Here is a 115,343-nt window from a genome sequence, read left to right on the forward strand (position 1 = left end):
TCAAAACCTACTGTAATTACCTAGATAAAGGAGTATCAATATGCGTGACAATAATTCACAACATCAATTATACAAAAAAACTGTTGCACTTGTATTAGCAGGAGGACGTGGTTCTAGACTATACGATCTTACGGATGCTAGAGCAAAACCTGCTGTACACTTTGGTGGCAAGTTTAGAATTATAGATTTTGTTTTGTCAAACTGCCTAAATTCAGGTATACGAAAAATTGGTGTGGTTACACAGTATAAATCTCATTCATTGTTGCGACATATTCAGCGTGGTTGGGGATTTTTGCGAGGTGAACTTAATGAGTTTGTAGACTTGCTACCAGCTCAGCAAAGAGTAGACGAGGAGCACTGGTACCGTGGCACAGCAGATGCTGTTTATCAAAATATTGATATACTGAAATCTTATGATGCTGAATATATTGTTGTATTAGCAGGTGATCATATTTATAAAATGGACTATTCTGAAATGCTTCGTGATCATGCTAAAAGTGGTAAGGAGTGTACTGTAGGCTGTGTTGAAATACCTAAAGACGAAGCTTTTGCGTTTGGAATCATGGGTATAGATGAAGATAGAAATATTACTGATTTCGTTGAAAAGCCACAAACTAATGCTCCAACCGTACCTGGTAAAAATGATAAATGCTTAGCAAGTATGGGTATATATGTTTTTAATACCAAATATCTATATAAAATGCTTGAAGATGACATAGCAGATCCTGACTCTAGCCATGACTTTGGTAAAGATATTATCCCAGCAGCTGTTAAGAAAGCAGAAGCTTTAGCTCATCCATTTAATATGTCTTGTGTACCACAAATAGATGGTGTTGAGCCATACTGGAGAGATGTAGGTACTATTGATTCTTTATGGGCTGCAAACCTAGATTTAGCTAGTAATATGCCTGAATTAAACTTATACGATAAAGATTGGCCTATATGGACAGCACAAGAGCAATTACCTCCTGCAAAATTTGTTCCAGGTAAGAATGGTAAGCATGGAGTAATCACTAATACATTAGCTTCAGGTGGCTGTATAGTATTAGGTTCTGAAATATCTAAGTCAGTAATGTTTTCAAGTGTTGTAGTTTCTTCATTTTGTAGTATTGATCAGTCAGTTTTATTACCTCAGTCAAGAATTAGAGAAAACTGTAGGTTGACTAAAGTCATTGTTGATAGAGGTTGTGAGATACCCGCAGGTACTGTAATTGGTGAAGATGCTGAATTAGATGCTAAAAGATTCCATCGTACTGAGAATGGAGTAGTACTAGTTACAGCTAAAATGATTGAAAAACTTAAAAAATAGTCACTATCTAATCGAGAAATTTAAATGCAAATATTACATGTATGTAGTGAGGTCTTCCCTCTACTTAAAACTGGTGGCTTAGCGGATGTTACAGCTGCTCTACCATCAGCTCTAACAAAACTTGGCACTCAAAATAGAATACTTGTTCCAGGTTTTCCAAATTTTATGCAAAAGCTAGAAAAAAAACAACTTATTGCTGAATTACCCGCGAAATTTGGGGCGAATAAAATTGACATTTATCTTGCAAAAATGGCTGGCACTGGTGTGCAAATTTATATTATTGATGCTCCTAATCTATATAGTAGAGATGGTAACCCTTATGCAGATGAAAATAATCAAGCTTATCCAGATAACTATCTCAGGTTTGCTTTGCTTGGCTGGGTAGCTGCTAAGATTGCTGAAGGTCTTGATAATAGTTGGAAACCACAGATAGTGCATGCTCATGATTGGCATGCAGGGCTAGTTCCAGCATATCTTAAAGCTTCGCAGATATATCATGGTACAAACACCAAATCTGTTTTTACAGTTCATAATTTAGCTTATCAGGGTATATTTTCTTTTAGTGTCTTTAATGAACTAGATTTGCCCTGGCAGTTTATGAAAGTCGAAGGGCTTGAGTTTTATGGAAACGTCTCATTTCTTAAAGCAGGATTATTTTTTGCAGATAAAATAACAACTGTAAGCCCAACCTATGCAAAAGAGATTCAAACAAAAGAACAAGGTTGTGGTTTAGAGGGATTGCTTGCTGGCAGAAAAGATGATTTATTAGGTATTTTAAATGGAGTTGATCCAAAAGTTTGGGATCCTAAAACAGATAAACTTATTGCATGTAATTATGGGTTAACTACAGTCTCTAAAAAATTAGAGTGTAAAATAGCTTTACAAAAAATGTATGGATTAACTCAACAAGACAAATATCCTATATTTGGTATAGTAACAAGGCTTACTGAACAAAAGGGTTTAAAACTAGTTTTAGATGAAATTGATGAGATTATAAGAAATAATGGTCAAGTTGCACTTTTAGGTAGTGGTGATGCTGAACTTGAAAAAAAATTTAAAGCATTAGCGAAAAAACACCCTAAATCTATTGGTATACAAATAGGCTATGATGAGGAACAAGCTCATAGAATCATAGCTGGTTCTGATGTAATTCTAGTTCCTTCAAGATTTGAGCCATGTGGTTTAACACAGCTTTATGGATTAATCTATGGTACTTTACCATTAGTACATAAAGTTGGAGGTCTTGCTGATACTGTTACAGATTCTTCACTAGAAAATATAGCAGATGATTCAGCTACTGGCTTTGTATTCAACGAATTTACAAGAGTAGATTATAACAGAGCTATAAGACGAGCTTTTGCTCTATACAATCGTAAAGCTGATTGGAAGAAAGTCACAAGAAATGCTATGAGACAAAAATTTGGTTGGGATATTGCAGCTAAGCAAGTATTAGATATTTATACTCAATTATTAACTAATAAATAACTTTTTTATATAAGGTTTAAAATGGATAACAAAATACAAATCAAACAATCCTTAGAAGAAATTTTAGGTTGTGATATTAAAAATGCAAATAGTGAAGATTTATACTATGCATTAATGACTTATGCAAAAAGTAAAGCTAATAAAATTGCTACGAATAATGCTAATAAAAAACTATATTATATATCTAGTGAATTCTTAATTGGCAAGATGTTAATAAGTAACTTAATCAATTTAGGTGTATATAATGATATTTGCGATATTCTTAAAGCTGATAATAAAGACATTGTTCAAATAGAAGAGTTTGAGCCAGAACCTTCTTTAGGTAATGGTGGTTTAGGTCGTCTAGCTGCATGTTTTTTAGATTCAATTGCATCTTTGGAAATTCCTGCTTCAGGTGTTAGTTTGAACTATCATTACGGGTTGTTTAAACAGCATTTTAAAGATCATTCTCAAGATGAAAAACCAAACCCATGGATTGAAAATGAAGGCTGGTTGAATGATAAAAAAAGAAGTTTCGAGATTGCTTTTAAAGATTTTAACCTTATATCAAATATGTATGATATTGATGTTATTGGCTCTCAAAACAGCTTTATAAATAACCTATGTTTATTTGATGTTGATAGTGTTGATGAAAGTATTATTAATAAGGGTATTAACTTTGATAAAACGGATATTGCTAAAAATTTAACACTATTCTTATACCCTGATGATAGTGATGAAAATGGACATTTACTTAGAATTTTTCAGCAGTATTTTATGGTTAGCAATGCCGTAAACCTAATATTTACAGAGATGCGTGAAAAAGGGCAAGCACTTGAAAAGATAAATGAACATGTTGTTATACAGATAAATGATACTCACCCAACTTTAGTCATTCCAGAACTTGTAAGACAGTTAGTTAAAGAAGGTATAAGTATAGATAATGCTCTAGAATTAGTTAAAAAAACTGTAGCGTATACTAACCACACAATTCTAGCTGAAGCATTAGAAAAATGGCCATTAAAGTATCTTGAAAAAGTTTTGACTACAGAACTTATTGATATAATTAAATATTTAGATAAAAAATCTAAAGAAGAATACCCTCAAGAAGAGCTAGCTATAATAGATACAAATAATGTTGTGCACATGGCTCACATGAGTATTCATTATAGTTATAGTGTTAATGGTGTAGCAGCATTACATACAGAAATTTTAAAAAACACTGAGCTGAAGCATTTTAATGATATTTATCCAGAGAAGTTTAATAACAAAACGAATGGTATTACATTTAGAAGATGGCTACAGCAAGCAAATCCAGAGTTAACTCATTATCTGCATGAATTAATGGGTGGTGATTTCATTAATGATTCTAAAAAGTTAGAAAAATTACTCGCTTACCATAATGATAAGTCTGTTCTTGAGAGATTAGATAGTATTAAGAAAACTAAAAAAGAGCAGTTTGTAGAATTTGCGAGTTATTCGTCTGGTGTTAATCTGCATGCAAACGGTATTTTTGATGTGCAAATTAAAAGAATGCATGAGTATAAACGCCAACAAATGAATGCCCTTTATATCATTCATAAATATTTAGAGATAAAGTTCGGCTTATATCCTAAACCAAAACGACCAATAAACTTTATATTTGGTGGGAAAGCTGCTCCTGCTTATACTATTGCAAAAGATATAATCCATTTGATTTTATGCTTACAAGAGCTAATCAATAATGATGAAGACGTAAACAAACATATCAAAGTGCTATTCGTAGAAAATTATAATGTAAGTGTAGCTGAAAAACTAATTCCAGCCGCAGACATTTCTGAGCAAATATCATTAGCATCGAAAGAAGCTAGTGGTACTGGTAATATGAAATTTATGCTTAATGGAGCTATTACACTAGGTACTATGGATGGGGCGAATGTCGAGATTGCTGAGCTTGTAGGTGACGCTAATATCTATACATTTGGTAAAGATAGTGAAACAATAATTAATCTATATAAAACTAGTGGTTATAAAGCTGTTGATTACTATAATAATCCTATTATAAAAAACATTGTTGATTTTATAGTTTCTCCAACAATGTTAGCAATCGGAAATAAACATAAATTAAATGAGCTTTTTAATGAGCTAATAAATAAAGATTGGTTTATGACTTTAATTGATTTAGTTGAGTACATTAAAGTAAAAGATCAGATGCTTAATGACTATGAAGATCGCGATCATTGGCTAAGAATGAGCTTGGTGAATATAGCTAAAGCAGGTTTCTTTAGTTCAGATAGAACTATCGGTCAGTATAATGAGGATATCTGGAAAATTTAGTCTGTGAAAATAAAAGGTATATTATTAGCCGTATCAAGTTTACCAAGCCAATATGGCATTGGTGACTTGGGTTCAAATGCTTATAAGTTTGTTGATATATTAGCAAAAAATAAAACTCAAATATGGCAGGTTTTACCATTAACTCCTTTAGGTTATGGTAATTCCCCATACCAATCAAGCTCATCATTTGCTGGTGATGAAATTTATATTTGCTTAAATAAACTTGTAGACTATGGGCTTTTAACAAAAGATTCTCTAGAAAATTTCAATGCAAATAGTTGTAGTGTCGATTATGATGCTGTAAGAGTGCATAAGAATAAATTTTTAGCTAAAGCATTTGAGAGTTTTGAAACTTTAAAAAGCCAATTTGAAAATGAATACTATGATTTTTTAGCAGATAATCAATGGGTTAAAAATTACGCTATATTTCAAGCTTTTAAAGAGGCTAATAATGATGATATTTGGCATAGTTGGCCTGATGATTATAAGTATTGGTGTAAAGATAAAAATATTGATTTAGAACAATACCAACAACAGATAGATTATCAGCTATTTCTACAGTTCATTTTCTATAAACAATGGTTTGAGCTTAAGAAATATGCAAACTCATATAATATCGAAATCATGGGGGATTTACCGATATATTTAGGGCTTGATTCAGCAGATATTTGGGAACATCATCAGTATTTTCAGCTAGATGAAAACCTTAAGCCTACATTCGTAGCAGGAGTGCCTCCAGATTTTTTCTCAGAAACAGGACAATTATGGGGTAACCCTTTATATGATTGGCAGAAGCTTGAACAATCTAATTTTGCTTTTTGGATAGAACGATTAAAAGGCAACTTTAAGCTCTTTGATATCGTTAGAATTGATCACTTTAGAGCTTTTGATACTTATTGGCAAATACCTGCTCAAGAGACAACAGCAATTAATGGTAAATGGCTTGAAGCCCCAGGTTATAAGTTTTTTGATACTGTTTATGAGAAATTACCAAATGCTAATATCATAGCAGAAGACTTAGGTGATTTGCGTAAAGAGGTTCTTAAACTTCGTGATCATTATAGTTTAAAAGGAATGAAAGTTTTTCAGTTCCATTTTGACTTTAAGACTGGTCAATTTATTGATAATACTAATATAGTAGCTTATTCAGGAACTCATGATAATAACACGCTGAAAGGCTGGTATGATGATTTAAGTAAGTGGCAACGGAAACTTATCAAGAGATATTTCAAAGCTAATGATAAAAATATCATCTCAAAAATATTAAAATACATGTGTTCATGTAATGCTGATATTGTAATAGTACCAGTACAAGACTTACTGCAACTTAATGTTACTGCTCGACTTAATACACCGGGAGAAGTAGGATCACCAAACTGGGAGTGGAAACTAGAAAACTTTAATCATATTGAATCTATTAACTTTTGATACTCTTCAAAGAATTGTTCTTGGACACTTTCAATAGTAACTGAACGATCAAAATCTGAAATTTGACACATCTGTAAACCACTATAGCCACAAGGATTAATGTAATCAAATGGTTTTAAATCCATATTTGTGTTTATGGCAATACCATGATATGTTTTACCTTGTTTAATTCTAAGTCCCAAAGATGCAATTTTTGCGTTATTTATGTATATTCCATGGGCATTTTCTATAGTATGAGCTTGTAAATTATAGTAGTTATTGAGCATGTTTATACAGGCTTGTTCTACCGCAGATACTAGTCTTTTAGCACCTAGCTTGCTTCTTTTCACATCTAGTAAAAAATATATTATAGCTTGCCCAGGACCATGATAGGTTACTTGTCCACCACGATCTGTATCAACTATAGGAATGCCATTTAAGTTTAAAATATGTTCAGGTTTACCATGCTTTCCTTGAGTGAAAACAGCAGGGTGTTCAACAAACCAAACTTCATCAGCGGTAGCTTCATTACGTTTAGCTGTAAAGTCTGTCATCTGATTAAAAGTAATCGTATAATCTTGAAGTCCAAGCTTTTTAATATTCATAGTGAATTTGTGCCATATAAATTAGAGATCAGTTAGAAAAATATAAGATAACCTAAAGTACCATGTGAACTTCAGGATTAGATGATATTTCTTTATAGATATTATCAAGCTGTTCTTTGCTATCGGCTTGAAATATTGCTGTTATAGAGATGTATTTACCCGTTTTACTTTCCTTAGTTTTAAAATCAATTTTATCATGTTCAGGAACATACTTTTCAAATACACTAAGTATAGCTTCAGTAGTTTCTTTTTGAGGATTTGCCATTATCTTAATAGGGAATTGACAAGGAAACTCAAAGAAAGTTTCTTTTTGATCTGTAATATTTTTTTCAGTCATATTATATCCTTTTATATTAGGTGAATTACCACCAGCCTTTTTGTTCAACATTGTTCTTTGCTACAACAGGAACTTCAGCTAATTTTTCTTTACCATTAACTGTAATTACTATATTACCTACAACTTGTCCTTTAGCAATTGGTGCTTTAAGACTTGGATTAAAAGCTACACCTTGCTTTAAATAAGGAAGATAGTTTCTAGGTACAGACTTGTAGATATTTTGAGCAGCAGATACAGTTATTTTTTGACCAACTTGAGCATTTGCGATATTGTCTGCACTCACTGTAACAGGTGTATTTGCTTTATATAAAACTACATTTTCAAATTTAGATAACGCATATCTAAGTAGTTTAGCAGATTCTGACTCACGCTTAGAAGAACTTTTAGTTCCTAGAACTACAGATATAAATCTTTCTTTATTTTGAGTGGCAGATGAAACTAAACAGTATCCTGCAGCATTAGTATGACCTGTTTTCATACCGTCAGCTCCATCAAATGTGAATAGAAGTTTATTTCTGTTATTTTGCAGTACAAAGTTGTCTCTTTTAGGGAATAGTTTTGTACATTTATCTTTATCTTCATCGTTAAGTTTTGATGATGAATAACTTTGAGTTACCATACCGTTTGATCTATCAAATTTAGGCATACACATTTTACGGTCAGTAATTGAAACAGATTGTTGTTTAGTAGCATTCCATACTAAACCTTTTTCACCGTATATGTCATATGCTTCAGGGAAATTATAAATAAAAGATCTAGCTAGCATTGCCATATCATGAGCTGTTGTATATTGATTTCCACCAGGTAATCCATCAGGGTTAGCAAAATGAGTGTTATTCATACCAATAGCCTTAGCAGTTTGATTCATAAGATTTGTAAAAGCATTTGAAGATCCAGCGATAAACTCAGCTAAAGCAATAGTTGCATCATTTCCAGATACAATATCCATACCCTTTACAAGATCTCTTACAGATACTTTTTTACCTGCTTCAACATACATTTTAGAGCCACCTGTAGCAGAGGCAGAATGACTAATTGGAACCATCGTATCCCACTTAAGATTACCAGCCTTAATTTCACTAGCAACAATATATGAAGTCATGATTTTTGTGAGACTCGCAGGCTCTCTTCTAACATCCATATTTTTTTGGCTAACAATATCACCTGTACGATAATTCATAGCAACCCAAGCAGCAGCATCTAAATCTAATTGTACTGGTTTTAATATTATGTCTTTTTGAGCGACATCACTAGCACCGTTGAAGTATGGGTCAGAGTTAGCTGCAATGTTTGGAGCAGCTATAGCTACTGCTGAACTTAGAGTAGCTCCTAAAATTGCTATTTTCTTTAGTTTATTCATAAGGCTCCTTTTAAAAGATTTTGGAATATCTGTGTTGATTTATTATATTTTCTATGTGTATTTTAATATTTATGCATTATAAATACAAAGGTTTTTATGATAGACTGAGATTTATAAAATAGCCAAGTAAAAATACAGGAGAGAAATAAGCTATATGTTAAAAAACATACCTTGCGGAAAAGATATTCCTAATGATTTTAATGTGGTTATAGAAATACCACATGATGGCGATCCTATTAAATATGAGTTTGATAAGGACAGCAATATGGTAGTAGTTGATAGATTCATGTCTTCAACTATGAGATACCCTGCAAACTATGGTTTTATTCCAAATACTTTGTATGATGATGGTGATCCAATTGATGTATTAGTTTTAGCTCCATATCCACTTGCTGTTGGCTGTGTTATTAACTGTAGAGCTGTTGGCGTATTTAAAATGGAAGATGATGGTGGCATTGATGCTAAAATAATAGCCGTACCTAGCCCAAAACTTTCAAAAGAATACGATCATATTAATGATATTGATGACCTTCCTGATACTCTTAAAGCTAGAATAGAACATTTCTTTACTCACTATAAGGACCTTGATTCTGGTAAGTGGGTTAAAGTTGAAGGTTGGGATAATGCTGAATTTGCTCGTAAAGAAATTGTTAAATCAGTAAAAAATTATAAATAATCTAAACTCTTTTATCTTAACTAATTCAGTCTTTTTCTTATTTGTGATAATATTCCTATTGAATGTAAACATTCTTTTTAGGATAGATTATGAAAAAAAACAATTCCAAAGAAATTAAACTATTAATTTTAGATGTCGATGGCGTTTTAACAGATAGTAAAATTATCATTTCTAATGATGGTAATGAATATAAAAACTTTGATGTTAAAGATGGCTTAGGTATGGTTTTATTGCAAAAGCTAGGTATTAAAATTGCGATAATAACGGGTAAAGAGTCTAGAATTGTTGCAGATAGAATATCTGCTCTAGGTGTTGATTCTAATGATATTTTTCAAGGACAAAAAAATAAAGTCAAAGCCTATGAGACTCTAAAAACTCGTTATAGTCTCAACGATTCACAAATTGCTTATATGGGTGATGATTTGCCTGATATAACTCTTATGAATAAAGTTGGGATATCTGCAGCTCCAGCGAATTCTATGGATATTGTTAAGGATTATGCTGATGTAAGATGTCAAAATAATGGTGGCGAAGGTGCTGTTAGAGAATTTTGTGAATATCTAATCAAACATATTGGAGCATATGAACAAGTATTACAGAGCTTCCTAAAAGAGGGTGGAATAAAATAGTAATATGAAATTTTTCACTAAATATTCTTTCATATCTAATGTAGCATCAATACTTATTGTTACTGTTGGAGTACTATATATAGGAGACAGGGCTCTTGATGGTGGGCGTGATCCAAATGATAAAGATCCTGGTGATAGTGTAGAACTTACAGCATATAATTTTCATTATAATGGTTATGATGAGAGAGGAAAATTATCAACCTATTTTATAGCTCAAAAATTAGAACAATATGTTAATCAAAATACTAAAGCGACAAACATTATTGAAAAAAACTATGATGCAGAGACTCAAAAAATCACATGGCAATTTAAATCTCATCATGCAACAACTCAAAAAATCACAACTGGAGACCTTATTCATTTATATGATGGCGTAAATTCAATAGTTTATACTAAGAGTGATTCGTCAGACTCCTCAAAAGGAAAGACATCAGATGAGCAAGCCCCTAAAAAGATACATATTATATCTTCAGAAATGTATTACAATACAGAAACAAAAGATTTTTATACTTCAAAGTTTGTTAAAATGTTTGATCCTGAAAATGGTAATAATACAACAGGAAATGGGGTATTTGGTAACTCAGAAACAAAAAAAATAAATTTAAATAATAATGTAAGGAGCTATTATGCATTTGGCTAAAGTGATTACATTATCAGTTTTATCAATTGTTAGTGCTGTTAATATCTCTTGTGCAGAACAATTAGCACCTCCAAACATACAGGACTCTAAAAGCTTTACAGGAGTAGATCAATCAGCTTTAAAAAAAGAAAATGTGGCTACAAATGAAAAAGAAAACAATGATAATAATAATGGCTTAAAAGCTTATGGTCCTTTAACTATTTGTTCTGATAGAGCATTTTATGATGGTAATCAAGGTACATTAATATACACCGGAAATGTTTTTGTAATGCAGGTACATAATCAACATATACTTTGTCATAAGCCAAAAAAATTAAAAAAAAGTTCAGAATATTTTACGAGAGATAAAAGTTATAGCTTTAAACAATTACAAGAGAAATGGATGACTAAAGCTAAAAAGATATGCGCTAAACAAAAGGAGTGTAATTTTATTTCTGGGCAAAAACTAACTATTCAATTAACTCAAGAAAAAAAGATAAAAACTCTGGTAATGGATTCTGAGGGTATTGAAAATTCTGAGTTCTATACTTATCCAATAGATGCTAATTCAGACTTTAGTGAAAGTAAGAAAGTAACTAAAGGGCCTCTAAAGGGAAATGCTAAACAAGTAACATACGATATAATTAATAAAGATTTATATCTACATAGACAGGCTGTAGTAAATCAAAATCAAAACCAATATAAAGGTGACAAAATAATTTATGATATTGAACATGATTTGATCAATATTCCAGGTAGTAAGCAAAGAAGATCTAACATAATTCTAGATGGTGTAGAAAAGCAAACTAAAATTAACACAGGGCTTCCTACAATTACTAAATAGATAATCGTAAGACTTATATAAAACAAGGTTTAGAATGGAAAAATACACATTAGAAGCTAGAAGACTAGGTAAAAAATATGGATCTAGATGGGTTGTAAATAATGTCTCAATGAAAGTATCAACTGGTGAGATTGTTGGGCTTTTAGGCCCAAATGGTGCTGGTAAAACTACTTCTTTTTATATGATAGTAGGGCTTGTTGCGGCAACAAGAGGAAAAGTACGAATGGGAGATATGGATGTAACAAAAATGCCCATACATCTTCGAGCACGAAAAGGGCTTGGTTATTTACCCCAAGAAGCATCAGTATTTCGTAAACTAACAGTCGAAGACAATATTGTAGCTATACTCGAAACTCGTAAAGAACTTACTAAAGTTCAAATAGATGAAAAACTTAATGAATTATTAGATGAGTTTAGTATTCAACACATTCGTAAAAGTTTAGGAATGAGCTTATCAGGTGGTGAGAGAAGAAGGGTGGAGATAGCTAGGGCATTAGCAATGGATCCTAAATTTATACTTCTTGATGAACCTTTTGCAGGTGTCGATCCAGTCTCAGTAATTGAGATAAAAGAAGTAGTAAGACACCTTAAAGATCGTGGAATCGGTGTACTTATTACAGATCATAACGTTCGAGAGACTTTAGATATTTGTGAAAGAGCATATATTGTAAATGCTGGTAATATGCTAGCTTCCGGTACTCCTGAAGAAGTTTTAGAAGATGAAACAGTTAGAAAAGTTTACTTAGGAGAAGATTTTAAATTATGATAAATACTACAAATTCTAAAGTAGTGTGCGTGGGTAGAAATTATGTTGAACATATTAATGAACTAAACAATGAAATACCTTCAAATCCAGTGATATTCATCAAGCCGAATACAGCAATTTCTAAATCTTTAAAATTAATAAAGGGACGAGAATTACATTATGAGTGTGAAATAGTTTTCGCATTTGATCGAAGTAGTAAAATTTGTGCTGTTGGTGTTGGTCTTGACATAACAGATAGAGATTTACAATCAGAACTTAAAGCTAAAAAACTTCCATGGGAGCTAGCAAAAAGTTTTGATAATAGTGCTGTTATTAGTGACTTCATAACTATTGACGAATCAAAAGTTCCTTATTTAAGTTTCAAAGCATACAAAAATGGTAAACTTATTCAACATGGTAGCTATGATTTGATGATGTATAAACCACAACAGGTTATAGATTTTCTTAAGAAAAGTAATATCTCACTATGCCAAAATGATTTATTAATGACGGGTACTCCTAAAGGTGTTGGCATTATAAATCCTGATGATACATTCATATTAGAATTAAGTTGTAATGAAGAATTGATCTTAGAAGCAGAATTTAAATAATCTTTAAGAAATAAGGCTTAGTATGTGGGCGATAATTGGAAGTAGTGGTTTTGAATCATTTGATAGTTTTGAGATTATAGAAGAGCTATCAAGAGAGACTCCTTTTGGACTATGTTCAAATGGTTTATTTAAGGTTAAAGTAGATGGTCGAGAAGCATTATTTTTAAACCGGACAGGTCTTGAACAAAATATTCTACCTCATCAGATAAACTATAAAGCTAACATTTACGCCCTTAAAAAATATGGTGCTACAAGTATAATAGCTCTATCTTCCGTGAGAAGTTTACGAGAAGATTTAAAGCCTGGTGATATGGTTATTCCATACCAGTTTATTGATAGAACTAGATCTTTAAGAGAATTTACTTTTTGTGAACAAGGCTTATTGAACTATGTATCATTATCAAAGCCAGTTACAGAAAGTATTGCTGAAGAATTAAGACATAAAAAAAATGATTTTGATTTCCCAATTCATTTTAAGCAGTGTTATGTATGTATTGAAGGTCCACAGTTTCCTACTATAATTGACGCCAAGTGCTATCAAACAATGGGAGGAGGCATAATTGGTATGACAGCTTTTCCTGAATTTGCTTTAGCAAGAGAGGCTGGGCTTAACTATATAAGCTGTAATTTTATAGTAGATTTCGTACCATGGTCTTATGATGTTAAAAACGAATATAATATTTTAGAAATCCGTCAAACAAATAATACCAAAGCTGAAACATTACTAACATGGCTAGTAAATAACTTATCTTTTTATGCTGAAAATGATTGTCATGAACTAGGTATCGCTAGATATTTATCTACTCCTTTAGAAAATTTACCACCAAATAAACGAGCATGGTTGCAGGTTATTGCTAAAGATAACTCAAAGACTAAAGATGCTAGAGATACTGAAATACTTAAAAAAGTACCAGATTTATATGGAGGCATTAAAGCTATACCTCCAAAACTAAAAGATTTGCTGACATTTATAAGTAAGTACGATCAAGGCAATAACAGAAAAGATATTGAAGCAACTAGAAAAGCTGCTGCTACACTTGACTTGTATAGCTATGAAAAATTAGATCTATCTGGAATAGAAAATATAACAATTAAGCATCCTGATGCTCACGAGATACCAGTTAGAATATATAGACCAACCACAGACTCTAATCCTGAAGCTATAATTTTCTCACATGGTGGGGGATTCGTATCTGGGACTCTAGATTCATTTGATGCTTTTTGTCGTAAAATTGCGATTACAACTAACCGAGTTGTTTTTGCAATTGACTATAGACTAGCTCCAGAACACCAATTTCCAGCAGGACTTAATGATGTAGAATTTGCTGCTGAATATTTTTATAAACATTATAAAAAATATAATATTTCCAGAAAGAATTATACCTTAATGGGTGATAGTGCTGGAGCTAACTTAACACTACTTGCTAGTTATAATCTTATAAAAGATGAAAAAATAAATATTGCTAATAATATTATACTTTACCCATCTGTAGATTTATCACATATGCTGACTAAATCCCTACAAGATTTTGAGAGTGGATATATATTAACTAAAGCAAAAACGACTTGGTATTCAGAACTTTATGTACCAGATGATATAGATGCCAAATCACCAGAAATATCACCCTTTTATATAAAAAACCTTGATAACATGCCTAGAACATTAGTTATGACAGCTGGATATGACCCACTAAAAGATGAGGGATTACTATTTGCTGAAAGACTTTTAAGACATGATGTTGAAGTACAACACTATCATTTTGATAGTTTAGTGCATGGATTCATAAACTTTTCAAAACTTATTCCTAAAGAAATGGATAATTTACATAGTAGAGTTATTAAGTTTTTAGGTAAATAATCTTTTTAAGGTTCATATTCTCTGTCTACAATGTCTATACTAAATTTAATAAAATCATTATTTTATAAATCACCAAGTTTTTTATTAGATCGTTCAAGAAGCCTATGCAATCTTTTAACTATATAGCTTGATTCAAAATTATCATGGAGCTGATATTTATACACACATAAAGCCTTTTTAGCAACCTTAATAGAAAACTGTTCTCTTGTAGTTATAGTTTTACCAATTTTTTTATAATCACCATATAATGATAGTAGTGCTAATTTTTGAGTAATTATGTTAGGAGCATTTGGTAAAAGCTTATACACGACATAAAAAACTCCTCCTCCAAAAATAAGACCTAAACAAATCGATAGTGAAGGAGTTACATTAAAGCTCATTTGATTTGATGGTTGAACTACAAAAACAAAGCCTAAACAGTATCCTAAACCATACATTTGGAGTTTAGATATAGATAATAATACTACTCCAGCAGATAATCCCAAGCAAAAGAAAAACAATAAATGTTTAAAGCTTTCGGTAAACTGATATATAAAACAAAATTTAACTATAAGAGCTATAGGGACACTAATCAATAATCCCATAAGTACTTTTTTAACAAGCAAGAAAGCATTCGGTATTCCCACAAACAATTGTGATAGAAGTGTCATAATTGCCGTAGCTAAAAGCATACCTAAACTTCCCCCTGAAATTGACCAGATTAATGCACATACAAGAAATATTGCTACATTTCGAGCTGTAGCCGTTGCAATAATAATAGGATTATAATAGTTTTTTATCCTATTAAGTTTAAGCTCATAAAGTGGTTTCTTAAAGTTATTTAGTGAATTATATGCCAAAAGTAATTCTATCAAAGCTAGATAGATATTTTTAATAACTATAGGAGTATTTGTGAGTTTAGAGAATTTTCTTAATGTTTTAATAACACTTTTTGTATCACTATGAGATATTTTACTTAATTGAGCATTTAAAATTTCTGCATAGCTTTGAAACTCTAAGCTATTATTTGATTCTATATATTTACAATAGTCTTTAATAAGTCTTAAAAAAGGCAGAGCCTTATTTGAAAATAGAACATGGTTATTTTTAGTAGCTAATTTCTCATAAATACTAGCACTACTATCGTTATGAATAGCTATTGTTGATTCAAGAATATCTCTTGTTGCTAAATTGACACAAAAACTATTTGGTTGTGTGCTAGTAAGAGATATTAGATGTTTAATAGTAGCATTAAGTAATTGCTTACTATGGTTTTGATATATTCTTTTAACTGAATAGGGTTTTATTAAAAAGCTTGATATACATGCTGCCGTAGCTCCTATACATATTTCTATTAATCTAGCAGATGCAAAATTTAAAGCATTTACTATAGTTATATTTTGTGGATCGCTGATAGAGTATAAAACAACTATTATTGTTGTAATATTTCCTAAAGCAATTCCATATACTAAATTAGAGTGGTTAATGCCTGCAGAAATAAGGGAACATGCACATAAAAAAATAACTAAACAAATAAAGCTAGGAATAGGCTGCCCAATAAATAAAAATAAGATTAAACAACCGACTACAATCCCTATAAAAGTACCTGCAACAAGACATAATGCTTTTTCTATAACAAATCCTGTTTCTGGGCGTAACTGTAAAAATAAAGCTGCAATAATACCCCACATTGGTTTATACAGGTTAAAGTTTAGTGTAACAATCAAAACGATAATTGCAGAAAGCAGAAGCCTAAAACATATTACAAATGTATTTTGATTTATAAAACTAAGTTTCTTTGTCATAGTTATGCCAAGTATTTTATGTTTTATCACTTTGTAAGATTTCACAAAGGTCAATCTTATTAAGCTAGAGGTTTAATTATATCATAGGATATTTACTATTTAAGAAACTTGAAAATGTAAGCACTCTATAGTTTTGTGTATAGCTAAATTTTAATAAGTTTGATTTAATACCTAAGATAACAACTAAAAATATAACAAACAAATGAATAAATATAGTTTTTCAGACGATTATAGTGAAGGGTGTCATCCAAATATTCTTGATGCATTAGCAAGTACTAACTTAGTTCAACAAACAGCTTATGGAAATGATGAATATTCTATACAAGCTAAAAATTTAATCTGTAAACATTTTAATCGAAATGATGTTACTATACATTTTGTTGCAGGTGGTACACTAGCTAATATTATATGTATCTCAAGTATGTTAAAACCTTATGAAGCAATAATCTCTGCTAGTAGCGGGCATATTGCATTAAGAGAAGCCGGAGCAATTGAAGCTACAGGACATAAAATTATCTCTGTTGCTTCTGAAGATGGTAAGTTGACTCCCGATGACATTAAAGACGTTATAAAGAATAATTCTCATGCACCGCATATGGCAAAACCGAAGCTTGTATATATATCTAATACAACAGAGTTAGGAACTGTTTATACAAAGACTGAATTAGAAAGTTTGTCAGAAACTTGCAGAGCAAATGATTTGCTATTATTTATGGATGGAGCAAGATTGGGAGCAGCTTTGACGGCAAGTGCTAATGATTTAAGTTTGGCAGATATTGCAGCGTTTACAGATATATTTTGGATAGGTGGTACTAAGTCTGGGATATTATTTGGAGAGGCTATAATCATTCCGAATAAAAATCTAGCTGTGGATTTTGCGTTTAATATAAAACAGCGAGGAGCATTATTAGCAAAAGGGCGAGTATTAGGACTTCAATTTAGAGAGCTCTTTTCTAATAACCTATTCTTTGACTTGACTAGCCATGCTAATAAAATGGCAGAAAAACTCTCTAGCGGAATCGTTAAAGCTGGTTATAAGCTTATACAGTCTGTAGAAAGTAATCAGATATTTGTAGCACTACCCAATTATGTAATTGAAAGGCTTCAAGAGAAATTCACTTTTTTTGTAATGAGCGATATTGATGAGCAAAACTCAATGGTAAGATTGGTTACTTCTTGGGCTACTGATGAGGTTATGGTTGATGAATTTGTGGAGGTATTGGATAAATATTTTTAATCCCAACCAATGTTGTTTAAGAGCTTTTCAAATACGTTATTTGGATATTGAGTTGATTTATCTTTTTTCATTAAACAGTAATAGAATTCATCCATTTTTATGGCAATAGGCATATAATCTTTTAAAATCATATCAAGTGAAGCTGGTTCTGATGAAATAATTTCTTTAATTTCATGATTTAACATTCGCTTATATTGATTAAGTTTATTAGTAAAAGAAGAAACGTCATCTAGTATTATGTTTCTTCTTTTACTGATAGACGTAATAATACAGTTTAATAAATACAGGATTCCACTCGATTTATCATAAGTAATATTTTTGTAAAAAAATTTTTTCTCCTCCATAGATAACTGAAATTGAGAAGATAGAGCTAAACCAAAATCACTGTAATATAAGCGTGAGCCATCAGTTAAAATATTTCTAAAATGTGCATCCATATGTAGAAGGTTACGAGATCCCATAAAATCAATTGTTTCTTGAATTTGATTTTCGACCAATTTAACTGTATCAATAAAAGTATCATTAAGTGACTGTTTGCTTAACCATTCATGAAGATTCTCTGGTATAAATTCTATGAATAAACATATTGATTGTGTTGCTTCAAGCTTTTCTTTTAATCGATTATGTATTTCTTTATTATTTTCCCAGTATATGGTGTCTTGATCTAAGTCATCACGCTCTGATCTTGAAATAGTGTTCTTTATATTAGCTGTTAATATCCGCCAATGATACATAATCGGAAAATTATAACACTCACCTGTAATAACCCAGTTAGTTGTTATTTTATGTGTAGCCAATTCACGCCAAGCTCCAAAGCCAGCTGATCCAATGCCATACTGATAACACATTGGTAGATTGAACATATTAGCTGTAGACATATAATTGTCTGCCTGCAGCTCTCTATCCGTTATTGGTATTTTCTTAACAAATATAGGGGTATGGTTTATTTTTATTTTTAGAGATGTTCCACCAATGCCGGTATGCATCGGTTCACCAGTTGATATTATTTGCTCAATCTGATTATTAGACATACAGGTTAAGATATTGGAAATATTATTATATTTATTATACCTTTCAGCAGTTTTATTCATCTAAACATAATCTCTTTAGTTTACGGCTAATTATATAATTGTTTGAACCGATATTATTTGATAAAACTAAATATTTATCTATCTATTGTGCAAAAGAGTAAAGAATGTTAAAAGCTCTCAATCTCACCATCTTTCTTAGCCATAATAACTACATTAGCAGGCTTTAATGCAAATAGACCGTTAGTTACTACACCTGTGATTTGATTTAATTCTGTTTCAAGCTTTAATGGATTATCAATTTTCATGTTAAATACATCTAGGATAACATTGCCATTATCTGTAATTGTGCCTTCACGATAAACAGGCTGACCACCAAGTTTTATAATCTCACGAGCTACAAAACTTCTTGCCATAGGGATTACTTCTACAGGTAGTGGAAAAGTACCAAGGATATTTACTAGCTTAGATTCATCTATAATGCACACAAACTTCTTAGCAGCAGCTACACATATCTTTTCACGCGTAAGGGCAGCACCGCCACCTTTTATAAGCTCTTTATGCTTGTTGCATTCATCAGCACCATCAATATACAAATCAATTTCGCCAGCATAGTTTAAATCTACAACATCAAAACCTAAAGCTTTTAGCTTCTTAGTAGAGTCTTCAGAGCTTGAAACAACCTGTTTGATTTTATCTTTATAATTAACAAGTTCCTCAATCAAAAAAGCAACTGTACTACCAGTACCTACACCAAGAGTGATTTCAGAGGTGATTTGTTTAGCAGCTTCTATTGCAGCTAATTTTTTAAGTTCATTTTGATTGTCTTTTTTCTTAAAAATCATAGTTAAAATTTTCTCTTGTTAAAAATATTGTTAAAAATTGAGCCTTTGATTATATAAATAACAGTGCACCCAAAAGCTATAAGCAACTGTATTAGTAAGCTAATAGTGGGTACTATATATCCAATAGTTACAAATAAGCAAATTAATGGTGTAAAAATTCTCAGAGTAACATTAAAAATAGGAGAAAGTTTTGTTCCTGTATTTTTAAGAATTTCATAACTAAATTTCTGAGCATCATAAACCCAACCAACCATAAATATATCGAATAAAAACAAATAAATAATGATCAAGTGAAAACCAAACATCATAGAAAAATATATATTTGTATAACCTCTACAAATAAAACATGTAGTTATTATAAAAGGTATAAGAAATATTAAAAATTCTAAGTGTAGCTTACGCGTAATTTCACAAATATATTTTATAGCAGCTACAAATACGATGATATTAAAAGTAATAAATATAGCTTCTAGCATTAAATAATATACAGGTGTAGATACTTTTATTACAATAAATATACTACTAATATGAATATTTTCTACCGGCTCATGGTAAGGTCTATAGTCTCCTAATACTGCATATATAACAATACAAAAAATTATTGAAATAACTATATTATAAAAAACACTTTTGAAAGCTGCTAATTTAATATTTGCATCATTATCTACTACTCCGAGAATATTTTTATAAAGAGCTAATGAAACAAAATTACTAAGAATAGCGTAGATCATCGCCATTGCCATCATATTATGGATTTGTGTATTAGTTTGATAACTTAAACCGAATAAAAAATCATCTATCCCAATACTACTATGAGGTAGATAAGTAAAAGTAATAATTGCTAATATCAAAATTAAATATAAAGCATTATGAGATATTATGACAATAAGATTATTTATATTAATCACTTTTTTAGATATTAACACTAACATCAATACCATTATGACTAAAATCACTACTAAGCTAATATACATTGGAAAACTAGAACCAAAGCTTAAGCTAGCACTACTTAATTTGTCTATAGCAGGAACATTATCAACGAAATCTAAAAAATATGAAGTTATTGAAAAAATCACAATTGATAAAATAACAACCATAGAACCTGTCAGTAATACACTCAATGGTTTAAGTTTTGAGCTACCGGTTAATTTCTTAATTAGCTTACTGTAGGTATTAATTTCTGGATGTACTTTTTCCAAATATATTGCAATAATATTCATTGGATAACATAGTAATAAAGTAAACGCTATATATGCATAAAAAAACTGGAACCCATTATATTTAAATACACTTTCAAAAAAACCTAAACTGAAACATAGCGCGGTAGCAATTATTCCAGTTACAAGAGGTTGCGCTGTTTGTTTAATGTTCATAAATATATACCCCTAATTTCTGGTTACGCAGTAATTACCACGGAAAGTAATGTTTTTAATTATTTGAGTTTTTTCATTTACTGATACCCAAGTGGTACATTTTAAAGCACCAAGCTGAACAAATTGAGGGTTATTTTGTGCCACCATAAGAGTTTGTACAGGATTTCCACGCAACATCGGTGTATTTGGATTAACCGCAGTTCTTTGATACACATAAGTTTTAATATCAGGGCTAGGTGATACATCCATAGAGCTATTAGGGTAACCAAACTCTTTCATGTAATCACTAAAACTTTGACCAATCCAAGCTTTCTGTTGTTCTACATATTTCTGTCTAGTTGCACAAGAAAATAAACTAAATATCAGTATCGAAAAAACAAAAATCTTCAAAAAATTATTTTTCATAGTAACTCCTATTTTATAAATCCAGTTTTTTTCATATATATCGTTAATAACGATATCGCTGCAGGAGTAATTCCTGGTATTCGAGATGCTTCACCAAGAGTTGTAGGTTTTTGCTCTGTCAGTTTTTGTAAAACTTCGTTAGATAGACCTTTAACTTGAGAATAATCAAATTCCGAAGGTATTTCTTTTAGCTCTAATACCGCAGACTTTTCAATATCTTTATTTTGTCTATCAATATAGCCAGCATACTTAGCAGATATTTCAATTTGCTCAATGACACTTGTATCCTGAAGATTTAACTCTAACCCGTCAATCTTGCTTAGTTTATCGTAATCAATCTCTGGGCGTTTCAATAAGTCAAAAAGAGTACTTTCTCTAGTCATTTTTTTATCTAAATATTGCTCTAAGTCACGAGCTTTTTGAGTTTGAGGACCAATCCAAGTACTTTGCATTTTGCTAATATTCTCATTTATAGCGGCTTTTTTTGCTAAGAAGCTAGCTTTATCTTGAGCATTTAACAGGCCAAGCTCGATAGCAACATCTGATAAACGCAAATCAGCATTATCTTCACGCAAAACTAGTCTATATTCGGCACGAGAAGTAAACATTCTGTAAGGTTCTTTTGTACCTTTAGTTATAAGATCATCTATTAATACACCCATATAACTATTTGAACGGCTTGGGTACCATGATTTGTCACTATCTACACTAATAGCAGCATTTATACCAGCTACTAAACCTTGTGCTCCAGCCTCTTCATAACCTGTTGTACCATTTATTTGACCTGCAAAATAAAGGTTTTTGATAAATTTAGTTTCTAAAGTAGGGCGTAAATCTCTAGGATCAAAGAAGTCATACTCAATTGCATAACCTGGACGCATGATAAAGGCATTTTCAAAACCTTTAATGGAGCGAATATACTCAACTTGTACTTCAAATGGAAGGCTTGTCGAAAGACCATTAGGGTAAAGCTCTATAGAGTTTAAACCTTCTGGTTCAACAAATATTTGATGGCGATCTTTATCGGCAAATCTTACTACTTTATCTTCAATAGAAGGGCAGTAACGAGGACCAATACCTTCAATAACACCACTATACATTGCAGATTTATCAAGATTACTGTTGATAATATCGTGAGTTCTTTGGTTAGTGTATGTAATGTGACAAGGGATTTGTCTTGGGTGTGCTATTTTCCCTTTTGAAAAGTACGAAAAAAATGGTGTTGGATCATCACCGTGTTGCACATCCATAACACTAAAATCTACACTGCGGCTATCTATGCGTGGCGGAGTTCCAGTTTTTAGTCTATCTACTCTAAAAGGTAATGCTCTTAATCTTTCTGCTAAGGCATTTGATGGTTGATCTCCTGCTCTACCTCCAGATTGTGTAGTCTTACCTATATGAATTTTACCGCCTAAAAAAGTGCCTACAGTTAAGATAACTTTTTTTGCTTTAAAAGTTATTCCAGTTTTCGTAATAGCTCCTATAACTATGCCATTTTCAACAGCTAAGTCATCCACAGCATCCTGGAAGATTTCTAAGTTTTCTTGATTGTTTAAATGATCATTGACAGCTTTTTTATAAAGAACTCTATCTGCTTGGGCACGAGTTGCACGCACAGCAGGACCTTTACGCGAGTTCAGTATTCTAAACTGAATACCAGCAGCATCTATAGCTTTAGCCATGATCCCACCCATTGCATCAATTTCCTTTACAAGGTGACCTTTACCAATCCCACCAATAGCAGGATTACAAGACATTTGACCAATAGTATCTATATTATGAGTAAGCAGGAGGGTTTTTGCACCGATTCTAGCTGAAGCTGCTGCTGCTTCAACACCAGCGTGACCTCCACCTACTACAATTACATCATAATTATTTTTATATATCATCTAAATAATGTTTTTAAATTTTAATCTCCTAAATTTTACTACACTTTTGTCAAAAAATAACTATACAAAGATATTAATCATCTAGCTTTTACAATATAATTGCGATTATCAAAGGCAATATGTTTTTTAAGAGCACTTAAAATGCTAGACATCAATAAAATCTATCATAAATATATTGACCAAGATCCTATTAAAGTTTTACAAGACGGTGCTATAAAATCTGCTTTAATATTTTTCTGTTTTTTGAGTATTGCAACTTATCTTAATTTCGATAGAAACTTAATAGTTATAAGCATTCTATTTATAGCTAACTTAGCTGCGAGTGTTTTAATTGGCAGTATTGAAGCGAAAAGATTAGCATTTTTTTTATATATGCTTACAGCTGTTATTATGATTAATTTATCACCATTAGTTCATCCAGCTTTTGAAGATAATTTTATGCTGATAATTCTTGTTGCTTTTTTTGCATTTTGGAGTAGAAGGTTTGGAGCAGCATTTGCATTTTTTCCGATAATGATAACTGTACTAACATGTATTTGTTTTGTGAGATTCCCGTTAGATAGTGATAATCACTTAACCTTTACTATTACAGCAGTTATTATCGGTTTAGCTTTTTATATCTTACTAATAAGAAGTTATAAACCTATGACTGATAAAGAGATAAAAAAAGTTATTATGGATTTTTCTAAACTGTTTGTTAGAAATACCTTTGAAACTTTTGAAAAATCAAGTTATCGAAGATTTACTCGTTCAAAAGTATTTGAAGCTAATAGTGCTAAGTTCAAAAACATTATCGCATTACAAGATCATGGTTTAATGTTTTTAAAAAAAGCCAAACATGAGAAGTGGCGATATTTTTGCTACAACATTGCTTTACTGAATAGACTAACAGCTAAATTTATACTAAATTATAAACGACTGAGTAACAATTATATCAAAATTGGGTTCAATGACCATAAAGAGGTGGAGAGTTTACTTAAAGATCTAGAGGCTATTTTCAAAAAGACCTTATTTTTATTTTTGTATAGTCAAAGAGCAAATGCTGATATAGCTTCTAAGTTTGAAGAACTTGATCACTTAAAATATAAGTTTGAAATAAAATATATAGAAAAATATCACCTTGATGAGCTTAAAAAACCTATATTGTTTGATAGTGTTTTACTTCTTGATGATATGTTCATTAATGTAAAAAATCTAAAGGAGGCCTACGATGATCTTTGTAAAGGATAAATATATCAATAGGCTTTCTGATACTACTTTACTTGCAATAAGAGTACTAGTCGCTTGTACTATAGGGCTTCTTATAGGTTATGTGGTTTTTTCGTTATCAGGAGAGCAACATTTTCGTGACAGAATATACTGGATAGTGATAGCTGTTGTAAGTGTAGCAGCAAGTACTAGTACAAGTGTGGTTTATAAAAGAGCAAAATCTATTGTGGTTTTTTCTTTACTAGGTACAGCTCTTGGGTCAATGACCTTGATGTTAATCCAAAAGTATATTGATGGGTACTTTACTTTACTTGCCATATTATGTGGTATTGCATTAGCATTTTATATTTACACATTATTTTTGAATTATGCTACTAGTGTCTTTTTTATACATATATATTTGGTTATGTACTTTGGCTTATTTGTTGGGTGGAGCTTAGATTTATTTATTATTAGAGTAGTTAGTGTAACTATTGGTACAGTATGTATAGTTATGGTTACATTTATCTCTAGAGGTAAAAAGTATAGAACACAGTTCATCAAAGAACTTTATACAAATTATATCGAATTTAAAAAGATTGTTGATGATGTTGATACTCATATTTTGAATAAGAGAGTTATAGCTTTAGTTGAAAAAAACATTCAGTTAAATGAGATACTTGCAAACGCAAGATATGAATTTTATTCAAAAGATAAATATAATGAGTATAGGAAAGTTGTTGTCCTAATGGATGAGCTTTTGATAAATATAAAAACTTACCGCACATTATTTATTCAGCAAAAAACACATGATAGCGAGTTATATAAAGAGTTAGTTACATATACTAAAGAGCAGATTCAAAGGAATTTTGATAGATTAACAACTAAATATGATAGAGTGCTACTTTAATTGTACTATTTCAGTTACTAACACTTTCAAACTTTTCAAGATATTGACTATTAAATTCTTGTTTTAAATATTTTATTAGTGAGTTGACTCGTTTTAGTTGGTATTTCACAGGAGGTGAAACTATAGATAGTTGAGTACTTTCTGTATATTTTGGTAATACTTCTACTAAATTACCATTTTTGATATCAGCATCTACATATACATCTACAAGTCTTGTAACTCCTAAGCCTAATAGAGCAGCTTGTTTCATAACTCTACCATTAGTCGCATGAGTACCATTATTGTGAATATGGAGAGTATATTTGTCATCACTTGAGACTAGATTCCATTGCTTAACACTACCGTAAACAAGAGGTAGTTTTTCAAGTTCTCTAGGGGTTGTTATTTGTGCATACCTTTTAATAAAGCTAGGGCTTGCAACATATTTGGTAGATACTGTTCTAAGATACGATGCTATTAGATTTGAATCGGGTAAGTCTCCCATACGAATTACTAGGTCATAATCACTTTCTAAAAGGTTTATACGATTACTAGAAAAATCTAGGTGGATTTTTACTTTTGGATTTTGTTGTTGAAATTTAAGTAAAAGTGGAGCGATAATATCTTCTCCGATTATTCCACCAACACAATTTATTTTTATAACCCCATTTATTTCATTGCTTTCTTGAGTTGCAAGCTGGGTTGCTGTATCTAAGTCTTGAAGAGCTTTTTTGCATTTTTTATAATATTCTTCACCTATTTCAGTAGCTTTTACATGCCTTGTACTTCTATATAAAAGCTGAACTTTAAGGTCACTCTCAAGATCTTTTATACTTTGACTTAGATTAGATTTTGCTACCCCTAAAATATCTGCAGCTTTTGTGAAGCTTTGCTGTTCTGCTACATGGATAAAGGAATAAATTCCACGCCAATTTATGTTGTTCATTATTTTGTAACAATGTTTTATGATTATTAGTATTTATCAGTCTAATACTCTTGTGTATAATTTACAATCAATAAGTCACAGTGAAACTTTAATAAAAAATGGAGAAATAAAATGAGTAAATCTTTAGTAGTAATAACAGGTGCAAGTTCAGGTATTGGTGCAGCAATTGCAAAACGCTTTTCAGAAGCAGGACATTCACTTTTACTTATAGGTAGAAGAGTAGAGAAAATGCAAGAGCTAAACTTACCTAATACTATGATTCGTAAAGTGGATGTAACGGATATTCAAGCTTTAAAAAATGCTATAAAAGATGCAGAAGCTGAGTATGGTGCTGTTGAGCTATTAGTAAATAATGCAGGATTGATGCTTCTTGGACAGATTGATAATCAAGATCCAATCGAGTGGCAAAAAATGTATGATGTAAATGTACTTGCTTTACTTAATGGTATGCAAGCAGTTCTGGGCGATATGAGAGCTAGAAAATCTGGTACAATCATAAATATAAGCTCGATTGCAGGTAAGAAATCATTCCCTAATCATGCTGCTTATGTAGGTACAAAATTTGCAGTATCTTCAATGAGTGAAAATGTGCGTGAAGAAGTAGCTGATGATAATGTTAGAATTATGACAATCTGCCCAGGAGCAGTTGAAACAGAGCTTTTAAGTCATACAACTTCTGATCAAATAAAGTCAGACTATGAAAGCTGGAAAGAGTCAATGGGTGGAGTATTAGTTGCAGATGATATAGCTCGCACAGCTTCGTTTATGTATAGTCAGCCGCAAAATATCAATATTCGTGAAGTTGTGATTGCTGCAACAAGACAGCCTGCTTAACATTAGTTATCTAATTATTCTCAGTTATTAATCATTCTCAAGGTGTGTTAAAATTCTAAGCTAGAAATTTAATAAAATTAAGAGTTAAAAATTTTATATGACTAGTGACCAAACATTTCTTTTTTATGACCTCGAGACTACAGGCATTAACAAATCATTTGATCAAGTTTTACAGTTTGCTGCAATTCGCACAGATCTTGATTTTAATGAGATTGAGAGATTTAACTTTTTTGTAAAATTAAATCCAGATACAACTCCTAGCCCTATGGCGACTATTACGCACCATATATCTATAGCACAAGCAAATACAGGTGTAAGTGAGTATGCAGCTATCCGCAAGATTCATAAGATCATTAATACCCCAGGTACTATTAGTATAGGCTATAACACACTTGGTTTTGATGATGAGTTCCTGCGTTTTGCATTTTATAAAAATATGCTACCGCCCTATACACACCAGTTTAAAAATGGTTGTTCTAGGGCTGATTTGTTTCCTATAGTTACTAGCTACAGTATATTTTGCACACAAGCTTTAAAATGGCCAAAAGTTATAAATGATGAAGGTGTAGAGAAAACATCATTAAAGCTTGAAAACTTGAATGCTGAGAATAACTTCTATAGTGGCGGTAGAGCCCATGATGCTATCACAGATGTGATTGTAACAGTTGAGTTAGCAAAAAGGCTAAAGCAAGTAAATCCAAAAATGTGGCAATACCTACTAGATAAGTTTGATAAGCAGACCGATGAAGCTACCATATCTCAACTAGATGTAGGCTTAGAGGTTGCGGATAAAGGCTACAAGCAGGCGATAGCTGTAAGCGGTATATTTGGTTTTAAAAATAACTTTATGTCGGCAATACTCGACCTTGGTCAGCATAGGCACTACAAAAATCAGCAGATATTTATGCGACTAGATAGTTGTCTTTTGAGTGAGTTTGTAGAGGAGTATGGTAGCCTTGAAGCTGAGCATTGGCGACTAACTTTAAATAAAAAGTGGGGCGATACTCCGCTAATACTACCAGCGAAAACTCGTTTTGTTGGTAAGTTACCTAAAGAAAGGCTAGAGCTTATAAAGGCGAATAAAGAATTTATAAAAGCAAATGCGGATAAGTTTTTAGATTTTGTAGAATTTGTACTTGAGTATAAATATTCTGAAATTGAAAACATAGATGCAAATGCAAATATCTATCAAAGTGGTTTTATGACTAGTGCCGATGAACGAGGTTGCGATAAGTTCCATGTCTCAGATATTGTCAAAAAAGCTCAGATGCTAAACCAACTTCCTAAAGACTACTATACTAGAGCATTACGAATAATTGGGCGATTAGATTTTTCTAAGCTACCAGATAATGCACAAATGGAATTTCAAGAATATCTAAATCGTATTGTAACATTAGAAAATGATGAGATGCTAATTGACCATAGAGGCAAACCACGTAAATCATTGGAAGATATTTACCAAGAAATGCAAGATGTGCGTACAAACCGCGAGCTAACAGAAGAACAGCAAGGTTTACTTTATGAGTTAGAAGAGTATTTGTTCTAATCTAAATAAAATTCACGGAAATTATAATGTCTAATATACAAACAAAAAAACACCCTAGAGCTTTACCTATATGTTTTACAACCGAAATGTGGGAGAGATTTGGGTATAAAATTTTACTAGGTTTATTAGTTTTTGTTCTTTTAAAAAAATACAACCTAGATGATTCCCAGGCTGCTGTTATAGTTGGTGGATTTACAGGGTTACTGTATATAACGTCTATAGTGGCAGGTTTCATAGCAGATAAATTTATTGGATACTATCGTTCGGTTATATTAGGTGGGATAGTATTAATTATTGGCTACTTAATATCTGCCATAGCTCCTTCTCTACTTATTCTAAGTATTGGGCTGGGCATTATTAGTGTTGGGACAGGGTTGTTGAAGTCAAATGTTAGCAGCTTATTAGGTTTATCATACGAGGTTGGTGATCCTAACAGAGATAAAGGATTCACTATTTTCTATGCGGGTATAAATATTGGTGGAATGCTTGCTAATTTTACAGCAGGATATTTCTATGAGCATTATGGAAGCCTTATTAGTTTTTGTATTGCAGCTAGTGGGGTTTTATTAGGTGTTTTAATTTTTTATTTTGGATTTAAACTATCAAATTTGAAGCCTCTTCGAGATAATGTGAGTTTTACAGAGTGGCTAAGTGCTATACTGATGATTTTTGTGTCTATAGTGGTAGCTACATTTATTATCTATAATCCAAAAGTGTCAGTTATTTTCTTTGTATTGGTAATCTTTGTAAGTATTTTCGTGGTTATAAAGATAAGCATACATGATACTAAACAGCTAAAAAAATCCTTTGCATACTTGCTGTTTTTAGCAATAGCTATTGTATTCTGGGGAATATATAACCAGATGTTTTTATCTATGAATTTATTTATTAATAGATTAGTCGAGCATAGTTTTTTTGGTATTCCTATGACAACACAATCTTTTATTATTGCTAATAATGTTGGTGTTATTGTTTTTGGCTTTACAATTATTAAGCTTTGGAATTATCTAAATGATGTAAAAAAATATATCTTAGGAATGTTTTTACTTTGCTTTGTTTTTATGATTGTAATATCAGGAATTAATACTACAAGTGAGCTAGCAAAAATTGCAGGATACTGGGTCATTATGGCATACTTGATGCTTTCTTTAAGTGAGATTTGTATTTCACCAATAGGATTGTCTTTAGCAACAAAATTGGCACCAAAAGGTAAAACTGGTATGTTTATGGGACTTTGGTTAGTTACAATGGGTATTGGTGGTTTCTTGGCTGGAATTATTGCAAAATTTGCAGCTATTGATAGTGTTAAGAATTTAAATGTTATAGAAATGAAAGAGGTATATAACCACGCATTTACCATATATGTAGGAATTGCAGTAGTGGCGTTTGTGCTTACAATTGTAATTGGTAAAGTTATAAATATGCTTTTAGCTGATAGTAAAAGCTATAGAAAAATATAAAGGTTAATCCAAGTTATGCCACAAAACAAATTCAATCTAGTAACAAAATACTCTCCAGCTGGTGATCAACCGGAAGCTATAAAATCTTTAGTGGTTGGTCTAAATAATAACCTTCAACATCAAGTACTACTTGGTGTTACTGGTTCTGGTAAAACTTATACAATGGCTAATGTGATAAATCAAACACAAAAGCCATGCTTAATTGTAGCTCATAATAAAACTTTAGCAGCTCAACTGTATTCAGAGATGAAACAATACTTTCCAGATAATGCTGTAGAATATTTTGTATCTTACTACGACTACTATCAGCCAGAGGCTTATGTGGCGGCATCTGATACTTATATTGAAAAAGACTCATCAGTAAATGAGCATATCGAACAAATGCGACTTTCAGCAACCAAAGGGTTACTTGAAAGAAAGGATGTAATTATAGTCGCAACGGTTTCAGCTATCTATGGTCTAGGTGACCCTGAGCAATATATGCAAATGATTCTCCATCTTAAAGTTGGCGAAACTTTAGATATGAAGCAAGCCCAGAACAAGCTTGTTGAGATGCAATACTCAAGAAATGATATGGATTTTTCTCGTGGTAGCTTTCGTGTGCGTGGAGAGGTGCTTGATATTTTCCCAGCAGATTCAGAAAAAGATGCCATACGAGTAGAATTTTTTGATGATGAGATTGAAGCTGTAAGTACTATTGATTCTCTTACCTCTAAGAAAATAAAAAAACTCCATCGAGCAACTATATTCCCATCAACTCACTATGTAGCATCAAAAGAGCGAAAAGGTGAAGTGATCGAAAAAATAAAGGTTGAACTTAAAGAACGAATTAAGCACTTTGAAGAAGAAGGCAAACTCCTTGAAGCTCAAAGAATAGAGCAACGCACAAAGTACGATATTGAAATGATACAAGAGCTTGGTTATTGTACAGGTATTGAAAATTATTCAAGACTACTATCTGGGCGTAATCCGGGTGATCCACCACCAACATTGCTTGATTATCTTCCTGAGAATGCTTTAGTTATCGTTGATGAATCTCATGCAACACTACCACAATTTGGCGGTATGTATAAAGGTGATAGATCACGCAAGACAAATCTTGTAGAGTATGGATTTAGATTGCCATCTGCACTAGATAATCGACCTTTAAAATTTGAGGAGTTTGAAAAAATATTACCTCAAACACTATATGTATCAGCAACACCAGCTAATTATGAGCTTGATAAATCTCAAAACACGGTTGAACAAATTATACGACCAACAGGTCTTTTAGATCCTGAAGTTTTTGTAAGACCTGTAGCTATACAAGTTGAAGATGCTCTTTCTGAGATAAATAAATCTATAGCTAAAGGTGAAAGAATACTAATCACAACACTTACTAAGAAAATGGCTGAAAACCTTACAGAATATTTATCTGAATATGGTGTAAATGTAAGGTATTTACATTCGGATATTGATACTGTTGAGAGAGTGCAGATTATCCATGATTTGCGTAAGGGTGTATTTGATGTGTTAGTAGGTATTAACCTTTTACGAGAAGGTTTGGATATGCCAGAGGTTGGTGTACTTTTGATATTTGATGCAGATAAGGAAGGATTTTTGCGCTCTGAGAAAGCTCTTATTCAAACCATAGGTAGAGTAGCTCGTAATGAAAAAGGGCGAGCGATATTATATGCAGATGTCATTACAAAATCTATGAAAAAAGCTATGGATGAAACAGCTCGTCGCCGACAGTTGCAAGATGAGTTTAATCAAGCTAACGGTATAACGCCAAAAACTATTGTTAAAAATATAGATGATATGCTTGATAGTTCTCCTGAAATGCAGAAACGAGAGTACAAAAACAACTCTAGAATAAAGGTTGATGAAATTGATGTTTCAGCTATACTAGGTAGTAGTGAAGCAACTAAAGTTATTAGAGCCTTAGAAAAGCGAATGAGAGCTCATGCAAAAGAGTTAGAGTTTGAGCAAGCTACACATATTAGAGACAAAATTTTGGAAATTAAACAGAAATTCTTAGAGTTATAAGAATAATTATTAAATCATGGCAATTGAAACTAAATTAAAAAAAGATAGGTTATTTTTACGCTTTACAATAGCTAGGCTAAAAAATTACTTTTATAGGGCTAAAAAAAGTCTATATGCCTCTATAATTCTTTGTGGCTTAATCGTAGGTGTTGACTTATATCTAGGCAATATTGAATTTGTAACTCAATCAGTAGAAGTTGGCTTTACTTTAGCCTTTATTTTATTCGTGTTTTTCTTTTTAATTACAAAAGATGATAATCCTGTAGATATTATAATATCTGGTGCAGAAGGTGAAACTACTGTTCTAACAGAGCTAAAGAAGCTAAGTAATGAATTTGTTCTTTTTAATAGAATAGTGCTACCAGATCAAAAATCTAGCGTTGGTGAAAGAGAGTTAGATTTTATAGCTATATCAAAAAAGAGTATCTACATAGTAGAGGTTAAAAACAATCGTGGCTTTATTAAAGTTGAAAATATGGCTGACAAATGGCAGGTAGAAAAAACCACTCAAAATAAAAAGGTTTATGCTAAAACTATTAAAAACCCAATCAGACAAACTTTCGCACAAAAAAAAGTGCTACAGACTTTTCTTTATAATCAAAAGATATATATAAAGGGGATCCCCGTAGTTACTATAGTTATATTTGCAAATGATCAAGCCGAATTAAGTGATAACTTTATCGCAGATGATGCAAACCAAGCTGTTTTAGAACTTGAGACTTTACTGCCTTTCATTGAGGCTAAAGAGCAGTATCTTGAATCAATGCCTACGCGTTCTCGTCGTAAAATAATTAGAAAACTAGATAAAAAATAATGTCTGATTCTCGAGCAATTGGTGTATTTGACTCAGGTGTCGGTGGACTTACCGTAGTTAAAAATATCATGGAGCAACTGCCCAATGAAAATATAGTTTACTTTGGAGATATTGCTAGAATTCCTTACGGAACTAAATCGAAAGAAACAATTCAAAAATTTGCAGCTCAAACAGCAAATTTCTTAGTTCAATATGATGTAAAAGTTATCATAATAGCTTGTAATACAATCTCTGCTTTAGCAAAAAATATTGTTAGAAATATAGCAAAAGATATTCCTGTAATAGATGTGATTAGTGTAGCTGTAAAGTCAGTGAAAAACCTTAAAAACATAGGTGTGCTTGCAACTCCAGCAACTATAAATAGCAACGCTTATACTCAAAATATACAACTGCAAAACCCAACATCTGAAATTTATCCTCAAGCTTGTGGGCTGTTTGTTTCGATGATAGAAGAAGGTTTCGTATCAGGTGAAATAGTTAGGATAATAGCAAAAGAATACTTAGCTAATTTCAATGGTCAAAAGCTTGATTGTATGATTTTAGGTTGTACACATTATCCTATTATCAAAGAAACTCTTGCTGATATACTTATCGATATTGAGCTTATAGACCCATCTTATTTAGCAACTATTGAACTAAAAAAAATGCTGCTAGATTATGATATATCAAACTCTTCTGCAAATATTGGAGTATATAAATTTTTCGTAACAGACATTCCTCATAAATTCAAATCAATAGGTGAAATGTTTTTAGATACCAAAATGGACTACCTAAAAATTGTTGATATAGATAATTTCTTATAGCTAATTAAACCTCTTCTAAAAAGCTTTTGAGATATGTATCATATTTGATGAGATAAACCTAACAAATATAAATATGTACGATAAGAATAGTAGAAATGTAATCCTTTTAGCAGGTATTGGGGCAGTATTAGAATTTTATGATTTTGTGTTGTATATAATCTTCTCAAAAGAGATATCTGCAACTTTCTTTGCCGGTATAACAAACCCAACTATTAAAACCTTCCTTACAGTCTTAATTTTCTCTATAGCATATTTGGTTAGACCTTTTGCAGGTACCATACTTGGTATTGTGGGAGACTTAATCGGTAGAAAACGCTTACTACTTTTCACTATACTTCTAATGGGTACTTGCTCTCTATGTATGGGGTTAATGCCAGGTTATGCTCAATGGGGGTTATTTGCAAGTTTTGCATTTGTACTATTACGAATATTACAAGGAGTTGCATTAGGTGGCGAGCTTCCTGGAGCTTATGTAATAGTGTATGAATCTGTTAAAGGTAAAATTGGATTTGCCTGTGCAATACTTTTCACATTTGTAACTTGTGGTTTTTTATTCTCAGACATAGTTGGCTTTGCTTTACAATACGCATTTGGTGATTATGCTTGGAGAGCAGGTTTTATAATTGGTGGTTTACTAGGTTTTATTGGGTACTACATCAGAAGAAATTTACATGAAACACCTCAATTTAAGAATATTGATCAGCAAAAAAGACATTCCTTTAGTTCATTAATATCTACTTATGGCCTTAATCTATTTGCTGGTATTTGTATGGTTGTTATTGTTGCTTTTGGTGGCGTTATGCTTACGCTATATATTCATAAGTTTGTTGAGGGTGTATTGACTGGTTATAACTCTGGGCAAATATCATTGATACTTACACCAAGTGTGTTTATTCTAACCTGTTTTTCTTTCATCTACGGGTATTTTTCAGATAAATTTGGTATCGCTAAAATGTTTAAACTAGGAACAATACTAGTGATGCTAGGCTCTTTTCCTGCTTTTTATTTTATGAGTTGTTTTGGTAGTGTGATATCAGTAGTTATATCATCAATAGGTATTATGCTATGTTATGCACTTGTAGCTTGTACATTTATATTTTTACTTTGTGATTTATTTCCTACAGATGTTAGGCTTTCTGGAGTTGGATTAAGTTATAACCTAGCTTTTGCAATAGTAGGTGGTGTAGCTCCACTAGTAAGTACAACTATTATTACTATGACAGATTATCACTTTTTGGGTCCGGCTATTGTTGGGGTTATATGTGGTCTTGTAGGGCTGATTGGAATTATTATTTACCATAAAAAAGGTGGATACCATAAAGAGAATAAAGATATGATTGTTAAGTTATAGGTGAGTTAATTAATGAAAGCTATAAGAAAAGATATTATTGAAGCAACTCGTTATTTTAGTAAATTAGTCGAGCTTGGCTCATATAGTGCGGTCAAATCTTATTATGATATTCAGATAAATACTGTTAAAAACAAAATAGAACTACTAGAGGATTATCTAGATTTAAAGCTCACAAAGCCTGAAAACAATCGTATCCTTCCAACTGAAGAAGGGTTGAAGTTTTATCATTCATGTAAAGAACAATTAAAAGGTTTAGAAAATGCGATAATAAATGTCAAAGATAATGGTTTTGAACAACGCGAATCATTTAAAATCTTAGGAACACCATTATTTTTACGAATGCTAATTAATAATGCATTATCAGATATTAGGCAAATTTCTAATAAGCCATTAAATATTTATCTTAATAGCTATTTAAATCGTGATCTCAATGGAAGAGAATATAATTTAGACTCGTATAGTATTATTGAAATATATGAAAATGACCTTCAGTATGTAGATTTAGACCGTTGGATTATTTGTTACTCTGTTGATGATTTGATTATTCCTGCACATATTTATGGTAAAAAAGATTTTGTAGAACAATTTCATAATTCACCTAAAGAACTACTAAAAGCTAATATGATTTATCACGACTATGACTTTAATCTTAAAAAAGTTAAGTTCTTAAAAGATGGCTCTCTACACAAACTCAATCGTGATAATGTTGTATACATAGCAAATACAGACTCTCAGAAAATTCCAGTTTTGATGAATGATAATGTTTTAACTATTATGTCAGAATATTGTTATGAAACTCTTATATCAGACTTTAGTAATATTAAAAAAGTTGATGGATTTGAGATTGATTATCCGGTTGAGTCACATATGATTTTAGTAAATAGAAGTTCACCCTATAAAAGACAACTCATTGATATTGTAAGATCAGGAGTAAAAGGCATTAGAATGAAATATGATAAGAGTTTTAAAGGTTAGTTTAGAAATCTATATAGTACTGAAATTAAATAACTACTATCTCTAGAAACCTTCTATAAGGTTTATATAATAGTTTAAACCATTTAGCATAGCTTCATTTGATAGATCAAATGTCGGTTCATGCACCATTGAAGTAAAGCCTTTATTTTCATTTCTAACACCTAAAAAAGCATAGCAGGCAGGGATTTCTTTAGCAAAATATGAAAAATCTTCCGAAGCCATCCAAGGTATACTTGACTGAATAGCATTTTGCTCTCCAAGAGTCTTTTTCATTGAGGCTAATGATCGCTTTACGGGCTCATCGGAGTTTCTTGTTTCTGGATATCCATTTACAAAATCAATATCTACAGAACCATTATAAGTTTTAGCTATACCTTCTGCTATATCGTAAATTCTTTTTTTAGCTGTTTGCTGACCATCAGAACTAAGATATCTGACAGCACCTTTTAGTGTTGATTGATCAGGTATGACATTAAAAGCAGAACCTGAATTAATAGCAGTTACAGACACAACTATAGGGTCAAAGCTATTAGCATTTCTAGATACGATTGTCTGTACCTGTGTTACAAATGATGATGCCATAATTATAGGATCATTAGATAGCATAGGTGTGCTAGCATGACCACCTTTACCATGAAAGGTTATTTCAAATAAAGATACGCCTGCAAGAGCTACTGGTGAACAAACTTGCATCTTGCCTTCTTCTAAGGTTGGCAATACATGAATACCATATATTTGATCGACACCTATTAGAGCACCATCTTTAATCATCGCAGGTGCTCCGCCAGGAAGAACTTCTTCAGAAGGTTGGAAAATAAAACGAATATTTACATTTAATTTATCTTTATTAGCAACTAGTTGTTGAGCAGTAACAAGCACCATAGCACAGTGAGAATCATGCCCACACATGTGTGCTTTACCCTCTATCTTTGACTTATAATCACAGTTGTTTTTTTCATGAATTGGTAGAGCATCCATATCAGCTCTTAAAGCTATAGTTTTAAACGATTCAGATACTTTTAGATCTGCAACAACTCCTGTTTTACCAATACCTTCCTTGATTTCTAAACCTAATTTTTTAAGTTCATCAACTATATAAGAAGCTGTGTTTTGAACATCGAAACCTAGTTCTGGATACTGGTGTATATGTTGTCGTATTCTTGAAAGCTCTGCAATAGCGTTTTTTGAGATATTAATCATGTATTAGATTCCTTAGTTATTTAGATAATCAACATAATTATCTCATAATGTATAGTGGTAGTAGTATTCATATTTTGATAAAGGTTGTATATTTGTAAGAGAAGTGTAAAAATTTACAAAACAATTTCTTATATAGCAGATTATTCTATGCAAGAATCTCTAAAATTAAGCGAATTTCTAGGACTTATAAAAAGTACCATAGAGATGGGCTTTGGCTATGATGGCTATTGGGTGCGAGCTGAACTATCTGAATGGCGAAAATCTGGCAAGCATTATTATGGTGAGCTTATAGAGCATGATGGTATAAGTAGATATCCAGTTGCAAAAGTTCGATGTAATTGTTGGGCAAATAAAGCTGATTATATTCATCGTAAATTCTTTAGCACTACAGGTGAGAGCCTTCGCTCAGATATGAAGGTAATGCTAAAAGTCGCTGTTAGCTACCATGTGAGTTTTGGGCTTAGCCTTAATGCGATAGATATCGAGCCTGCATTTACTCTAGGAGATAGACAAGCTCGTAAACTTGATATACTCGAAACTCTTACAGCTAAAAACATCATCAATAAAAATAAATCTCTAGCTCTACCAAGTGACTTTACAAGAGTTGCTGTAGTTACAAGTACAACGGCTGCAGGTAAAGGTGATTTCTTTGAAGAAGCAGATAAGCTACAAGATTTAAATCTGTGTAAATTTGACATCTTTGAAGCTAAAATGCAAGGGCAAGATTGTGCAGTATCAGTAGCAAGAGCTTTTGATAACATCGCCAACAAAGCTGATAAATATGATGCTATAGTACTTATTCGTGGGGGTGGTTCACAGGCTGATTTGGATTGGTTTAATAACATCTTACCTGCTGAAAGTATTTGCAATAGTGAAATAGCTGTAATGGTTGGTATAGGCCATGAACGAGATAGCACAGTTTTAGATGAGATTTGTACTAAGAAGTTTGACACTCCATCAAAAGTAATAAATTTTATCACAAATTCAATAATTGATAACGCTACAAATGCAAACCATAACTATAAAGCAATTGTGAATATAACTAAAAACCTAGCAAAGCAAACTAATGCAAATCTTGAAAGTATTTATAAGGATTTTAAGGTAACGCTAGGAAATTATTTACAAAACATAGATTATCAAGTTGAGCATAGTTATAAAAACACAAAATCTATAGCAAGTAGTAGCTTGAAACTCTATGAGAAAGCTATAGAAGGACAATACACTAGCATTATTACTGCGGGTAAAAACTCAATTAAGTACTACAGTCATAGTATTGAAGAATGCTTTAAAAATACAAATACAATATCAAAAAATATGCTTAGTCATTATGCGCAAATTAGTGAGTATTTGTATAAGCAGATATTATCAGTATCAGTAGAGCCAACTTTAAAGAGAGGTTTTAGCATTACAAAATCTAGTGATGGTAAGTATATAACTACAAAAGAGCAAGCAGAAAAATATTCAAATTTAAACATAGTCTACAGTGATGGACAAATAAGCGTCGAGGTAAAAAAATAATGGCAACTCAAAGTAAAAAGTTTGCAAAAAACTATGAAATATTAGAAGAGATAAATGAAAAGCTACAAGATAGCCAAGATAACCCAGCACTACTTGATGAACTAGCACCTATGCTAGAGCAAGCTTCAAAGAGTTATAAAGTTTGTAAGGAAAGGATAGCCGCAGCTCAGAAATTTATAGATGAGTTTGAGGGAGAGGTTTAAAGATAAAACTTATAATAAGAGCATATAATAAATGAATGAAAAACCATGGGAATATAAAAATATAATATCAGCTGATCACGCTGCTGGTATTATTAATGCAAACATACCTAATATTGAAATTAATGATATTAAACTACTAGGAGAAGGATGGGATAATACTACATGGATTGTTAATAACAATTTATGTTTTAGGTTTCCCAAACATGATGAAGCTGCAATATTATTATCAAATGAAATAAATATATTATCAAAATGCATTAGATCAAAACAGATTAGAGTTCCTTACCCAAAATATATATGCTCATCACCAAAATTATTTGAATACAACTTTTATGCCCATGACTATATATCTGGGTTGACTGCTGATAATTCTAAATTAAATCGCAATGATAGAATAAATATAGCAGAAAATTTGGCAATTTTTTTAAAGGAGTTGCATAATTTCCCTATAGATAAGTGTGTTGAATTGGGTATCAAAAAAGATCAAAGTGATAGGTTAGGTTTTAAACGTAGATATTTAGAGCTTAAGGAACGTATAGACTATTTAATAGGAAATAATTTACTAGGAGATTGCTCTAAAATTGAACATTTTTATATAAACAATATGAATATTAATATCTCTGATATCGTTAGATTATGTCACGGAGATTTATATGCAAAACATTTAATTATAGATAATAAGAATTTATATGGTGTTATAGACTGGGGAGACTCAGAGCTTATTCATCCAGCTATAGATCTAGCTATTGTATATCAATATCTCCCTAAAGAAGCACATTCTATATTTTGGAATATTTATGGAGAAGTTGAAAATAGTATTCATACAATAGCTATACTTAGAGCAATATATAGTTCTGTTACGATAACTTGGTATGCACACCAAGTTAGTGATATATCTCTTTTAAATGAAGGAACTCTAAGTTTGAAAATGATAAACGAGGTAATATAATGAATCTGCTAGAGATAGGAAACATTGAAAATAATTAGCATTTAATTTTTATTCAGATTTATACAAACTTCTTCAAATAATCAAAAGAATAACTATACTCGAACTTCTTCTTTTTAGAAGTCATATCTTTTTTAGTATCACCTAAAGAAATACTTGCTATCATCCCAGCTTGAACTTCTACTATTAACTCTTGGTCATCTTGAGTGTATGTTTTTGTAAAAGGTAGCGTTTTACCAAATCGCCAGTCCCAACTTTTTAGTGTTGAGATTTCTTTTTCTATTAGCTCTTTGTTATGTAATGGAGTTTCTTCATCTATAAGACTCAGCTCAATAGAATCAAAATTTCTCATAAATGAACGCGTAATATCTTGAGTTTGCATATCTGAGATAATTTCAGATAAATTAAGTACTTTAGAGCGATGAGACTTTACTCCCTTAGTATCTAGTGAGTTATCAATAGGTTGATGAAGATAATCGTAAAGTTTAGTAGTATCTGTATGTATCAACAGCGTGCCATGATGAAATGCTCGATCTTTTTTCTCTCTAAAAGCACTACCAGAGACCTTATACGTAAAATTTTCATGATCTACTACAACATCATTTCTTTCATTAGGATATAAGTTCAATCCAAGCTTATTTACTACCAAACAGACTAAATCAAGATTAGATTTCACATCATGCTGATCTTTTGGAGAGATAATAGTATAGTTCAAATTACCATAATCATGGTATACAGTACCTCCACCACTTTGCCTTCTAACAACGGGAATATTGTCTTTATCCATAGCTTTTAAATTACACTCTAACCAAGGGTTTTGAGCTCTACCAATAACGACACAAGGAGCATTTTGCCATAAAAACAATATTTTCTCATCCTTCAACTGTTCAAGAAAAAGCCAGTTTTCAAGTGCTAAATTAAAATATACGTTATTACTAAGTGATACATAAATCTTCATGAATTATAAAATATGATATTGTTTGCTTAATAAGTATAAGGTTTTATTACAGCTATAAAAGTGTTTTATGATATAATTTTGCTTTATCAAACATATAGTATAAAAGACTAAATGCCTTCTATAAAAGAAACTTTAGAAATTATAAAAAGAGGGGCTGATGAAGTCCTTATTGAAGCTGAGCTTATAAAAAAGCTTGAGAAGAATAAACCTCTAATCATAAAATTTGGTTGCGACCCTACAGCTCCTGATATTCACTTAGGACATACTGTAGTTATCAATAAACTAAAACAACTTCAAGATTTAGGTCATGAAATACATTTCTTAATTGGTGATTTTACTGCCCAGATTGGCGATCCTACTGGCAAAAATGCTACAAGACCTCCACTAACCGCTGAGGAAGTAGCTGCAAATGCTGAAACTTATACTACACAAGTTTTTAAAATACTTGATAAAGAAAAAACTATTGTGCGTAGAAATGGCGACTGGTTTAATGATATGTCTGCATCAGATATGATTAAACTTGCCTCAAACTCTACAGTAGCTAGAATGCTTGAAAGAGATGATTTTTCTAAGCGTTATAAAGGTGGTCAATCTATCTCGATACATGAGTTTTTATATCCACTAGTACAGGGCTATGATTCTGTTGCTATGAATGCTGATATTGAGCTTGGTGGTACAGATCAAAAATTTAACCTACTTATGGGCAGAGAGCTTCAAAAACAAAATAATCAAGAAGCACAAATCATAATCACAATGCCTCTTTTAGAGGGTCTTGATGGCGTTAAGAAAATGTCTAAATCAAGCCAGAACTATATCGGTATTGAAGAACCTGCTAATGAAATATTTGGCAAAATCATGTCTATATCTGATGAATTGATGTGGCGTTATTATGAGCTTTTAAGTTTTAAATCTTTAGAAACTATAGCTAAACTAAAAACTGATGTTGAAAATGGTAAAAACCCTCGTGATATCAAAATTGAATTAGCTCAAGAATTGATCGAAAGATTTCACTCAAAAGAAGAGGCTGAAAAAGCATATCAAGATTTCGTACAAAGATTTCAAAAAAATCAGATACCAGATGACATAAATACTGTAGAATTAAATACAGGTGAACTACCAATAGCAAATTTGCTAAAAGAAGCAGGTCTTGTAGCTAGTACTTCTGAAGCAAACCGTATGATTAAACAGGGTGCTGTTAAAATTGATGGTGAAAAGTTAGTAGATACTAAAGTATTATTTGGGCAGGGAACAGAAAATGTTTTTCAAGTTGGTAAACGAAAATTTGCAAAGATTGTTATAAAATAAAGGAGTTTTAGAATGGATAAGTTTCTATCAATATTTTTCGGAGTTTTAATAATAGTAAGTATTATTACTATCTTTATTAATTTATTCCCCATTGCATTGAAGGTATGTATAGTTTCAGCGATTATAAGTGGTGCTATATATGTTGTTTTAAAATTGATTGAGAAATATAGCAATTAATCTCTTCTAAAAGGTATAATGTTATATGTTAGCAGTAGTAACTTTTAGAGGTATATTATGAAAAAAACTATTTTAGTCTCGGCAGGATTACTAAGTTGTGTGATGAGTTATGCATTTATGCGACCAGCAGATCCTTATGCTATGTATAACGGCCCAGAAGTTTCTGAAGAAAGAGCAGAAGGTTCTGCTTATGTACCACCAGATAGAGAGTTCATAAACTCACAACGTGGTGAATATATTGACTCAAGAAATAATGAGTTTAGACCAGATCAAGATGCTCAAAGATTGTTTTGGGCAAATAACTAAAAATAAAGTAATTATTTAATGTTTGTATAACCAACAAACCATAACTAGTTCATCATAAAGCTAAGGTATATTTAGAATGTGCCTAACATCAGTGTATAATATTTACTCAAATTAAAAAAAATTCATAAATCATGCAAAAATGGCATCAGATCGAATTTATAGTAGACAATAAACAATTAAAAACTATAGAAGAATATCTCTTTGAAAACTCAGCTGGATCGATTACAAATACCGAACACTCCGATAATGAATCTAAGCTTACAGTATTATATGAGTTTAAATATGATATTGAGCAAATTCTTAAAAATTTAACTAAAGATATAAGCACTGTTACACAAGATCAAATAAATTATGAGATTATAGAAGATCAGCAATGGGAAGCAGCTTGGTTATATGACTATGAGCCAATCGAAATTGGTAAAAATATAGTCGTTTATCCAAATTGGCGAGAGCCTCCGACTGATACTCTAAAGACATATATAATTGTAGATCCTAGTATAGCATTTGGCTGTGGTAATCATGAAACTACTAAGATGTGCTTAGAATGGCTTGAAAAAAATGTATCTAAAAACACTACAGTTTTAGACTATGGCTGTGGTACTGGTGTACTTGCTATTGGTGCTATAAAGCTAGGTGCTAAGTATGCTGAAGGCATAGATATTGATCCTAATTCTATCGAATCATCACAAAAAAATGCTCTAGAAAATAATGTAGCAAATAAAACTCACTTTAGTGATAATTCTCCGACTCAAAAATTTGATTTGGTGGTAGCAAATATATTTTCAAATATACTCATAAGCTTAGTGGAGAATATAGCCGGTAGTCTAAAGCAGGATGGTAAATTAGCACTCTCAGGGATAATAGAAAATCAAGTCGATGAAGTTCAAGAAGTATTTAAAAAACATCAAATAGATTTTTCTAAACCTAAGCAAATGGGACAATGGTTTATGCTTGATGGTGTAAAAAAGACTTAAAGATCATATAAATAAAAAGCCAGACTTGAGTAAAGCAAAATAAATTCCTGTGAAAAATTAGTGATGCAAAAAGCTTTTAAGCTTGCTACTACACCACATTTTATGTATGTTGTTTACATTTAAAATACATAATAATATTTGCTATGAAAAGAACTATGCTAAAATCAAAAATTCATATGGCTACTATCACAGAAGCTAACCTAAACTACTATGGATCTATAAGTATTGATAAAAACTTATGTGAGCAAGCAGACCTTCTACCTTTTGAGAAAGTTGAGATATATAACTGTAATAACGGTAGTAGGTTTGCAACTTATGTAATACTTGGTGAAAAAGGTGAGATGTGTGTAAATGGTGCAGCTGCAAGACATGTACAAAAAGGTGATGTTATTATAGTAGCGTCTTATGCATCATATAAAGCTAAAGCATTAGAAAACCATAATCCTAAACTAGTTTTTGTTGATGAAGCTAATGAAATAAAAGAAATTAAAGGTTATATAGACTCTTCAATAAATAAAAAAGCTAGTTAATATGCAACAATCATTAAGCTATCTATTTATAGGTAATGGCAGGCTAGCCAGTCATATGGCACATTATTTTGGTCTTCAAAACTTGATTTTTGAAACTTGGTCTCGTAAAGATAATTCAATCGAAGACTTAAATAACAAAGTAAAAAAAGCCAATCGTATTTTACTTCTGATTAATGATAATGCTATTGAAGCATTTACTAATAAGTATTTAAGTGAAATTATAAAGCACCCTAATAGCGACAAACTGGCCATACATTGTTCAGGCTCTTTAGCATCTAAGGGAATAATTGGGGTTCATCCGTTACAAAGCTTTACAAAAGAAGTCAAGTATTCTCTCAATGAGTATAGAAAAATATGTTTTTTCTATGACAACAATGAGTTACAACTATCATTTAATGATATATTTCCTGATTTATCTAACCCTAACTATCCTATAGATACTAATAAAAAAGCTTACTATCATGCTTTGTGTGTAGGTGCTAATAATTTTACCACCATACTATGGCAAGCATTTGCAGAGCGGATGATGAAAGAGTTTGATGTTCCTTTTGATAAAGTACATTACTATCTAAAAACAACTACAAATAATATCAAAAATGATGTGTTTTCAGCCTTAACTGGACCATTTATAAGAAATGATACTAAGACAATTGAAACGAACTTAAATAGCCTTAATAATGATAACTTCAAGCTAATTTATAAAGCATTTTTAGATTTTTATAATCTAGAAAACCAAACTAAAAAGTAATTAGGATACGATTATGAAAATACATGATTTTCAAAAATTCAAAGCAGAAAAAAGAAAAATAAATTTTGTGACATGCTATGACTATAGTTTTGCTAAGATTTTTGAGACTACAGATGTAGACTGCCTATTAGTCGGTGATAGTCTAGCAATGACTATGCATGGTGAGCAAGATACACTTTATGCTAATGTTGAAATGATGACTCTGCATACTAAAGCTGTATCTAGAGGTGTTAATAAAAAGTTTGTAGTTGCTGATCTGCCTTTTATGTCATACCGAGGATCTTTAGACTTATTAAATACTAGTGCTATGAAACTAATGCAAGCTGGAGCAAATGCTATAAAACTTGAAGGTGTCGAAGGCAATGAAGAATATATAAATCACCTTGTGCATTCTGGTGTACCTGTAATGGGGCATATTGGGTTAACACCACAATTTGTAAACACACTGGGTGGCTATAGAGTTCAAGGCAAGACAAAAGAAAGTGCCGATATATTACTTAATCAAGCTAAAAGATTAGAAAAAGCAGGGTGTTTTAGTATAGTGCTAGAGTGTGTACCAACAGATGTTGCTGAAAGAATTACTAAAGAGTTAACAATAGCTACTATTGGTATAGGTGCTGGTAATAAAACAGATGGCCAAGTTTTAGTTCTACAAGATTTGCTTGGTTTAAATATGGATTTCCTACCTAAATTTGTAAAAAAATATATGCAAGGAGAAAGTCAGGTCAAAACTGCTATAAACAAGTTTTGTGAAGAAGTTAAATCTGGAGTTTTCCCATGTTCTAAACATAGTTTTGAAACTAAGATGCCTACTGATAAGAGTAAAAAAGCTATAAAAGTTTTTGAATCTATTAATGATATTCAAGATTATCTAAGAAACATTAATAGAGATTTTCATGTAGGATTCGTACCAACAATGGGCAATCTCCACGAAGGACATGGTTCACTTCTTAAAGAGAGTATAAGAGACAATGATATTACTGTATTGAGTATATTTGTAAACCCTACACAGTTCAACAATAAAGATGATCTCAATAACTACCCTAAAACATTAGAAAATGATTTAAAGCTTGCTGAGCAGTTAGGAGTTGACTGTGTATTTTTACCTTCTTCTGAAAACATGTACCATGAAAATTTAGATTTTCGTATAACTTGTACATCAAATTTTGCAACAGAGTGTGAAGGTGGTAGAAAAGGGCATTTTGATGGAATGCTTACAGTAGTGATGAAATTACTAAATATTATAAAACCTAAGAATGCTTATTTTGGAGAAAAAGATTTCCAACAGTTAAAATTGATACAAGAAATGGTTTCAGCTTTCTTCCTAGATGTAAATATCATCCCATGTAAAACAGTTCGTTTAAGCTCCGGCTTAGCTATGAGTTCTCGTAACAATAGACTATCAAATGAAGGTGTTGAACTAGCAAGCAAAGTGTCTAATATCATTCACTCAGAAAAAAATGTAGATATTGCAGCCCAAAAGGTTAATGAACTTACACCTAATGTTGAGATTATATATATAAATGATATAGGTGATAGAAGACTGTATGCATTTATGATAGAAGAAATTCGTTTGATTGATAATTTTGCTCTAAATTAATTATAAAAATAACTCCATTTGTTTATCATCAGTCTCACCGAGCCGTACACCAATACCCATAAGTCGAATAGGGTAATTTTGTTTTTCATATAATTGAGCAATCAAATTTTCAAAGAATTTGATGTTTTGGCTTTTTGATATGCGATTTATGCTTGTTTTATTAAACTTATTATCTGTAAATTTAACTATAACACCTACAATTTGCTTAGCGTATTCGGTGGTTAATCTTTTAGTAAGTTTCTCATATAGCTCAGGAAGTTTTTTTAAGCATTCATCCAAGGTCTGTAAATCCTGCTGATATGTATTTTCAACGCTTACAGATTTACGAATACGAATAGGATTTACAGCTCGATTATCTATTCCTCTCGCATAGTTATATAGATTATTTCCAAACTTACCGAATTTCTCTATAAGTAAATTGAGACTTAATTTTTGTAATTGCGAACAAGTTTCAACGCCCATGTTTTTTAATTTTTCTTGTGAAACTTTACCTACTCCAAATAACTTCTTTACAGGTAAATCTTTTATAAATTCATCTAATTTATTCGGTGTAATAACACAAATTCCATTAGGTTTATTTATATCACTTGCTATCTTTGCAATTAGTTTATTATGAGCCACACCGGCTGAACCAGTTAGACCAGTTTTATCAAATATTTGTTTTTGAATCGCTTTAGCTATCAAGGTAGCACTATTTTGATATTGTTGTACATCAGTAACATCAAGATATGCTTCATCTAAAGATAAAGGCTCAACTTTATCTGTAAAAGAGTAGAAAATCTCTCTTATAAGCTTTGAGGCCGCTGTATATTTAGAGAAGTCAGAATTTAAAAGTATCAGGCTTGGACATTTTTGTAATGCAATAGAGGTCGGCATCGCTGAATGAACACCATACTCTCTAGCAATATAATTACAAGTTGGTATAACACCTCTTTTAGGATTAGTACTACCAACAGCAAAAGGTTTATCTGCTAAGTTTGGGTTGGACTTTTCTTCTACTTGAGCGAAGAAGTAGTCCATATCTATGTGAATGATTTTTCTTGTATTACTCACTTATCAAACTCTAATCTAATTATGAACTTCAAAAAATGGATCTATACTAGGATCTTCTAGCCAGCTATATTCTATCTCAATGCTTTTTTGTTTAGCGATATCATAACCCAAAGTATCAGCTATAAAGCCTAAACTCATATCAATACCAGCACTAACTCCTGAACTTGTGTAAATATTATCATCTTTTACCCATCTTGCTTTATCCACCCAATTAACATTTGGAGCTATAGATTTAGTCCAAGACATTACTTTTTTATTTGAAGTAGCATTTTTATCATCAAGTAATCCTGTTTGAGAAAATAACGAAGATCCCGTGCAGACAGTAAATATATATTTAGCTTTTGTTGCCAATTTAGAAAGTGCATCAATAAGCTTCTTATTATAAACTAGTTCTCGGCTTCCGATACCTCCAGGTATAAAAAGTATATAACCATTTGAAGTTACACCAGAAAGCTTTTGTGTATCTATTTTTACACCTTGGCTACTTGTAACCACTCCTCCGTCAAGAGAATAATAATCAGGTTTGAAAATATCTTTAAAACTTCCAAGTATTTCTATTGGCCCAAAGACATCTAAGGTTTCAAACTCATTATATAAAACAGTAACAATTTCTAACATATTTTGTTCTTTTGAGCGTTGATTATATAGATGATAACTCAAAGAATATTATTTTTGATAAAAATACACTACAAATTCTAGCTACCATATTTACATATATTGTAAAAAAGCTATCATATAAAGATGATTTTCAATAATTATTTAAAATGAAAAAGGTTGCAAGCGAAGGATTTTCATTGGTTGAGTTAATGGTTGTTATTGCAATTATAGCTATACTTATGGCTGTCGCTGTACCTATGTATGCAAATTATACAGTAAGATCAAAGCTTTCATCGGAACTTGAAAAATTAGGTGCGGTAAAGGCAGCAGCTGAATATATATCTAACAATAACAATAGTATAGATTATACAGGTGGTAATCTAGGTGTTTTACCTAGTGGTGCTAGCATTGGAGAAAATGGTACTATTGAGTTAGATACAAGTAGTATTGTAGCCAATTCCTCGATATCTTTAGTACCTTCAATTGGTATAGGTACTATTGATTGGAGCTGTAGTGGTACAGGCTTAACATCATCTCAACTTCCTAGCTCATGTCAGAATGATGGAGAAGCAAATAATAACTCTAACGGAGGAGAGGGTATAAGCAGTAACCAATTTGATGGCAATAGCTGCGGATTCCCAGATGTAGAAGGAGCTAGTTGTTATGAACCTAATAATAATATAAATATGCGAGTATCAGGCGATCAAATAGAAATTAAAGTCTATAATGGTGCTGCTGATGAGGATGGTTTCAGGGATGGAATCGATATGAGCATGAACTCGGAAGTACCTGGAGAGATAAATTATATTGGTAATGAAGGTCCTCAATCTATTACTTCTATTGCAGGTGTTGATGATTTAGATTTGCCTGAAGAACAAAAACAAAATGTTGTAGAAGCAATTAATAGTATAAAGCAAACTTCTTATTGTGATGATGCCGCAAATAGCGATCTATGGGTATGTCAATAAATAACTAATTCTTTACATATAGTGTATAATTGTACTCTATAATTCTAGAAAACAAATTCTTAATGATATTCTTCAAAAATATTTCGTACCAAGTAGATGTAAAAGAACTATTCAATGACATCAACTTTTCTATATTTCAAAATCAAAAAATTGGTCTTGTTGGTAAAAATGGTACAGGTAAAACCACTCTTTTCAACCTAATCCAGCGCAATATAGTACCTGATAAAGGTGACCTTGAAATTGCTAAAAATACTCGTATAGTTACCGTTAAGCAAGATGTTGATAATTTTGATGTAAAGGTTATAGACTATGTTGCTAATGGTGTTGCATTTGTAAAAGATCTAAGACAAAAGATGTCTAATGCTTTAGCTACTGAAAACTTTGTTGATTATTCTCATTATCATGAAGAATACGAGTCACTTGGTGGTTATAGTATAGAAGCTCAAGCTGGTAAACTATTATCAGGTTTAGGCTTTAATACTGCTCAACTTGATCAACAAGTTAAAGAGTTATCTGGTGGTTGGCAGATTAGGCTAAACCTAGCACAAGCGTTATTACAAGAGTCAGATATTTTACTGCTTGATGAACCAACGAACCATTTAGATTTAGATGCGGTTTTATGGCTTGAGCAATATTTACAAGAGTATAAAGGCTCTCTACTACTTATTTCACATGATAGAATATTTTTGGATAATGTTGTTAAGCAGATTTTTCATATTGATGAAAGACAAGTCGTTAGCTATACGGGTGATTATTCATCTTTTGAAAAGCAATCGTATGAGCAGAAGATTCTCCAACAGAAAAGCTTTGATAAACAACAAAAGCATATTGATCATTTAGAAAGCTTTATTAATCGGTTTAAAGCAAAAGCATCAAAAGCTAAACAAGCTCAAAGTCGTATGAAAATGCTCGATAAAATCCAAAGAGTTGAGTCTGTTAAATCAGAGTCAGATTTTAGTTTTGAGTTTAAAGAAACTAAAGAACTTGGTGGTACTTTAGTAAGCTTACAAAATGCTGATTTAGGATATGGTGATAAAACTATATTACAAAAAATAGGCTTAGGCATCTATAATGATATGCGTATTGGCTTGCTAGGTCTAAATGGTGCTGGTAAGTCAACATTAATCAAGTCACTAATTGGTGAAATTGACATTTTATCTGGAGAGATGGAAAAACATCCTAACCTTAAAGTTGGCTATTTCTCACAACATTCTTTAGATGTGCTAGATATGGATGCATCTCCTTTGTTACAAATGCAAAGGTTAGATCCTAAAGCAACTCAGCAAAAACTTAGAACCTTCTTAGGAAGCTTCAACTTTGTTGGTGACAAAGCTCTGGCAAAAACAGGTACATTTTCTGGTGGTGAGAAAGCACGCTTAGCTTTGGCTATGATTGTTTATCAAGAACCTAATTTCTTATTGCTCGATGAACCAACAAACCATTTAGATATAGGTGTTCGAGAAGCTCTTACTGTAGCACTACAAAGCTTTATGGGAGCTATTATACTCGTATCTCATGATAGGTTCTTACTAGAATCAACAGTAGATGAATATATGCTAGTAGGCGAAGGGGCTGTTAAACCTTTTGATGGTGATATGAAAGATTATTATAAATATATTCTTGAGGTCAAAAAAAATGAGAACAGTCCTAAAAAAGCTGTAGTAACTGAAAAAAAAGAAAAAACAAAACTCACTTCAAATCAAAGAAGACAACAAAAACCTATTCAAGACAAAATAAAAAAATTAGAGAGAACTATCGATAAACTTCAAAAACAAAATTCAGAAATGGAAAAAATACTTGAAGATCAAGAGCTGTATAATGACAAAATTAAACTACAAGAAATTCTCGATAAACACGCTCAGATAAAAACTCAACTAGAAGAAACAGAAGCAGAGTGGCTAGAAAACCTTGAAAAATTAGAGCAATTAAATAACTAACTTCATGCTAATTTATCTAAATAAGCTGTCTATATTTGTTATTTAACATATTTGCTATATCATTGAAGTTATAATACTTACAATCAAAATTAAATGACTATAAATACATATTTTGCAAGCTGTGCAAAAGGTTTAGAAATACTCCTAAAAGAAGAATTAGCAAGACTAGACATTATAGCTTATGAAAAGCTAGCAGGCGTTGAGTTTGAAGGTACACTTGAGCAGGCTTATAAAGCTTGTATACATTCTCGTTTAGCTAGCCAAGTAATGCTAAAAATAGCGACCCAAAAAGTTGAAACACAAGAAGAGCTATATAACTTTATCTCGGATATTCATTGGGATACTTACTTTGATGTAGATAAAAACTTCAAAATAGCAGTATCAGGCAAACATTATGATTTTAACAACACTATGTTTGTTTCACAAAAAACTAAAGATGCTATAGTTGATCAATTTAGACATAAAACAAATGAACGTCCAAACATTGAGACCGAAAACCCTGATAACATTATTAAGCTTCATCTTAATAAGCATTTTGTAAATGTTTTTTTATGTTTAAATATTGATAGTTTACATAAACGCACTTATAGACAACATCAAGCAGAAGCTCCATTAAGAGAGTCTTTAGCTGCTGCTATATTACTAAAAGCAGGGTGGTTAGATGAACTACAAAAAGAGCAGCCTATACTTGTAGATCCGATGTGTGGCTCAGGAACTATACTTATAGAAGCCGCTTTAATGGCTAAAAATATAGCTCCGTTATTACTCAATAAATCATTTAAGATATTTGACTCAAAACTACATGATGAAGAGCTTTTTAGTAGCTTAATACTTGAGGCACAAAAAGCTGTAAAACCTACAAATGCTATTATTCAAGGTTATGATATTGATAATAATGTCCTAGATAAAGCCTCTAAGAATATCTACCAAGCAGATGTTGATGATGTCGTAAATATTAAAAGACAAGATATCAGAGATATTGAAAATGTATTTGATAGTGTTGGTCTTATAGTTACAAATCCTCCTTATGGTGAAAGACTTTATAGTAACCAAATTGATGAACTCTTAGATATTTTCAATGCTTTTGGGCATACTCTTGGTGAGGACTTCGGTGGCTGGAAAGTTGCAATTTTGACAAGCTTTAGTGATTGTATTAAAGAGATGGAACTTCGTACTACAAAACGAAATAAATTTTATAATGGTGCTATTGAAACGATTCTGTATCAGATAGATATAAATAAGCACGCAGTATTTAAACACGAATCTCAGCTTGAAAAAAATATCCGTATCGCAGAAAATGCTGCGACTAAATCTGATGAACATATAGATTTTGGTAATAAACTTCAAAAAAATCTCAAAAACCTAAAACCATGGCTAAAGCAAACAGGTGTTGAATGTTATAGACTTTATGATGCAGATATTCCGACTTTTTCAGTAGCTGTAGATATTTATAACGAGAATGTATTTCTACAAGAATACCGTGCTGATGCAACTATAGATCAAAATATTGCTAAGCAAAGATTTTATCAAGCGATTTATCAAATCCATAAAACACTAGGTATTGCGTATGAAAATATCCATACAAGAGTACGCCAACGCCAAAAGGGTAAAGACCAATATCAAAAAGAAGACAATCAAAATAATTTCTTCGTAATAAATGAGGTGAATGCACAGTTCTATGTGAATTTTGAAGATTATTTAGATACTGGCATATTTTTAGATCATCGTAAAATTAGACAAATTGTCGCAAAAGAGTCTAAAAACAAATCTCTACTAAATCTTTTTAGTTACACTTGTACTGCAAGTGTTCATGCTGCTTTAAAAGAAGCTAAAACCACTAGTGTAGATATGTCTAACACATACCTAGATTGGGGTAAGAGAAACTTTACTTTAAATAACATTGATACTTCTAAGCATGAATTTATCCAGTCTGACTGTATAGGATGGTTAAAATCAAACACTCAAAAATTTGATGTGATTTTCCTAGATCCTCCAACTTTTTCAAATTCAAAAAGAATGGATGACACTCTTGATGTTCAAAGAGATCATGAAATGCTAGTTAATCTTGCTATGAACTCTCTAACAAAAGATGGCGTACTATATTTTTCAAACAATTATCGCCGCTTTAAAATGTCCCAAGAAGTTTTAGATAGATATAATTGTGAAAATATTGATGAAAAATGCTTATCTCGTGATTTCTTATCTAATAAAAATATCCATAATTGCTGGAAGATTAAATACAAATAGTTTGAAGTTACTCTTTTTAGCATCTACAATTACTGACAATATGTATTTACATATTAAAATTTTAAATCGTAAAAATAGGAGTTATAAAGATGAATGATTTTCAAAAGAAAACATTAGATACATTTAAAAAAGGTGCTTGTAAGACTTGGAAATTTAGTATGCAAAATCTACTATCTAAGATTATATCTTTAATAGTAATAGTTTTAGCAATACTATCTATCGCAGATGGTGGATACTCTCAAGTATTTATTTTAATAGTTGGTATAGCTTTAATTATCTATATAGTTGGTGCATTTAATAAAGATATAGAAAAAGTTGTTGAAGATGAAATTGATGATATCATCTCTACAGATAAAAAAACTAAAAGCGACGATTGAAATAAGGATTAATTCTTACAAATATTTTCTTAACCTTTTAACCAATCTCTTGGTTTTATATACTCATAAACTTTAGCTTCTTCTGAATTTTCTTCTGGATGGTAATTATATTTCCAAGCAGCCATTGGAGGCATTGATGAAAGTATAGATTCTGTACGACCACCACTTTGCAAGCCAAAAATAGTACCTCTGTCTAATACAAGATTAAACTCTACATATCTACCTCTGCGGTAGAGCTGAAAGTCTTTTTGCTGCTGTGTAAAGGGCATATTTTTTCTTTTTTCTATAATAGGTACATACGCATCTACAAATGAATTTGCACAATCAGTTACAAATGCAAAGCATTCTTCAAAAGTTTTATCATTTAAATCATCAAAGAATAATCCACCAACACCTCGGCACTCATCACGATGTGGTAAGTAAAAATAATCATCTGCCCATTTTTTAAATTTAGGATAATAACTACTATCATGTTTATCACAAACATCTTTAGCAACTTTGTGCCAGTGTATAACATCTTCTTTATGAGGGTAATATGGCGTTAAATCATAGCCACCACCAAACCACCATATTGGATTATCAGTGTCAGCGCCTGCCATAAATAATCTAAAATTAGCATGAGAAGTTGGTACAAATGGATTACGCGGATGGATTACTAAAGATACTCCTGTTGCTACAAATTTTTTACCTGCTAATTCTGGGCGTTTATTTGTAGCTGAAGGGGGTAGGGCAGTTCCATTTACTTTTGAGAAAGCTATCACACCTTTTTCAAAAATTTCACCACCTTCGATAATCATTGAATTACCATAACCTTTAAGTTTTTGCTCTGGAGTATTTGGCTTCTCCCATTTGTCACTAATAAATCTAGCATCATTAGTTTCACAAGACTCTAGCTTTAAAGCAATAGAGGCTTGTAGTTGATTTAGAAATTTCTCAAATTTGTTAATATTTTGTTGCATAGGTTTACCTTTAATATTATAGATACTTAATACCGATACGGATGTATAAGAATATTATAACTAATTATAAAGAAAAATGTCATCAACTATATAATATCAATCTCAACATAAACATCTCGTAATTCCAACGAAGGTAAGACTTATTTCATTTTTCTAGATGTTTGAAAAGATACCCGTCTACATGAGTATTTCATTTTTCTTTAGTTTTTATATATTGACTATCTCTATAAGATATACAAAGAGATATATACTTGTAGACACAAATAAAACTTGCTTTCTAAACCCCTAGCTAGTATAATTTTCTTCGCTCTTTGCTATATAAGAATACATATAGCTTATCAGTGTAAAATATTAATGATAAACCGTAAGGAGTTTACGAAAAATGAGACATTATGAAATCGTGTTAATGATTCATCCTGATCAATCAGATCAGCTTGATTCTATGCTAGGTAAATACCGTGAAATCATCGAAAGTAACGGTGGTAAAATCCATAGATTCGAAGACTGGGGTCGCCGCCAGTTAGCTTACCCTATAGAGAAGCTTCACAAAGCTCACTACGTTATGTTTAATGTAGAGTGTGGTACTGAATCACTAGAAAAGCTACAAACTTCTCTTAAGTATAATGATGCTGTATTGCGTCGTTTAGTGCTTTCAAAAGATGAAGCTATTACAGATGCATCTATCATGATGGAAGCTAGTGAAAAAGAAGTTATTTAATAAGGGGATATAAAATGAGTCGTCGTAAAGTTTGCCGTTTTAAAGTAGACGGTATAAAAGAAATTGATTATAAAGATGTAAATACTCTAAAAGCGTATATTACTGAAACTGGTAAAATAGTACCTAGTCGTGTAACTGGTACTTCAGCTAAATATCAAAGACAGCTTTCTACAGCTATCAAAAGAGCAAGATTTTTAGCGTTATTACCATACTGTGATCGTCACTTTAACTAATTTCTAGGAGTAGATTACAATGCAAGTTATTTTAAAAGAAAAAGTTGAAAACCTAGGTGTTTTAGGTGATGTAGTTAATGTTAAACCTGGTTATGCTAGAAACTTACTTATCCCTTTCGGTAAGGCTGTTCAAGCTACAGAAGCTAATGTTAAAGTGTTTGAAGCGCAAAAAGCTGATTTAGAAAAAGCTGAAAAAGCTCGTTTTGATGCTGCTAAAGCTACTGCTGAAACTATTAACGAAAAAGAATTCACTATCCCTGCTAAAGCTGGTGAAGGTGGTAAGCTATTTGGTTCTGTTGGTACAGCTGAAGTTGCAGAAGCAGTTTCTAAAAACAGTGGCGTAGAAGTTTCTAAGAGCCAAGTTCGTATGCCTGAAGGTGTTATCAGAACTACTGGTGAATTTGAACTTACGGTACATGTTTACACTGATGTTGATGCAGACATCAAAGTAAAAGTAGTAGCTGCTGAAGGTTAGTTTTCATATAAAACTTATATCTTAAATTTACAACTTTATATATAATATAAGACCATGTTAATAGCATGGTTTTTTTGTATATAAAAAAAGGATTTTTCATGGAACAACAATTCAAAGCAGCTGAGACTACTTATTCATTAGATGCTGAAAAAGCAGTTCTAGGTAATATACTTTTAAATAATAGCAATATTGAACTAGTAGAAGACCAGCTTTTAATTGATGATTTTTATGATAAAAGACACAAACTTATATATAAGCAACTTTGTGTTTTAAACCAGGCAAATACACCTTTTGATGTTCTTATTATCAGCGAATACTTAGCAACTGATGGACTTCTTGATGAAGCTGGTGGCGAATCTTACATTATAGATTTAGTAGCAAATACACCATCTATTGCAAACATTAAAACTTATGCTGAAATTATAAAAGACAAAGCAAAATTACGTAGTTTACAAGATAGTATCAACGATATTATTCAAAAAATTTACTCTGCTGATTCAAAAAACCCTGATGAAGTTATTGATTATGCAGAAAGTAGGATCCTTGATATAGCTAAAGATAGAGAAACTGTAGCTAAAGGTCCAGAATCTATAAAAACTGTTATCCCAAAACTTATAGATAGAATGGATGCAGTAGTAGATTCAGGATCTGGTTTAGTTGGCTCATCTACAGGATTTATAGACCTTGACGGCATGACTTCTGGCTTAAGAGATTCAACCCTAAATATCATAGCAGCACGACCTTCGATGGGTAAAACTGTTTTAGGTATAAACATAGCTCAAAATATAGCAAAATCTGCTGATAAGCCTATTCTTATATTTAGTTTAGAAATGCCAGCTGAAGATATTGTTACAAGAATGCTAGCCACTCAAGCTAGAGTAGAGTTGAACCTCTTACAAGAATGTAACAAAATGAATGATGCTCACTGGGTAAAAATAAGCTCAGCTTTTGGTAAACTTCGCGATATGCCAATATATATTGATGATACATCATCATTATCTCCAGCTGAAATGCGTTCAAGAGCTCGTAGACTCTACAATGATAATGATGGTTTATCTATGATTCTTGTAGATTATCTTCAGCTGATGAAAATCCCTGGGTATGAAACAAACAGAACACTCGAGGTTTCTGAGATTTCGCGTTCATTAAAAGCACTTGCTAGGGAATTAAATGTCCCAGTTATAGCATTATCGCAGCTAAATCGTGGTGTAGATGATCGTAAAGATCGCCGTCCAATGATGTCAGATATTAGAGAATCTGGCGCAATTGAGCAAGATGCTGATTTGATTATGTTTATTTATAGAGATGAGGTCTATAATAAAGATAGTGAAGATAACAAAAATCTTGCAGAAATTATAATTGGTAAACAAAGAAATGGACCAATTGGTAAAGTAAATGTAAGATTTGATGGTCAATTTGCTAGTTTTGCGAATCTAACAAATGATAATGACTATTTGGTTCCTGGCGACATGGGCTACAACGGATAAATTATAAGAGAAATAAAATGCAACAAGAAAAAATAAACCTATTAGATTTTAATCAAAAAGCATTAGAAGAATTTTTTATATCTTTAGGTGAAAAGAAGTTTCATGCTAAACAGGTATTCAAATGGATTCATCGCAAAGGTGTTATTGATTTTGATCAAATGTCAGATATTGGTAAAAAGCTTAAAGAAAGACTAAAAGAAGTCTCACATATTACTATACCAAAAGTTGTTTTTAGTAAAGCATCTAAAGATGGTACACATAAATGGCTAATTGATGTTGGTGGAAGTGCTATTGAAACCGTATTTATCCCTGAAGAAGGGCGTGGAACTTTGTGTATATCTTCTCAAGTAGGTTGCACTTTAAACTGTAGTTTTTGCTCAACTGGTAAACAAGGGTTTAATAGAAATCTCTCTGTAGGTGAAATTATCTCACAACTATGGATAGCCGCGAGAACACTTTCAAAAAATAATGGCGAGCATGATTTTACAGTTACAAACATTGTGATGATGGGAATGGGTGAGCCACTAATGAATTTTGAAAATGTAGTTCCAGCAATGGACATCATGATGGATGATATGGCCTACGGATTATCTCGCCGTAAAGTTACTCTTAGTACTTCAGGAGTTGTGCCAAGAATCTATGATTTACTCGAACAGTCAGGTGTGTCTTTAGCTGTTTCTTTACATGCTCCAGATGATGCTCTACGAGATGAAATAGTTCCAATTAATAAAAAATATAACATAAAAGAACTACTTGATGCTTGTAAACTTTATGCAGAAAAAGGCCCTCATAAGCAAATCACTTTTGAATACACTCTTATGAATGAAGTCAATGATTCTCCTGAGTCTGCACAAGAGTTAGTAGACTTATTTAGGTCTCAAGAGGTGCCTGCGAAAATTAATTTGATACCATTTAATCCATACCCTGGGACACCTTATAAAAAACCAAGTAATAACAGAATCCACAGATTTAAAAATGTATTAGTGAATCATGGTTTTGTAACTACTATTCGTAAAACTCGCGGCGATGACATTGATGCTGCTTGTGGCCAGTTAGCAGGAGATGTAATGGATAAAACTAGTCGTAAAGAAAGATATTTAAAGAAATTAGGCGAAGTTAATGAATAGTAGATTTCTTAAATTAATAACTACAGCAAGCATAACTTGTATTTTATCTGGCTGTATGACTCCCCAATCTAATACAAATAAAAATAATAATGAATCCCAAGCTAAAGATGAACAACAACTTAATGAAAACACTTCTGAATATACATTTTATACAACTGATAATAATCAAAAGGCAAACTATAAAGAAGCAGCTAAGCTTTATGCAGAACTGACCATCACATATACTCAAGATGGATATCTTGATATGGCTAAAGATAGATTAATAAGAGCAAAACAACTTGAAGAAGATCATGGGTATAATGAGGCGATAGTTGATTATGCTTCAGGATATTATTATCAAAAAATTGGTTCAAATGCTGTAGCTGAAAAACATTATCAAAAAGCAATAGATGAACATCCAAATAATTATCAAGCAATGAATTTTTATGCTCAGTTTTTATGTCAAAGTAGACACAAATATGCCGATGCAGATAAGTTATTTAGTAAATCCCTGTATATGTCAGATAATAATGATATGGCTCAAACTTTATTTTTGTACTCTGAATGTATGACTGCTCAAGGCAAAGATGATGATGCTCTTAAACTCATGGAAAGAGCAAATAAATTTCAAATAAACTTTTTATCTGCAAAATTACATCTTGCTGAAATGTATTATGATAAAAAGAGATACAAAGATTGCTATAGAATTATTTATGGAATGAGAAATAACAAAGCATTTTTTAATAATAAAAGAATACTCGAGTTAAGGCTTAAATTAGCAGAATACGCAAACAATAAAAATGAAGCCGCAAAAGTTAGATTGATCTTTTCATCAAATGATTTCAATGATGATTCAATGGAGAAATTTTTTGCAGATGTAGAAGATAAGGATAATAAATGAGTAAAATAAACAATAGATATTCTCGCGGAACTGAAGAATCCACACCTGAAAGATTACAAAAATTACTAGCTAAGTACGGTATAGGTTCACGTAGAAAAATTGAAGAATTTATAGAACAAGGCCGTGTAAGAGTAAATGGTAAAGTTGCTAAGTTGGGTGATAAAGCTTCAGATAGAGATAAAGTAAGTTTTGATAACAAAGCTTTGTACCTTTATGGTCAACCAATGACTCGTCCAAGAGTTGTTATATATCATAAGCGTGATGGCGAAGTTTGTACAACAAAAGATGAAAAAGGACGAAAAACAGTATTTGACTCCCTACCTAGGTTAGCTAAAGCTCGCTGGATTATGATAGGGCGTTTAGATATAAATACTACTGGTTTACTTATGTTTACAACTGATGGCGACCTAGCAAATAGGCTTATGCATCCATCATATGAGATAGAAAGAGAATATGCTGTTAGAATTTTAAGCGAGCAATTATCTGATGAGACTATCGAAAAACTTAAGACTGGAGTGCAATTAGAAGATGGTGTTGCAAAATTCAATACTATCAAATTTGCTGGTGGTGAGGGTGCTAATATTTGGTATACTGTAACATTATCAGAGGGACGAAATCGAGAAGTCCGTAGAATGTTTGAAGCAGTTGAATGTACTGTTAGTAGACTTACTAGAGTTAGGTTTGGCGATATTAAGCTACCAAAATTTGTGTCTCGAGGTAAAACTATGGAATTATCTCCAGCAGATGTAAATAATTTGCGTAAAAGTGTAAAACTTAGTGCATATGATTTCCCTAAAAAACTAATCGATAAACTAGAGAGATAAAAATGAGTTTTGATAATGAGATTCAAGAAATTTTTGATATAGATGTTTGGTTAATAAAGCCTGCATTTGTAGAAAAAGATGAAAATGAGTTAGAGTCAGATAAACCAGAACTCCAAGAATCTCAACCACAAGATATTAAGACTGAAGTAGTAGATGAGCTAGTAAATGAAGCTAAAGCTGTGGAGTCGAAATTAATTTACTCGACTGAAAATGAAAGCTCAAAGGTTATTAATATATTTATAGCTGAAGAAAAAAATCTAAACTTTATCAAAAATATCTGTAAAAAACTTTTCTATAACTCATCTACAAATATTTATATTGGCAAATATCATATAAAAGATGATAACATAAATATAAATTTTAGAGATTGCCTACTTGAAGACAAAGAAATTCTAAGTATTACGAATAAAAAACACATATTAGAAAAGCTCTACCAATATGCAGATTTTACAACTAAATAGTGATTATTATTCTCAAGTATTATCATTAATCCGAAATACCGATAAAAATCTAAACTGGTCTGATAAGCAAGTTTTTGAATGCTTTGACCATAATCACATCATTTATTCCATAAAAGGTGAAAATAAATTAATTGCTGTAGCTATATTTAGTAGCATATTAGATACTGCCGAGCTACTATATATTTGTGTTGATAAAGCTTTTCAAAATAAAAAACTAGCAAATAAACTTTTAGCTGATAGCATTATCAACTTAAAAACTAAATCAATATCTGAGCTTTTTTTAGAGGTATCCGTAAATAACACTCATGCGATAGCACTTTATAAAAAAATTGGCTTCAAACAAATTTCAATGCGTAAAAATTACTACAAATATAAAGATGGTAGCTATAATGACGCACTCATATACAAATTAAACATATGATCTCTAGCATTGTTATGCTATATTAATCAAGCAACAACAGGGGTGCTGTTTTCAGCTGAGATGACTATTGTCAGACCCTTTGCACCTGATCTAATTAACATTAGCGTAGGGAGTTTGTTTGATATTTTCAGTATAAATCTCAATCAAGCTTCTATTATTTGCAAATAAAATAGTAGGAGAATAAACAACAATGCAAAATATAGGCTATATAACTCTAAACATCTCATTAGTAATATACTTTATCCACTTCATACCACAAACGATTCATAATCAGTTTAAGCACACAACCATAAATATTAGTCTTTGGACTCATTCTTTTATGATTTTGGCTAATTGCTTTGATTTAATATACGCTATAGGGTTTGATTTTCAGTGGCAGTATATTTGTGTTGCTGTAGTACTTTTAAGTTTTCTATTTATTCAACAATTACAAATATTATCAGACAGAAGAAATAGACTGATGATACTACATACTTTTTGTATATTTATATTTTTACTAGTATGTATATTTCTGATAACTTTTATAAAAAGTATTAACAAAGAATTTCTATTGATTTTTGGAGTCGCTAGTAGCGTAGCATATAATACCTACTGGCTACCTCAAATATATAAAAATTTTAAACAAAAGAGAGCAGATGGATTTAGTATCTACTTTTTAAATTTATCACTAATCTTAAAACTTTGTGACATTAGTAGTGGAATATTTTTAAACTGGCCTCTAGTATCAGTAATTTCATCATTTTGCTTGCTGATAGTTGTAGGTATTCAATTTATACAATATTTTTATTATAAAAAATAATTTTCAATTTAAAACAAATATTTATAAAACTAGCTTTCCCAGAATTATACAAAGAGGGGGGAGGGGACTTTTTTGTAAATGTCTCATCATATAACATTAGGTCTATCAAAATCATCTGCCAGAAGAAAGATTTTAAGATTTTTGATTTAAAATTTATAGCACCAATAAGTTATCCACATTAGTTTTGGTAAAAACTTAGCAGATTTGCATCCAAGTATAGAATTCATACTTTCTTAATATAATTTACAATCCTATCTAACTCATCAATGTATTCTAGAAAGTCTCTCATACCTTTAACAGTAAGAGTATAGGTAGTTAATGGCTTACCTGTCTTGAATGATTTATTACTATCAACATACTCATTCTTAATAAAAACTTTCATGTGTGTGCTCATATGACCATCAGTAATATTGAGGGTAGTTTTTATGTCTTTAAAAGAAGCTTTTTTGACAGAATATAGATATGTCATTATCTGAGTTCTAATTGGTTGGTGTAATATATCATTAAACATGTTGATCTCAAGTGCCTCTACAATTCATATAATAGTACTTTCTATTCATGAGTTTGTAAAGTACTTTTTCTATAAAACAAACAACATATAAAGTACCAAAATTCATACTTAACTACACAATAAAACGCTTATTACATAAGCATTTTATTAATTTTATTAAAAAGTATACTTACAAATATTAATCATTCATTTAATAAAATATATGGTTAATATTTTGCCATCCAATAAGATTGTTAGCATAATACCAACCATGAAACAATCCACAAGCAATCACCTAAAAGAGATTTTTTGAGCGACTTATTCTTTTTTCTAGCAAACCATACCCAAAACAGAAAAATCCAGACACTATAAGTCTAACTTATACTTCAAAACCCTTGCAAATAGGGCATTTTAGTAAAAAATCAACCATCAAACAACCTTGCAATGATTTTAATATATTGTCAATACTTATTACTATAAGATTTTCTTATTAAGAAAAATATCCAGTATTTCCAAGGTTGAACGTAAGTTACAAACATATTCAAGACTATTTTATTTTTTTTTATCAGATAATATCTCCTTAAGTCATTCGTTATTAGAAATGATTGTGTTAAAGAAAGGATATAGCCTTACTTTACATCTACGACCAAGGAGAACGCTTATGTCTAAAAAATATTGTGTAATTAAAGAAAGCCAAAGAATGAGAACCTTACTAACAATCATTAAGGCTCATTATGAGTCTGACAACAAAGATTCTCTTCAGGAGGTTAATTTAGAACATGTTTTAAACAATGTGGTAAATGAAGATATTAAAGGCATAATAAAAAATGCTTGGCGTGATTTACAGATTACGACTGGCTTTGAGATTAGATTATTAGAAAATAACTGTAAAAAAAGCCTTATAAACAGATTATATAAAAAAACTGAAGATATGAGCTTTATTGTAACTTCAACTAATGACGACTTTTTCTCAAGAATCCAAGACTATAGCTCGCAAGTAGAGCTAAAACTCATAAACATCTAAAAATAAATCTCTCAAAACGAACTCCCCAAACCTATCTAAAACCCATCATTTTGTCCAAAAAAGTGCATTAAACTTATCACATCTACAAACACCATTGTTCGCATAATATATATTATGTTAAATTGTATGCAATCTAATGATTGCAGACTATACATCCTACTCTGTTGTTTATTGCATAATTATGAAAACCTATCTTGAAGCATCTCAACAACATCTAAACTACCTGGTAAGAAATCATACTCACTCAATTTAGATATACTGACTAATTTTAGTTTTTGTTTTTCTTTTGAGTATGGCTCACCACTAAAATCGCTCACTAAAAAAAACTCTAAGTTCGCTTTATCATTTTTATTATTAAAATACTGTTTTGTGTGAAATAACTCACATTTTTTAATAATAATGCCTATTTCTTCATATGCTTCTCTAACAATACATTCTTTAGTTGTTTCATTTTTCTCTACTTTACCGCCAGGGAATTCCCAGTAATCACTGTATGTTTGATGCTTTTGCCTTTTGCTGATATAGACTTTATTATCATTATCATCTAGAATTACTGCTATTGAGGCATTAATTGTCGCCATCTTACTAAAAATTTATAGGTTATAACCAAATAATATGTTTCAAAACCACAAAAGTGAAGTCCTTTTAGCAACACCATTAGTTAAAAACGATATTATTTTCACAAAATCAGTAATATATCTTTGTCAAAATGACAGACATGGAGCTATGGGTTTAATTATAAATAAACCATTACCTGGCGAATCCTTAAAAGATGTATTTGAAGAGTTAAATATCGGTCATTCTAATACATTTGCTGAGATAGCTAATCACCCTCTTTATATGGGCGGTCCTATAAGCCCAAACAAAATTTTAATTCTTCATACTACAAATGGTAGAAACTATGACTCTACTATCAAACTAGATGAGGGGCTTGCTTTAACTGCATCTTTAGATATATTAGAAGATTTAGCTAACAATATTCTTCCTGAGTATTTTTTACCAGTAATTGGTTATAGTTGTTGGACTGCTGAACAACTTAGTGAAGAAATTAAAGGAAATGACTGGATAGTTACGACTAAATTGAGTAAAAAAATACTTTTTAACTATGAAAATGAATCTAAATGGCAAAAACATGTAGAGCATGCTGGATATAGTCTGCATAACTTAGACACACTTTTTGATAACATTGGGCATGGCTAATGTTTAAATCATACTTAGCTATAGATTATGGCAGAGCAAGAATTGGTATTGCTAGCGGCCAAATGATCACAAAAACAGCTAGTCCAGTTGGAACTGTTGAAGCATATGATGGTGAACCTAACTGGATAGAACTGGATAAAGTTATAAAACGCTGGAACCCATCAGACATAGTTGTAGGTCTACCTCTTGATACTAATGATCTTGATACAGATATAACTCGAGATGCTAGAAATTTTGCGAAAATTATAGAAGAAAGATATGCTCCACGCCCTATTCATCTTATAAACGAAGCTTACTCTACTCGTGAAGCTAGGTGGCGTTTAGAGAGTGTTAAGAATAAAAAAGTTAGTCATGTTAAAGTTGATGCTATGGCAGCTTGTGTTATTTTAGAGACTTGGATGTCTGAGAACTAATCAAATATAAGCCCAATAATAAATATCTGAAGCTTTATTCTCTAGATATTTCATTCGTTTTCGCATAAAATTAATAGCTATATATTTTCCATAATTTATCAAACTAGGCTTATATCAGCTATGAACGAATATAATTTCACTAAAATCGAAGAAAATGCTCAAAAATTCTGGGCAGAAAATCAAAGTTTTAAAGCAGTAAAAGATGAAACTAAAGAAAAGTTTTATTGCCTTTCAATGCTTCCTTACCCAAGTGGCACACTTCATATGGGTCATGTAAGAAATTATACTATAAGTGATGTAATTGCTCGCTATCAAAAAATGCAAGGAAAAAATGTACTTCACCCTATGGGTTGGGATGCATTTGGGCTACCTGCTGAGAATGCAGCCATTAAACATCAACGCTCACCACATGAATGGACTCGTAGTAATATAGAACACATGCGTAAACAATTTGCTAGTCTTGGTCTAGGATTTGATTGGTCAAGAGAAGTTGCTACTTGTGATGAAGATTATTACAAATGGGAACAGTGGTTTTTTATTCAACTTTATAAAAAAGGTTTAGCTTATCGTAAAAATTCTGTAGTAAACTGGGATCCTGTTGATCAAACAGTTTTAGCAAATGAGCAAGTTGTCGATGGTCGTGGCTGGAGATCTGGTGCTTTAGTTGAGAAAAAAGAGATTCCACAATGGTTTTTAAAAATCACGGATTATGCTGATGGGCTACTACAAGATATAAATAAGCTTGATGGTTGGCCAGAAGCTGTTAAGACAATGCAAACAAACTGGATTGGTAAATCAAAAGGCTTAACAGTTTCATTTAAACTAGCAGATCATAATGAAAATATAGAAGTTTTCACTACTAGACCAGATACTCTTATGGGAGTAAGTTATCTAGCAATAGCTCCTGAACACCCTTTAGTATTAGAAGCTGGAAAGAAAAATTCCGAGCTTGCAGAATTTATTACAGAATGTAAAAAGTCATCTACTATGGAGGCTGATTTAGCTACACAAGAAAAGAAAGGCTTTAAAACTGATATAACAGTTATTCACCCTATTTCTGGTGAAAAAGTAAATATTTGGGTCGCAAACTTTGTATTGATGAGTTATGGAACAGGTGCTGTAATGTGTGTACCTGCTCATGATCAAAGAGATTGGGAGTTTGCCAAAAAATACAATATAGCAATCAAGCAAGTAATCACATCAAACGATAAGAAGTTAAAAGTAGACTTAGAAAAAGAGGCTTTTACTGAAAAAGGTATATTAATAAATTCAGGTGAATTTGATGGGCTTAATTTCAAAAAATCTTATCAAGCCATAAAGAAAAAAATCTACGATGATAAAAAAGGTACAGAAACAACTAATTTTAGAATTCGTGATTGGGGCATATCTCGTCAAAGATATTGGGGTTGCCCTATTCCGATGATTCATTGTGATAGTTGTGGTGTAGTACCTGAAAAAGAAGAAAATCTACCGGTAAAATTACCTACTAATATAACTCTTACAGAAGCAGGTTCTCCATTAAAAGATATGCCAGAATTTTTAGATGTAACTTGCCCTAAGTGTGGTGCTAAAGCAACAAGAGAGACAGATACTTTTGATACATTCTTTGAATCATCTTGGTACTATGCTCGCTATACTTGCCCTACTGCCGAAGAAATGCTTGATGTTGAGGCAGATTACTGGCTGCCTGTAGATAAATACATTGGTGGTATTGAGCATGCTATTATGCACCTTTTATACGCTAGATTTTTTCATAAATTAATGCGTGACGAAGGTTTAATAACATCTAGTGAACCATTTGTAAATCTTTTGACTCAAGGGATGGTTTTAAAAGATGGTGCTAAAATGTCTAAATCAAAAGGCAACACTGTAGATCCACAATCATTAATTGACGAATATGGCGCAGATACTGTTAGATTATTTAGTATGTTTGCTGCTCCACCTGAGCAATCTTTGGAATGGTCAGATAAAGGTGTTGAAGGCGCTAACAAGTTCTTACGCAAAATATTTAACTACTCTCAGTCAAATAAAGAATACTTTACCGCAAATAAAATTGTAGCCGAAAATTTATCTAAAGATGATAAAAAAGCTCGTTTTGAAATTCATAGCGCTCTCAAACAAGCTACTTTTGATTTTGATAAGAGTCAATTTAATACTGTAGTATCAGCGTGTATGAAAATTATTAATTCTTTGAATAACTATGAAGACTTATCAAGTGAAGTTAAAAGTGAAGGTTTTAATATATTACTAAGACTTCTATCTCCATTTGCACCTCACTTATGCCATAATTTATGGACAGAACTAAACTTTGGAGATGATATTTTAAAAGCAAGCTTCCCACAGGTTGATAATGAAGCTCTAAAAAAAGATGACTTTCTTTTAATTGTTCAGGTCAATGGTAAACTACGAGCTAAAATTGAATTAGATGCTAATTTGAGCAAACAAGATATTGAAAATAAAGTCTTAGCAGATCCTCAAATTAGCGAATATACTGATAACAAAGAAATAATTAAAATTATATATGTTCCACAAAAACTAATGAATATAGTAGTTAAGTAGGCGGATTATGAAATTAAGTATTAATAAATATATATTCGTGATGTTCTTTGCCCTAATAATTACAGCTTGCGGATTCCATGCCCGAGGAGTTGGTAATGTTGGCAGCTTTAGTAACTTTAGAGGAATGAAAATTTGTATTAAGTCTAATAATTTTAGTAATTATGCTCGTGAATTACAAAGAAACTTAGTAGCATACAAAGCTATCATTGTTGAAGATGATGAAGATGCTGATTATATAATCAATCTTCAGAGCGTTGTAAAAGATAACAAATTAATTAGTGTTGTAGGTGGTGCTTCAAACAATAACTATCAACTGATTTTAAGAATGTCATATAATGTTGTTAAACCAAATGTAGAAGATCCTATAATACCTAATAAAACATTAGAGACAAGACAGTTCTGGCAGTCTAACTCAGGTATTGTACTTTCACAAGCTAGTGAAGCAAATAGACAATATGTATATCTTCAAACTCAACTTATTAACAATATGCTTCAGCAAATTGCTATTCTACTCCCTAAAGTTGACAATCAAAATACAGATGATTCTGAACAAGATACAGAGTAATCAAAAGTATTAATTTAATTAATCAAAAAATAAAAAAGGAACTATAAATATGCTAGAGAACTTAAGAAATTATTACATGGGGCTTTCTGAGCATCATTTTTTGGCAACCTTCCTTAGTGTACTAACTATTTTTATAATAGTGCTATTTATATCCTATGTTGTTGGGTTTATAATCAATAAATCTATAGTAAAGTTTATAAAATCATTCCTTAATAGATCAGAGTCAAATCTTGCAAATATGCTTGTAAAATTTGATGTTTTTAAAAGATTATCTCATGTTGCACCAGGTATATTTATATACATAGGAGTGTCATTTGCAGAATTTCCAGGTCACGATTGGACTTTAACTTTTGTAAATGCCATTCAGTTAATAGCTCAAATTTATATAACTATTTCTATAATAAGATTTTTAGTATCTCTTGTTGATGCTATTTTTAGTTTTTTTCAAACACTTGCATACTTTAAAAATCACTCTCTAAAAAGTTATGCCCAAATTATAAAAATAATACTATATTTCATTGCATTCATACTAGTTGTATCGCTATTGCTCAATAAGTCTCCAATAGCATTCCTTACTGGTTTAGGTGCTATGTCTGCAGTACTAATGTTAGTATTTAAAGACACTATACTAGGTTTTGTCACAAATATTCAGGTAGCTGCTTTAGATTTGGTTCGTGTTGGTGACTGGATTACGGTTCCAGCTGCTGGGGTTGATGGTGATGTAATGGAAGTTTCTATCAATACAGTAAAAATCCGTAACTTTGATAAAACAATATCTACAATCCCTACATATAATCTTATTAGTAATAGCGTTCAAAACTGGCGTGGAATGCAAGAAACTGGTGGTCGTAGAATTAAGAGATCTATTAGCTTAGATATAGATACTATCAAGTTTTGTGATGGTGAACTTCTAGAAAAGCTAAAGAAAGAAGAGTATCTTAAAGATTTTGACTTTAGTAAAAAAACAACTAATGTTACTTTACTAAGAGCTTATATTGAAAATTATCTTCGTCAACACCCAAAAATTCATTTAGGCCTAACTTTCCTAATTAGAGAGCTTCAACCTACTGAAAAAGGTTTACCTGTCGAACTATATATTTTCACAAATGATACTAACTGGGTTAATTATGAAAAAATCCAAGCGGATATTTTTGACTTTATATTTGCTAGCTTACCAGTTTTTGAGTTAAGAGCGTTTCAATCTATTAGTGGTAGAATTGATCAATAAATATTTCTATATTCTTTCTCTTACTAATTTTTTATATCTAAGCAATCCTATATATTTATCTCATGTTGCATAAATGACTTAACTTTCTTTTAATAAGGAATCTATATTCTTATTTATATATTTAATAACTTATGAAATAATAACTCTCACCTTTATTTATAAACCAAACAACCATGGAAGAACAAAATCAGTTAAAAAGAGATATATTAGCACGACATATAGTTATGATTTCGCTTGGAGGTACTATATCTGCTAGCTTTTTCTTAGGTGTAGGAAGTATTTTACATTCAGTAGGTGCTTTTGGAACTGTTTTAGGGTTTTTAATAGGTGGAATAATCATGATGTTAGTTATGATTAGTCTAGCTGAAATGTCTATAGAAATGCCAATTAGTGGATCTTTCCAAGCTTATGCAACTAAATTCATATCACCCTACTCTGGCTTTTTAACTGGTTGGTTATATCTTTTAAATTGGCTAACTGCAGCAGCTGGTAGCTTAGTTGCTGCTGGTATAATTTGTAACAACTTCTATCCTGGAATTAGCATTTGGCAATACTGCTTAGTTATAACTATTTTAATAAGTGCATTAAATTTTTGTGCTGTGAAAGTTTTTGCTGAGATAGAATTTTGGTTAGCTGGGATAAAGATACTAACTATAATTTTATTTATAATAATTGGAGTGTGCATAATAACTGGAATGCTCCATACAAATAAACCAATAGGAGGCTTAGTAAATTTCTATACCGATGGACTTTTTCCAAATGGATATAAAGCCTTTTTATTTGGTTTGGTGATAATAGTTTGTACTTTTCAAGGAGCTGAATTAGTTGGAATAGCTGCAGGTGAAACCAAAGACCCTGAGAAAAATATCCGCAAGGCTATAAAAAGTGTAGCTGTTAGAATTTTAGTATTTTTCGTACTCTCAACTTTTATAATAGCTTACATAATACCTTATAAAGATTCTAGCGTTTCAAATACTCCTTTTGTCACAATACTACAATTAGTTAATATAAAATATATAGATACTATAATGCAGCTTGTAATTTTAACAGCTAGTTTATCCGCTATTAACTCATGTTTTTATACTTGTGCAAGACTTATGTGGTCAATGGCTAATGATAATCAGGCTCCAAAAATATTTTCAAAAATAAACAAACGAAGTGTCCCTGTTTATGGTGTCATATTTGTAGCTATACTTTCGCTTTTCTGCTTAGTCACAAAATTTGTTGGTGCTGAAAAGTTATTTATATTAGTTGTTTCATCATCTGGAATGGTTGGTTGTATGATATGGATTATAATTAGCTTATGCCATATATACTTCAGAAAAACATTATCAAAAGAACAAGTAAATAATCTTAAGTTTAGAGCTTGGGCTTTCCCAATTATCCCTATATTAAGTATAGCTTTTAATTTATGTGTAATTTTAGGAATGTTATGGGACCCTGATCAGAGAGTAGTTATATACTCAGGATTAGTGTTAATAGGTTTTTTCTCGATAATGTATAAAATATATTATAAAAAAAATAATTAGTTTATATAATTATCCTAGCACTTCGGCAAGGTAACACCTATTTGACCTTGGTATTTGCCACCCTTATCTGCATAAGAAGTCTCACAATCTTCATCTGATTGGAAAAATAACATTTGAGCAACACCTTCGTTAGCATATATTTTTGCTGGAAGTGGAGTTGTGTTTGAAAACTCTAAAGTTACATACCCTTCCCATTCTGGTTCAAGTGGTGTTACATTTACGATAATTCCACATCTAGCATAAGTAGATTTGCCTAGACAAACTACTAGAGTATCTCTAGGGATTTTGAATTTCTCAACAGTTCTAGCAAGTGCAAATGAATTTGGTGGAATAATGCAAACATCGCCTTTAAAATCAACGAAGTTTTTATCATCAAAATTTTTAGGGTCAACTATAGATGAGTTTATATTTGTGAAAATTTTAAATTCATCAGCACACCGTACATCATAACCATAACTAGAAGTTCCATAAGAAACTATCTTTTCACCATTCACTTGTTTAATCTGACCTGCTTCAAAAGGCTCAATCATATCATGACCTTCTGACATTTTTTTTATCCACTTATCTGCTTTAATTGTCATTGTATTTTTTCTCCAAAAATTTTAATAACTTAGTTTTCTAATTTAATTCCAATAGAATCCAAACTACTTGCCTTAGGTAGTTTTTCAATTTCATCTAATAAATTTTCTGCAATACTAATATAACTAGTATTGATACTATCATCTTTTTCAAGACTAACATAAGGCTTACCAAGATCTGCATTTTCTCTTATCTTCTTATGTAATGGTAGGTTTCCTAAAAATTCAACATTTTGTTTACCACATAATAAGTGAGCTCCATCTTCACCAAAAATATGATCATTGTGACCACATTTTGGACAAATGTAATAACTCATATTTTCAATTATACCTAAGTTTTTTATACCAACTTTATCAAACATTGCAACTGCACGCCTAGCATCTATCAAGGATAAATCTTGTGGTGTAGTTACAATTACAGCTCCTGTAACAGGCATATTTTTTGAAATTGTTAGTTGTATATCACCCGTACCAGGAGGTAAATCTAAAAATAAATAATCTAAATCACCCCAATTAGTGTCATTAAGTAACTGCATTAATGCTCTAGAAACTATAGGCCCACGCCAGATTACTGCTGAATTAGGGTCTATAAGATTTCCTATAGAGATCATTTTTACACCATATTTTTCTAATGGCATAATTTTCTTTTTATCTGTAGTTTCAGGATTATCTTTTAAACCTAAAAGTGTTGGTTGGCTAGGTCCATAAATATCCGCATCTAATACTCCTACTTTAGCTCCCATTTTTGCGAATGTTATAGCTAAGTTTGAAGTTACTGTAGATTTACCTACTCCACCTTTTCCAGATGCTACGAGGATTATATTTTTGATATTTGGAATTAGTTTTTTACCATCTTGAACTTTTCTTTTTATAGTATTTTCTATTTTAATCATATTTATTTAGCTCTATGAATATTTAAGCTACGCTGTGATAATTAGAAGCAATTATACTTTATAATATACGCTTAAAAAAGCATGATTTTCAAATGATCTAACGAGTAGATATTTATTTATACCATGACTAATTAAGCTTTGAAGCTACTAGTAACTCCTGCAACTTATTACCTCGCTCTTCAACGCAATTTATAATGCTCAAAATATATTTAGTCCGTAACTCCAGTTATAACTTGAATCTTCTTTTTTGAATCAGCAGCTAATACTGATAAGAATATAATAATTACACTACAAAAAACACATGATATAAGGGCTATAGTCCAATTTAAAGTAAGTTGATGAATATAACCAATAACCAAAGGACCTATAGATGCTAATAAATATCCGACACATTGCGTCATTCCTGATAAAACAGCAGCCTGATGCTCATTTTGAGATCTAATACTAATTAGCATTAAGCTAAGCATAAAAGAACCTCCTATACCAATTCCAAGAAATACTATAAAAACTATAGTAGTAATTTTCACTAAAATGCCAATAAGCCCAATCAAAGTGAAAGATGATAAAATAAATGCTATTAATCGTTCATCTTTAATAACTTTCATTAGAGGTATTAATATAAAAACAGGTAAGCTTGTTGATAGCTGAAAGATTCCAGATATATACCCAGCAGAGGCAACAGAATAACCTTGGTAATTTAATATACTAGGAAGCCAACTAACAAATATATACATCAATAAAGCATTTAAACCAAAAAATAATGTAATTTGCCACGCAATCTTAGAACGCCAAATATAACTATGTGTATCAACCTTTATAGTTTCTTTAGATGATTCTGTTCTTTTGCTAAGCTGAGGTAACCAAAATGCTATAGCAATAACTGGAAACACTACCATACTTAAAAGTGAAACTTGTAACCCATGAACTTGATTAAAACCTAAATGCGTAGCAAAATTCATAACAGGTATAGCTAAGCTTGTACTTACCCATGATCCAAACCCCATCATAAAAACATACAATGAAGTTACAATTGCAATATGGTTCGAGAATTCTTTTTTTACAAGACTAGGTAATATTACATTAGATACAGTAATTCCTAAACCCAATACTGCTGTACCTACTAGAAAAGATACGATATCTGAGTGTGATCTAGTCACTGTTCCTATTAAGATTAATAATAGAGATATAAACAAACCATATTCCATACTTTTTTTTCTTGTTAAATGAGAAATAAAAGGTGAAAAAATAGCAAACATAATCAAAGGTATGGTTGTTAACAACCCTGCTGTTACTGGAGATATACTAAGAATATTTTCAATATCACCTAAGATAGGTGAAATACCAACAATTGGACCTCTTAAGTTCAATGAGATAAGTAGAATCCCAATAAATGCTAAAGCGAAAGAAAGTTTTTTATTTTTAATCATTTTTTTGACACGAAGGTAACTTATTTATGTGAGTATTATATTTATAATTATGGGAATATTATCCCTATATGTAGACTTTAAATCGTTACAAATGGACATTTTATAAAATTCATTTGTTGCCTTTAAGTATCTTAATATATTTTTTGGGCGTACAACCAAGAGCATTTTTAAAAAATACGATAAAAGCACTTACCGATTCATACCCCAAATCTTCTGAAATTAATTGAATAGAAGTTCCATCATTTAATTTTTGCATAGCTAAAACAATATATAACTGTTTTTTCCACTGATCAAAAGTTAAACCGATTTCTTGTTTAACCTTTCTTGAAAGAGTTTTTTCACTCATTGCATTTTCATTTGCCCAGTATGAAATAGGCCTTCTATCCGTAGGATTATCAAGCCATTTTTCAGCAATTGATCTCAATGTTTTGTCATTGGGTAAAGGAAAGTTATAGAACTCTACTTTCATTTTTGATAATTGATCAATTAATAGATCTACTGCCTGATCATTTGTTTTGTTAAATAGTTCATCTAATGGCTGTTTTGATAAAAACATAATCAACTCTCTAATTAAAGGAGATATTGATAATGTACATGCATTTTGGAATACTTTACACAAAGAAGGATTAATAAATAACATATACACCTCACTATTTGGTGCTGTTAAATTATCATGGTATATCTGACTTGGAATCCATATTGCATTACCTGGTGATGCAACCCAAATTGAATTATCTATAGTAGTTTTAACAACCCCTTTTATAGGCATTATTAACTGCCCTTTAAAGTGCTTATGGAAAGTTGACTTTTCTTCATAGTTTTTTTCTGCTGACTGTAATGAAATTAATTTTTGCTCGTATTTGTCTGAGTCAAAATCAAGAGTAAGAGTTTCTATTTGTCTTTTGAGCATCTGTATCATTACCTTTTACAATTGATAAGTTATTATACTCTTTCAATATTCGTTGTTTTCAAAAAAACACATATAATTCTTTATGTTCTATTACTATATAGGCTATTATTGTGATAATTAATACATAGTTACGTCTTATTAAATATGCTTAAAAAAGATGATTTTAAAACAATTATGCTTACGAGCATTGGTGGAATGCTTGAATACTATGACTTTGTGATATTTAGTCTATTTGCAATAGTTTTAGGTAAGACATTTTTTCCAAGTGAAGGATCAGAGGCTTTACAGACTTTATCTGCATTTACTGTTTTTGCAGTTGGTTATTTAGCACGACCTCTTGGTGGAATAATATTTGGTCATATTGGTGATATTTATGGACGCAAAAAATCATTTATTCTCACAATTCTTTTAATGGGCTCATCATCATTCCTTATAGCTTTACTACCATCATATAATACTGCGGGGATTATAACCGTTATAGTATTTGTTTTATTAAGGATAATCCAAGGTGCCGCTATAGGAGGTGAAATCCCTAGTGCTGTAGTATTTATAAAAGAAACATTAACAAAAAATAGCGGTCTGGCCTGTGGAATGATTTTTTGTTTAATAAACTTTGGAATCTTATTTGCACAAGTTACAAAAATACTTCTAGGATATTTTCTTGAAGATCAGTATGCATGGAGAGCCGCATTTATACTAGGTGGTCTTGCGGCTATATTAAGTTACTTTTTTAGAAAAGAAATTCATGAAACTGAAGTGTTTTTATCATCTAAAAAGACAAAAAAGCTACCTCTGCTTGTACTTTTCAAAACACAGAAACTCGCAATAATTAGATCTAGTGCTGTTATATCAATTATAGCCATTATTGTTGGGTTTTATTCATTGTTTTTACCATCATATATGGTTTTAAACCATATCTTGGATAGCTCTACCCTAATTCTTCTAAACCTTCTTATATTTTCACTTATGTGTATACCATCAGGGATCCTTGCTGATAAATATAATCCTTTATCAGTCTTTGTGTTAGGGTCAGTTGGTGTACTAATATTTGGTGCTATTTTTTATTTATGCATAATTTCAAACTCACAATATTTAATTTATATTATGTGCATAAATAGTTGCTTTATGGGACTAACCGTTGGCGTTGCAGCTAATTATAGCTGTACATTATTTGATGCAAATGTGAGAGCTAGTGGTCTTGGTACAATCTATAATATTTGTTTTGCTATATTTAATGGTATATTTTTAGCACTAGCAAGTTATGGAATCGCATCGGGAATTATCTTCACACCTATATACCTTTCTTCAACAATAATATTTATATCACTAGTAGTTCTTATATCTACACCTAAAAAATAATTTTCATATGTTAAAATAGTGATAATCAAATTAAACTCATAATTTTCATGGAAAACTTCTTTCTAAGCTTATTATATATATTAGAGGCAAACATCATACTATTTGTGTGTCAACTGTTTACAATAATTGTTGTACTAAAATTGATAGTAGATAAAAAGTCAGCTTCAAACATTCTAGCGTGGCTTTTAGCAATACTTTTTATACCTTATGTTGCTATACCATTCTTTTTTATATTTCAGCGTAAAGATACTCGAAAATTTTGGCAGAAAGAAAAGATGAGCATTAAACAGCCTCATGTTAAAGAATTTTGCCTTGTTGATAATAACAGTTGCGAGAAACTTCCGACAAATACTATAAATGTATTTTCAAATATGGAGTTAAACACTCTTACCTCACAGAATACTTTTGAGATGTATACTGATGGTGTAGAATCTTTTGACAGTTTTATTGATTCAATCAATTCTGCAAAAAAGAATATATATATCCAAACTTATGTCTTTAAAAATGACTCTACATCTAAGCTTATAGTCCAAGCTTTAGAAAAAAAAGCTTCTGAAGGTATCGAGATAAAGATGCTTATAGATTCTCTGGGATCTTTTTATGTATATAGACATAATAAAAGAATATTTAAGAACTTGCGAAAACTAGGTGCAGAAATAGTCTTTTTTATGCCTGTGATATCCAATCCATTGCGTAATTATATTAATTTTAGAAATCATCGAAAAATTTATATTTTTGATAATCATACTGTTTTTAGTGGTGGAATGAATATTGGAGATGAATATATGTCACCAATAGCACATGAAGGGATGTGGGATGATCTACTATTTAAAATACAGGGAGAATCTCTTAGCTATTTCTTAAAAATATTCTCTTCAGATTGGCACTTTGCTACAAATCAAGAACTGCAGTTTACACCTTCAACCCCTGTTGAGGAGGAAGGCTTTGTACAAGTTATTCCATCAGGACCAGATTTACAACAGGATCAATTATATGCAGGATTGCTAACAGCTATCAACTCTGCAAAAGAAAAAGTATGGATAATAACACCATATTTAATCCCATCAGCAGAACTTTATCAAACTATTATATTAGCAAAGCGAAGAGGCTTAGAAGTTAAGGTTATTACACCTAAAAGCTCAAACCATAAAATAGTAGATAAGGCTAGAGATAGTTATACAAGAGACTTTGTTGCTTGTGGAATAGATGTTCATTTTACAGCTAATATGATGCATGCAAAAGCTGTATTAATTGATGATAATTTAGCAATGCTTGGCTCTGTAAATCTAGATAATAGAAGCTTGTTTCTTAACTATGAAATTGCTACATTTTTATACAGCTCACACCATGTAGGTGAAGTATATAAATGGGCAACTAAGCTTTTAGAGGACTCAACATTAAAAACAGACCATATGAGTAATAAGCGAAGTAGTCTAATTGCTGAGAGTTTTTTGAAAATATTAACACCATTGATGTAAATTTGTAATAAAATCATTAATCTGCTATATTACCCCTTGGAATTTAAATTTAAAAAATAGGGAAGCTAGAATGACAGGTTTAATTAAGAAATCACTAATTGGTTCATTACTTTTAAGTACAGCATTTGCTTATGCTGCAAAACCAAAAGGACAAGAACAGTTCATCGTTAATTTAGATAAAGAGAATTTTCTTATTGTATATAATAATGGTAAGAAAAATGATGTTGAAGCAGTTAAAGTTTCTATTGATGACCCGGAAAACTTTGAAAAAGTAAATTTACCTAAAAAAATCACTAGCTTAAATGGAAAATTAGATCAATTTGTAAATATTGGGCACGATAATATTCTGGTATTAGCAACTAATGATTCTGAGTCAAATTTTGCATATATATATTCTGTAAAAGATATCTTAGATGATGATAAAAAAGATGATCATACTCAGCTTAAATTAGCGAATGGTCACAACCCCACTATTGCTTACTCTGGTGAAAACTGGCAAACACAAAAACAGCAGTACTTTACTTTCGCTGTTTCTGATAAAGCTGATCCTTCAAATATGGAAGTACATTTCTATACAGCAGATAGAATAGCTGATGAAAAAGGGAGTGATAAATACAGTAATTTCAATGAACTAGTTAACGTAAAACTACCTAAAGATATTGTTGGTGATAACCTTGCAATGACAACATTTACAAAGCCTATACCTACGCCAGGAAGAAATCATGATTTTCAAGCAGGCTTAGTTTTTAATATAGATGGTACAGATACATTAAGTGGTTACTTAATAGAACCAAGTTATGACCAAACTAAAAGAGAAATGGTATTAACAGCAGATTTTCATAACAATATAGGTAAAGGTATACACCCTGCTGTTGCTGGTCTACCATTAAATACTAATATGATTATGTTATCTCAAGACAATAAAGAAAATCAAACGGCTCAGCTTATCGACAGAGATTCTTTTAAAACCCAAGTTACAAATACCTCTCATACTGGAGACTTAGCAAGCGTTGCTACAATTTATAATGAGAATATTGGTAATAATCCTTACTTTATCTATGAGACTAGTAGAAGTTCTGATGGAGCTGTAATGTTAAATACTTATGATTATAATCAAGATAAATCAACTATCGAGCTAGGTAAATCTATAGAGATAGATAAAAGTTAGTTTTTATTGATATTCTAAGTCCAAATAGCAACTACAGCCATAATAGCAAAACCTATAATTACAAATGTATACTGTTTAGTATTGCAACAATCTTTAATAAGTACCGATCTATCTAATCCATGTAAAGTACCCATATATATAAAAGTACCTGCAGCTATAGCTGTAAATACTGGCTCAACAAGTGGATTTGTTACATAATTTTGTGCTACTTGGCCGAATAATATCCCAAGTGGTGTCATTATCACAAAAATACCAAAGAGTGTAATTCTAGTAAAAAATTTTAAACTTGTTCTATTTATATTTATCGCTAAGGCAAAACTTGCAGCCCACTTATGTGCGATTATCGCCAAGAATATAACAAAAGCAACACTCAGTTCTGCTGATATACCCAAAGCTGCACCCTCAAAGAAGCTATGTATAGATAGCATTATAGTCGCCATAATTGCTATAAATGATAGATTACCTTTATTATTTTTAGATAGCGTACCACCAATATGTTCCATTAATAAAAATAACAAAACTGTAATCCCTGCTATCAAAAATGGAAATGGATAGTCTATGTTTAGCTCACTAAAATCACCTGCTGAATCTGATAGCATATGAATTAACCCTGCTCCTAGAAATATCCCATTTGCCAAAGCATCTCCTATAGGAAAACTAAAACCATCAGGATTAGATGCTTTCTTCATAAATGGAAATATACCAGATACAGCTGTTACAACCAGTATTACTAATAAAACTGTAATTTCAAAATTACCCATTATTTATTCCTCTAAGTCGTCATCTTCAAACCATTGTGGGAATGGGTCTGATAGATTTTTATATTTATCAGGATTATCCCAATAATCATTGATTAAGCACTTGTCTAATTCTGCTCGAACAACACCCTTTTTCATTTCATCTTTAAGCCCTATAAAGACTATTTCCTGTCTTCTATCTCCACTGATATCATGCCATCTATCCTTAACTAATTGATGAAATTCTGGAGTATCTGGCCATTGGTCTTTATCCATGCTAGCCCACCACATTCCCATACCTTGGTGTCTAATTAAAGAACCAGCTTGAGAAACCTCTCCCACTAAATCAGGGCGAGTTGATATCCAAAAAAATCCTTTAGCTCTTACTATTCCTGGCCATTCAACATTGTCAAAAAAGTTCATTAATTTTTCTGGATTAAATGGATTTATCGAATGATATACAAAAGATTGTATACCATATTCATCAGTCTCAGGGATATGTTCTTTGAAGCTATATAACTCTTTACTCCATAAAGGATGATTTTCGGCTTCTTCAAGGTCAAACTTTTTAGTGTTAATAACCTTATTTACATCAATTTTAGAGAAATTTGACTCAATAACTTCAGCATCTACATTCAACCCTTTAATGATAGAATTAACAACTTTTTTGTCATTTACTGAGCAATCATCTACTTTGTTTAGAACTATTACATTTGCAAATTCAATTTGTTCAACCATTAAGTCAACTATAGCTCTATCATCTTCTTCTCCGAGACTTTCCCCAGAGTTTTTTAAGTACTCATTTGACCCATAGTGCTTCATAAAATTCACACTATCAACTACTGTAACCATTGTATCTATATAAGCTACATCAGCTAGGCTTTTTCCATCTTCATCTCTAAATTCAAAAGTAGTTGCTACTGGTAATGGTTCAGAAATACCTGTGCTTTCTATAATTAGATAGTCATATTTTTCAGATTTAGCAAGTTCTTCAACTTCTGTAAGTAAATCCTCTCTTAAAGTACAGCAAATACAGCCATTTGTTAGCTCAACCATTTTAGCTTCTGTTCTTGAAATATGAGAATCATGGTTTTTAATCAGCTCTGCATCAATATTAATCTCACTCATATCATTCACAATCATAGCAATTTTTAAGTTATTGCTATTGTTTAATATATGACTTAAAAGCGTTGTTTTACCAGATCCTAAAAAACCTGATAATACTGTAACTGGAAGTTTTTTCATTTTTATATTTATATTTGACTTTGAAATTAAATAGTATGATACATAAATTCACAAAGTGTTACAACATAACATATTGTAAATTATCTATCTTGCCCCACGATCCCGATAAGCAATATTGCAGAACGATTTTAATTCAATCATCAAATAATAAATTAATAGCTATGCTTATAAGCACTAATCCTAAAATTGGTAATAATACTCCTTGTGGAGATCGCTCAATATATGGTAAGTTCTCCGCAATTAATAATCCCCACTCCGGATTTGGAGATTTTACCCCTACTCCTATAAAACTAAGTGAAGTTAGACTTAGAGTTATAACAGGAAGACGAAGCAGAGCATGTCGAATTAGTGGAGGCAATACATATGGTAATAAATAATAGAGTAACGCTCTCCATCGACTTGTTCCCCAAACAGAAACTAAGTGTGTGTAAGGTTGGGCTTTTGCTTCTAACACTAAACTGGCACAATGAGCTGCTAATGGTGCCCATGATACTAACACAATAGCTATCAAAGCACTGTTTGGATTCATCCCTGTCATTCCTGCTACTAATAAACCCGCGACAATATATGGTATGCCTTTAGTTATCTCAATTAATCCTTGACTAAACTGAGTTACAAAACCGAGCATTAGACCAGTTACAAAACTCAAAAATGTTGCCAAAATGCCTATTCCTAGTGTTGAGAACATTCCTGAACCTACACGAGCAAATAAATCTCTACCCACAGCGTCAGCACCAAATGGAGCTGCAAGACTTGGAGACGCTAAGCGAGTAAACTCGATAGAATAAGGATCTCGTATTAATGCCCAACTTGCACAAAATATTAGAGATGAGAAAATTACTATACTAATTGTTCTTTTTGCCCAACTTTGTGTGAAACAAAATGTTTTATGATTACTTATTAATTTACCATTTGTGATGCTATGACCTAATAACCATCTTTGAAATAAAATGCTTGCACTACTTATTAAAATTGAAAATATTAACAATGCTAATAAACCACCCTGAAGTAAAGGTAAGTCTTGAGATTTGACAGCTTTTAAAATCAAACTTCCTATACCGGGAATAGAAAATATTTTTTCTACTGCTACAGCCCCACCAGTTAAGCCTATTATAATCATGGCAATTTGTGGAATCAAACTACTAATAGCACGCCGTAATGCAAATTTTAATATTTTTGCTCTGCTAACATTAGCTGAAAGCCAAGTAATTATCCATGGTTCACTCAAAACACGTCTAAGACTATCATTAAGTAAACGGCTAAACAAACCAGCTGCAGGTAACGCCAGTGCAAAACTTGGTAACCAAAGATTTTGTAGTCCCTGCCAGCCATATGGTGGAAACCAACCTAACCAAATGGAAAATATCAAAATCAATAATGAGGCAACCACATACTCAGGTAAAGAAATTAATGCCGAACTTAAGCTATTGTGATTATTGTTAACATAATCTTGTTGTAAACGCTTAATATTATATAATATGCTAATACCACATAGTATAAAAGTTATAGTAAGCGAACTTGTCATTAGTAACAATGAAGTTTTAGCTGCATGCTGAATATGTTCTGTGACAGATGAACCATCTACCCAAGAGACTCCTAAATCTCCTTGAGATGCATGTATTAACCAATCCCACAAACGCTCAACTGTACTTCGACTTAATTCTAAATCATTATTAATTGCTTGAAGAGCTTCATTAGTCATTAATTGTTGGGCACCTGCACGGGCTCGTAGAATAGCTTGTGCAGGATCAATACCCGCAATATCAGGCATCAGCCCGACTAACACAATAATAAAACAAAGTGATAGTAAGCGTGATAACCAAATCATTTAACTATTTACCTCAGTAAATTGATCAATTAGCCTGCGTTCTCTTGGATCACGCTGGACATTTTTTATACGGCTATTTTCACCTTGAATAATGCGTTCATGTAATAAAGGAATTGCAGCATATTGTTCGAGAATTTTATTTTCTGCTTCAATTATAGCTTGTTGACGCAATTTACCTAAAGGTTGGCTATCTGCATATGCTAATGCTGTATCAACATCTTTAGAACAAAACTGCCCAAGATTAAATGAACCATTACAGCCAAAGTCACTTTGCATGTATGCTACAGGGTCTCCAGAATCAAGAACTGTTGCACGGGATAATAAAAATGCATCAAATTTACCAGCTAATGCATCGTTTTCAATTTGAGCATATTCACGAATGTCTAAATCAACTACAAAGCCAACGGCTTCAAGTTGTTGCTTAAGTAATACTGCTACTTCAGGTAATTCTGCACGGTCCGTAAAAGTACCAATAGTAATCCTATCACCATTAACACGCCCTTCTTTAACATTATCAACTCTAGGATTTTGTTCTCGAATTGGCTCAGCCCACTTTAATGCATGACCTAATAAACCTTTAGCTAAATCTGCATGATTTTCATAAACAATATTGATGATTTGTTCTCGTTTAACGGCTTCTGTAGCAGCTTTTCGTATATTTATATTTTTAAATACTTTAGATTTATTGTTTAAATAAAGTGTATTTGTTCGTGGCATTGCAACTTCATGAAGTTTAGAAGAGTCAATCATAGCAATTTGAGATACAGGCACAGTTTCTACAATATCGGCTTTATCTGTACGAAGAGCTGCGGCTCTTGCAAAACCATTAGGAACATACTCAACAAATACCTCATTAATCTTTGCTTTTTCTCCCCAATATTTATCAAAACGCTTTAATTTTGCACTTGTTTGTCCATTGATATTAGTCAAAACAAATGGTCCAGTACCTGCATTTATAGGAATAACACGACCATCATCTTTATATGCTTTACTAGATAAAATGGATAGTTGAGGGCTAGATAAACGACTTGGTAACAATGGATCATTAAAAGTTGTTTTAATTTCAACGGTAGAATCATCAATTACATTAATTTTCCACTCAATACCATCTAGTATGCGTGGTTTTGGTGCTGCATCAAGTGCTTTTTGCAGTGAGTTTGCGACAGTGTTTGCATTAAGTTCTGAACCATCATGAAACTTAACTCCTTTCCGAATATTAAAGTGCCATGTTAATGGGTCTATCTGATCCCACTGAGTCGCTAACATTGGCACTGCATCTGACTTCTCATTTAATTTCACTAGTGTCTCCGCTGTACTCCAACGCGATAATTTAAAGGCATCATCTGATAATGGTGATAAGCCTGTTCTTGGCGGTTGCATCATTGCAATGCTAATTTTTGATTCTTTACCTGTATGTTCTTTTTTATTTTCAGCTTTACTTTTCTGGGAATCAGAGCAGCTTATCAGCAAGATACTGAAAACTATTGGAAAGACTAATTTTAATAATTTATTGCACATATAAACCTCTCTAATAAACTTTATTATTTCTAATTTTTGGGATTAATAACTCTCTAGTAGTTGGATGCTTGGGATTATTTACTATATTTTGCGATGTGTCATATTCCACTACTTGTCCTTTATCTAAAACTAAAATTTCATCAGATAAAACCTGTGCAACATAAAAATCATGAGTAACCAAAATCAAACATATTTTATGATTTTTCTTAATTTCTGTTAGTAAATCAATAATTTGTTGGCGACTAATTGGGTCTAAACTGCTTGTTGGCTCATCTGCTACAAGTATACTTGGTTTGATAATTAATGCTCTTGCTATTGCCACTCTTTGTGCTTGACCAACAGAAAGTTGTTGTGGGTGATACTCTAAAAGGGATAAATCTAAACCAACTTGGTTGAGAACCTCTTGAAGCTTCTTATTTTGATCATGAAGTATACCCATATTATTTAGAGGTTCTAACAAAATTTGACTTACCGTATAAAAAGGGTTTAAAGTTGATTGAGGTTCTTGTGGAATTAATTGAATATACTTACATAGTTTTTGATGTTGTCTTACTGAAATTCTTGAAAGAGGATATCCGTCAATATATATCTCCCCAGAACTTGGTCTACGGAGACCAAACAATAATTCTATAAAAGTAGATTTACCAGCTCCAGATGGCCCAATAACTGCAAGATTTCGTTCTTTTATCGTTAAGTCTAATGAGTCTAATGCTATAAAAGGTTTTCCACCCATCCACTTTGATTTTAAATAATAATGAACATTCACTTGTTCAAAACGAATTTCGATTGAATTATATTGAGTAGGTTGATTTAGAGTTGGGAAGCTATATGGCAATAATAATTGTGAAATTTTTTTACAAAAAGGATGTTTACTACGCTTAATAGTATCTCGTGGCGAACCATAAGCTATAACAGTATTATCTGAGATAATTAATATCTTATCACACTCCAGTGCGGTTGATAAATCATGGGTAATTAATAGTCCACTAATATTATGTTGCTGAATTCTCGAACGGAACAATTCCAGTATTTTATTTTCTATAATTGGATCTAGTCCACTAGTTGGCTCATCTGCTATAATAAAATCAGCATTTCCAAGCAAAGAAATTGCTATACAAATTCTTTGACGCTGTCCACCTGAAAGTTGGCTTGGATACTTTGTAAGTACTGTCTCAGGATTTACAAAATCTAACTCTCTAAGAAGTGATATAATAATTTTTTTATTTTTTGAGTTTAATCGATCTTTATTTTCTGTTAAAGCTAAGCATAATTGTTGCCCGACTAATACTAAAGGGTTAAGAGCTCTTAAAGCATCTTGAAAAATGACTGCAGGACGCTGTTGTTTAGTCCGCTGAGATATTGTTAATTGACTAACTTCATTACCGTTTAGTTTTATGCTTCCTTCAACTAAAATACTTGGTGGTAAAAAGCCTGCTACAGCTTTTGACAACATAGATTTACCAATACCTGAAGGCCCCATAACTGCAAGTACTTCACCTTGAAATAAGTCAAAAGAAATGTTTTTAAACAATATATGCTTTGAATTAGTAAGATTTAAGTTATTGACTGATAATATTGGTTTAGAAATCATAATAAATAAAAGAATGTGTATATTACACATTCTTTCCTATTAATGTATAAGCCAATTTAACTGTATTTACATTATCCATTATAAGACTCTCTATACCAACTTATAAACTATTTTCTAATATTACAATAGAATTAACTACATCATGAAAGGGATCCACCTTTATTATTGGTGTGAAAATTTTATAAATCGACTCATCTATTGGTCTATATAGTAACTCCCTATTATTCCAACTTGATCGAGCAACTATATGAGATTTTTTTGGGGAGGTTGATTTTATTTGGTTAAATATTTCAGTCTTAGTTTTTGAATCTAATCCGGCAAGAGCTGCAACAAAAATTGTATTATAATTTTGATAGTTAAAAGTTTGTCCTGCTGAATTTTGAATATCTATTAAATGATCTAGTTTTAATGCTTTGACCAATATTCTTGATTTTTCAGTTACTTCTTTATCTATATCTATTATTGTCGATGAAATATTATATTTACTTGCTAATACAATTGATGTTAAAGGCAAAAAACCTCCTCCTATAAATATAACTTTATGACTTTTATGTTCTGAGCAACTATATAAACTATTATATTCAAGAGTGGTTAAATCTTGATAATTCTTAAAATAAGGAAATGTTTCTAGCTCTTTAAGAGGGTCAATAGAATTTATTATCTTATCAGCCCAATATTTTTCAAGCTGATATTCAGCTTCTGCTGATAAATATTGCAGATGTTCTTTCTTATCTTCAGATAACTCAAGCTTTCTATCAAACTTCATGGCTAGCTGAACCAAATCACTAAAAGCATTGTTAACTTTTTCACTAGGAGAAAAATCTTTTAATTGTGAAATTTCTTCATATAAATCATTTATTCCTATTATTTTATCCATATTAAGATTTATTAATTATATTTATTTGGCAACATAATACACCACAAAACAAAGTGTTACAACATAACACTTTACCAAATATTAGTTTATAATATTCTTTTTAGTACGAATAAACCATAAAAAATATGTTTAACAGCCAAACGAATAGAAACTCCTCTGACAGAACTATTATTTTTTTACTCTGCTTTTTTGGATTAATGTCTCAATTAGCAATAGATAGTTTTACGCCGTCACTGCCCTATATTACAAAATACTTTAATACGAGTGAGAGTATTACTAAACTTACTATTGGACTATACTTTTTTGGTATGGCTTGTTCAATGCTAATCTTTGGACATTTATCTGACAAATATGGTAGAAAAAAATCCTTAATAATAGGTTACTCCATATTCTTTATCGCAAGTATATTTTGCAGCATATCACAATCACCTACCCAGCTTTTATTTTTCCGTTTTTTACAAGGTATTGGTATGTCATGTTCTTTTGTATCATATAGAGCTATAATGAAAGATGCCTTTGATAAGAATAATCAATCTCTGGCAAATGCAAACCTTATTGTAAGTAGTATAGTATTATTTGTCCCTCCTTTATCACCATTAATAGGTGGTGTAATACAACAGTTTATAGGCTGGAGAAGTAATTTTGCACTTCACGCTATATTAGCTATCGTAACAATCTATCTAATATTTAGTTACCTTCACTTAAAGCCTATAGCAAGCACTAAAGATAAATGGTTAGACTCATATAAAAAAGTTTTGAGCAATAAATCTTTTATTTTAAACTCCATATGTAGTGGTTTAGCATCCTCATTAATGTTCTCTTTTGTTGAAGTTACTCCTTATTTATTTCAGGTTAAAATGGGTTTCTCAACTATAAGCTATTCTTTAACATCAGCAACAATGATAGTTGTTCCAGTAATATTTATACTTTTATTAAAAAATAGAATAAGCAGAATGAATATGGATAAGGTTATGATATATTGTGCTTTAATATCTGCATTTTTTAGTTTTTTACTAGTAATCTCTTATTTTACTGTCGGAATAAACCCATTAATAATAATTATTATTTGTACATTAATTATTAGTGGTAATGCATTTCAATATACAGCTACTTATGTCGCTGCATATAAAGAAGTCGATAATCATGTAGGGGCATCATCTGCATTATTTTGTTTTATTAAAATATTTATAGCTGCAGTTTTTTCATTAGCTGTTTCATATATCTATGTTAAAAATCAAGCTACATTAGGGCTTATAATAGGACTACCTCCATTAGCTATAATAGTACTTAAAATGATAGATAAAAAAATTCTTTAATATTTACCAACAGGCTAAAATCGCACCAATTTGTATTGGGATTAGCATTAGATTATAATTGGTGCAAAATTATAGATTGAAATTAAAGATGGGTAATTATCTGAAAAACGCAAAGCATTATTGTGAAAACAATAAACTCCGCTTTACACCTCCACGCCAGCAAGTTTTGGACGTAATTTATAAATCAACTAAGCCAATTAGTGCTTACGATATTCTTAGAATCATTTCTTGCGATAGAGATATAAATCCCCCTACTATTTACCGAGCTATTGATTTTTGGCTTAAATATAATTTTATCCATCGAATTGAAAGTATAAATTCATATATAGCTTGCAAAGAAAATCACAAACATACTGGTGTCGAAGTTTTTGTTTGCCAAAACTGTGGTTTTGTTGATGAGTCTCATACTTGTAATTCAAAAATCCTTGAAGAACTAAAAAAACTTACTAAACATCAAATTAAAAGTTGGAATATAGAAATGAAAGGACTATGCCAAAACTGTATAAATATAGAGAACTAAACTTTATGCAAAATCTAATGTTAGTAGTAATCTAGTTTTACTATCTAAAATATTTGGTGATCGATGGACAAGTCCATTACCTTCATTATCTTCCCATGTTTCACCTTTCAATAAAGCAACATCTCCTGTATCTAGCTTTTGAATTTCAGTACTCTTATCCTTAAAAGGAGTATCGCTAATACCTAATATACTCCTATTTACATCAATACTCTTAAGCCACTCCGTTGTGCTACCTGAATAACAGCTAATTAACCGACAAGGCACACGATCGACATGAAAGCGAGGACACATAGCTTTGTTAATAGTCGCTAATCTTAGACCCGCTTGCTCTAAATCAAATAGATAGCAAAACATATCAACAATAGTTGAAATATCTTCAATTAAATAAGATTTCAAAGCAAAATCAGGTAGTTCATTTATCAATGTATCATAAACATCATTAGGCTTTACAATAATAGGAAGAGTAGAATCTTTTTTATTATTACTAATAAAATTATCAATGGAAGTCAGCAATTCTTTACTAAAAGATCTTTTCCATATGGCTATATTTTTACCTTTTTTATAGATATCTGATAAAACAATCTTATCACTTGACTCAGATTTACCTTCAAATTCTAGATTCATTGCAACCTCTTATGAATATGTTTTTATCACAGATACAAAGTGTTATAAGATAACATCATTAAATATAGCATAAGGGGATAAAATTATAAAGATTTTTAGAAGAAACCTATAAATTGCTTATGATGATTAAAAACTATTTGGAGTTGATCAATACTTCATTAATGACAATATAAACTACTAATAGCAACTTCATATCTTAAGTATTCGATATAGCAAATATAAGAGTATAATAAACATATCAATTCTTAAAAATCACTTCTAAACTTAAATAAAGTTAAAAAATAAATTTATCACGGAGATTGAAATTATATGAAATTCTTACGATATAAGCATCAAAATACTATTTATCCTTGCATCCTTTCTGAAGATACTTTATATAACATTAAGAACTTAGTCGATGATATTTGCCCTAACAATATTCTAAAGCTTGAATCAATAGTAAAGAACAATACTGATTTAAACTCTTTACCAATATTAACTAGTAAAATCGAAAAGAAAAATATTTCAAGTTGTATTCAAAAGCCTGGGAAAATTATAGCAATCGGTATGAATTATTTAGATTATCTAGAAAGAATAAACTTTCTTGGTGGGCCTAAAATTAAACCAACAAACTTTATATTTTTTCAAAAACCATCAAGTAGTATAACAGGTCCTTATGATCCTATATATATACCTAAAAACTGTAATAAACTTGATTATGAAAATGAGCTAGCTGTAATTATTGGTAAACCCGCAAAAAACATATCTAAAAATGAAGCTTTAGAGCATATTTTAGGATACTGTATTGGTAACGATGTATCTGAAAGAGCTTTACAACTTCAAAATCCAGGCCAATATAATATGGGTAAAAGTTGCGACTCTTTTTGCCCCCTTGGACCATATATAGCTACTAAAGATGAGATTAATCCTGAAAACCTTTCTATAAAAACAAAAATAAATGATGAAACTGTCCAAGATGGTTCAACCAAAACTATGATATTTGGAATAACTCAGTTAGTAGCTAAGTTAAGTGAATATTTTACTTTAGAGCCTGGCGATGTTATTTTGACTGGTACACCGCAAGGAGTTCAATTAGAAAATGAAATTTTAGGATTAGAAACTCATTACTTAAAAGAAAAAAATATTGTAACTTTAGAAATAGAAGGATTAGGAAAACAAGAAAATATGATTTTCAAATCTTAAATTCTCTACTCAATTGCAAACTTATCTTTTAAAGCATTTAAAATTTTATCAACATTCTCATTGATAACAGCATTACTCAGAGTTTGGGTATTATATCTACTTATCTTTAATAGATCTTAAGGCTGCTGCTATAAATAAAAGAGCCATTATTGAGAAGAAATATAGAAAACAAAGTCCAATATAAAATGGTACATTTATATTTTCAGATATAGGTAGATTTTTAAAATTTGTATTTGTTACAACATATCCAAAACTTATCTGACCAATAACCCCTCCTAAGATAACAAAAGTATTATTAATAGCTGCCGCTGTACTAGCTAAATCGTCACTTACTATATACGATGTCAAAGCAAAAGAAGTAATAACTCCAGATGCTGATATTCCTGCAAATATTGCAAATACTATAAGAGTTGAGTAGCTAAATAAGATTGGTGTAATCATAAGGCTATAACATATAACCCCAAGTGTAGCTACCAGATACAAATGCTGTTTTATTCTTTTTAATGTCTTTAAATAAAAACCTGAGATAACTCCTGAAACTAAAAAACTAGCCCAGTATATTTCTCCTAAAGTCATAGCCTTTTCCGCTGAATACCCATGCATCTGCATAAAATAACTTTTTGCCCAATACCCTGCAAAACTCATAATAATCAACCAGCTTGTAAAAGCATATAAAAATATAAATAATAGTATTTTTGACTTAAATAATTCTTTTATTTGCCCTATTATTTGAGACCAGCTTTGACTTTTATTCGAATAAGTATTTGATGGTTTGTAGTTTTTTAGTAAAACTATAGAGATTAGAAGTAAAATAAAAGCAAATACAATAACAATTATATTTGCAGTATCCCAGCCGAAATTTTTTAAAACATAATGGTAAACATTTCCAGAAATAATAGCTCCCAATGTACACGATGCTTCTGCAAGACCTACACATAGAGGAAAAAATTGTTTTTTGAAGCTCCTTAATGCTACATACAAAGCTGAGATATAAGCCATTGAAGCTCCTATCCCTGTAATAAAACGTCCTAATGCAACTGTAATGCTTCCCATAGATAACCAATATACAAAACTACCTAAAATAACTATAGATATACCTATAGGTAATAAATATTTGATGCCATACTTATCAAAAAATATACCATTAGGTATTTGTAATAAGACAAATGGTAAAAAATATATCGCAGATATATTTATGCTATTTTCATGAGTTAATTTTAAAACTCTTTCCATATAAGATGCATTTGTTGCAGGAGATACTTGCAAAAAAAATGCTAAAATAACAAATAATAAACAGATAATAAATACAAAATACTTTTGAGCTTCTTTCATATAGTACCTTTAGGTTAGAATGGCATTAATAAAAACTAAATAATATTATAGTATTTATTAAGAAGTTAAGCTACCTATCTAAACTCTCTGCTCAATCGCAAATTTATCTTTTAAAGTATTTAAAATGTCATCAACATTCTCATTGATAACTTCATCACCTAAAGTTTGAGCGTTATCTTGGAAAAGCATACTAATAGCTAAGCTCTTACGCGGATTTGCATCATCTTGATATACATCAAATATATTTACATTTTGCAAAATACTAATATCAAGATTGTTGATAGCTTTGACAATATCTCCAGCTAATACACCCTTTTCTACCAAGAAAGATACATCTCTTGATACTGATGGGTATTTAGAGATTTTGTTAAAGCTTGGTATTTCTTTAGAGTTTAGCACTTCCAAATCAAGTTCAAAAATTATCGGAGCTTTTGATTTTATTTGGAATGTTTTTAGCGTAGTTGGGTGAATCACACCAATCACACCAATCTTTTTACCATTAGCTACTATATAAGCCGATTGACCTGGGTGAAGCCAGTTTACATCATCACAAACTTCAAAGTTTAAATTTACTATATCAGAACATAAGCTTTCTATGTCTGCTTTAACATCGTAGAAATCAACTTTTTTAGTTGCTGACCAGTTTACGCTATTTAGCTCACCAAATGCTAGACCTGCAATTCTATCAAACTGTTTTCTAGTACCATTCTCAAGTTTAAAACAAGCACCCTTCTCAAACAATCTAACCCTCGTTTGTTGGCGAGTTACATTTGCTTTAAAAGCATTCAAAAGCCCTGGTATAAGTGACTGTCTCATCACTGATAAATCTTGAGAGATTGGATTTTTAATAGCTATACCCTTTTCTGCAAAGAAAAACTCATCAAATTTAGGGTCAATAAAACTATAATTTATCGCCTCTTGATAACCTCTATCTACAAGTCTACTCTCAAGTGTAGTTATAGCTTGCTTAGTCTCAGAAATATTGATTTTCTTAGCTTTGTAGCTTGGCATAGTTTCAGGTAGTTTTGAGTAGCCGTATACTCTAGCAACTTCCTCGATTAAATCTTCTGGGATTTCCATATCAAAACGATAAGATGGAGCTACAACTTCTAAACAACACTCATCTTTTTGAGTAACTTGCATATGAAGATTGCTAAGCACTTCTGATACATAAGAAATATCAAACTCTGTACCTAAAACTCTATTTAGTTTATTGATGCAAAGACTAATAGTAACTTGCTTTTCTACAAAATTATTATCAACTTGAGCATGAATTGGAGCAACTTCGCCACCTGCAATTTCAACTATTAGATTAATAGCTAACTGCATCGCTTGACTTGCAAGTTTAGGATCTACACCGCGTTCAAATCTATGTGATGAATCTGTGTGTAGATTATATTTGCGCGCTTTACCTGCTATTTTTTCAGGTACAAAAAATGCACTTTCTAAGAATATGTTAGTAGTTGAATCAGTAATTGATGAATCTAAACCACCCATCACACCTGCGATTGCTAATGCTTTTTTCTCATCAGCAATTACTAGAGTATCTGACTCAAGCTCAACTTTTGTATCATCTAAAAGAGTTAGTTTTTCTTTATCATTAGCATAGCGAATATTTATACCACCATCTAATTTATCCAAGTCAAATGCGTGCATTGGTTGACCTGTCAAAAGCATTATATAGTTAGTTACATCTACGAAAAATGATATAGAACTAACCCCACTTCTACGTAATTTTTCAACAATCCATAGAGGTGTTTGAGCTTTATTATTTACATTTTTAATAATACAACCATAATAAGATTTACAAGCATCTGTAGCTGTAATTGTAACTTCTTTAGTATCGTTGATAGTTGTTGAAATATCTTTTATAACAACTTCTTTTAAATCTGCTTTTGTAAGAGCTGATACTTCACGAGCAATACCAAACACACTCAAGCAATCTGCTCTATTTGGTGTAAGGTCAACTTCTATCATATTATCATCAAGATTTAGGTAAGTATTTACATCTTCTCCTACAGGAGCATCTGTTGGTAAATCCATAAGCCCATCAGCTTTTTCTGCTAAACCAAGCTCTTCTTCAGAACACATCATCCCAAATGATTCTTGCCCACGCAGTTTTGATTTCTTGATTTTAAAATTACCCGGTAATACCGCACCAATAGTCGCTACAGGTGCTTTCATACCTTCGTATATATTTTTAGCACCACAAACTATAGTAGAGTTTTCAGCTTCACCAATATCTACACTACAGATGTTTAGTTTATCTGCATCTGGGTGTTTTGTGATAGTTTTTATCTGCCCTACGACTACACCTGTAACTTTCTCAGCTACTACAGGCTCGATTGCGTCTACTTCTAAGCCTGCTAGCGTAAGTGTATCTGCTAATTCTTGGCTAGATTGAGTATCACTTAGGTACTCATTTAACCAGTTATGACTAAATTTCATGTAAAATTCCTATATATTAAAACTGTCTCAAAAATCTCAAATCATTCTCAAAGAACATTCTCAAATCATCTATACCGTATCTAAGCATTGATAATCTCTCAACACCCATACCAAATGCAAAACCTTGATAAACTTCAGGGTCAACCTTACCAGCTGTTAGCACTTTAGGATGCACCATTCCGCAACCTAATACTTCAAGCCAACCTGTTTGTTTACAGACTCTACAGCCCTTACCATTGCACATCACACACTCCATATCTGCTTCTGCTGATGGCTCTGTAAATGGGAAATAAGATGGTCTAAAGCGAACTTTCAAATCTCTCTCGAAGAATGAATTTAAAAATGCGTGTAACAAACCTTTAAGGTCCGCAAACGATACATCTTTTTCAACAAGTAAACCTTCTACTTGATGAAACATCGGCGTATGAGTAATATCAGAATCACATCTGTACACTCTACCTGGTGCGATGATTCTAATTGGTGGCTCTTGATTTTCCATTGTACGAATTTGTACACCTGAAGTATGAGTTCTAAGCACATGATTATCATCTATATAAAAAGTATCATGCATTGCACGAGCTGGATGATGAGACGGTATATTCAATGTCTCAAAATTATAATAATCACTCTCTATTTCAGGGCCTACTTCTACGCTAAAGCCATTTTGTTTAAAAAATGCTTCTATCCTATTTAGGGTTTTTGTAACTGGATGAAATGAACCCTGATTTTGACCAACACCATCTAGCGTTACATCTATTTTTTCAGCTGCTAGCTTTGCATTAATTTCTTGAGTTTCAAATAACTCTAGTTTGATATTTAGAGCATCTTGAAGAGCTTGTTTTGCTATATTTACAGCTTGACCAAGCTTTGGTTTTTCTTCATTTGGTAAAGTAGCTATTAGCTTCATCATACCTGTAAGCTCACCTTTTCTACCAAGGTATTTTACTTTTAAATCTTCTACTGATTTTTTATCTGTAACAAGACTTAGCTCAGCTAGAGCCTTATCTTTCATATCATTGACTAGTTGCATTTTTATGTCCTTTATAAAACTTAATGAGTATTATAGCAAATATGGAATTTTTTAGAATTGATAGAGGCTATAAATATATATTTTATAAGTATTTTAATGTAAGTAGTTGTTTCAGGTAGTCATCACAACAGATAGGTAGCCGTTCATTTTGATTATTCTATTTGTGTAACATCTTTTAAGTAAAAATATAATTTCTAGAAAAAAGTGATAAGAAATATTTTAGTTTAAGTTATATTTATTCCCAGACATATCCGTTAGGAATATCGCAAGACACACCTTTTTGACTTAGCATCATGACTTTCATTTTTGTGATTGGACAACTACAAGTTGCATATTCTTTTGTGTCCTTTTCATATTTACATGGTTGAGTCATACACCCCGCAACATCTATGTTTAAACACTTTACTCCATCACCTGGTTTTGCAATATCATAATCCTTATTCATATCAAACCCGTATGTTGATATTAAGTCAGCTCCTGGTATAAAAGATGTTTTATCATCTTCACTATTTTGCTCAGCTATATACTTACATACAGGCGCCTCTATACCTTTACAATCTCCACTACCATTAGGATAACAAGTTGTTAAATTTTTACATTTGGAGCCATCTTTACCACATACAGATATTGTTTCATAATAAGCACCTAAATTCATAATTCCATCAATGTTTACATAATTAGGTCCTGTAAAAACTTTACATTTACAATTAGCAGTCTTACCATCTTCACTTACTTTGCATGGTAAGCCAATATTATTAGGATTTGTGCCTGTAGGAGTTAAAGGTCCAGAATAATGACAGTTCGCATATGTTGAATTTGCACAATATAACAGCTTTGTCTCTACTGTCGCTCCACCACCAGACCAAGCAGATCCATAGCTTGTAGGCTTGCATGTTGTTGGATAAAATGGCACATTACGACAATTATCACCACAATATGGCTTTGTATTGGAGCATAACTGATTAGACTCAAACAGCGGATAACTTACAATACTATCTGCGAAAGATGCATCTATAGTAAAAACAAAAACTACTACTAGAAACAACTTTTTCATATCGATTTCCCTTACTTTTTAAAAACTCATTAAATTAACAAATATTTATTCTTGAATCATCTTATTTAGCTTTTTACCGATCAAAAAAGCAAAAATAGCTATAACAAATGCAACTACAAATATAGAGCCAAACAAATGCTGATAACCATAGTAACTAGCGATTGTAGTTTCTGTGTCAAAACCTTTGCTAGTATCGTATTTTACACCACTACTTGTATAAGTAGCTATCATTGTGCCAAGCTTTATACCTATCGCACTAGTTATAAACCAAGTACCCATTGCAAAACCCATAATTCGCTTAGGTAGAAGTTTTGCCATCAAAGCTAATCCTAAAGCACTTATTAGAAGTTCTGCAGAAGAAAAGCAAACTGTAATAGCTAAAACTTCCCACCAAATACTAATTTTAGAAGTCGGAACATTTAAGAAACAGGCTAAGAAAAGAACTCCATACGCACTACCGCAAAGTAATATTCCTAAAGCAAACTTGTGTGGTAAACACAAATCTCTATCTTTTAGTTTAATATAAATAGTTGCTAGTATTGGTGATAGTAAAACTACTCCCGCAGTATTTAAAACTCCTGGTACAGATTGAGCATTTACGCTAAAACCTAAGAAATGTAAATCCACATGATGAATGTTAAACAGCAAAAACGATGTAAACTTTTGCTGATAGATACAAAAGAAAACTACTGCGTAGAATAATAGTACTATTGCCACAAGTATCTTTCTTTTAGCTAAAGGATCTTTTTCTACAAAGATTTGCATACCAAATATAGTAAATATCAATAATGCCCCACCCCATAGTACTAAATCAGCTAAATTACCATGAGCTAAAATCACACTTAGTAAAAATACTGTAGATAGTATTCCAAAAACTAATTTTAGATACATACTAATATTTAAGCTTAAATGTCCTACAGAATTATCAACATTTTTGATACTACCATAACTTAACAAGGTATTTGCAATTGCAAGAATAAAACCTACTGAACATAAAGAGTATGTAAAAGTATAACCAAAGTTACTAGCTAAATATGGTATAAACAGTGATGCTGTAAGCGAACCAAGGTTTATAGACATATAAAATATAGTATATAGAGAGTCAATCTTCGAGTGATCTGTATATATTCTAGAAATAAGATTTGTCGGTGCTGGCTTAAACAATGCTGCCCCTAGCACTACAGTGGCAACAGCTACATATATAAGTGGTTTAAAAACAATCATCGCTGAAATAGCAAGCAATGCATACCCAATAAGTAGCATAACACCACCAACAAACATCGTGCGTTTTATACCTAGTACTCTATCAGCAATTACACCACCAACAGCATTAAATACATAACTTAAAGCAGCGAAACTACCAAATAATAGTACCGCTTGTGTTTCATCAAAATTAAAGCCATTATTACTCATAAAGAATAATATAGAAGTATAGCTAAACCCATAATAACCAAATCTCTCAAAGTACTCAAAAAAGCACAACATAAAGAAAGGATTTTGTTTTCTAACATTCATAGTAAAGATTAATTAAAAATAATATTGCCTAGCATTTTAGCATTTTATGTAAATAATGTACCTAGAAGATTAAAAAATATCCTTTATAATATATGTATATTATTGATTATATTGTGTTTATGAAATTTTTAAAAAATAATAAAGGGTTCAGCTTAGTGGAACTAATGGTTGTAATAGCAATCGTAGCTATACTTGCTGCTATAGCTATTCCAGCCTACTCAAACTACACTATGAGAGTACGCTTTCAAGATGAGATTAGCAAGATGGATAATTATCGCAAGGCTATTACTGATTTCATTCAAAACTCTGGTGTCACTACAGATGCGGAATTTCAATCTGGTATTGCTAATGTAAAAGATAATTATCTTGGTGATGATAATGTCGCTATAATGAGTGAACTTAAAGCAAATAATGGTACTTTATTGTCTCACCCAGTTATAAATGGCACTACTTACCAAGTTGCACTAACCCCTAGAATTAATGATAATGGCTCTTTAATAAATTGGGAATGTAATATCCGTAATGAAACAAGTAATTCTGCCCCACCATCAGGAGCTATGCCAAATGGTTGTAACTCTACTGATACAGACTTAAATGATGATCAAAGTGCCTATAATGACGAGTATACAAGTCTTGAAGGCATTAGAGATACGGCTATAGCTGCAGCACATCAAGCATGGAATGATTTAACTTCAGATTATGTTGATGCAAGTACTGATGACACTACTACAGAAGGCTCTCTAGGTTCATTAAATGATTTAAAAAATACTGCTTTAGCAAATCAACAAAGTAATACTGACTCAATAAATAATGCTAGAGGTGTAATGGATGACTATTTTAACCCTTATGATACTTCTAATTTAGAAGCTAATTATACATCTACTTTAAGTACTCTCAATGATAATGGAGATGCTCTTACTTCAGAATCAACTCCAACTGAGTTTGCTAATGCTGGATTAACAGAACTTACTGCATATCGTGATAGTATTGCAGATACAGATAGTGCTGAATATACAGCTGCTAATACTGCTGTGACCAATAGAACTACAGAAATTTCAAACCTTGAAGCAGCTAAATCAAATTATGATACTGGTGTAGCCGCTGCTCCGGGACTTGCTTCTGAAGTAACAAGCATAAATTCTCAAATTAGTGATAAAAATACCGAGCTGAGTCAACAGGCTCTAACTGACTCTAATTTCACCGATAAAACAAACACAGCAAATCAAGATTTTAGTGACTCTCTTGATGAATTAAACTCTTCTGATGCATTCTCGGGAGATCATGTGGATAGAAATAATTCTTAAATTTAAAACTATATTACAAAGGAATAGAATATGAAAAAACTTTTAGCTTATACTTCCTTTACTCTACTAGCAAATATTGTTTTTGCAGACAAAGTTCCTTTTTACCTTATCATAGATAGTGAAACGGCATACTCCTGTAATGACAAAAAGAATAATAAAGAAAAAATAGAATGTGAAGATTCTAAAGAAAATCAAATTAACAACAATATTTGAGCTCCTCTTTAACTTCATACTTATTACAAAAACTTAATTCAAACATAGGCTACAAAGTGCTACTATTATAGTAACCAAAATATAGATTATTAGCATGGAAATATCTACAAAGCATATATTTAACTACTCTTTTATAGCACTACCCATAGCTTTTGCTAGTGTTCCTATCTACATATTCCTACCAGATTATTATCATACTAGTTTTGGTATAAATCTAACTATACTTAGTATAGTTTTATTTGGCTTACGGATATTTGATGCTATATTAGACCCTATAATTGGTTGGTATTGTGATCGTTTTCAGGCTTATGAAAAGGCTAGTTTTGTTGTTATAGTAGTTTTATTTATCTTGGGTATAACTATCACTTGTACGCCTATATTTAATAACAAAATCATCAATCTTTTTATTGGGATATTGCTAGCAACTATTTCATTTAGTTATTTGACTATATTTGTAGCGACAAAAGGAGCATTGTGGCTTAAAACTGACGATGATAAGTCAACTATTATTAGCGTTCGTGAGGTTTTTAATATCCTGGGTGTTTTGATAGCATCTGTACTACCATTTATTTTGTTAATCTTTTTCTCACGACAAGTTAGTTATAGTATATATTCTGTTACTGCTAGTTTGCTTATTTTCATTGCTAGTATATTTTTCATAAAATGGCTCAATGTAACAAAAATTTCTAATAAGAATACCCACGCATTTAAAGTATCCAACTATATTCAATCTTTTGATAAAGATGGTGTATTTTTATTTTCAGCATATATTTTGAGTGCTTTAGGATCAGCAATTCCAACTGTTACTATAGTATTTTTTAGTAGATATATACTCGATACAGCCAACTATACGGGATTTTATATATTTGTTTATTTTTTGGGAGCAATAATATCTATCCCTCTTATAAAAAAAATTGCTATGAAAATAGGAATTATTAAAACTTGGTGCTTAGCATTATTATTTTGTGTTTGTATGTTTGCTTTTGTACTTTTACTTGGAAAAGGGAATATTATAGCTTTCTCAGTTATAAGCTTTTTAGCTGGTGCTGGTTTTGCAAGTGAGCTTATATTACCAAGTATACTTTTAGCAAAGTGGATAGACTGTGAAAAACGAAGAAATCTAGGTAATGGCTATTATGCAATTTTGGCTTTCTTGGGTAAATTTTGTTTTGCACTAGCTACTATCATTGCGTTACCATTGCTAAATTCTCAGTTAGATAACTCTAGTGAAAATCTTGAAATAACTTTAAAAATCATCTATTGTGCTATGCCATGTATTGCAAAGTTAGGAGCAGCTATAGTATTATTTATTTGGTTCAAAGCAAAAAAACAAGGTATAAGTCATGTCTACTACTTTCCAAAAGTGTAACAAAATTTATAAAAACCTATTTAAGCTAATGTTTGCAAGTCTAATAATTTTAGTCCCAATGTATTGGACTATAGTTAAGTCAGATGCTGATTTCTTTAGTCCTATGGGTATATATCAAATATATATTTTTAAAATAAACCATGAGTTTTCTATGAGTACACGAATCATAGCCTTAGCTATAAGTTTTATCCCCACATTTGTTGTGCTTTATATACTCGGGCTTTTTGTGAGATTGTTTAGTTGTTATGAAAAGCTAGGGCTGTTTTCAACAAAAGTTGTTTCTACATATAGAAAGCTGGGCTGGGCTTTTATCTATTGGTTTATGGCTCAACTAATCTATAGCCCGCTAATTTCTTTTGCTTTGAGTTATGGTAATCCAAAAGGCGAAAGATTTTTCGCTGCTCAAATAAGTGGTATTGATTTTTTAGCATTGTTATTTGCAGGAATTCTAATGATAATAGCTTCTGTAATGCAGAAAGCGTATGAGCTGAACGAGAATGACTACAAATAAATTTATTATCTAATGCTACTTAAATTGCAACTCACTATCATTCCCACAAAGGTAAGAGTTTCTAAAGCAGTCAAAAGATGTATCGTGTCAATCGTAAGAATGATAATAATTTTAGATAAGTATCTATATTAAATAGATAAATCCTGCTGACTAGTAGCATTCAAGCTATCAGGAATCTTTAACTTGAAATGATTATACGCCATTAAAGTAGCTATACGCCCTCTTGCTGTACGCATTATATAACCTTGCTGGATAAGGTAAGGTTCTATAACATCTTCTATGGTCCCCTTTTCTTCACTTAACGCTGCTGCCATAGTATCTAAACCTACAGGCCCACCAGCAAACTTTTCCATAAGAGTAAGCAAATACTTATGATCCATATGATCAAACCCTACCGGATCAACTTTTAGCATACCTAACGCTTTATCTGCAATATCTAAAGTAATTTTACCGTCACTTTTAACTTGAGCGTAGTCTCTTACTCTACGCAAAAGTCTATTTGCTATACGAGGTGTTCCTCGTGATCGTTTAGCAATTTCTTTTGCTCCATCTTCTGTTATATCTAACTCTAAAAGCTCTCCTGATCTATATACTATCTTAGATAAATCCTCTATAGAATAAAACTCTAAGCGCTGGATAATCCCAAATCTATCACGAAGTGGTGATGTTAAAAGGCCGGCTCTTGTAGTTGCTCCTACTAGTGTAAACGGAGGCAGATCAATTTTGATAGATCTTGCAGCTGGGCCTTCACCAATCATTATATCTAATTGATAATCCTCCATTGCAGGATAAAGAATCTCTTCTATAACCGGGCTTAACCTATGAATTTCATCTATAAACAAGACATCATTTTCTTCAAGATTAGTTAAAAGTGCAGCTAAATCTCCCGCTTTTTCAAGTACAGGACCACTAGTTTGTTTAAGTTCCACACCCATTTCAGTAGCTATAATGTTTGATAATGTTGTTTTACCAAGACCTGGTGGACCAAATATAAGTGTATGATCTAAGGCATCATTTCGTGATTTTGCAGCCTCTATGAATATTTCCATTTGTTCACGAACAACGGGCTGACCTTCATATTCAGCTAAAGTTTTCGGACGAATTGCTCGATCAATAACTTTCTCGTCATTCGACTGAGTTATATTTGCTGAGATTATTCTATCTGTTTCGATCATAGTATTATCACATCTAGGCTTTGTTAGTATTATAACATCTAATTTAGTATAATATTATTATCATAATTAAATATATTAAACGGAGATAAAATGAAGTATTTACACACTATGGTTCGTGTTAAAGACCTAGAAAAATCACTTGATTTTTACTGTAATGTTTTAGGTTTAAAAGAAGTTAGTCGTTATGATAATGACAAAGGAGAATTTACTTTAATATTCTTATGTGCACCAGAAGACTATGAAAAAGCTAAAGTTGAAAAAGCTCCGACATTAGAACTTACATATAATTGGGGCGGAAAAGAGAGCTACTCTAATGGCCGTAACTTTGGCCATTTAGCATTTTTAGTTGATAATATTTATAAAACCTGTGAAAAAATTATGCATGCAGGAGTTACTATAAATAGGCCTCCTAGAGATGGACATATGGCTTTTATAAAATCTCCTGATGGCATTTCAATTGAACTTCTTCAGAAAGGTGAATCTTTAAAACCTGCTGATCCATGGTTAAGCATGGAAAATAAAGGAACTTGGTGATAAATAAACTTTGAAAAAGCACCTCTTATTGTCTACAATCAATGTATAAACTTTACTTATTATTTTAATGAGGAATTTCATGGAACTAAAAGAATTCAAACTACTTGAACTATCACATTTTGACAATGTTAAATCTATAGAGTATCTAACAAATGATGCCGCAACACTTCTATACTTAGATGATCCGGCTTTAAAAATATTTAGAGATTATAAAAAGCATAAAGCTTTAACTGTACCAGCTGATATGCCAATAGCTGATGTTAAGAAAAAACTTATAAGCAACTTTAAAGATCTCGCTTTAGTTACCAACACAGACAACAAAGTTGTAGGAACTATTGCTTTACACTACCTTGAGGGTAGAGCTATTTTAAAAAGAGCTGCTGATGAAGGCTTTAAAATGTCAGATATGGTTGCTAATGATGCCAAGATTAATTTAGCACAGATGAATACTATCTCATACCCAATTGTCGAAGGTGCTAAAATCGGACATATCTTGAACACACTGATCAACTCTGATAGACATCATATCATAGTGTATGATGAAGATAATAAAGGTAATAAATTTATCCGAGGATACTTCTCTTTAGCATTTATCCGTAGGAATCTAGGGTTAGACATCAAACATTTGATGCCTAAAAATGGTTTAACAAGACTCAGTGAAGATCTTTAAAACACATTCTAATACTCAAGCTTATCAACAATAATTTTTTCTAATTCACTCATTAACATGGGTCTTCCAGTATAATACCCCTGTATACTATCGCACTCTATTTCTTTTAAAAGTTCTAACTGTTCTTTCGTTTCTACACACTCAGCAACAGTCTTAAACCCAAGAGTCGATACTAAGTTTATAATTGCTTTCACTATAGTTAAATCACCTTTGTTTTTATCTATATTTCTAATAAAACTACCATCAATTTTTACCTGATTTACAGGTAATGATCTTAAGTAACTAAGTGAAGACTGCCCTACTCCAAAATCATCAATAGCATGTGAATAACCCACTCTTTTAGACTTATTAAGAAGGTCAACTGCAACTTTAGTATTTTCCATTAAAGCAGTCTCTGTAATTTCAAAACAAATATTTTTTGAATCAACACCTGAGTTATTAGCTAAATCCATTAACTCATTAAAAGCCGTTTTATCATTAAGATAAACAGTTGATACATTTAGAGATAACTCTATATCTTTAAGAATAGGGTTTCTTTCTAATAAGTCTTTAAACTTAGAAAGAGCTAGTTTAAAGACATATACTGTCAAATCTTTGATTAGGATACTTTCTTCTGCGACAAGTATAAATTCAGCAGGAGAAACCGTACCTAAATGTTCATCATTCCATCGACATAGAACTTCTATCCCAGAAAATCTTTTTTCTTTAAGACAATATTGCGGTTGGTAGACTAAAAATAGCTCATTATTTTCTATGGCTTTACGCAGTCCTATTTCTATTTTATTAAAGCGTGAATAATTTTCTTTTATTTCTTTGGAAAAATAGCATCTACTAGTGCCCATCATAGCTTTTGCTTTATCTTTAGTCAGCTCTAAATTATTTATTAAAGTTTCAGCTGTATTACCTTCTTCAGGGTAAAAAACAATACCAAAGCTTGCTGTATTGTATAGCTCAATTCCTTCAACAATAATCTTATTTGAAAATATTTTTTCTAATTTTTGTAAACATGTCTCAAATTTACTCACATGTTTATTATCTTTCAACATAATTACAAATTGATCTGCATTAAACCTTGATACGATAGTATTTTGCGGGACTGCTAATTTTATTTTATCTGCAATAGTTTTTAATAACTTATCACCAAAGCAACGACCATACCTTTCGTTTACTTTTTTAAAATTATCTACATCACAATATATGATAGCTAATTTATTTTTTAATAAATTAGCTACTTGTATTGATTCTTTTAAAACTTCTAAAAAATAATCCCTAGTAGCGAGTTTTGTAACACCATCAACTTTAAATAGTTTTGAAATTTCTTTCTCAGATCTTTCAATTTCTTTAGCTTGGTTTATTAATTTTTTTTCTAAAGACTTATTCTTTGCTACATCATATGAAAAATTGTAAATATCATTTAACTCTCGAAACTTCTCTTTTACTGATGTTCTTTCATTAATATACAATAACAATAAAACACCCGCTCCACCTTCAGGCATAAATCGAGCACATTCTAAAATATATTGCTTGCCATTAATAGATGCACCACTATTAATAAGATTTAAGCTTTTTGAGGCAGTTTTAAGATATTTCTTAAATGAGATTGCAGCATCTAGTTTTAGAAAAGATTCGTTATTAATCGTTTCACATACATTATGACTTATATTTGAAAAAATCTCATTATATTCTAAAATTTTGGCATCAAGATTTACTAATAAAACTGGCTTTTTACTCACTCTAGCTAAAACTTTAAAAACATCTTTATAGTCCATATTTAATCACCGATGAATTCTCTACCCTTTGCAGCATTAGCTTCTTTTGACTGAGAGTTTAACCAAACCGTAACTCTACATTCTTTATCACCATTAGCTATGGCTTCATCTATTGAAACTTTTGCATAACCAATACTATCAGCAGCGATTGTACCAAAAACATTCGTTGTCATCATACATAATGAAGGTCGCCCAATCACTTTTTCAGCGAAAGGACACTTTTTATTACCTAAAACTATTTTATCTTGAGTTTCTTCTATAATATAGAACTCTCCTTTAATCCGCTTTTTTAAATCAACCAAAACTTGAGCAAGAACATTTTTAGGTAACTTTTCTAAAGATAGGGCTTCTTTATATTCCGCATTCATTTCTTCACCCATGACTTGACCAACAACAGAGATAAACCCTTTCGAATCTTCTAAGCCAACAGTGTCTTGAAGAACACCTGTTAAATGATTAATTAATGAACGCAAAAAACCATCTCTTTCTATCTCGATATCTAAATCAGCTACTTTTTTTATATCACTCATAAGCTCTCCAGGTAATAACTTAAATACTACATAAACAGTATACTCTTGTCTCATATAAAACACTAATTTTAAGTGCATTTTGAAAAAAACTTATAGATACCCTTCAATAATTGGATAAATTTCATTAGCTATTATTTTATAACCTTTTGCATTAGGATGTACGCTATCTACCATCAGGTTACTATGTCCAAATAACCCATATAAAATATTCGGCACAAGTAAGCAACCGTTATCTTTTGCAAACTGGATATAATCATCAGCATAATCACTACTAAAATACGGAATATCTATACCCAATATAACAACTAATGCTCCTTGTTTATGCAATATTTCGACAATCTTCTTAAGATTTGCAAAAACTTCTTGAGCAGGTATTTTTTTCTTTAAGTCATTACCGCCTAATGTTATCAAAACAAGCTTAGGATCTTTAGCCACGACACTATCTACCCTAGCAAGTGCTTCAGAGGTAGTCTCTCCAGATATACCCATGTTTATTATTGGCTTACCTATGAGTTTAGATAATTGAGCTGGGTAGTTATCTGTTTTACTAACTCCGTACCCTGCTGTTAGACTATCACCAAAAGCTACTATAGTTTTACCACTAGGCTTGGCATTTATAATTTTCCAATTATTATTCGAACCTGTAAAATATGAGTGAGCAAAATAGCTAAATACGGCAATTATAGCTAAAATAAGTAGTTTTTTCATAAACTAAAACTTTTGAGTATTCTATTTACAAAGATTATAAAGAAGTTATCTAGAAAGTTCTATCGCAAACAGCGATTGTTCAATCTGGTAAAGATTTTGTATTTTCAAATTTACATCTAAAAAAAGTGATGTAAATTCATTAAGAGTTCTATCATATCCAGCAGAAACATTCAGCATATTTATATCATTAATACAGCCATCTTTATAGCTTTTATCATGAGAGATAATTACTCTATCTATCACTAATATCTTACCTCTTTCTGGTAATACTTGAATACAATTAAGCAAAATATCTTTGCATAACTGGTCATCTTTACCATGTAATATTGCTTTGAGAATATATAAATCAGCATTAGTAGGTATATCATCTAGAAAATTACCTGTAACATAACTACATCTTTCAGCTAAATTCTCTTTATTTATAAGATTATTAGCTCTAATCTCTAACATAGGTAAATCTAAACAAATACCTGATGTATCCTTATATTTATTTAGTATAGCCACTAAAAGATTTCCTACCCCTCCTCCTAAATCTACTATTTTTTTATATTTAGAAAAATCATAAACATTAAGAAGGCTCTCAACATAAATATTTGAATTCTGAGACATTGCATTTGTAAATACTTTATTTATATCATTGTTTTTTTCTAAAAACTGCCAGACATTATCACCAAACTCTAACTTAAAAGGGATACCTTTATCTTGAATTCCTTCTAGCAAATTAGAAGCTGATTTATAAAAATATTCAGCATGTAACTTTATAAAATCGTTCAAGCAATAATCATTTGCTGTTAGTAGATATTGAGATTCTTTATTATTAATAAAAACTTTATTAGGTAACTCATTAAAAATTCCCATAGAGGCAAGAAATCTCATAACCCTATAAAGCTTTTCTTGATTAACATTAACTTGCTTAGCTAAATAATAAATATCTTTAGGCTTTTTGATTAATAAGTCTGCTATTTTAAGTTCTGATGCTACGTATAGTGCCTGTGTATTATAATAGCTTAGGAGAATCTCTTTAATTAACATGAGCTTGCCTATACCCAAATTTATTTATATTAGTTTACTTAATTCAAGTGATATTTTATCAACAGAAAGGCAACTGTCATCGAGAAGTAAATCTTTAGAGCCATGTGACAAAAATTTATCTTGTAAGCCATAATTACGCACTATAGTATTTTGCTGTAAATCATTAGCTACAATATACTCATTTACTGCTGATCCTGCACCAGCAGATATAGTATTTTCTTCAATAGTTATGACTACATCATGAGTTTTACAAATATCAGAGATTATAGTCTCATCTAAAGGTTTAACAAAACGCATATCAATAAGAGTTGCATCATATTTATCTGCAATTTTTTCTGCAGTAGGTAATAAAGCACCAAAATTTAAAATAGCTAACTTACTACCTTTTTTAATAAGATTAGATTTGCCAAGCTGTATATCTAATGATTCTGAAATTTCTTCGCCAGTACCAGCACCTCTAGGGTACCTTACCATAGCTGGACCATTATATTCATATCCAAGTTCAAACATATGATGTGCTTCATTTTCATTACTTGGAGTCATGATTACATGATTCGGTATACAGCGCATAAAGCTAATATCAAAACTACCATCATGAGTTGAACCATCAGCCCCTACAAGGCCAGCCCTATCAATAGCATATAATACATCAAGATTTTGTAATGCCACATCATGAATAACCTGATCATAAGCTCGCTGTAAAAATGTCGAGTAGATCGCAACCACAGGCTTTAAACCTTGGCAAGCTAAACCACCGGCAAATGTAACAGCATGCTGCTCAGCAATTGCTACATCGAAGTATCTATCTGCATACTCTTGTGAAAACCTTATAAGATCAGATCCTTCTTTCATAGCTGGAGTTATACCGACCAACTTTGTATCTTTTGCAGCTTTTTCGCAAATCCAATTACCAAAGATATTTGAGTATGTAGGTTTAGGTTTCGAAGTTTTTGCAGAATCACAACCTGTATGAAAACTTGGTGCTACATGATGAAATTTAATAGGATCAGATTCAGCTTTTTCATAACCTTTACCTTTTTGAGTAACTATATGTAAAAGCTTAGGACCTTTATGCTTTTTGAGTATTTTTAAGGTTTTAACTAAATCTTCAACATCATGACCATCAACTGGCCCAACATAATAAAAACCTAAGTCTTCAAAAAAATTAGCAGGAACAAACATTCCCTTTGCCTGAGTTTCAAACCTTTTTACAAACTCAAACATTGGTGGGATATTTTTTAAAACTTCTTTACCTTTTTCTCTGACAGAGTTATAAAGACCACCTGAGATAATCTTACTAAAGTGTGCAGATAACCCACCGACATTATCAGAAATAGACATTTCATTATCATTTAAAACAACTAAAATATCTTCATCTATACCACCAGCATGATTTAGAGCTTCAAAAGCCATACCACCTGTTATAGCGCCGTCACCTATTATAGCTACAGTTTTAGTATTTTTATTTTGTAGTCTGTCACCGATAGCCATACCAAGAGCAGCACTTATAGAAGTGCTAGAATGACCCACACCAAAAGTATCATATTCACTTTCAGCTCGCTTTGGAAATCCTGAAATTCCACCAGCTTTTTTAATAGTTACAAGCTTATCTTTACGACCTGTAAGTATCTTATGAATATATGTCTGATGTCCGACATCCCATACGATGTTATCATAAGGAGTATTGTAGACATAATGCAAGGCAACTGTAAGCTCCGTAGCACCTAGACTACTAGCAAAATGCCCACCACTTACATCCAATGTATCAACTAAAAACTCACGTAATTCTGCAGATAAATTTTGTAACAGGCATTCTGTTAATAACTTTAAATCATCAGGAGTTTTTATATCATCTAAAATTTCATATTTTTTTTGCATACTATCTTCTTAAATCCAGTATTTGAGTACCTAAAATATTAAACTATTCCCACTCAATAGTACCAGGTGGTTTACCTGTTACATCATAGACTACTCTAGAAACCGTTTTTATTTCATTTACAATTCGGTTAGATACTAATGATAAAAAATCATGAGGTAAATTTGCCCAAGTAGCAGTCATAAAGTCTATACTAACAACAGCTCTTAATGCTATCACATACTCATACCTTCTTTGATCACCAACTACACCAACAGATTTAACTGGTAAAAACACAGCAAAGGCTTGAGATATATCATGATAAATATTGTGCTTAACAAGCTCTTCAATAAATATTGCATCGGCTCTTTGTAATGTTTCTACATACTCTTTTTTGATTTCACCAAGTATACGAATACCAAGGCCAGGTCCAGGGAATGGATGACGATATAGCATAGCATGTGGTAATCCTAAACCAACACCTAATCTTCTAACCTCATCCTTGAAAAGTTCACGTAATGGCTCAAGAAGTTTTAGCTTCATCTCTTTTGGTAAACCACCAACATTATGATGAGATTTAATAACATGAGCTTTTGAGCTACTATTACCAGCTGATTCAATAACATCACTGTAAATAGTACCTTGAGCTAACCATTTAGCATTCTCAATTTTAGAAGCCTCTTCATCAAATATCTCAACAAATAGTCCACCTATTATCTTACGCTTTTTCTCTGGATCATTCTCTCCAGCTAAAGCATCTAAAAATCTATTTTCAGCATCCACTCGGATAACATTTATATCCATATGATCTGCAAATACTTTCATTACTTGATCACCTTCGTTTAAGCGAAGTAAACCAGTATCAACAAATATACAAGTAAGCTGATCTCCAATAGCCTTATGAAGTATTGCAGCTACAACGGATGAGTCAACTCCACCAGATAAGCCTAAAATAACTTTATCAGTTCCAACTTTTTCTTTTATTTCTTCAATATCATTTTCAATAATATTTTCGATATTCCAAAGAGTGTCACACTTACATATTTCAACTACAAAGTTTTCAACTAACTGTTGCCCATGTTCTGTATGAGTAGTTTCAGGATGGAACTGCACACCATAAAAAGGTTTAGTTTTATGAGATACAGCTGCAATTGGAGCATTTATAGATGAAGCAATTATCTCAAAATGTTCACCGGTATCTGTAACTTTATCGCTATGGCTCATCCAAACAAGTTGTTCAGAACCTAGCTTTGCAAATAACTTATTTTCATCTTGTGCTATATTTATTATAGCTTTACCAAACTCACTTTGATCAGAGCCTTTGACTTCTCCACCATGTTGCATAACCATAGTCTGCATACCATAGCATATACCTAGCACTGGAATATTTAGTTCAAAAACTACACTTGGAGCTTTTATCTCAGAATCATATACAGATTCTGGTCCGCCTGAAAGTACGATACCTTTCGCATCGTAGTTTTTTATTAATTTAGGATCTACATCATGAGGAAATATCTCACAAAAAACACCTACTTCACGAACTCTTCTAGCTATAAGCTGTGTATATTGAGAACCAAAATCTAAAATTAAAATCTTATGATTATGTATATCAGTCATCATCATTTTTAAAATATGGGAATATTGCTATGTATTTTAGCCTAAATGAGCTTATTTGTAATTAGATTTTTCTATAAGGTTTATATTTTAAAGCTAGTTAATTAAATCAGCATCCCCATAACTGAAGTTACATACTAAACATATTTTATTTAACTGCAATCACCACATATGCTAAAATACAAAGAACTCTACAAAATCATAATTTAAATATGAAAACAAATTTTTGTGCAGGTCCTGCTGTAGTTCCTCAAAGTATTATAGAGCAACTACAATCAATGATTGTAAACTATAAGAATACAGGTGTTTCTTTACTTTCTATTTCTCACAGAGATAAAGCTTTTGAAGAAGTTTATACATCAATAGATACTGGTTTACGCCAGCTGTTACAGATACCTAAAGACTACTCTATATTACTAATGCAAGCTGGAGCTACTGCTCAATTTGCTGGTATTCCAATGAATTTATCAAGTAAGTACAAAAAAGCTCTTTATGTTTGTAGTGGACAATGGTCAGAAAAAGCAGCAAAAGAAGCATCTAAATTTATAGAAGTCGATGCTGTAACATATGATGATAATATCCAAGATAAGTTTGTAGCTGATAAGTATGACTACATATACTATACAGATAATGAAACTGTCGATGGTTTTCAAATAAATGAATTAGCTAAATCATGTAATACTGAAGTAGTATGTGATATGTCTTCTAGTTTTTTATCTAAACCTTTAAATATTGATACTTATGGCCTTATATATGCTGGGGCTCAAAAGAATGCTGGTATCCCTGGAGTTACTATAGTTATTATTAAAAACTCTCTTATTGAGAAAAAAGCTAACCTACCAATAGTACTTGATTACTGGGTGACTGAAAAATCTAAATCTGTTTATAATACTCCATCTGTCATCTCATGGGTAACTTTTGAGTTAACTCTTAAATATCTAATCAACAACTTCGGTAACCTTAAAAAAATTGAAGAATTTAACAACGAAAAAGCTGAATTACTTTACAAAACCATAGATAATTCAAATATATTTAGAAACACTATAAAAGCTAAATATAGATCAAACATGAATATAGTTTTTCAACTTACAAATGAAGAGCTCACAAAAAAATTCTTGGATGAGGCAGATAAAAAAGGGTTTTATGGGCTAAAAGGTCATAGATTGATCGGAGGTTGTAGAGCTAGCTTATACAATGCTGTTTCTTTAGAAGATGTGAAAAAATTAGTCAAATTTATGCAGGATTTTGAAAATGAACAATCATAAAATTATAACTATAGATGGCCCGAGTGGCGTTGGTAAAGGTACACTAGCAAAAGCACTTGCAAAACACTTTAATTATAAACTTTTAGATAGTGGCGCTATATACAGGCTTGCTGCTCTTCATTGTCTAAAGAACAACACAAACCTTGATAATGAGACAAATGTTTGTACTACTCTTAAAAACCTTTCAATATCTTTTGAAATTAATAATGATGAAGTAAATAGTTTATTAAATGGAGATAATGTTTCTAAAGAAATTCGCACAGAAAAAACAGGTATGAGCGCTTCAAAAATTGCAGCTTACCCTAAAGTTAGAGAAATATTATTTCAAAAGCAACAAGATTTTGCTACTGATGAAGGTTTAGTAGCTGACGGTAGAGATATGGGAACTGTAGTTTTCACAAATGCTAAATACAAGTTTTTCTTAGATGCGGATACTAAAATTACTGCTCAAAGAAGATACAAAGAACTAGAATCTAAGGGATTAAACCCAGATTTCGAAACTATCTTAGCTGATATAGAAAAAAGAGACTATCAAGATCGTAACCGTAAAGTAGCTCCTCTTAAACCAGCAGATGATGCGGTAATAATCAATACATCTCACCTTAGTATAAAAGAAGTTTTTGATAAAGTGGTTTCTCTAATTAAATAATTATTAAAAGCCCACCTTTATAACATCTCCATTAGCTATTCCTGCTATAGATTTTAAATATGCTGCCGCGACTTCTTCAGCTTTTACAGGTTTATAGCCTGGAAAAAAAGGAGCATATTTGTCTAATGCTTCTTCTACAACTGTTGGGCTCACCGCATTAATACGAAAATCTTTATACTCAAGAGATGCTGCTTTAATAAATCCTTCTAAACCAGCATTTACAGTAGCTGCTATGCTTCCTAATGCAATAGGCTCAACATTTAGTATACCTGTTGTAATGGTAAATGAACCACCTTTGGTTATATATTGAGCACCAATCTGTACTAAATTTATCTGACCTAAAAGTTTGTTCTCCAAGCTTAGATCCCAATCTGCTTGCTCGATCTCAGTAACACTTTTGAAAGCTACTTTTCCTGTTGTTGATACTAAAGCATCAAATGAACCCACTTTTTCAAATAATTCTTTGATAGAGTTAGGATTTTGTATATCAACATTATAGTGAGTATTTGCGCCTGAAAAACTTGCTGTTATAACTTCAAACCCTGCATTTTTCAAAGTACTTAAAGCTGCTTTGCCAATAGTACCACTGGCACCGATTAAAACTATTTTCTTACTCATATTCACTCCTGATAAATGGTACAAAAAAACAACCAACTAGCATATGCCAGTTAGCAATTTTAAAGTTTAATAATTTTTGATTTATAGAAAGGTGTTAGATTAATTATTTAGACTCAAGATACTTCATTACAGTTTCTGGAGAAGATTCACCGTAAGGGTCGTCATCAGCGTTATCACGCTTACCAGGCTCAACGAACATTTTCTCAACTTCGCCATTAGCTACAACCATAGCGTATCTCCATGTTCTGTGACCAAAACCTAAGTTAGATTTATCTACAAGCATGTCCATACCTTTAGTAAATTCACCATTACCATCTGGAATTGGCTTAATGTTTTTTACGCCTTGAGCTTGGATCCATTTGTTCATCACAAAAGTATCATTTACTGATAATACATAAATATCATCTATACCTAGCTCTTTAAATTTATCAGCATTGTTTTCAAAACCTGGTAACTGATAAGTTGAACAAGTTGGAGTGTATGCACCTGGTAAAGCAAATACGATAACTCTTTTGTTGTTAAAGATATCACCAGTAGTCACATCTTCCCATTTAAACGGGTTATCACCACCAATACTTTCATCTCTTACTCTTGTTCTAAAAGTTACTTCAGGAACTCTTTTAGTCATAACATCTCCTTGGTTTAGTTATTTATTGTTAGTTACGAGTATTATTGTATTATAGTTATTTCTAATTTAAAATATATAAATCTTATAGCTACAATAACAATTTCTTATATGAATACTCGCACATTAGAATATATCATAGCTGTCTATGAAACTAAAAGTTTTATCACTGCATCTGAAAGATGTTTTGTTAGTCAACCAGCTCTAAGTATGCAAATTAAAAAATTTGAAGAATATACAAACCTTCAAGTTTTTGAAAGAGGCACAAAGCAAGTGCTTATAACCAAAGCGGGTTTGAAGATTGTAAATCAAGCCTACAAAATACTTGATGAGGTTAGCAATCTTGACCGTATTGCAGAAATTAATCAAGATGGTAGTAGAATAAAAGTCTCTATAGGAGCATTCCCTACTTTATGCCCATATCTGATGCCAGAGATACTACCTTTAATTAAAAAAGAGTTTCCTGATATAAGTATTTCCCTGGTTGAAGAAAAAACTGATATTCTTGTTGATATGCTTGACCAAGGTAAGCTAGATTTTGCTTTTTTAGCAACCCCTACTGATGGTTATCAATTTCAAAGGAAAAACCTTTTTAAAGATAAATTTTTTGTAGCTGTAGCTAAAACAAATGAGTTATCAAAAAATAAATCTATAAGCATAGAGAATGTTATTAAAGAAAACCTTATGATTCTTGATGAAGGCAATTGCTTAAGAGACCAAACACTTAGGTTATGTAGTTTAAATAGTTATAATAATAATGACTTTAAAGGCAGTAGTTTAGAGACACTTCGTCAGATGGTATCTATTAATGAAGGGGTAACCTTAATTCCAAAAATAGCTTGCTCTAAGCATGAAAATATTAAATATATAAATATTGATGGTTCTGGATTTTACAGAAATATTGATTTAGTTATGAGAAAAAGCTCTGTTTATTCAGACTTATTTGAAAGTATATCCAATTTAGTTTCTAAAATATATAACTAATCTTTAGCTGACTATATTTGTACTTTCAAAAATCTTATCTGCTGATTTAGCAACAAAGCCTTGATAAAAATTTC

109 protein-coding genes, 3 pseudogenes and 1 riboswitch (2 of these 113 cut by a window edge) are annotated in these 115,343 nt (G+C 31.5%); of the genes and pseudogenes, 69 read left to right on the top strand and 43 right to left on the bottom strand.

What is annotated here, in order from left to right; translation table 11 throughout:
* The 5 genes in view from CDH04_RS05020 to malQ are tightly spaced (at most 24 nt apart) and all read left to right on the top strand, a layout consistent with a single transcriptional unit that may run on beyond the window.
* Positions 1 to 24, top strand: partial view of an alpha-D-glucose phosphate-specific phosphoglucomutase gene (locus CDH04_RS05020; RefSeq protein ID WP_112869987.1) — the 3' end only. It extends 1,611 nt beyond the left edge of the window; the window shows 24 of its 1,635 coding nt (coding positions 1,612-1,635); the start codon falls outside the window, past its left edge; its stop codon occupies positions 22 to 24.
* A 16-nt stretch (positions 25 to 40) separates the two neighbouring features.
* On the top strand, positions 41 to 1,309 hold the full coding sequence (gene glgC, locus CDH04_RS05025; RefSeq protein WP_112869988.1) for a glucose-1-phosphate adenylyltransferase: 1,269 nt from the start codon (positions 41 to 43) through the stop codon (positions 1,307 to 1,309).
* A gap of 24 nt (positions 1,310 to 1,333) precedes the next feature.
* On the top strand, positions 1,334 to 2,794 hold the full coding sequence (gene glgA, locus CDH04_RS05030; RefSeq protein WP_112869989.1) for a glycogen synthase GlgA: 1,461 nt from the start codon (positions 1,334 to 1,336) through the stop codon (positions 2,792 to 2,794).
* Between the two features lie 21 nt (positions 2,795 to 2,815).
* Positions 2,816 to 5,089: a glycogen/starch/alpha-glucan family phosphorylase gene (glgP, locus tag CDH04_RS05035; protein WP_112869990.1), complete on the top strand. Its 2,274-nt coding sequence runs from the start codon at positions 2,816 to 2,818 to the stop codon at positions 5,087 to 5,089.
* A gap of 3 nt (positions 5,090 to 5,092) precedes the next feature.
* Complete coding sequence (gene malQ / locus CDH04_RS05040; protein ID WP_112869991.1) at positions 5,093 to 6,517, top strand: 4-alpha-glucanotransferase; 1,425 nt, start codon at positions 5,093 to 5,095, stop codon at positions 6,515 to 6,517.
* On the opposite strand, the gene lipB is transcribed toward malQ, so the two are convergent.
* Genes lipB through CDH04_RS05055 form a run of 3 tightly spaced genes read right to left on the bottom strand, consistent with a single transcriptional unit; the run spans position 6,493 to position 8,798 of the window.
* The gene (lipB, locus tag CDH04_RS05045; RefSeq protein ID WP_112869992.1) at positions 6,493 to 7,101 is read right to left on the bottom strand and encodes a lipoyl(octanoyl) transferase LipB; all 609 of its coding nucleotides are present in this window, start codon (positions 7,099 to 7,101) and stop codon (positions 6,493 to 6,495) included. The genes malQ and lipB overlap by 25 nt on opposite strands.
* A 52-nt stretch (positions 7,102 to 7,153) precedes the next feature.
* Positions 7,154 to 7,438: an HP0495 family protein gene (locus CDH04_RS05050; RefSeq protein ID WP_112870902.1), complete on the bottom strand. Its 285-nt coding sequence runs from the start codon at positions 7,436 to 7,438 to the stop codon at positions 7,154 to 7,156.
* Between the two features lie 25 nt (positions 7,439 to 7,463).
* Complete coding sequence (locus CDH04_RS05055; RefSeq protein ID WP_112869993.1) at positions 7,464 to 8,798, bottom strand: D-alanyl-D-alanine carboxypeptidase family protein; 1,335 nt, start codon at positions 8,796 to 8,798, stop codon at positions 7,464 to 7,466.
* Between the two features lie 154 nt (positions 8,799 to 8,952).
* Between CDH04_RS05055 and ppa the strand changes: the two genes are divergently transcribed.
* The 7 genes from ppa to CDH04_RS05090 all read left to right on the top strand — a co-directional run bounded on the left by ppa (position 8,953) and on the right by CDH04_RS05090 (position 14,780).
* Complete coding sequence (gene ppa, locus CDH04_RS05060; RefSeq protein ID WP_112869994.1) at positions 8,953 to 9,474, top strand: inorganic diphosphatase; 522 nt, start codon at positions 8,953 to 8,955, stop codon at positions 9,472 to 9,474.
* Positions 9,475 to 9,563: 89 nt separating this feature from the next.
* Complete coding sequence (locus CDH04_RS05065; RefSeq protein ID WP_112869995.1) at positions 9,564 to 10,103, top strand: KdsC family phosphatase; 540 nt, start codon at positions 9,564 to 9,566, stop codon at positions 10,101 to 10,103.
* A gap of 4 nt (positions 10,104 to 10,107) precedes the next feature.
* On the top strand, positions 10,108 to 10,743 hold the full coding sequence (gene lptC / locus CDH04_RS05070) for an LPS export ABC transporter periplasmic protein LptC (RefSeq protein ID WP_112869996.1): 636 nt from the start codon (positions 10,108 to 10,110) through the stop codon (positions 10,741 to 10,743).
* The gene (locus tag CDH04_RS05075) at positions 10,730 to 11,566 is read left to right on the top strand and encodes an LptA/OstA family protein (RefSeq protein WP_112869997.1); all 837 of its coding nucleotides are present in this window, start codon (positions 10,730 to 10,732) and stop codon (positions 11,564 to 11,566) included. Before lptC ends, CDH04_RS05075 begins: the two co-directional genes overlap by 14 nt.
* Before the next feature lie 34 nt (positions 11,567 to 11,600).
* Positions 11,601 to 12,332: an LPS export ABC transporter ATP-binding protein gene (gene lptB / locus CDH04_RS05080; protein WP_112869998.1), complete on the top strand. Its 732-nt coding sequence runs from the start codon at positions 11,601 to 11,603 to the stop codon at positions 12,330 to 12,332.
* Positions 12,326 to 12,922 carry a fumarylacetoacetate hydrolase family protein gene (locus CDH04_RS05085; RefSeq protein WP_112869999.1) on the top strand — a complete coding sequence of 199 codons (597 nt, stop codon included), beginning with the start codon at positions 12,326 to 12,328 and terminating at the stop codon, positions 12,920 to 12,922. Before lptB ends, CDH04_RS05085 begins: the two co-directional genes overlap by 7 nt.
* A 22-nt stretch (positions 12,923 to 12,944) precedes the next feature.
* On the top strand, positions 12,945 to 14,780 hold the full coding sequence (locus CDH04_RS05090; protein ID WP_112870000.1) for an alpha/beta hydrolase fold domain-containing protein: 1,836 nt from the start codon (positions 12,945 to 12,947) through the stop codon (positions 14,778 to 14,780).
* Between the two features lie 62 nt (positions 14,781 to 14,842).
* On the opposite strand, the gene CDH04_RS05095 is transcribed toward CDH04_RS05090, so the two are convergent.
* A complete protein-coding gene (locus tag CDH04_RS05095) occupies positions 14,843 to 16,609 on the bottom strand; it encodes an FUSC family protein (protein ID WP_112870001.1) in 1,767 nt (588 codons plus the stop codon).
* Between the two features lie 157 nt (positions 16,610 to 16,766).
* Between CDH04_RS05095 and CDH04_RS05100 the strand changes: the two genes are divergently transcribed.
* Positions 16,767 to 17,801 carry a threonine aldolase family protein gene (locus CDH04_RS05100; protein ID WP_112870002.1) on the top strand — a complete coding sequence of 345 codons (1,035 nt, stop codon included), beginning with the start codon at positions 16,767 to 16,769 and terminating at the stop codon, positions 17,799 to 17,801.
* Here the strand turns inward: CDH04_RS05100 and CDH04_RS05105 are convergent.
* From CDH04_RS05105 to mnmG, 5 genes are all read right to left on the bottom strand, one after another.
* Entirely contained in the window at positions 17,798 to 18,892 is a 1,095-nt protein-coding gene (locus CDH04_RS05105) for a protein kinase family protein (protein WP_112870003.1), read from the bottom strand. The genes CDH04_RS05100 and CDH04_RS05105 overlap by 4 nt on opposite strands.
* Positions 18,893 to 18,999: 107 nt before the next feature.
* Entirely contained in the window at positions 19,000 to 19,674 is a 675-nt protein-coding gene (gene rpiA, locus CDH04_RS05110) for a ribose-5-phosphate isomerase RpiA (protein ID WP_112870004.1), read from the bottom strand.
* A 2-nt stretch (positions 19,675 to 19,676) separates the two neighbouring features.
* On the bottom strand, positions 19,677 to 21,047 hold the full coding sequence (locus CDH04_RS05115) for an SLC5/6 family protein (RefSeq protein WP_112870005.1): 1,371 nt from the start codon (positions 21,045 to 21,047) through the stop codon (positions 19,677 to 19,679).
* A 12-nt stretch (positions 21,048 to 21,059) separates the two neighbouring features.
* Positions 21,060 to 21,452, bottom strand: coding sequence for a hypothetical protein (locus CDH04_RS05120; protein WP_112870006.1), 393 nt, complete (start codon positions 21,450 to 21,452; stop codon positions 21,060 to 21,062).
* 8 nt (positions 21,453 to 21,460) lie between these two features.
* Positions 21,461 to 23,344: a tRNA uridine-5-carboxymethylaminomethyl(34) synthesis enzyme MnmG gene (mnmG, locus tag CDH04_RS05125; RefSeq protein WP_112870007.1), complete on the bottom strand. Its 1,884-nt coding sequence runs from the start codon at positions 23,342 to 23,344 to the stop codon at positions 21,461 to 21,463.
* A gap of 141 nt (positions 23,345 to 23,485) precedes the next feature.
* Between mnmG and CDH04_RS05130 the strand changes: the two genes are divergently transcribed.
* Both CDH04_RS05130 and CDH04_RS05135 read left to right on the top strand, forming a co-directional pair.
* Positions 23,486 to 24,574 carry a hypothetical protein gene (locus tag CDH04_RS05130; RefSeq protein WP_112870008.1) on the top strand — a complete coding sequence of 363 codons (1,089 nt, stop codon included), beginning with the start codon at positions 23,486 to 23,488 and terminating at the stop codon, positions 24,572 to 24,574.
* Positions 24,555 to 25,442, top strand: coding sequence for an FUSC family protein (locus CDH04_RS05135; RefSeq protein WP_112870009.1), 888 nt, complete (start codon positions 24,555 to 24,557; stop codon positions 25,440 to 25,442). The genes CDH04_RS05130 and CDH04_RS05135 overlap by 20 nt, the downstream gene beginning before the upstream one ends.
* Positions 25,443 to 25,452: 10 nt before the next feature.
* Here the strand turns inward: CDH04_RS05135 and CDH04_RS05140 are convergent, their stop codons facing one another.
* The gene (locus CDH04_RS05140) at positions 25,453 to 26,367 is read right to left on the bottom strand and encodes a LysR family transcriptional regulator (RefSeq protein ID WP_112870010.1); all 915 of its coding nucleotides are present in this window, start codon (positions 26,365 to 26,367) and stop codon (positions 25,453 to 25,455) included.
* A gap of 111 nt (positions 26,368 to 26,478) precedes the next feature.
* Between CDH04_RS05140 and CDH04_RS05145 the strand changes: the two genes are divergently transcribed.
* The 8 genes from CDH04_RS05145 (at position 26,479) to CDH04_RS05180 (ending at position 36,178) form a co-directional block, all read left to right on the top strand.
* Complete coding sequence (locus CDH04_RS05145; RefSeq protein ID WP_112870011.1) at positions 26,479 to 27,201, top strand: SDR family oxidoreductase; 723 nt, start codon at positions 26,479 to 26,481, stop codon at positions 27,199 to 27,201.
* 97 nt (positions 27,202 to 27,298) lie between these two features.
* A complete protein-coding gene (locus CDH04_RS05150; protein WP_112870012.1) occupies positions 27,299 to 28,747 on the top strand; it encodes an exodeoxyribonuclease I in 1,449 nt (482 codons plus the stop codon).
* 26 nt (positions 28,748 to 28,773) lie between these two features.
* Positions 28,774 to 30,207: a peptide MFS transporter gene (locus CDH04_RS05155; RefSeq protein ID WP_112870013.1), complete on the top strand. Its 1,434-nt coding sequence runs from the start codon at positions 28,774 to 28,776 to the stop codon at positions 30,205 to 30,207.
* 15 nt (positions 30,208 to 30,222) lie between these two features.
* A complete protein-coding gene (gene uvrB, locus CDH04_RS05160) occupies positions 30,223 to 32,235 on the top strand; it encodes an excinuclease ABC subunit UvrB (RefSeq protein WP_112870014.1) in 2,013 nt (670 codons plus the stop codon).
* A gap of 16 nt (positions 32,236 to 32,251) precedes the next feature.
* Positions 32,252 to 33,049, top strand: a complete 798-nt coding sequence (locus CDH04_RS05165) for a nuclease-related domain-containing protein (protein ID WP_112870015.1) — start codon at positions 32,252 to 32,254, stop codon at positions 33,047 to 33,049.
* The gene (murI, locus tag CDH04_RS05170) at positions 33,049 to 33,852 is read left to right on the top strand and encodes a glutamate racemase (RefSeq protein WP_112870016.1); all 804 of its coding nucleotides are present in this window, start codon (positions 33,049 to 33,051) and stop codon (positions 33,850 to 33,852) included. Before CDH04_RS05165 ends, murI begins: the two co-directional genes overlap by 1 nt.
* Before the next feature lie 73 nt (positions 33,853 to 33,925).
* Complete coding sequence (locus CDH04_RS05175) at positions 33,926 to 35,203, top strand: MFS transporter (protein WP_112870017.1); 1,278 nt, start codon at positions 33,926 to 33,928, stop codon at positions 35,201 to 35,203.
* A gap of 12 nt (positions 35,204 to 35,215) precedes the next feature.
* Positions 35,216 to 36,178, top strand: a complete 963-nt coding sequence (locus CDH04_RS05180; RefSeq protein ID WP_112870018.1) for a LysR family transcriptional regulator — start codon at positions 35,216 to 35,218, stop codon at positions 36,176 to 36,178.
* Between the two features lie 42 nt (positions 36,179 to 36,220).
* Here CDH04_RS05180 and CDH04_RS05185 read toward each other — a convergent pair whose 3' ends face one another.
* Positions 36,221 to 37,378 carry a M20 metallopeptidase family protein gene (locus CDH04_RS05185; RefSeq protein WP_112870019.1) on the bottom strand — a complete coding sequence of 386 codons (1,158 nt, stop codon included), beginning with the start codon at positions 37,376 to 37,378 and terminating at the stop codon, positions 36,221 to 36,223.
* A 147-nt stretch (positions 37,379 to 37,525) separates the two neighbouring features.
* On the opposite strand from CDH04_RS05185, the pseudogene xseA reads away from it, so the two are divergent.
* From xseA to CDH04_RS05200, 3 genes and pseudogenes are all read left to right on the top strand, one after another.
* Positions 37,526 to 38,912, top strand: a pseudogene (gene xseA / locus CDH04_RS05190) (exodeoxyribonuclease VII large subunit).
* Positions 38,896 to 39,099, top strand: coding sequence for an exodeoxyribonuclease VII small subunit (gene xseB / locus CDH04_RS05195; protein ID WP_112870021.1), 204 nt, complete (start codon positions 38,896 to 38,898; stop codon positions 39,097 to 39,099). The pseudogene xseA and the gene xseB overlap by 17 nt, the downstream one beginning before the upstream one ends.
* A 31-nt stretch (positions 39,100 to 39,130) precedes the next feature.
* Positions 39,131 to 40,048, top strand: a complete 918-nt coding sequence (locus CDH04_RS05200) for a phosphotransferase family protein (RefSeq protein WP_112870022.1) — start codon at positions 39,131 to 39,133, stop codon at positions 40,046 to 40,048.
* Between the two features lie 58 nt (positions 40,049 to 40,106).
* On the opposite strand, the gene CDH04_RS05205 is transcribed toward CDH04_RS05200, so the two are convergent.
* On the bottom strand, positions 40,107 to 41,003 hold the full coding sequence (locus CDH04_RS05205) for a lipoyl protein ligase domain-containing protein (protein WP_112870023.1): 897 nt from the start codon (positions 41,001 to 41,003) through the stop codon (positions 40,107 to 40,109).
* Between the two features lie 111 nt (positions 41,004 to 41,114).
* Between CDH04_RS05205 and tyrS the strand changes: the two genes are divergently transcribed.
* From tyrS to panC, 7 genes and pseudogenes are all read left to right on the top strand, one after another.
* Positions 41,115 to 42,308 (top strand): tyrosine--tRNA ligase, encoded by a 1,194-nt coding sequence (tyrS, locus tag CDH04_RS05210; RefSeq protein WP_112870024.1) that lies wholly within the window; start codon positions 41,115 to 41,117, stop codon positions 42,306 to 42,308.
* 234 nt (positions 42,309 to 42,542) lie between these two features.
* Entirely contained in the window at positions 42,543 to 42,791 is a 249-nt protein-coding gene (locus tag CDH04_RS05215) for a hypothetical protein (RefSeq protein WP_112870025.1), read from the top strand.
* A 131-nt stretch (positions 42,792 to 42,922) separates the two neighbouring features.
* Positions 42,923 to 43,765: a 50S ribosomal protein L11 methyltransferase gene (gene prmA, locus CDH04_RS05220; RefSeq protein ID WP_112870026.1), complete on the top strand. Its 843-nt coding sequence runs from the start codon at positions 42,923 to 42,925 to the stop codon at positions 43,763 to 43,765.
* A gap of 155 nt (positions 43,766 to 43,920) precedes the next feature.
* Positions 43,921 to 44,295 carry an aspartate 1-decarboxylase gene (panD, locus tag CDH04_RS05225; RefSeq protein ID WP_234393417.1) on the top strand — a complete coding sequence of 125 codons (375 nt, stop codon included), beginning with the start codon at positions 43,921 to 43,923 and terminating at the stop codon, positions 44,293 to 44,295.
* A 1-nt stretch (position 44,296) separates the two neighbouring features.
* Positions 44,297 to 45,043, top strand: coding sequence for a DUF2520 domain-containing protein (locus tag CDH04_RS05230; protein WP_112870028.1), 747 nt, complete (start codon positions 44,297 to 44,299; stop codon positions 45,041 to 45,043).
* A gap of 10 nt (positions 45,044 to 45,053) precedes the next feature.
* A pseudogene (gene panB, locus CDH04_RS09935) lies at positions 45,054 to 45,842 on the top strand (3-methyl-2-oxobutanoate hydroxymethyltransferase); the annotation flags it as partial.
* A 6-nt stretch (positions 45,843 to 45,848) separates the two neighbouring features.
* Positions 45,849 to 46,643 carry a pantoate--beta-alanine ligase gene (gene panC, locus CDH04_RS09940; RefSeq protein WP_234393435.1) on the top strand — a complete coding sequence of 265 codons (795 nt, stop codon included), beginning with the start codon at positions 45,849 to 45,851 and terminating at the stop codon, positions 46,641 to 46,643.
* Here panC and dinB read toward each other — a convergent pair whose 3' ends face one another.
* Together dinB and CDH04_RS05245 are read right to left on the bottom strand one after the other, a co-directional pair.
* Positions 46,644 to 47,696: a DNA polymerase IV gene (gene dinB, locus CDH04_RS05240; RefSeq protein WP_112870029.1), complete on the bottom strand. Its 1,053-nt coding sequence runs from the start codon at positions 47,694 to 47,696 to the stop codon at positions 46,644 to 46,646.
* A 15-nt stretch (positions 47,697 to 47,711) separates the two neighbouring features.
* The gene (locus CDH04_RS05245; RefSeq protein WP_112870030.1) at positions 47,712 to 48,314 is read right to left on the bottom strand and encodes a DJ-1/PfpI family protein; all 603 of its coding nucleotides are present in this window, start codon (positions 48,312 to 48,314) and stop codon (positions 47,712 to 47,714) included.
* Between the two features lie 146 nt (positions 48,315 to 48,460).
* Between CDH04_RS05245 and CDH04_RS09945 the strand changes: the two are divergent.
* The 4 genes and pseudogenes from CDH04_RS09945 to CDH04_RS05265 form a co-directional block, all read left to right on the top strand.
* Positions 48,461 to 48,847 (top strand): annotated as a pseudogene (locus tag CDH04_RS09945) (pilin); the annotation flags it as partial.
* Between the two features lie 476 nt (positions 48,848 to 49,323).
* A complete protein-coding gene (locus tag CDH04_RS05255; RefSeq protein ID WP_112870032.1) occupies positions 49,324 to 51,198 on the top strand; it encodes an ABC-F family ATP-binding cassette domain-containing protein in 1,875 nt (624 codons plus the stop codon).
* A gap of 93 nt (positions 51,199 to 51,291) precedes the next feature.
* The gene (rlmKL, locus tag CDH04_RS05260; protein WP_112870033.1) at positions 51,292 to 53,445 is read left to right on the top strand and encodes a bifunctional 23S rRNA (guanine(2069)-N(7))-methyltransferase RlmK/23S rRNA (guanine(2445)-N(2))-methyltransferase RlmL; all 2,154 of its coding nucleotides are present in this window, start codon (positions 51,292 to 51,294) and stop codon (positions 53,443 to 53,445) included.
* A gap of 89 nt (positions 53,446 to 53,534) precedes the next feature.
* The gene (locus CDH04_RS05265; protein WP_112870034.1) at positions 53,535 to 53,822 is read left to right on the top strand and encodes a hypothetical protein; all 288 of its coding nucleotides are present in this window, start codon (positions 53,535 to 53,537) and stop codon (positions 53,820 to 53,822) included.
* 29 nt (positions 53,823 to 53,851) lie between these two features.
* On the opposite strand, the gene hemF is transcribed toward CDH04_RS05265, so the two are convergent.
* Entirely contained in the window at positions 53,852 to 54,781 is a 930-nt protein-coding gene (gene hemF / locus CDH04_RS05270) for an oxygen-dependent coproporphyrinogen oxidase (protein WP_112870035.1), read from the bottom strand.
* 382 nt (positions 54,782 to 55,163) lie between these two features.
* On the opposite strand from hemF, the gene rpsF reads away from it, so the two are divergent.
* The 10 genes from rpsF to CDH04_RS05320 all read left to right on the top strand — a co-directional run bounded on the left by rpsF (position 55,164) and on the right by CDH04_RS05320 (position 62,206).
* Entirely contained in the window at positions 55,164 to 55,499 is a 336-nt protein-coding gene (gene rpsF / locus CDH04_RS05275) for a 30S ribosomal protein S6 (RefSeq protein ID WP_112870036.1), read from the top strand.
* A 14-nt stretch (positions 55,500 to 55,513) separates the two neighbouring features.
* On the top strand, positions 55,514 to 55,732 hold the full coding sequence (rpsR, locus tag CDH04_RS05280; protein ID WP_112870037.1) for a 30S ribosomal protein S18: 219 nt from the start codon (positions 55,514 to 55,516) through the stop codon (positions 55,730 to 55,732).
* Between the two features lie 19 nt (positions 55,733 to 55,751).
* Positions 55,752 to 56,207: a 50S ribosomal protein L9 gene (rplI, locus tag CDH04_RS05285; RefSeq protein ID WP_112870038.1), complete on the top strand. Its 456-nt coding sequence runs from the start codon at positions 55,752 to 55,754 to the stop codon at positions 56,205 to 56,207.
* Between the two features lie 98 nt (positions 56,208 to 56,305).
* A complete protein-coding gene (gene dnaB, locus CDH04_RS05290; protein ID WP_112870039.1) occupies positions 56,306 to 57,694 on the top strand; it encodes a replicative DNA helicase in 1,389 nt (462 codons plus the stop codon).
* 17 nt (positions 57,695 to 57,711) lie between these two features.
* On the top strand, positions 57,712 to 58,821 hold the full coding sequence (gene rlmN / locus CDH04_RS05295) for a dual-specificity RNA methyltransferase RlmN (RefSeq protein WP_112870040.1): 1,110 nt from the start codon (positions 57,712 to 57,714) through the stop codon (positions 58,819 to 58,821).
* Entirely contained in the window at positions 58,814 to 59,701 is an 888-nt protein-coding gene (locus CDH04_RS05300) for a pilus assembly protein PilF (protein WP_112870041.1), read from the top strand. Before rlmN ends, CDH04_RS05300 begins: the two co-directional genes overlap by 8 nt.
* A complete protein-coding gene (rluB, locus tag CDH04_RS05305) occupies positions 59,698 to 60,525 on the top strand; it encodes a 23S rRNA pseudouridine(2605) synthase RluB (RefSeq protein WP_112870042.1) in 828 nt (275 codons plus the stop codon). The genes CDH04_RS05300 and rluB overlap by 4 nt, the downstream gene beginning before the upstream one ends.
* A 2-nt stretch (positions 60,526 to 60,527) precedes the next feature.
* Positions 60,528 to 60,986 (top strand): hypothetical protein, encoded by a 459-nt coding sequence (locus CDH04_RS05310; RefSeq protein ID WP_112870043.1) that lies wholly within the window; start codon positions 60,528 to 60,530, stop codon positions 60,984 to 60,986.
* Complete coding sequence (locus CDH04_RS05315) at positions 60,964 to 61,407, top strand: GNAT family N-acetyltransferase (protein ID WP_112870044.1); 444 nt, start codon at positions 60,964 to 60,966, stop codon at positions 61,405 to 61,407. Before CDH04_RS05310 ends, CDH04_RS05315 begins: the two co-directional genes overlap by 23 nt.
* A gap of 28 nt (positions 61,408 to 61,435) precedes the next feature.
* Positions 61,436 to 61,537, top strand: a riboswitch (TPP riboswitch).
* Between the two features lie 60 nt (positions 61,538 to 61,597).
* A complete protein-coding gene (locus tag CDH04_RS05320; RefSeq protein ID WP_112870045.1) occupies positions 61,598 to 62,206 on the top strand; it encodes a PQ-loop domain-containing transporter in 609 nt (202 codons plus the stop codon).
* Between the two features lie 223 nt (positions 62,207 to 62,429).
* Here the strand turns inward: CDH04_RS05320 and CDH04_RS05325 are convergent, their stop codons facing one another.
* Positions 62,430 to 62,717, bottom strand: a complete 288-nt coding sequence (locus CDH04_RS05325; protein WP_112870046.1) for a winged helix-turn-helix domain-containing protein — start codon at positions 62,715 to 62,717, stop codon at positions 62,430 to 62,432.
* Positions 62,718 to 63,357: 640 nt separating this feature from the next.
* On the opposite strand from CDH04_RS05325, the gene CDH04_RS05330 reads away from it, so the two are divergent.
* Positions 63,358 to 63,720: a normocyte binding protein 2b gene (locus tag CDH04_RS05330; RefSeq protein ID WP_112870047.1), complete on the top strand. Its 363-nt coding sequence runs from the start codon at positions 63,358 to 63,360 to the stop codon at positions 63,718 to 63,720.
* A 179-nt stretch (positions 63,721 to 63,899) separates the two neighbouring features.
* Here the strand turns inward: CDH04_RS05330 and CDH04_RS05335 are convergent, their stop codons facing one another.
* Positions 63,900 to 64,301 carry a (deoxy)nucleoside triphosphate pyrophosphohydrolase gene (locus CDH04_RS05335; protein WP_112870048.1) on the bottom strand — a complete coding sequence of 134 codons (402 nt, stop codon included), beginning with the start codon at positions 64,299 to 64,301 and terminating at the stop codon, positions 63,900 to 63,902.
* Between the two features lie 34 nt (positions 64,302 to 64,335).
* On the opposite strand from CDH04_RS05335, the gene CDH04_RS05340 reads away from it, so the two are divergent.
* The 6 genes from CDH04_RS05340 (at position 64,336) to CDH04_RS05365 (ending at position 71,214) form a co-directional block, all read left to right on the top strand.
* Positions 64,336 to 64,920: a YqgE/AlgH family protein gene (locus tag CDH04_RS05340; RefSeq protein ID WP_112870049.1), complete on the top strand. Its 585-nt coding sequence runs from the start codon at positions 64,336 to 64,338 to the stop codon at positions 64,918 to 64,920.
* Positions 64,920 to 65,333, top strand: a complete 414-nt coding sequence (ruvX, locus tag CDH04_RS05345; RefSeq protein ID WP_112870050.1) for a Holliday junction resolvase RuvX — start codon at positions 64,920 to 64,922, stop codon at positions 65,331 to 65,333. The genes CDH04_RS05340 and ruvX overlap by 1 nt, the downstream gene beginning before the upstream one ends.
* A 120-nt stretch (positions 65,334 to 65,453) precedes the next feature.
* On the top strand, positions 65,454 to 67,892 hold the full coding sequence (gene leuS / locus CDH04_RS05350; RefSeq protein ID WP_112870051.1) for a leucine--tRNA ligase: 2,439 nt from the start codon (positions 65,454 to 65,456) through the stop codon (positions 67,890 to 67,892).
* A gap of 7 nt (positions 67,893 to 67,899) precedes the next feature.
* Complete coding sequence (locus CDH04_RS05355; RefSeq protein ID WP_112870052.1) at positions 67,900 to 68,457, top strand: LPS-assembly lipoprotein LptE; 558 nt, start codon at positions 67,900 to 67,902, stop codon at positions 68,455 to 68,457.
* 49 nt (positions 68,458 to 68,506) lie between these two features.
* The gene (locus CDH04_RS05360; RefSeq protein ID WP_162699202.1) at positions 68,507 to 69,685 is read left to right on the top strand and encodes a mechanosensitive ion channel family protein; all 1,179 of its coding nucleotides are present in this window, start codon (positions 68,507 to 68,509) and stop codon (positions 69,683 to 69,685) included.
* Positions 69,686 to 69,858: 173 nt separating this feature from the next.
* Positions 69,859 to 71,214 carry an amino acid permease gene (locus CDH04_RS05365; RefSeq protein ID WP_112870054.1) on the top strand — a complete coding sequence of 452 codons (1,356 nt, stop codon included), beginning with the start codon at positions 69,859 to 69,861 and terminating at the stop codon, positions 71,212 to 71,214.
* 14 nt (positions 71,215 to 71,228) lie between these two features.
* Here CDH04_RS05365 and dcd read toward each other — a convergent pair whose 3' ends face one another.
* The 4 genes from dcd to CDH04_RS05385 form a co-directional block, all read right to left on the bottom strand.
* A complete protein-coding gene (gene dcd, locus CDH04_RS05370; protein WP_112870055.1) occupies positions 71,229 to 71,795 on the bottom strand; it encodes a dCTP deaminase in 567 nt (188 codons plus the stop codon).
* A 29-nt stretch (positions 71,796 to 71,824) separates the two neighbouring features.
* Entirely contained in the window at positions 71,825 to 72,685 is an 861-nt protein-coding gene (locus CDH04_RS05375; RefSeq protein WP_112870056.1) for an Mrp/NBP35 family ATP-binding protein, read from the bottom strand.
* 209 nt (positions 72,686 to 72,894) lie between these two features.
* A complete protein-coding gene (locus tag CDH04_RS05380; RefSeq protein WP_112870057.1) occupies positions 72,895 to 74,112 on the bottom strand; it encodes an MFS transporter in 1,218 nt (405 codons plus the stop codon).
* Between the two features lie 109 nt (positions 74,113 to 74,221).
* Positions 74,222 to 75,022 carry an AraC family transcriptional regulator gene (locus CDH04_RS05385; RefSeq protein ID WP_162699203.1) on the bottom strand — a complete coding sequence of 267 codons (801 nt, stop codon included), beginning with the start codon at positions 75,020 to 75,022 and terminating at the stop codon, positions 74,222 to 74,224.
* Between the two features lie 144 nt (positions 75,023 to 75,166).
* Between CDH04_RS05385 and CDH04_RS05390 the strand changes: the two genes are divergently transcribed.
* The 3 genes from CDH04_RS05390 to CDH04_RS05400 all read left to right on the top strand — a co-directional run bounded on the left by CDH04_RS05390 (position 75,167) and on the right by CDH04_RS05400 (position 79,027).
* The gene (locus CDH04_RS05390; RefSeq protein WP_112870059.1) at positions 75,167 to 76,381 is read left to right on the top strand and encodes an MFS transporter; all 1,215 of its coding nucleotides are present in this window, start codon (positions 75,167 to 75,169) and stop codon (positions 76,379 to 76,381) included.
* Between the two features lie 47 nt (positions 76,382 to 76,428).
* Positions 76,429 to 77,859, top strand: coding sequence for a cardiolipin synthase (cls, locus tag CDH04_RS05395; RefSeq protein WP_112870060.1), 1,431 nt, complete (start codon positions 76,429 to 76,431; stop codon positions 77,857 to 77,859).
* 70 nt (positions 77,860 to 77,929) lie between these two features.
* Positions 77,930 to 79,027, top strand: a complete 1,098-nt coding sequence (locus tag CDH04_RS05400) for a hypothetical protein (RefSeq protein WP_112870061.1) — start codon at positions 77,930 to 77,932, stop codon at positions 79,025 to 79,027.
* A gap of 14 nt (positions 79,028 to 79,041) precedes the next feature.
* On the opposite strand, the gene CDH04_RS05405 is transcribed toward CDH04_RS05400, so the two are convergent.
* From CDH04_RS05405 to CDH04_RS05435, 6 genes are all read right to left on the bottom strand, one after another.
* Positions 79,042 to 79,788: a ZIP family metal transporter gene (locus tag CDH04_RS05405; RefSeq protein WP_112870062.1), complete on the bottom strand. Its 747-nt coding sequence runs from the start codon at positions 79,786 to 79,788 to the stop codon at positions 79,042 to 79,044.
* A 3-nt stretch (positions 79,789 to 79,791) separates the two neighbouring features.
* On the bottom strand, positions 79,792 to 81,009 hold the full coding sequence (locus CDH04_RS05410) for a GTP-binding protein (protein ID WP_112870063.1): 1,218 nt from the start codon (positions 81,007 to 81,009) through the stop codon (positions 79,792 to 79,794).
* Between the two features lie 133 nt (positions 81,010 to 81,142).
* A complete protein-coding gene (locus CDH04_RS05415; RefSeq protein WP_112870064.1) occupies positions 81,143 to 82,837 on the bottom strand; it encodes an ABC transporter permease subunit in 1,695 nt (564 codons plus the stop codon).
* Complete coding sequence (locus CDH04_RS05420; protein WP_112870065.1) at positions 82,838 to 84,355, bottom strand: ABC transporter substrate-binding protein; 1,518 nt, start codon at positions 84,353 to 84,355, stop codon at positions 82,838 to 82,840. It lies immediately after the preceding gene.
* Between the two features lie 10 nt (positions 84,356 to 84,365).
* Positions 84,366 to 85,976 carry an ABC transporter ATP-binding protein gene (locus tag CDH04_RS09885; protein ID WP_200164547.1) on the bottom strand — a complete coding sequence of 537 codons (1,611 nt, stop codon included), beginning with the start codon at positions 85,974 to 85,976 and terminating at the stop codon, positions 84,366 to 84,368.
* Positions 85,977 to 86,046: 70 nt separating this feature from the next.
* Positions 86,047 to 86,823: a nicotianamine synthase family protein gene (locus CDH04_RS05435; protein WP_112870066.1), complete on the bottom strand. Its 777-nt coding sequence runs from the start codon at positions 86,821 to 86,823 to the stop codon at positions 86,047 to 86,049.
* 125 nt (positions 86,824 to 86,948) lie between these two features.
* Between CDH04_RS05435 and CDH04_RS05440 the strand changes: the two genes are divergently transcribed.
* Positions 86,949 to 88,139 carry an MFS transporter gene (locus CDH04_RS05440; RefSeq protein WP_112870067.1) on the top strand — a complete coding sequence of 397 codons (1,191 nt, stop codon included), beginning with the start codon at positions 86,949 to 86,951 and terminating at the stop codon, positions 88,137 to 88,139.
* 88 nt (positions 88,140 to 88,227) lie between these two features.
* The gene (locus CDH04_RS05445; protein ID WP_112870068.1) at positions 88,228 to 88,659 is read left to right on the top strand and encodes a Fur family transcriptional regulator; all 432 of its coding nucleotides are present in this window, start codon (positions 88,228 to 88,230) and stop codon (positions 88,657 to 88,659) included.
* 3 nt (positions 88,660 to 88,662) lie between these two features.
* Here the strand turns inward: CDH04_RS05445 and CDH04_RS05450 are convergent, their stop codons facing one another.
* The gene (locus tag CDH04_RS05450) at positions 88,663 to 89,283 is read right to left on the bottom strand and encodes a DUF1826 domain-containing protein (protein WP_112870069.1); all 621 of its coding nucleotides are present in this window, start codon (positions 89,281 to 89,283) and stop codon (positions 88,663 to 88,665) included.
* A 309-nt stretch (positions 89,284 to 89,592) separates the two neighbouring features.
* Here CDH04_RS05450 and CDH04_RS05455 point away from each other — a divergent pair, with 309 nt between their 5' ends.
* Entirely contained in the window at positions 89,593 to 90,465 is an 873-nt protein-coding gene (locus tag CDH04_RS05455; protein ID WP_112870070.1) for a fumarylacetoacetate hydrolase family protein, read from the top strand.
* A gap of 96 nt (positions 90,466 to 90,561) precedes the next feature.
* On the opposite strand, the gene CDH04_RS05460 is transcribed toward CDH04_RS05455, so the two are convergent.
* From CDH04_RS05460 to CDH04_RS05480, 5 genes are all read right to left on the bottom strand, one after another.
* Positions 90,562 to 91,797, bottom strand: a complete 1,236-nt coding sequence (locus CDH04_RS05460; protein WP_112870071.1) for an MFS transporter — start codon at positions 91,795 to 91,797, stop codon at positions 90,562 to 90,564.
* A 78-nt stretch (positions 91,798 to 91,875) separates the two neighbouring features.
* Positions 91,876 to 94,245, bottom strand: coding sequence for a phenylalanine--tRNA ligase subunit beta (gene pheT, locus CDH04_RS05465; protein WP_112870072.1), 2,370 nt, complete (start codon positions 94,243 to 94,245; stop codon positions 91,876 to 91,878).
* A 16-nt stretch (positions 94,246 to 94,261) separates the two neighbouring features.
* Positions 94,262 to 95,275 (bottom strand): phenylalanine--tRNA ligase subunit alpha, encoded by a 1,014-nt coding sequence (pheS, locus tag CDH04_RS05470; protein WP_112870073.1) that lies wholly within the window; start codon positions 95,273 to 95,275, stop codon positions 94,262 to 94,264.
* Positions 95,276 to 95,510: 235 nt separating this feature from the next.
* Positions 95,511 to 96,329 carry a hypothetical protein gene (locus CDH04_RS05475; RefSeq protein ID WP_112870074.1) on the bottom strand — a complete coding sequence of 273 codons (819 nt, stop codon included), beginning with the start codon at positions 96,327 to 96,329 and terminating at the stop codon, positions 95,511 to 95,513.
* Between the two features lie 45 nt (positions 96,330 to 96,374).
* The gene (locus tag CDH04_RS05480) at positions 96,375 to 97,844 is read right to left on the bottom strand and encodes a peptide MFS transporter (protein WP_112870075.1); all 1,470 of its coding nucleotides are present in this window, start codon (positions 97,842 to 97,844) and stop codon (positions 96,375 to 96,377) included.
* 119 nt (positions 97,845 to 97,963) lie between these two features.
* On the opposite strand from CDH04_RS05480, the gene CDH04_RS10040 reads away from it, so the two are divergent.
* From CDH04_RS10040 to CDH04_RS05500, 4 genes are all read left to right on the top strand, one after another.
* Positions 97,964 to 99,148, top strand: a complete 1,185-nt coding sequence (locus tag CDH04_RS10040) for a prepilin-type N-terminal cleavage/methylation domain-containing protein (RefSeq protein WP_162699204.1) — start codon at positions 97,964 to 97,966, stop codon at positions 99,146 to 99,148.
* Positions 99,149 to 99,178: 30 nt separating this feature from the next.
* Positions 99,179 to 99,361 (top strand): hypothetical protein, encoded by a 183-nt coding sequence (locus tag CDH04_RS05490; RefSeq protein ID WP_112870077.1) that lies wholly within the window; start codon positions 99,179 to 99,181, stop codon positions 99,359 to 99,361.
* Between the two features lie 94 nt (positions 99,362 to 99,455).
* Positions 99,456 to 100,730, top strand: coding sequence for an MFS transporter (locus CDH04_RS05495; protein ID WP_112870078.1), 1,275 nt, complete (start codon positions 99,456 to 99,458; stop codon positions 100,728 to 100,730).
* Entirely contained in the window at positions 100,705 to 101,241 is a 537-nt protein-coding gene (locus tag CDH04_RS05500; protein WP_112870079.1) for a DUF2975 domain-containing protein, read from the top strand. Before CDH04_RS05495 ends, CDH04_RS05500 begins: the two co-directional genes overlap by 26 nt.
* Before the next feature lie 128 nt (positions 101,242 to 101,369).
* Here CDH04_RS05500 and ruvB read toward each other — a convergent pair whose 3' ends face one another.
* Complete coding sequence (gene ruvB, locus CDH04_RS05505; RefSeq protein WP_112870080.1) at positions 101,370 to 102,416, bottom strand: Holliday junction branch migration DNA helicase RuvB; 1,047 nt, start codon at positions 102,414 to 102,416, stop codon at positions 101,370 to 101,372.
* A 90-nt stretch (positions 102,417 to 102,506) separates the two neighbouring features.
* Here ruvB and gloA point away from each other — a divergent pair, with 90 nt between their 5' ends.
* A complete protein-coding gene (gene gloA / locus CDH04_RS05510) occupies positions 102,507 to 102,950 on the top strand; it encodes a lactoylglutathione lyase (protein ID WP_112870081.1) in 444 nt (147 codons plus the stop codon).
* Between the two features lie 79 nt (positions 102,951 to 103,029).
* Positions 103,030 to 103,620 carry a CBS domain-containing protein gene (locus tag CDH04_RS05515; protein WP_112870082.1) on the top strand — a complete coding sequence of 197 codons (591 nt, stop codon included), beginning with the start codon at positions 103,030 to 103,032 and terminating at the stop codon, positions 103,618 to 103,620.
* A gap of 8 nt (positions 103,621 to 103,628) precedes the next feature.
* Here CDH04_RS05515 and CDH04_RS05520 read toward each other — a convergent pair whose 3' ends face one another.
* From CDH04_RS05520 to guaA, 6 genes are read right to left on the bottom strand one after another with little or no spacing between them, the layout of a single operon-like run.
* Entirely contained in the window at positions 103,629 to 105,389 is a 1,761-nt protein-coding gene (locus CDH04_RS05520; protein ID WP_112870083.1) for a putative bifunctional diguanylate cyclase/phosphodiesterase, read from the bottom strand.
* A 2-nt stretch (positions 105,390 to 105,391) separates the two neighbouring features.
* Entirely contained in the window at positions 105,392 to 105,997 is a 606-nt protein-coding gene (locus CDH04_RS05525; protein WP_244909956.1) for a methanogen output domain 1-containing protein, read from the bottom strand.
* A gap of 12 nt (positions 105,998 to 106,009) precedes the next feature.
* The gene (locus CDH04_RS05530) at positions 106,010 to 106,627 is read right to left on the bottom strand and encodes an arylesterase (protein ID WP_112870084.1); all 618 of its coding nucleotides are present in this window, start codon (positions 106,625 to 106,627) and stop codon (positions 106,010 to 106,012) included.
* A 45-nt stretch (positions 106,628 to 106,672) separates the two neighbouring features.
* On the bottom strand, positions 106,673 to 107,659 hold the full coding sequence (locus CDH04_RS05535) for a methyltransferase (protein ID WP_112870085.1): 987 nt from the start codon (positions 107,657 to 107,659) through the stop codon (positions 106,673 to 106,675).
* Between the two features lie 24 nt (positions 107,660 to 107,683).
* On the bottom strand, positions 107,684 to 109,537 hold the full coding sequence (gene dxs, locus CDH04_RS05540; protein ID WP_112870086.1) for a 1-deoxy-D-xylulose-5-phosphate synthase: 1,854 nt from the start codon (positions 109,535 to 109,537) through the stop codon (positions 107,684 to 107,686).
* A 43-nt stretch (positions 109,538 to 109,580) separates the two neighbouring features.
* Positions 109,581 to 111,131 carry a glutamine-hydrolyzing GMP synthase gene (guaA, locus tag CDH04_RS05545; RefSeq protein ID WP_112870905.1) on the bottom strand — a complete coding sequence of 517 codons (1,551 nt, stop codon included), beginning with the start codon at positions 111,129 to 111,131 and terminating at the stop codon, positions 109,581 to 109,583.
* A gap of 209 nt (positions 111,132 to 111,340) precedes the next feature.
* Between guaA and serC the strand changes: the two genes are divergently transcribed.
* Entirely contained in the window at positions 111,341 to 112,393 is a 1,053-nt protein-coding gene (serC, locus tag CDH04_RS05550; protein WP_112870087.1) for a 3-phosphoserine/phosphohydroxythreonine transaminase, read from the top strand.
* Positions 112,380 to 113,042: a (d)CMP kinase gene (gene cmk, locus CDH04_RS05555; RefSeq protein ID WP_112870088.1), complete on the top strand. Its 663-nt coding sequence runs from the start codon at positions 112,380 to 112,382 to the stop codon at positions 113,040 to 113,042. Before serC ends, cmk begins: the two co-directional genes overlap by 14 nt.
* A 3-nt stretch (positions 113,043 to 113,045) precedes the next feature.
* Here the strand turns inward: cmk and CDH04_RS05560 are convergent, their stop codons facing one another.
* A complete protein-coding gene (locus CDH04_RS05560; RefSeq protein ID WP_112870089.1) occupies positions 113,046 to 113,660 on the bottom strand; it encodes a short chain dehydrogenase in 615 nt (204 codons plus the stop codon).
* 103 nt (positions 113,661 to 113,763) lie between these two features.
* Positions 113,764 to 114,288 carry a peroxiredoxin gene (locus tag CDH04_RS05565; RefSeq protein WP_112870090.1) on the bottom strand — a complete coding sequence of 175 codons (525 nt, stop codon included), beginning with the start codon at positions 114,286 to 114,288 and terminating at the stop codon, positions 113,764 to 113,766.
* Positions 114,289 to 114,396: 108 nt separating this feature from the next.
* On the opposite strand from CDH04_RS05565, the gene oxyR reads away from it, so the two are divergent.
* Entirely contained in the window at positions 114,397 to 115,269 is an 873-nt protein-coding gene (oxyR, locus tag CDH04_RS05570; protein WP_112870091.1) for an oxidative stress transcriptional regulator OxyR, read from the top strand.
* Between the two features lie 3 nt (positions 115,270 to 115,272).
* On the opposite strand, the gene CDH04_RS05575 is transcribed toward oxyR, so the two are convergent.
* Positions 115,273 to 115,343: the 3' portion of a DUF1338 domain-containing protein gene (locus CDH04_RS05575; protein WP_112870092.1), read on the bottom strand. It continues 730 nt past the right edge of the window; 71 of the gene's 801 nt are visible here — the last part of the coding sequence; its start codon lies beyond the right edge, outside the window; its stop codon occupies positions 115,273 to 115,275.

Origin of the sequence: Francisella adeliensis (genome assembly GCF_003290445.1) — a bacterium.
Lineage (GTDB): Bacteria > Pseudomonadota > Gammaproteobacteria > Francisellales > Francisellaceae > Francisella > Francisella adeliensis.

What these genes read in the sequence shown, in the direction of transcription:
- CDH04_RS05100 (WP_112870002.1), top strand. Translation starts at nt 16,767, where the DNA reads ATGAATAAATATAGTTTTTCAGACGATTATAGTGAAGGGTGTCATCCA.
- CDH04_RS05150 (WP_112870012.1), top strand. Translation starts at nt 27,299, where the DNA reads ATGACTAGTGACCAAACATTTCTTTTTTATGACCTCGAGACTACAGGC.
- CDH04_RS05310 (WP_112870043.1), top strand. Translation starts at nt 60,528, where the DNA reads ATGAGTTTTGATAATGAGATTCAAGAAATTTTTGATATAGATGTTTGG.
- rlmKL (WP_112870033.1), top strand. Translation starts at nt 51,292, where the DNA reads ATGACTATAAATACATATTTTGCAAGCTGTGCAAAAGGTTTAGAAATA.
- CDH04_RS05405 (WP_112870062.1), bottom strand. Translation starts at nt 79,788, where the DNA reads ATGGGTAATTTTGAAATTACAGTTTTATTAGTAATACTGGTTGTAACA.
- CDH04_RS05365 (WP_112870054.1), top strand. Translation starts at nt 69,859, where the DNA reads ATGGAAGAACAAAATCAGTTAAAAAGAGATATATTAGCACGACATATA.
- CDH04_RS05050 (WP_112870902.1), bottom strand. Translation starts at nt 7,438, where the DNA reads ATGACTGAAAAAAATATTACAGATCAAAAAGAAACTTTCTTTGAGTTT.
- CDH04_RS05530 (WP_112870084.1), bottom strand. Translation starts at nt 106,627, where the DNA reads ATGAAAAAACTACTTATTTTAGCTATAATTGCCGTATTTAGCTATTTT.
- CDH04_RS05115 (WP_112870005.1), bottom strand. Translation starts at nt 21,047, where the DNA reads ATGAACATTAAACAAACAGCGCAACCTCTTGTAACTGGAATAATTGCT.
- prmA (WP_112870026.1), top strand. Translation starts at nt 42,923, where the DNA reads ATGCAAAAATGGCATCAGATCGAATTTATAGTAGACAATAAACAATTA.
- CDH04_RS05075 (WP_112869997.1), top strand. Translation starts at nt 10,730, where the DNA reads ATGCATTTGGCTAAAGTGATTACATTATCAGTTTTATCAATTGTTAGT.
- rplI (WP_112870038.1), top strand. Translation starts at nt 55,752, where the DNA reads ATGCAAGTTATTTTAAAAGAAAAAGTTGAAAACCTAGGTGTTTTAGGT.
- uvrB (WP_112870014.1), top strand. Translation starts at nt 30,223, where the DNA reads ATGCCACAAAACAAATTCAATCTAGTAACAAAATACTCTCCAGCTGGT.
- CDH04_RS05410 (WP_112870063.1), bottom strand. Translation starts at nt 81,009, where the DNA reads ATGAAAAAACTTCCAGTTACAGTATTATCAGGTTTTTTAGGATCTGGT.
- CDH04_RS05145 (WP_112870011.1), top strand. Translation starts at nt 26,479, where the DNA reads ATGAGTAAATCTTTAGTAGTAATAACAGGTGCAAGTTCAGGTATTGGT.
- CDH04_RS05130 (WP_112870008.1), top strand. Translation starts at nt 23,486, where the DNA reads ATGCTAGACATCAATAAAATCTATCATAAATATATTGACCAAGATCCT.
- CDH04_RS05445 (WP_112870068.1), top strand. Translation starts at nt 88,228, where the DNA reads ATGGGTAATTATCTGAAAAACGCAAAGCATTATTGTGAAAACAATAAA.
- CDH04_RS05055 (WP_112869993.1), bottom strand. Translation starts at nt 8,798, where the DNA reads ATGAATAAACTAAAGAAAATAGCAATTTTAGGAGCTACTCTAAGTTCA.
- CDH04_RS05375 (WP_112870056.1), bottom strand. Translation starts at nt 72,685, where the DNA reads ATGATTAAAATAGAAAATACTATAAAAAGAAAAGTTCAAGATGGTAAA.
- lptB (WP_112869998.1), top strand. Translation starts at nt 11,601, where the DNA reads ATGGAAAAATACACATTAGAAGCTAGAAGACTAGGTAAAAAATATGGA.
- CDH04_RS05300 (WP_112870041.1), top strand. Translation starts at nt 58,814, where the DNA reads ATGAATAGTAGATTTCTTAAATTAATAACTACAGCAAGCATAACTTGT.
- CDH04_RS05535 (WP_112870085.1), bottom strand. Translation starts at nt 107,659, where the DNA reads ATGTTAATTAAAGAGATTCTCCTAAGCTATTATAATACACAGGCACTA.
- guaA (WP_112870905.1), bottom strand. Translation starts at nt 111,131, where the DNA reads ATGACTGATATACATAATCATAAGATTTTAATTTTAGATTTTGGTTCT.
- hemF (WP_112870035.1), bottom strand. Translation starts at nt 54,781, where the DNA reads ATGCAACAAAATATTAACAAATTTGAGAAATTTCTAAATCAACTACAA.
- ruvB (WP_112870080.1), bottom strand. Translation starts at nt 102,416, where the DNA reads ATGATCGAAACAGATAGAATAATCTCAGCAAATATAACTCAGTCGAAT.
- CDH04_RS05090 (WP_112870000.1), top strand. Translation starts at nt 12,945, where the DNA reads ATGTGGGCGATAATTGGAAGTAGTGGTTTTGAATCATTTGATAGTTTT.
- CDH04_RS05265 (WP_112870034.1), top strand. Translation starts at nt 53,535, where the DNA reads ATGAATGATTTTCAAAAGAAAACATTAGATACATTTAAAAAAGGTGCT.
- lipB (WP_112869992.1), bottom strand. Translation starts at nt 7,101, where the DNA reads ATGAATATTAAAAAGCTTGGACTTCAAGATTATACGATTACTTTTAAT.
- CDH04_RS05335 (WP_112870048.1), bottom strand. Translation starts at nt 64,301, where the DNA reads ATGGCGACAATTAATGCCTCAATAGCAGTAATTCTAGATGATAATGAT.
- CDH04_RS05320 (WP_112870045.1), top strand. Translation starts at nt 61,598, where the DNA reads ATGCAAAATATAGGCTATATAACTCTAAACATCTCATTAGTAATATAC.
- rlmN (WP_112870040.1), top strand. Translation starts at nt 57,712, where the DNA reads ATGCAACAAGAAAAAATAAACCTATTAGATTTTAATCAAAAAGCATTA.
- CDH04_RS05230 (WP_112870028.1), top strand. Translation starts at nt 44,297, where the DNA reads ATGCAACAATCATTAAGCTATCTATTTATAGGTAATGGCAGGCTAGCC.
- dxs (WP_112870086.1), bottom strand. Translation starts at nt 109,537, where the DNA reads ATGCAAAAAAAATATGAAATTTTAGATGATATAAAAACTCCTGATGAT.
- murI (WP_112870016.1), top strand. Translation starts at nt 33,049, where the DNA reads ATGTCTGATTCTCGAGCAATTGGTGTATTTGACTCAGGTGTCGGTGGA.
- CDH04_RS05380 (WP_112870057.1), bottom strand. Translation starts at nt 74,112, where the DNA reads ATGATTAAAAATAAAAAACTTTCTTTCGCTTTAGCATTTATTGGGATT.
- CDH04_RS05135 (WP_112870009.1), top strand. Translation starts at nt 24,555, where the DNA reads ATGATCTTTGTAAAGGATAAATATATCAATAGGCTTTCTGATACTACT.
- CDH04_RS05255 (WP_112870032.1), top strand. Translation starts at nt 49,324, where the DNA reads ATGATATTCTTCAAAAATATTTCGTACCAAGTAGATGTAAAAGAACTA.
- CDH04_RS05435 (WP_112870066.1), bottom strand. Translation starts at nt 86,823, where the DNA reads ATGGATAAAATAATAGGAATAAATGATTTATATGAAGAAATTTCACAA.
- CDH04_RS05385 (WP_162699203.1), bottom strand. Translation starts at nt 75,022, where the DNA reads ATGCTCAAAAGACAAATAGAAACTCTTACTCTTGATTTTGACTCAGAC.
- CDH04_RS05340 (WP_112870049.1), top strand. Translation starts at nt 64,336, where the DNA reads ATGTTTCAAAACCACAAAAGTGAAGTCCTTTTAGCAACACCATTAGTT.
- panC (WP_234393435.1), top strand. Translation starts at nt 45,849, where the DNA reads ATGCCTACTGATAAGAGTAAAAAAGCTATAAAAGTTTTTGAATCTATT.
- CDH04_RS05325 (WP_112870046.1), bottom strand. Translation starts at nt 62,717, where the DNA reads ATGTTTAATGATATATTACACCAACCAATTAGAACTCAGATAATGACA.
- CDH04_RS05205 (WP_112870023.1), bottom strand. Translation starts at nt 41,003, where the DNA reads ATGAAGATTTATGTATCACTTAGTAATAACGTATATTTTAATTTAGCA.
- pheS (WP_112870073.1), bottom strand. Translation starts at nt 95,275, where the DNA reads ATGCAACTAGTCAATGATATGAAAGATAAGGCTCTAGCTGAGCTAAGT.
- CDH04_RS05480 (WP_112870075.1), bottom strand. Translation starts at nt 97,844, where the DNA reads ATGAATGTTAGAAAACAAAATCCTTTCTTTATGTTGTGCTTTTTTGAG.
- mnmG (WP_112870007.1), bottom strand. Translation starts at nt 23,344, where the DNA reads ATGATATATAAAAATAATTATGATGTAATTGTAGTAGGTGGAGGTCAC.
- CDH04_RS05105 (WP_112870003.1), bottom strand. Translation starts at nt 18,892, where the DNA reads ATGAATAAAACTGCTGAAAGGTATAATAAATATAATAATATTTCCAAT.
- CDH04_RS05315 (WP_112870044.1), top strand. Translation starts at nt 60,964, where the DNA reads ATGCAGATTTTACAACTAAATAGTGATTATTATTCTCAAGTATTATCA.
- CDH04_RS05390 (WP_112870059.1), top strand. Translation starts at nt 75,167, where the DNA reads ATGCTTAAAAAAGATGATTTTAAAACAATTATGCTTACGAGCATTGGT.
- CDH04_RS05460 (WP_112870071.1), bottom strand. Translation starts at nt 91,797, where the DNA reads ATGAAAGAAGCTCAAAAGTATTTTGTATTTATTATCTGTTTATTATTT.
- CDH04_RS10040 (WP_162699204.1), top strand. Translation starts at nt 97,964, where the DNA reads ATGAAATTTTTAAAAAATAATAAAGGGTTCAGCTTAGTGGAACTAATG.
- CDH04_RS05420 (WP_112870065.1), bottom strand. Translation starts at nt 84,355, where the DNA reads ATGTGCAATAAATTATTAAAATTAGTCTTTCCAATAGTTTTCAGTATC.
- gloA (WP_112870081.1), top strand. Translation starts at nt 102,507, where the DNA reads ATGAAGTATTTACACACTATGGTTCGTGTTAAAGACCTAGAAAAATCA.
- glgC (WP_112869988.1), top strand. Translation starts at nt 41, where the DNA reads ATGCGTGACAATAATTCACAACATCAATTATACAAAAAAACTGTTGCA.
- panD (WP_234393417.1), top strand. Translation starts at nt 43,921, where the DNA reads ATGCTAAAATCAAAAATTCATATGGCTACTATCACAGAAGCTAACCTA.
- CDH04_RS05475 (WP_112870074.1), bottom strand. Translation starts at nt 96,329, where the DNA reads ATGAAAAAGTTGTTTCTAGTAGTAGTTTTTGTTTTTACTATAGATGCA.
- CDH04_RS05565 (WP_112870090.1), bottom strand. Translation starts at nt 114,288, where the DNA reads ATGACTAAAAGAGTTCCTGAAGTAACTTTTAGAACAAGAGTAAGAGAT.
- CDH04_RS05495 (WP_112870078.1), top strand. Translation starts at nt 99,456, where the DNA reads ATGGAAATATCTACAAAGCATATATTTAACTACTCTTTTATAGCACTA.
- CDH04_RS05155 (WP_112870013.1), top strand. Translation starts at nt 28,774, where the DNA reads ATGTCTAATATACAAACAAAAAAACACCCTAGAGCTTTACCTATATGT.
- CDH04_RS05500 (WP_112870079.1), top strand. Translation starts at nt 100,705, where the DNA reads ATGTCTACTACTTTCCAAAAGTGTAACAAAATTTATAAAAACCTATTT.
- CDH04_RS05185 (WP_112870019.1), bottom strand. Translation starts at nt 37,378, where the DNA reads ATGATTAATATCTCAAAAAACGCTATTGCAGAGCTTTCAAGAATACGA.
- CDH04_RS05140 (WP_112870010.1), bottom strand. Translation starts at nt 26,367, where the DNA reads ATGAACAACATAAATTGGCGTGGAATTTATTCCTTTATCCATGTAGCA.
- rpiA (WP_112870004.1), bottom strand. Translation starts at nt 19,674, where the DNA reads ATGATTTTTAAGAAAAAAGACAATCAAAATGAACTTAAAAAATTAGCT.
- oxyR (WP_112870091.1), top strand. Translation starts at nt 114,397, where the DNA reads ATGAATACTCGCACATTAGAATATATCATAGCTGTCTATGAAACTAAA.
- CDH04_RS05400 (WP_112870061.1), top strand. Translation starts at nt 77,930, where the DNA reads ATGACAGGTTTAATTAAGAAATCACTAATTGGTTCATTACTTTTAAGT.
- cls (WP_112870060.1), top strand. Translation starts at nt 76,429, where the DNA reads ATGGAAAACTTCTTTCTAAGCTTATTATATATATTAGAGGCAAACATC.
- CDH04_RS05355 (WP_112870052.1), top strand. Translation starts at nt 67,900, where the DNA reads ATGAAATTAAGTATTAATAAATATATATTCGTGATGTTCTTTGCCCTA.
- CDH04_RS05215 (WP_112870025.1), top strand. Translation starts at nt 42,543, where the DNA reads ATGAAAAAAACTATTTTAGTCTCGGCAGGATTACTAAGTTGTGTGATG.
- glgP (WP_112869990.1), top strand. Translation starts at nt 2,816, where the DNA reads ATGGATAACAAAATACAAATCAAACAATCCTTAGAAGAAATTTTAGGT.
- CDH04_RS05245 (WP_112870030.1), bottom strand. Translation starts at nt 48,314, where the DNA reads ATGTTAGAAATTGTTACTGTTTTATATAATGAGTTTGAAACCTTAGAT.
- CDH04_RS09885 (WP_200164547.1), bottom strand. Translation starts at nt 85,976, where the DNA reads ATGTGTAATATACACATTCTTTTATTTATTATGATTTCTAAACCAATA.
- pheT (WP_112870072.1), bottom strand. Translation starts at nt 94,245, where the DNA reads ATGAAATTTAGTCATAACTGGTTAAATGAGTACCTAAGTGATACTCAA.
- ppa (WP_112869994.1), top strand. Translation starts at nt 8,953, where the DNA reads ATGTTAAAAAACATACCTTGCGGAAAAGATATTCCTAATGATTTTAAT.
- CDH04_RS05450 (WP_112870069.1), bottom strand. Translation starts at nt 89,283, where the DNA reads ATGAATCTAGAATTTGAAGGTAAATCTGAGTCAAGTGATAAGATTGTT.
- CDH04_RS05455 (WP_112870070.1), top strand. Translation starts at nt 89,593, where the DNA reads ATGAAATTCTTACGATATAAGCATCAAAATACTATTTATCCTTGCATC.
- CDH04_RS05065 (WP_112869995.1), top strand. Translation starts at nt 9,564, where the DNA reads ATGAAAAAAAACAATTCCAAAGAAATTAAACTATTAATTTTAGATGTC.
- cmk (WP_112870088.1), top strand. Translation starts at nt 112,380, where the DNA reads ATGAACAATCATAAAATTATAACTATAGATGGCCCGAGTGGCGTTGGT.
- serC (WP_112870087.1), top strand. Translation starts at nt 111,341, where the DNA reads ATGAAAACAAATTTTTGTGCAGGTCCTGCTGTAGTTCCTCAAAGTATT.
- xseB (WP_112870021.1), top strand. Translation starts at nt 38,896, where the DNA reads ATGGCAACTCAAAGTAAAAAGTTTGCAAAAAACTATGAAATATTAGAA.
- dnaB (WP_112870039.1), top strand. Translation starts at nt 56,306, where the DNA reads ATGGAACAACAATTCAAAGCAGCTGAGACTACTTATTCATTAGATGCT.
- CDH04_RS05360 (WP_162699202.1), top strand. Translation starts at nt 68,507, where the DNA reads ATGCTAGAGAACTTAAGAAATTATTACATGGGGCTTTCTGAGCATCAT.
- CDH04_RS05525 (WP_244909956.1), bottom strand. Translation starts at nt 105,997, where the DNA reads ATGCACTTAAAATTAGTGTTTTATATGAGACAAGAGTATACTGTTTAT.
- rpsF (WP_112870036.1), top strand. Translation starts at nt 55,164, where the DNA reads ATGAGACATTATGAAATCGTGTTAATGATTCATCCTGATCAATCAGAT.
- CDH04_RS05165 (WP_112870015.1), top strand. Translation starts at nt 32,252, where the DNA reads ATGGCAATTGAAACTAAATTAAAAAAAGATAGGTTATTTTTACGCTTT.
- CDH04_RS05440 (WP_112870067.1), top strand. Translation starts at nt 86,949, where the DNA reads ATGTTTAACAGCCAAACGAATAGAAACTCCTCTGACAGAACTATTATT.
- leuS (WP_112870051.1), top strand. Translation starts at nt 65,454, where the DNA reads ATGAACGAATATAATTTCACTAAAATCGAAGAAAATGCTCAAAAATTC.
- dcd (WP_112870055.1), bottom strand. Translation starts at nt 71,795, where the DNA reads ATGACAATTAAAGCAGATAAGTGGATAAAAAAAATGTCAGAAGGTCAT.
- glgA (WP_112869989.1), top strand. Translation starts at nt 1,334, where the DNA reads ATGCAAATATTACATGTATGTAGTGAGGTCTTCCCTCTACTTAAAACT.
- CDH04_RS05520 (WP_112870083.1), bottom strand. Translation starts at nt 105,389, where the DNA reads ATGGACTATAAAGATGTTTTTAAAGTTTTAGCTAGAGTGAGTAAAAAG.
- lptC (WP_112869996.1), top strand. Translation starts at nt 10,108, where the DNA reads ATGAAATTTTTCACTAAATATTCTTTCATATCTAATGTAGCATCAATA.
- CDH04_RS05560 (WP_112870089.1), bottom strand. Translation starts at nt 113,660, where the DNA reads ATGAGTAAGAAAATAGTTTTAATCGGTGCCAGTGGTACTATTGGCAAA.
- CDH04_RS05180 (WP_112870018.1), top strand. Translation starts at nt 35,216, where the DNA reads ATGAAAGCTATAAGAAAAGATATTATTGAAGCAACTCGTTATTTTAGT.
- CDH04_RS05200 (WP_112870022.1), top strand. Translation starts at nt 39,131, where the DNA reads ATGAATGAAAAACCATGGGAATATAAAAATATAATATCAGCTGATCAC.
- CDH04_RS05515 (WP_112870082.1), top strand. Translation starts at nt 103,030, where the DNA reads ATGGAACTAAAAGAATTCAAACTACTTGAACTATCACATTTTGACAAT.
- CDH04_RS05330 (WP_112870047.1), top strand. Translation starts at nt 63,358, where the DNA reads ATGTCTAAAAAATATTGTGTAATTAAAGAAAGCCAAAGAATGAGAACC.
- CDH04_RS05175 (WP_112870017.1), top strand. Translation starts at nt 33,926, where the DNA reads ATGTACGATAAGAATAGTAGAAATGTAATCCTTTTAGCAGGTATTGGG.
- CDH04_RS05415 (WP_112870064.1), bottom strand. Translation starts at nt 82,837, where the DNA reads ATGATTTGGTTATCACGCTTACTATCACTTTGTTTTATTATTGTGTTA.
- ruvX (WP_112870050.1), top strand. Translation starts at nt 64,920, where the DNA reads ATGTTTAAATCATACTTAGCTATAGATTATGGCAGAGCAAGAATTGGT.
- rpsR (WP_112870037.1), top strand. Translation starts at nt 55,514, where the DNA reads ATGAGTCGTCGTAAAGTTTGCCGTTTTAAAGTAGACGGTATAAAAGAA.
- CDH04_RS05490 (WP_112870077.1), top strand. Translation starts at nt 99,179, where the DNA reads ATGAAAAAACTTTTAGCTTATACTTCCTTTACTCTACTAGCAAATATT.
- rluB (WP_112870042.1), top strand. Translation starts at nt 59,698, where the DNA reads ATGAGTAAAATAAACAATAGATATTCTCGCGGAACTGAAGAATCCACA.
- tyrS (WP_112870024.1), top strand. Translation starts at nt 41,115, where the DNA reads ATGCCTTCTATAAAAGAAACTTTAGAAATTATAAAAAGAGGGGCTGAT.
- CDH04_RS05120 (WP_112870006.1), bottom strand. Translation starts at nt 21,452, where the DNA reads ATGAAAAATAATTTTTTGAAGATTTTTGTTTTTTCGATACTGATATTT.